The organism is Mesobacillus persicus, assembly GCF_900109925.1.
Taxonomy (GTDB): domain Bacteria; phylum Bacillota; class Bacilli; order Bacillales; family Cytobacillaceae; genus Mesobacillus_B; species Mesobacillus_B persicus.
Genome location: NZ_FOBW01000008.1, coordinates 1 through 115,343 on the forward strand (window position 1 = coordinate 1; position 115,343 = coordinate 115,343).

The window sequence follows — 115,343 nt, forward strand, 5'->3', positions numbered from 1 at the left end:
CGCTCGACTTGCATGTATTAGGCACGCCGCCAGCGTTCGTCCTGAGCCAGGATCAAACTCTCCAATAAAGTAAGAGTGATTAGCTCATAAAATAAAACGTTGGCTCATGTTCTCCTTATAATAGAAGAAACATGATAAATATTGTTTGTTGACGCTTGTTTGTTTAGTTTTCAAAGAACAATTACGTTAGCATCGCTCAGAAGCGACATTTATTAATATATCATATCCATCTTGTGAAATCAAGTATAATATTATTTTAATATAATTGATTTGATAAGACGTTGCTGTTATTAGCAGCGGATACTTAATATACAACATAATAATCGCCTCGTCAACACTTTATTAAAAAAGTAATTTTAAAGAGTTAATAATGGTTGTTATACCCATAAGAAAACACCCTATGCTCATCTGGCCAAGAAGAGAAATCTTATGTCGATAAAGTGTGGGCCTCGCAGGCCTCCTGAGCCCAAACAATTAATAGAAGAGTAATAGTCTTTACGTTAAAAAGACTTTTTCTATCCTTTTGTTCTGTTGAAGTTACTTTTAATCGGTATTTGTTGAACGTATTCCGCTTTATTCCCTTATTCTATAAAGCAGTACGAGCTACTTTTGTTCATAATACCAATATTTGTTGTTATCCTGCTAATACAGCCAAAACACAGGAATATTGGATAGAAAAAGTTCTGTTTCTTAATGCGAGGCCATTCTATAGATATTGTGTATTGATTAAATCGGTCCAAAAAACCTTATAAGTTCGTTTTGCTCGAAGTTCTGTCCGTTATAAGATATTCGGAATGCTAAGAGGCGAACAGTGACTTTATCCCTGTTCGCCTCAGCAGTTAGCTATTATACATTTTCACTTTGCTCCGCCCCTATTATCGATAGCTGTTGCTGAAACAGGCTGCTTTCTCAAGTCTGGCCCTTTGATAAAATACGTTTGCGCAATGGAGAAAATATTCCCAACAACCCAGTATAAGGATAATGCGGACGGGAGGGTTACGGCAAAAATAACAATCATAATTGGCATCATCCAGAGCATCATTTTCATTTGCGGGTTATCTGGCATTCCTATCATTGTAATTTTTTGTTGCAAGAACGTTGTTAAGCCTGCTAATAATGGCAATAGAAAGAGTGAATCTGGAGACCCTAAGTCAAACCATAGGAAGTTATGTCCTGCAATTTCCCTAGTACGGACAATCGCATGGTAAAATCCAATCAGAATCGGCATTTGTACAAAAATTGGCATACATCCTGCTAAGGGATTCACACCATGCTTTTGGAACAATGCCATTGTTTCTTGTTGTAGTTTTTGTTGGGTTTGTTGGTCTTTTGAACTATACTTTCCTTGTAATTCTTTTAATTCAGGCTGAATCACTTGCATCGCTTTCGAACTTTTGGTTTGTTTAATCATTAAAGGCAAAATAGCTAAACGAACTACAAGCGTAACGGCAATCAGCGATAGACCAAAACTTCCACCTAGCCAACCCGCCATTTTTACAATTAACCAAGAAAGCGGGTAGACGATGTATTCGTTCCAAAAGCCTTCACTTTCAGAGGTAATCGCCTGATCGTACTCCGTACACCCTGTTAATAAGGTCATTAGTAAAATCAAGCCGACTACTAATGTCATTCTATTTTTCAATTCCTGTTCCTCCTAACCTGTCCACACTTCAAATAATAATGATGCGATAGATCACTCTCTACGCTTGTTGATTAAAAATGATCAAAAAGCCGCCGAACCATAGCTAACGGCACCTAACTTGAGGATACGATAGAGAACTACAACAAAAGGGTTCCACCCATTAGCTTTCTATAGGTTGTTGCATTCTCCATTGCAACCACAGAAATTCACGAGTCTTTCTGGGAATGAACTGACGGATTTCCTCCTCATGGTAACCAACTTGAATTTTTCTCTCATCAACTATGATAGGGCTCCTTAATAACCTGGGCTCATCGTGAATCATTTCTAGCAATTCAAGTAATGGTAGTTCTTCAATATTTAAATTTAATGCTTTATAGGAGGCTGACCTCTTAGCGATAATGTCATCTGTTCCATCAATGGTCTTCCTTAAAAGATCTTGAAGTTCTATGACTGTTAAAGGGGCTTCCTTAAGATTTCGTTCTACGAAAGGGATTTTGTATTTTATCATCCATTGTCTTGCCTTCTTTGTTGATCTACATCCTAACCCATATATAGTAACTGTCATTCTTCATCCCCCTCTTTATAGCTTTGCTTGTAAATTCCTCGCTTTATTAAATTTATACTTTGTTCGAAGGATTCCATAGCCTCGTTATCCGTCAACCCCTTTGCTGTTTTTTCTATAAGGTTGTTAAAGGCGAGTGTAGAGATGATTTTGAAGATATGTATCAAGTCTGTCTCTTCACTGATGTTTAGGCGTTCTTTATTAATTAAACCTGTCACCTTCTCGAACTCTTCTTTCTTTTCTACATAGGCATCAAACATACTAGCAAAGGAGCTCTCCACTCTATATGTTGTATAAAGGATTGCATTTTTTATGAACTTCTTTTCTTCCTCATCAGATAATGAAGTTAAAAAATAACAGTACATTTCCATTAAGGCGTCAACTAAATCCCCATCATGCCTTTCTAATAAACCAATAAAATGAATTTTCATTTCCTTTAATTTCTCTTCTAATAAATAGAAATATAAATCATCTTTGTCTTCGAAATATTGATAAAAGCTCCCTCTTGATATCCCGGCCATTTTAATAATATTCGCGATAGAAGCTTCGAATACAGGGACCCTTATAAACTCGCTTTCTGCTGATTCAATCAATTTTTTCCTTTTGTCCACCGGCAAATTAAAAAATGTTTGGCTTGGCAAAACTTTCACCTCCAGTATTACAATGTGACAGCTTGTCACATTCCATCATTCATATTATATGACAAGCTGTCACATTGTCAATAATCATATAAAAATATTCATATAAATAGGTTGTCCTATCTCTCCATGGCAATCAAGAAACCGTGCGAAAACAACAAAAGACAACATCACGAATGATGCTGCCTTTTCTAAAAGCTTATTGAGGATTTTTCCCCTGTGCGGCTTGAATCTTTGTCATGTTCGCAACAGTACCACCGTCAACACGGATGTCAGTGCCTGTGATGTAAGATGCGTTATCACTGATTAAGAAGTCTACTACTGTTGCAATTTCCATTGCCTCGCCCTCACGTTGAAGCGGGGTATGATCAAGCAATACCTTCATTTGTTCCTGCTGTGCAGCTTCTTGTCGACCCATTGGCGTATTAATCGTACCCGGTGACACAGACACAATTCGAGATCCTTTTTGTCCCCAAGCCCAGGCCTGATCTTCAACGATTAATAGAACCCCCAATTTAGAAAGGCTATAAGCCGCTCCTGGATTTCCTTGGGACATCTGTTCCATCGTTTCAACTACATTTGCCGCTAATGGATTTTTTAATATTGGTGTATATGGCCCTTCCTTAGGTGCCATGTGGCCGCTCATCGATGAAATGCAAACCGCTACGGTCCCTGGTACTGCCAGTTTGATAAATTCATCCAACACAATCCCAGTACCAACTAAGTTCACTTCGGTAATCCGCTTTGAGCTAGACATGGTAGGAGACAAGCCAGCTGTGTGAATAATGGCTTTTAAGGTTCCTAATGACGCAGCTTTTTCTGCTAGACTTCTAACATTTTCCGCGTCAGTAATATCAACTATCTGGTAGTGTACATCTGTTATTCCTTTAGTTTCAAGCTCTTCCTTTGCTTGAACTAGCCGTTCTTCACTTACATCTGCTAAAAGGATGGTACCTTTTTTTCCTACTAACTCTGCCGTTGCTTTTCCCATTCCCCCTGAGCCGCCTGTAATGACATAAACATGATTCATTGATAATTCCCCCTTGAAAGTAGAAAACGATTACACTATTATCGTATGATAGAAAGAGTGTGAACACAAACGACATTTCTAGTATTCCTTCAACCGAAATAATTTACACTTGGTTTATGACGCTCTCTATTAAAATGCATTTACGTTTTGGAGCCTCTTTTTGTCCCCAAGCCAGGCCTGATCTTCAACGATTAATAGATCCCCAATTTCGTTTATTCCCAACACCTTTTCCCTGATCATCGGTTATAATATACTTAATTACAACAGAAATTAAAAAAGGACCGAACATGCCGAACATGTCCAGTCCAGCAATAGACGGTTCCCTTAAGGGGAACGGCTACTTGTGTAGGAATAATCCACCTGAGCCGCTAACTCAAGGGTGGATTATTTTTTATGGTTAAATGTATTTTTAACACAAACAGAAATTAAAAGATCCTCTTAAACACCAGAACAAAAAAAGAACACCAGTATAATCTGATGTTCCCTTTCTTCACCTTTCACTTATATACTTTCATTGGCAACGAGGTTAGCGACTGCCCCGTGGCAGAGCCAGTTAAATTTTGTTCTAATTCAAATCCTTTAATCGGTTCAATACGAGAAAACCTTTTTATAAAAGTTTCCAGAGCAATGTTCATTTCTAATCGAGCAAGAGGAGCGCCCAAACAGAAATGCGGACCACTTCCAAACGTCAAATGCTTTTTATTATTTTTCCGATGAATATCTATAGTGTAAGGATTTTCAAACATATCTCCATCCAGATTACATGCACTCATCCACGCAATCACGACATCGCCCTTTTTCAATGGAATACCCAGCAAATCATTGTCTTGTTTTACCGTCCGGTCCCGTCTAGAAGAATGGAAGCGATAACGGAGCATTTCTTCTACTGCGTTCGGCACCAATTCAAGGTTATTTCTAAGTTCACCATAGACAGACGGATCATCATAGAGCAATCCATAAAATGAATTTGCAAGCGCGTGGCTTGTTGTTTCAACACCCGCCCCTAGAAGTAACATAGTAACCTGTACAATTTCTTCATCGGTAAATCGTTCTCCATCTACTTCAGCGCGGATTAAATCGGAAATGATATCATCGGAAAGATTGGTCCTTTTTTGAACCACAATTGGATAAAGATATTCGAAATACTCTCTCGCCGCTTTTTCTTTTTCCCTCTCAATCTCTGCTAATCTGCTTTCATCATAAGGTTGGAAAAGAGTATCCACCCATTTTTTAAACTGATAGCGATCTTGAAGTGGCACACCAAATAAATCGGCAATGACAAAGCATGGCAATGGTCCAGCTAATGCTTCCACAATATTCACCGGTTCATCCACCTGAATTTCTTCTACCAAACCGGATGCAATCTCTTGAATCCGCGGTTCCCAGGTCTTCAAACTACGCGGCGTAAAAGCGGCCGACAGCAATGAGCGACTCTTACGATGACGCGGCGGATCCAAATTGGTCAAGTTCATTGGAGATTCTTCATTATCCGCGCTTTTTTTGTGATTATCGCCAACAAAAATCGCTGTTCTCGTACCTTCACTCGAAAAGTACTCATAATTGCTCAACACTTGTTTCACATGTTCGTATTTAAACACATTCCATGTATCTGTTGCTTCATGATAATACACAGGATGATTCTCTAACATATGTTTGTACCATTCAATCGGGAAAAATTCTTCCGCACGTGAGTGGAAGTTGGTGATTTCATTAATTGGGATGATTACTTTCGTCATAAACTATTTTGCCTCCTCCACCATTTAAATCTACAGCGTTCGCTTACTTTTCCACTTTACTCTAATCAGAGTGGATTTTATAGAGTATTTAGTATTGGGTAGACTCTCCTACATACAAGTAAAAGAAAAGTGTTATAGGCATTCATTCACCCGTATTCAACGGCTGTTTTTTTTATAAGGGAAAGAAAAGGCAGAAAGATTATGGTAAAATTTAATCATCTAAAGGATTGATGTTGGGAAGGAGATCTTCACTTGTCTTTATCATTATTTATACTTGGGAGTTTAGCCGAAGAAACGAGCCATCCATATAAATTAAAGAAAGCCTTACTCGATGCGCTACCCGTTCAAAATTTGAGTGAGGGGAAATTTTACTATAATTTCGAAGCCCTTCAGAAAAAAGGACTGATTGAACCAGTCGAAACGGTTCATAAAGAAAATCGCCCCAACAAAACATTGTACAAAATCACTGAAGCTGGGCGAGAATTTCTTGAAGAAGAAATCTACAGAAGTTTTAAAAAGGGGTCTAAAGTTGAAGATTTGTATATCTCCATTTATTTGGTTAAATATATTAACCCAGAAAAAGCAGCCATTTTCCTCGAAGATGCAATCAAACAAGAAAAACAGAAGTGGGCCCATTATCGAGAAATGAGGCAAAACGAAGAAATGCAAAAACAATTCGCTACCCTAGATGAAAACCAGCAAAGAGCCGTCGAATTTATTAGTGACCACGCCTTTAAACAGGCAGATGAAAATATCCGGTGGATGGAAAATCTATTCACGTTTTTGAAAGAAATCGGTAAATAGGGACAAGTAATCGTGTACTGAAAAGATCATCAAGGCAAGATACCTGTCCCTTCGTCCTATTTAACTTTTATAACAATCTTCCCTTTAGCATGATGTGTTTCACTTAATTCATGTGCTTCTTTTAACGATTCTACTGAGAAATCAAATACATGACCCACTTGAGGCTTAAGGGTTCCTTTCTCAAGTAGTTCTCCTATTTCACTAAGCTGTTTGCCATTTGGCGTTAACCAATAGGAGCTTGCTGTTACTTGATGCTTTTCTGCTAATGCTGGATCAGGTTGTCCGGCAATCGTTACTAGTCTGCCACCTGGTTTTAATACTTGGAAGCTTTTATTTAAAATGTCGCCGCCCATAGTATCAATGACCACATCATAATCACTTAATTCATCTTCAAACTGTTGTGTGCGGTAATTAATGAATTGATCTGCACCTAGCTCTTTTACATAGGCTTCATTTTTATCACTCGCTGTTGTCGCCACATAGGCACCTAAATGTTTTGCCATTTGGATTGCCAAACTTCCTACACCGCCTGCTCCTGCATGAATAAGTACTTTATCACCCTGCTTGACTTTTGTATTATCCACAAGACACTGCCAAGCGGTTAAACCTGCTAATGGAATGGAGGCAGCTTCTTCGAATGTCAGGTTACTAGGCTTTTTCGCAAGTAAATCCTCATCGACAGTCGTAAATTCCGCATAAGTCCCTTCATTTGTAGTATCCGGTCGCGCAAATACTTCATCCCCGACCTTAAAGTTCTTCACTTCACTACCAACTTCAACGATCTTCCCAGCAACATCCCAGCCAAGGATAATCGGAAATGACCAATCAAGCATCTGTTTCAAATAACCCGCACGAAGCTTCCAATCAATCGGATTAATAGAAGTTGCATAAACCTCAACAAGAACTTGGTTTGCTTTTATTTCTGGTTTCGGTAGCTCCTGCTCCACTAACACATCTTTACTACCATATTCATTGATGATAACTGCACGCATGTATAGCACTTCCTTTTACGAAATATATTTGCAAGCTCTATTATTAGTTTCTATCTAAGATGTCATTCCTTCTCATCAGAGCATGATAAAAATCTAACAAAAGATATTCCCTTCCATGTATCGATTTGATACAAAATATATCTTAGCTTCTTATAGTTTGAAATCAAAATAAAATGCTTAGAAGGTGTTGAATGCTGGAAACCAATCAGCGATAAAAATCTCCTCGAACGATACCGCATGGATTCCTTTTCTTTCGCAAAGATACAATCTGGAAGGCATAGAATCTCATAAAAAAAATTAAAACAAACCACTCATTGAGATATAAAACCGGTGCGGTTGAAACTACAACTCTACATGCTAAATAGAACAAAATAAACGATCAGATTCTAGCCTGATCCTTTTTGGTCTGGAAGAACAGGTTTCTTTATTTCTGTATCATATTTCACCTCTGTACTATTCATACTGGCACTGTTCGCTAAATGGTGGTATTTATTATTGAACTAATACCTCTAGTCAAAAGCGTTCCTGCTTTTTCCAGAAACGGTACCCGTTTGTTGAAAAAGACAAAAAGGCTATTCACTTGCAAAAGGATTGATTACCTTCCACCCATTTCCTTCAAATAACTTTCTTAGCATCCATAGATGGTCACTTCCAATTATGAGCAGTGTGCGGTCATTAGAACTACTCGTTTCAACAATATTTTTAAAAATCATCAATACTCTTTCCAACCATTTGTTTAAAAAGTCAAAACCAATCATTTTTTCTTTGTTATCAGTCACAGTAACAAAAGATAAGTACATTCTCTCAAGTTCTTTAGTAGCTTCTTTGTCGTTTGATTTTCTAAATGAATTAACCAATGGCGTGTTAAGACTAATATCAGGAGCATTTTCACTAATAACCTTCATTGTATTTAGTAATTCAGGATACGAACTTTGAATTGAGGCATTAAGTTCCGTCATATCTTCTTGAGAAATTTTCCCTGACCAATTGACTGCATATATTTTCTCGTGATTTAACTTTTTGGCTAACCTAAATCCAATTTGTTGAATTTCATCAATTGAATAATCTCCATTTGAGTTTTTGTATTCTATATTTAGGTCTTTATCTTTTGATTTTTCCCATTCCACAGCAACTTTAGTTGGCTTGTAATGAGCTAAATAATCAACTAACTCTATCACTTCCTTTTCTTTTTTTTCTATTAGTTCTTCGTCCTCTTCAAAATGATAAGTTCCGACAAGTATTATTTCTTTTTCCAAGTAACTTCCCCCTATTACTTTGTTCCACCTAACCTGCCCTATTGTTGAAGCCTTTTATTTCCGGTAAAGTTTAATTAAGTTATAAAGTATAAAAATGCTCAATCCCAACACTAATACAATCCTAAAGAAGTAATTATCAAATATTAAACTTATAGATATAGCCTGAATAAAGATTAAAATACCTGTTATGAATTTAACTACATCTTTAGAAAACCTAGGCTCTTTATACTTCTCCCCACTTTCGTTCGGATGAAAATAAACCCAAATTAAAGCTACAAGTAATGGAATAGAAAGAAAAGTATAAAAAAACTTTTCAACCAATGTACCACTCCTAACTATATTGTTATTTCAGTTAAAGGTTTGTGTTTAAAATACGTTTTAATATTTTTTGTGTTTCATAGTTTTTATTTTTTGGCGAACAGTGCCTGGCACTGTTCGCTAAGCAGTAAATTGCTATGTTTGAAGTAAAACTAAAAATCTAGCTAGGATTGAGTTGACTACCATTATTGATCTACTAGCTCTGGTGAAAAAGCGTTCCTGCTTGTTCCAGAAACACTACCCTTTAGTTCAATACTTTTTTTACTGATTTGGGTTATTCTCCTTTAAAAAATTTATCAATTCTTCCTCGCTGTAGGTTTTATACACAACTTCCTTAGTATCAAAAACAACATATGCTGGAGATATCTCTAATTCTAAGAACTTGTATTCACCATTTGTGTCTTCCAATGAGGTTCGACCGTGAATCGTCTTAACATTAGTTATTTCATTCTCTTCTTCCCATTTGTTATAATCTGTTATTTCTGTTTCCCTTACCATTAATAATGAGTACTTGTTTTTATCAGCAGAAAACAAAGGATGAATCGGTTCAGGTTCAGGAATACTCGAACAACCTATTAACAACGCACCGATAACAAACCACATAGCTATTATTTTTTTCATAACATTACCACCCTTTAAAGTGTTAAGCATAATTACTCCAATTCAAGAAAAGCACCGTTTATTCAACAAGTAGTGTTCCCCTCTATTAATCGCTATTCCAATCCTTCTTCAAATTTACTGAATGCCTTTCCATCAATAAATTTTACTCCAATCAAATCTGTTCCAAATTGGTGTCTTCTGTTATAACGCCACCAATGTGCTTCTAATTCCGAACTATCATCTTTATCTATTATCTCTGACTCAAATTGTGGTGAAATATCGCCCATCAAATCCAAAACTTCCTCGTAAGTCGTTCCGCCTTCTCCAGTTTCCGGATCCCCAATTTTAATTTTCTCAAAATTATCTAAGTTAACATTCTCATTTAATAATAATTGCTCATTAGTCTCCTCAACACTACCTGTTTGACATCCCATCAAAAACATACTAACAACAAAAAACAGTAAAATTAAATATTGCTTCTTCGGACTTTCTAACATTTTTCTACCTCCTAAGAGAACCAGAACACTCATCACATTACGTAATCAAGCATCTGGGGTTCAAAAGAATTGGGTACAACAATCCCTTTCCTGTTTGCATAGTATTGAAAAAGCTGTCTTTACGATAGCCAGGGCACTCTAATTTTTGCTCGTTAGCACACAATAAGAGTCATTATTTCTTATTCTCGTTATCAAGAACTTTTTTTAAAAGACTTTTAATCTCTTCATTTTGTTTAGTAATTTGGAGTAAATCCTTTGATATTAGTGGTAAATAGTACATTAAGACTACACCAATGGCCAAAAAAAATAGTACAGAAACAAATTGCAATTAGCTCATCCCTCCCTCAAAATTGCCTAAAATAAAATATAACTATAGAAGAACCTTTTATTTCCGTTGAAGTTTGATTAAGTTGTAAAGTATAAAAATGATCAATCCCGAAACTAATACGATCCGAGTGATACTATGTATCCTTCATTCCTGTCGATTTTCAGTTCTGTTCCTATACCGCCCTGGTGTGCGCAAACCCAATCGTCAGACACTACATAACTTTGTGTTTCGATGCTTCATGAATTAAACCAAAAATATAGGCTGTGTTCTGAGACTTCCTTGATACTTCATGTCGGATGCCCGTTTCACCTTTTAGCCATCGATCGTAGTAGCTATGTACAAACTCAAAATCTTTGAAACTAATTTTTCGTTCATTAGAAAGTTTGACACTAGGGGAATGACCACTAGCATTACGGATGATCAAAGAATCCCCTTGCGCCCTAACCTGAAACCATAAAGGAATGCTTTTATTTTGTGGTACTGTGTGGATCTCGAAATCTGATTGTTTTGCCAGATTCAAAAGTTTATTCCATAGAATAGATGCTTTCATATTACTACTCCCCTTCATTTAGATATCTATTACACTTTTATGTGAGAAAAGACGGTACTTACCAGGAGAAACTCGCTCCAAAATACGGTATTCATCGCCTACAGTAGAGGAGGAGTTCCCACCAAGCGACACAGGGACCATATCAGCTAATGCAGTCCCCCTATCTTTCCATGTATTTGGATAATGGAAGTGAATCCAATCATTCACCTCTTTAATCGTTCCCTCACCGCCCAAATCTTCTAACGCTAAAATAATCGCTTGATAGTGATTCATACGTATCAACACCTTTCAGTCAATATACTTTATTTATATTTAACTGTACGAGCCCCTTTAAACTCATTTTCATCCAACTGAGGAAACGATTGTTTCCATAGTTCATAAACATTATGGTTGGTTGCCACACCATTTTTTGATAGCTTTACAATATGGAAACCATATTCATCTCCACATCTTTTCATCGATCGTCTCCGTTTGAGAGAGATGATTTTTCCTGAACTAGTAATCTCATAAAATGTTTCGTAACCCTGAATAGGTTTCCTCACTTCTTCACTCATCTATTTTTCCTCCTATAAACCAAACCAAGATATTTATAGGTAAATTGTATCATTTCTGGTATAAACAGGTGAACGTTAATCCAGTTTATTTGGGAAATTCTTACCTTTTACGAAGAAAGAAATGAACCCCCTCCAAAAGATCGATTCATTCGCTCATGTCTGCTAAAATGGTAGTATTTAGGAACAAGTGGTTATACATACGTTTAAAGGAGTTGCAAACAGAAGCAATGAGCGATACTTACTTAAAATCAGATTTCCAAAAATGGATGGGTCGACAGAAAAAATCAAATGGTGAACCTTATAAATCAGGTACCATCAATTCCTATGCCACCGCACTGAAAAACGCCACGGCAAAATTGGAAACAGACACCATCACAGAAACAGACTTATTTTCCCTTACCTCTGTAGCTGAATTCCGTGAAGTTTATGAGCATATTTTATCTGCTCCCAATTTTCACGAAGTAGATTTAGCTGCAGGGAAAAAGGCTTACTCAAATGCGTTGATCTTATATGAAAGATTTTTAAAAGAATATGAAGAACCTTCTTGCTGGATTTTCCAAGGAAACCCTAAATATTACGATGTATTGGGTGCGGTGTCGAACCTCTCTACGATTACTTGGGCTGTTAACCAGTTTAAGAAACAGATTAAAAAAGGCGACAAAGCGTATATATGGGTATCTGGTGCAGATGCTGGAATCGTTGCTTCTGGTAAAATTCTCACTGACCCAGAAATAACAGAACCAGATCCTAATGATCCTTATACGCGTGACGCTGCGTTAAACAGCGGACCTTATTTGGCTGTTGAGATTCAGCTGGAGCGGAAGTTTACAGAATCTGTTGTAAAAAGAACGACATTACTAGCTGATGAGCGGACAAAACGAATGGAGATCCTCACCTACCCTGGAGCAACCAATTTTCGAGTCACGAAACAAGAAGATGAAGTCATTGAAAACATCTTAAGGAATGAATACGAACAAATCCCGGTCGCTGAAACACCGCAACCATCCTCAACACCTGTGACTAAGGAGAAGAAACGATATTGGATGTATGCCCCTGGGGAAGGTTCGAAGTATTGGGAAGAATTCTATGAAAAAGGAATCATGGGCATTGGCTGGGGCAACCTTGGTGACCTCAGCCAATACCCATCCAAAGAAGCAATGAAGACAAAAATGAAAGAAGTCTACGGCGAAGAATACTCCTATAAAAATGCAGGCCATGCCACGTGGCAGTTCGCGAACGAAATTAAAGTGGGCGATGTCATTTTTGTGAAAAAGGGAGTTAAAAAAATCATTGGTCGTGGTATTGTCACTTCCGACTACCAATACGATGAGACTAGAAACGAATATAAACATATCCGCCTCGTTCACTGGACTCATAAAGGCGAATATGATCATGAAGGACAAATTGTCTTGAAGACCCTGACAGATATTACCCCTTATACCGATTACTATAAAAAACTGGAAGATCTATTTGCAGAGGAATCTGGCGAAGAACTGATTCCAGAAGACGATACAACAAAATACGATAGCTACACATCAGAAGACTTTTTATCTGAAGTGTATATGAATGAAGACAAATACAACAAATTGAAAAACCTTTTGATGAAAAAGAAGAATCTCATTTTATTAGGAGCTCCTGGCGTGGGCAAAACGTTTGCCGCCGAACGTCTTGCGTATTCCATCATGGGGGAAAAGGATACAAGTCGTGTGATGATGGTTCAATTCCACCAAAGCTATAGCTATGAAGATTTCATCATGGGATACCGCCCGAACGAAAAAGGGTTTTCTTTATCAAAAGGTCCTTTTTATCAATTCTGTAAAGACGCAGAACCAGATGACCGTCCCTACTTTTTTATCATTGATGAAATCAATCGTGGCAACTTGAGCAAGATTTTTGGTGAACTACTTATGTTGATTGAAAATGACAAACGAGGCAAAGATTTACGTCTGCTTTATGCAGATGAACAATTCTCCGTCCCTGAGAATGTCTATATCATTGGAATGATGAATACCGCAGACCGCAGCCTTGCGATGATGGATTATGCCCTTCGGCGCCGGTTTGCCTTCTATGAATTTGAGCCAGCGTTCCATACTGACGGCTTTAAAAGCTATCAGGCAGGACTGGATAATGCGAAGTTTGATCGCTTAATCGATACCGTCGCGCAGTTAAATACCTCCATTACGGATGACCCTTCCCTAGGAAGTGGGTTCCGCATAGGACACAGTTATTTCGCAACAAATGAACCTGTGGATGATGAATGGTTAGCTGATCTCGTGGAGTATGAACTTGTCCCCCTTATTAATGAATACTGGTTTGATGAACCCTCCAAAATCGAGCATTGGAGCAAGAAACTCCGTGGGGCCATTCATGATTAACATCAAAAACATCTACTATATGCTCTCCTATGCGTATCAAAGCTTAAACGAAGGAAGCTATAAAAAGATCCAGGCCGAAGAGTTTGACCATCTCCACGATTTAATGGCAGCCATCCTCATCCAGGGGTCGAGAAGTCAAATCAAACGAGGACTTCATCGAGATTATCTGAGCCAAGAAGAAGTCACGAGTAGTTTACGAGGGAAAATCGATGTAACTTCCTCCGTCAAACAAAACACCCTAGTTCAGCGGAGAATGGTTTGCCGATTTGATCAGTTTTCAGAAGATACACTTTTTAATCAAATTTTAAAAACAACAATGCTACTGCTGATCCGCTGTGGCGATGTGAAAGCTGAAAATCGAAAAGAACTACGGAAACTAACGCTTTTCTTAAGGAATGTCGATACACTGAATCCATACACTATTCAATGGAGTTCCCTACTCTATCACCGCAACAATTCAACCTATAAAATGTTAATGAACATCTGCGAATTGGTCATTAAGGGACTATTGATAACAACCGACACTGGTGACTATAAAATGAAGCAATATCTAGATGACCAACAAATGCATCGTTTATATGAGAAATTCTTACTGGGATATTTCAAAAAAGAGTATCCGCAATACTCCCCTAGCGCCTCCTATATTGATTGGGATGTGGACAACGGATTCAGCGAGTTTCTTCCTGCGATGAAAACGGATATTACCCTAACCTATGGACAAAGAACCTTAATCATTGACGCCAAATATTACGGCAATACCATGCAGACCAACACGATGTTCAACACAAAATCAATCAATTCTGCGAACCTCTACCAGATGTTCACTTATGTGAAAAACAAGGATTGGAACTCAAGCGGAATGGTCAGCGGTGCGATTCTATATGCCAAAACAGATGAAGAGATTACACCCGACAACGAGTATCAGATTAGCGGGAACAGATTTATCGTCAAAACACTGGATCTCGGGAAAGATTGGGCGGGGATTGTGAGGCAGTTGGATGGGATTGCTGAGGTTGTGGAAGGGATTAAGTAATGCATAATGAAGAACCTCCTTTATCTGAGTAAAAGGAGGTTCTCTTTTAAATAACTTCATTTCTCTTGATAAACCTTCTAGCCCTTTAAAAGCGGGACGGTTTTCTAAACCATTCAGTAGAAATTGTTTAGGATACATTGGTTAAATTGGACACGCCTCGTCACGCACCCAAACCCTCCACCCACCTAATAAATTTTGTTTTATTTCTTTCATACCAGTCATTACAGATTAAATACCGTTGCCCATGAATGGTAATCACCTCTGCCCAATATCGAGGATAACCATTTACGTTTTTTTGTTCGTAAAGGGGCTGAGTCAGCGTTACCTTTTTTAAGAGCGGGTAATTTATATCAAATGTATACTTACAATATTTCTCATCTTCTAGTTCTTGGACTTTTTCCAGGGTGAGCAAATGAGCTTCTACTATTTCCTTCATCGTTGTCCTGACTAACATACCTATTTTGCTTGTTGTGTTGATTTGGATCGGTCCTAATGTTTTTATTGGTTGGCTATCAGGTTGGTTTCCTACTATGTTTCTTTCATATTCTTTTATCCATTTTTTCATATACTTTAATTTTTGAACTGAAGACAATCCGCTAACCTCTTCTTCTAATATGGCCATAAACCTAGTTTTAAACGTTCTTTTATCCATCTTGTGTATACTCCTATCTCACTCGAATCCACTAATAGTCGATACCTAATATTCAACTCCCATTAAACTATACGCAGCTTTTTGTGCATATTCTTCAAATTTCAGTTGGTATAACATTGAGATGGAACTTCTCCCTCTTAAATTTCTTGGTAAAGTTATTGCCCCTTGAGGCTTGACCATCACTATTCTCCCAACCTATTATTCTCTTAATAGTTAAATTGTACCATTTATGATAATGAGAAAGAAAGATCAAGAGGAAGTTAACCACTAAGTGATTACCGTTAATAATGGATCTAGTCTTTTAAAACAACTGTGCCAATATGATATCATCAAAAATATAAATGTATTTTCAATTTATGGGGTGGTTAATAGTGAGTAATCTAGAGAAAACATACATCGTCTTTGATTTACAAGATATCAATGATAAGTATCAAATGACACTCAGAGAAGTGAAAACCTTTCTTTACAGAATGTGGGAAGAACTAGAAGAGAATGACCCGTTTATTGAAGCTATAAGCGGTGCTGACGTAAGCGAGGTTAAAAGCATGCTGCTGGGGTGCGATTACATGCTGGTTGAAGATGAACAAACATAAAACCTTTCATTTAGAATAGAGCAGCAGGCTTATCAAGTAGAATAAGCTATTCCCCTTATCATCCAATGTAAAAAGTCCCTGACCAGTTATAGGACGAGGACTTTACTGTAGATTAGAGATTAGGGAAATCTATGAAGTAAATATCTTAACTCCCCCTTAAATCGTGAAGAGTTGAACAAGTTTGTTTAATATTTACCCAGTCCAAATCTATTTGGTCGATCTCATTTAGTCTTTGTCCAATCCGTTTAATTATTCCGGTTACTAATGCATTTCCCATACAGAAATATCTCATTCGATCAGGCATCCCTGCTGTCCAGTTATCTGGAAAGCCATTTAATCGTTCACATTCAACAGGAGTTAAAAACCGTAATCGGTTCTTATCCGGATCTAAAACTACATGACTACTACGGTTAATTGAGCCCTCACTCGTCAGCATGGTCCTACCAGGTTTGTCCAAATCATCCGGAAAGGTGACCTTTCCCTCCGTGTATATATATTTATGACCAATTTTAGACACCCGCTCTATTCTTTTTGATCCCTTTAAATACTTAAACCTTTGAATTTCACTTTCTATTAAAAAATACTTTTCTTCAACGTTAGTTTGGATTATTTCCCTTAATACTTGTGGCTTCTCAATTATTGGTACGAGTTCTTCAGTATACACGACCCCTTCTTTCATAATCCCAGAATTCAAATATTTCACCGAAAACTCACTTTGAATGTCTAGTATATTTTCTGGTAACTTAAAAGTGTCTGAACTATGTTTTACCTGAGCCTCAACATGAACAGGGAAAATAGGAGCGAAGAAGCCTGCTTTCCTTAATGTTTGTGACTCCCCAATCCCTAATTTTTCCTTTACAAAGTGAATATCATTCCGAAACGCAATAAGAAAGATTCTTCGCCGCCTTTGAGCTTGTCCATATTCTGCTGCATTAATTACTCTCCATTCTACCGAATAGCCTAAATCACGAAAACTTGCTAAAATAATCGAAAAATCTCTTCCACGCTGCTTAGCTGGAGATTTTAGTAGCCGATCCACATTTTCAAAAATCATGTATTTCGGTTTAATCGCTTTCGCTAATCTAATAATCTCCCAAAAGAGTACTCCTTTTCTTCCTTGTATACCACTTTCACCTGACAAAGTACGGGCTACTGAGTAATCTTGACAAGGAAAGCCGCCAACTATTAAATCAATAGCCATATCTCTGAAGACTCTCTCATCCACTTTATTGATATCTTCATTAGAATGGGTGCCTTTACCGCTAAAATGCACCGAATAACAAAGGAAGGCATGTTGGGATTTTTTCGATGGTTCCCATTGATTTCCCCAAACTATTTCAACCCTATTAGTTCGTTCTAACCCAATTCTAAACCCTCCTACGCCCGCAAACAATTCTATTGCCCTTATCATTTTATCCCACCTTTCAATTCCTATATAGGAAGAAAGGTGGGAATCGGTCATGGTGAGCTTAGCAAATATCCTCATAAAGAAAAAAGCCTTAGAACAGAATGTACGTTCTAAGGCTTTTTTATATTATTTATTTTAAGGAAAAATAGTTGGAAATTTGCATGCATAGTAAGCCCGTAATCAAATAACGCATATAAACGAGTAGGCACCTCCGGTACGATAGACGTATCACTTAAAGGAGGTGCTATTCTTATGCCAACCACAAAATTAACCATTGTTCCCGTGACATTAGATCCTATCCACGACACCCTTCCATCTGTTGTACCGCAGTCTCAAAGCGATTTCCCCAACTGCATGATTAAAGCAGCTGGTATTGAAATTTCCTTCTTCAATGGCGTAGATGATCGCATCATTCAAGTCATCATGAGGGAGTTGAACAATCGATGAAACAGGATTTTACGAGTGTTAAAAATATTTATATTATCTGTGGTAAAACGGATATGCGTAAAGGAATTGACGGCCTCGCAACGCTTATTCAAGATTCATTTGAATTAGATCCATACAGCGATTCAATATTTCTGTTTTCTGGCTGGAGCAAGGATCGTTATAAATGTTTGTACTTCGATGGTGATGGCTTCGCCATGCTTTATAAACGATTAGATAACGGCAAGCTTCAATGGCCGAGAGACGAAAATGAAGTGCGAAATCTTTCACAGCAAGAGCTTCGTTGGCTATTAGAAGGACTATCGCTTCAGCAGCCAAAGGCAATTGCGAAATCTGCAAAAGGTGTCTTTTAAACGCTCCATTCCGAATGGTATAATGATCCATAGATAAAACTGTACGGAAATGTGGTGAACGATTTGACAGGTGTTAATTCAAAGCAAGAAGAACAAAACGAACGTATCATACGATTACTAGAGCAACAACTAGCCCAGTCAAATCGACAAATAGAAGCATTGACTGAACAAGTACGCCAATTAACCAAAGCTTTATATGGTTCTAAATCAGAAAAATCAAAGTATCAAGCACCAGACGGTCAAGGATCTTTATTTGAAGACGATCCGTCTTTTAGCGATTCTGAGCAGACAGAAGAACAAAGCACGGAAACCATCAGCTATACCGTTATCCGTAAAATAGCGAAGAAAAAGAGAAACGATTCATTTAGCAATAATATTGAAATAGAAGAAATTCATCATCATCCAGCTAATACACAATGTGAATGTTGTCTCCATCAAATGACAGAGGTAGGGAAAACAGTAATACGAGAAGAGGCAAAATTCATTCCAGCTACAATGAAGCGAGTGCAACATATCGAGCATGCCTATGAGTGCAAGGCATGCAAAAAAGATACCACTCAAAAAGCACAAATTAAGCGAGGGAAAGCTCCACAAGCTGCCATTCAGCGTAGTATTGCAGGACCAACTGTTTTGGCAAAGCTTATCTACGATAAGTTTATTCAGTACTTGCCTCTTTACCGTCAGGTGAAAGAGTGGGAACGATATGGTCTACTTACAAATGATAAGAACCTATCTAACTGGGTTATTCGCGCTGCCGAAGATTGGCTTCAACCAATTTATGATTTGATGAAACAATTATTAACAGCCAAATCAGTGCTCCATGTGGACGAAACCTATGCACAAATTATTAAACGTTCCGACGGGAAATCCGGGCAATCGAACGCTTATAATTGGGTTTGTCGTAGCGTACCAAGCCAAGGCCCTATTATTGTCGTTTTCAAAAGTGCCTTATCTAGAAGTCGAGCTGTATTAGAAGATTTGATAGCCGGGTTCAAAGGAACTGTGATTTGCGATGGTTATTCAGCTTACGGTCATTTACCTGACGTAAAGTTCGCCAACTGCTGGGCGCACACGAGGCGTTATTGGCTAAAGGCTGATAGTAAAAACGGGCGAATAGGCGTCGATTACTGCGACAGGTTATATCAGATTGAGCGTAAAATTAAACACCTTTCATCAGAAGAACGCCAACAAATGAGACAAAAAGAATCGAAGCCCATCGTAGATGAATTCTTCGCTTGGATTGATCGCTCACCGTTCTTCGGTAAAAATGCATTGGCGAAAGCAGCCGAATATACATTGAGCCGAGCTGATGGATTAAAAGCATTTCTTGATGATGGGCATTTAGAAATCGATAATAATCCCGCTGAAAATGCGATTCGTCCGAATGTGATTGGTCGCAATTATGTTCAGTTACAAATTATGCTTAGTCTCCTCCTCTTCTAACTAGATAATGCAACAGCCAAAAAACCTAGCGAAAATTGATTAGAAATTCACTTAACATAAATTTTTTGCGCTATAATGTAAGAGGGTGATATCGTGGAAACTGATCAATTGTTTGAAGATATTGCTAAGTTTAAGGATTTTTTGAAAAGGGATTATAAGCCTTCCACCATCGATAGGTATTCCAAAGCATTATTTCAATTTCTAAAGTGGAGAAATGCCAAAACTTCAAATGACATGGAATTAAAGTCTTCTATTATGGACTATTTGAATCCCCAAAATCACTTCTGCATAATTGACTTAAATAATGTTCGTCCTGCTTTACATCTCTACTATTTTCTTATTTCTGGAACCAAATTTAAATCCATCCAAACCATCCAGAACGAATCTATTGAATTAGAAGTAACCGAATATGTGACCTACTTATCAAAAGTTGTCGGACTAACAGATTCTACGCAAATATCCCACAAGAACTTCTTAAAAAGATTTTTTTACTATCTCTCTCCCAATCAAAGATTTGATTCCTCAATGTTAACTGTTGATTCAGTTCAAAATTACTTTGCTAATGAGTTAAAGCACCTAAAACCATCATCCAAAAAAAGAGTTATTGGAATATTAAGAAGCTACATCCGATATCTACGATTTAAAGGATTTGAAATTGACTCTGGGTTATTTGCTCTTCCTTTGCACACGCCAGTATGGAAACTTTCCAATGTCCCAAATACATTTGAAAAAGAAGATATCAATATTATCCTATCTTCCTATGATCTTACTTCATTAGTTGGAATAAGGGATTATGCTATAGCTTTATGCTTTACTGAGTTGGGTTTACGTACATCAGAAGTAGCTTCTTTAACCCTTGATGATTTCAACTGGCATGAAGGGAAACTATTAGTTAAAAAGACAAAAACACATAAAGAAAGGGAACTCCCACTTCCTAAAAAAATAGGAGAAGCTATCGTGATATATCTTCAAATTTCACGACCAAAAACATCAAGTCGTACATTATTTGTTCGGTTTTCTCATCAATGCGGTGAACCTATGGGACGAGAACAAATTAGAGGAACTATACGGCGTGCATATGCTAGAGCTGGCATTTCCCTGTCAATTACCGGCACCCATATCCTTCGACATTCTAAAGCGAGATTTCTATATGAAGAAGGTTCGAGTTTAAAAATAATTGCTGATATTCTCGGACATGAATCAATTGATACTACTGTAATATACACAAAAGTAGGTCGATCCGCTCTCCAATGTGTGGTTTGCCCTTGGCCTGAAACAATCTGTTTGGAGGAGGGCTAAAACATGGACGATACACATCTTATCACAAGCCAAGTAGAGAAATATATCAAATTTAAGCAGAATATGGGGTATCAAATAAAAATAGAATCTCAGGAACTCAGAAGATTTGCGAAGTTTGCTAGAGAAAACAATCATCAGGGTTCACTTACTATTGACCTAGCCCTCAACTGGGCTTCAGAAAAACCTCAATATACAAGTTGGTATAGAGCGAGGAGACTAGAGACTGTCCATGTATTTGCAAAATATGCATTTGCAATAGATGGTAATTCTCAAATACCACCAACAGGAGTTTTTGGGAAATGCCATGGCCGCGTTGAGCCATACATCTACTCAAATGACGAAGTCATTATACTTATGGATCAAGCAAAAAAGCTAATATCTCCAGACGGTTTAAGGGCGAAAGCTATTACTACAGCTATTGGATTATTATGGTCAACCGGAATGCGAGTGTGTGAGTTATGCCGATTATTGCGAAATGATTTTGATTTCGATAAGATGGAAATCCATATTAGAGATACGAAATTTCATAAAGAACGGTATATTCCTATTCATAAAACAGTTATTACTGCATTAAAGCAATATGCAAAATTTCGAGATAGTTTATATCCAAACAGTGATAATTTCTACTTTTTTCTAACAACTGGTGGAAATGTACTCACACGCAGACATCTTGATTATAATTTTACTTTGCTTCGTCAATATCTGTTGCCAAACGGGAAAAACTGTTGGGATAGACGTGCACCAAGGCTATACGACCTAAGACATACATTTGCTTGTAATACTATAATTCGTTGGTATAAAGAAGGTCTTGATATTAATCATAATATATTGTTACTTTCAACGTACCTTGGGCACGTTAAACCGAGTGACACCTATTGGTATTTGACGGGAACTCCTGAACTCTTGGCTATAGCTACTAAAAAATTTGAAGACTTTTCCCGTGGTTTCGGGTTGGAGGAAAGCTATGAAAAATAATAGTTTCCAATCACTATTACAATGCTTTTTTTTGGACCGACTAATTAAGCAAAAAAATGCATCTGCGTATACAGTAAGTTCATATCGGGATACATTTAGGATATTTCTAAAATTCATGAAAGAGAAAAAACGATGTAATCCTTCTAAAATAACCATTGAAATGGTTAATGCTGAAACTGTTATTGACTTCTTAAACTACATTGAATCCACAAGAAATAATTCCGTTAATACCAGAAATAACCGATTAGCAGCTATACACTCATTTATGGAGTACGTTTCATTTCAAGCTCCTGAGTATTTAGGAATTGCCCAAAGGGTTATGATGATTCCTTTTAAAAAAACAGAAACAAGAATGGTCGATTACCTTGTTAAGGAAGAAGTAGAATCAATTCTGGAAGTTTGTGACCCAACCTGCTGGTTGGGTAGACGTGACCGCTTAATGATATCGATTCTTTATAATACTGGTGTAAGGGTTTCGGAATTAGTCTCGATCAAAATAAAGGACGTTGTCCTAAATAAGAACGGAATAGGGTTAATCCATGTAATAGGAAAAGGACGGAAAGAAAGAACCATACCTTTATGGAAATCAACACAAGAGTATTTGGCAGACTTTATGGGGGAATCTAGATATTCAAATGAAGATTATTTGTTTAAAAGCAAACAGGGAGAAAATCTTACGCGCTCCGGAGTAGCTTATCGCTTAGATTGTCTGGTTAAAAAGGCAGCCCTTCGTTGTCCCTCCTTACTTAGAAAACGAGTAACTCCGCATGTTTTTCGACATACAACTGCGATGCACCTATTAGAAGCAGGAGTTGACATTTCGACAATAGCTATTTGGCTAGGTCACGAAAGTATTGAAACCACTCACAAATATATGATTGCTGATATTCGGTTAAAGGAAAAAGCATTGGCAAAGGTTAATGAACCTGTTCTTTCAGAATTCAGATATAGACCTTCTGAAGATATCCTTAATTTTCTTGATAGTTTATAAACTATTTATGTACCGTGTTTCATGCATATTAAATTCAAGAGCAGCTAAAGGATTACTTATGCTGCTTATGTTTTTATGGTCGACTGAACATAAATTATGACTGAACATAATTGCGATTATGTTTTCAACAACATAATCGCAAAAACTGGCTTTTCTCCGTGAGTGAAGCAGGTGCCAAAGCAAATGCCACCTGTCTAAGCTTGGCCGAAACATCAAAGGCAAACGGCATCGATTTTTATCAATATTTAGTCAAGCTACTAACAGAGCTGCCGACTTTACCAATTCACCAACAGCCAGATCTTTTACATAATTACATGCCTTGGTCAGAAAATATCCAAGCCACATGTGCAAAATAGCCAACTATCTGAAAAAATCCTCAGATAGTTGGCTATTCATCGTGCGTACCGTAAAGGTGCGCTTTTTTTTACTTCGGGCTTACCATGCATATGCTTATACATAGCAAGTTTAAAGTATACTTTTATTCGCTCTGGGTACCAAATAAGACGGCATTGCCTCTCTCAATTTCCAAATAAAACTCATCGGCTTCTCACCCGAATGTTTAACGTAATCCGCGGTTCCTAGGAAAACAAAAGGTGCTGTGTGACCGTTCTCTTGTTTGTATTCCCTAACAAACAATGCAATCTGATGTTTTTGCCTTTTATGATGAATGTACCTTTGTCCAGTTGGGCTATTTTCCGATACCTTACTTTGTGTTTGCCAATGAAATAACCGATCATTAATTGCATAATCCTCATATAAGGTCGAAGGAGAAAAGTCCTTTTCTGATTTATTTAATGTGATAAAGAAAATATCTAGGTTCTTTTCCTGAAAGTATTTAACTCCTTCACGGAAAGCAGGGGACTTCTCTTCATTGTAGTAACCGAGAGCAGCTAAAACTTGGGTAGTTGAATAATTACAATGAACACGTAGAGGACTCTGGTATGGAAAATCATTTGGAATTTCCATTGTTTCTAACGAATTGTAGTTGAATTCAAGGATCTCAAGAAATTCTCTTTTAAACCTTGAATCTGCTAAGACCCTACTTATGCCTTCTTCAACTGAAGTTAAGCCTTCTTTCTTCGGAAAAGCACGATAAAAAGAGTAATAAAGCATATTTATGATTAGCTTTTCCTCTTCGCTTGATATCTTCCTTTCCTCAATATATCGAATTAAAAAGCGAATTTGTGTACTAGAATTAAGGAAAAACAAATTTTGTAATCGACTCGTGACAAAGTCTTCTAGGTCCCAGTCAAAGTCCTCTGCCACTCCTGCTTCTACCTTCATTCTCGTAAAGCTTCTATTTCGGTTTTTCCCATAAAAATCATACAAAGAGAGATGATAATGGGTTAAAAAGTTCACTAGAGTTAACGCAAGTCCCGTGTCCTGCTCAAAGTGCTTCATTTTGGCAACAAGGTTTCCACGGGTATGACTACTAGCTTTTATATTTCTAAGGATGTAGTCCTTTGCCTGTTTTTCTAATTGGATAAAACTACCCTTTGGCAAGTTTGAAAACCCATTTTCTACGTAATATTGAACAGAGTGTTTTGTTTTCCCCATCAGCGCACGAAACTTTTCTTCAAAGCTGTAATTTTTATGTGCTTGTCCAACAAAGTCGAGCACCGTTAAACATTCTTTTCCGTCCGCTAATCGCAGACCTCTCCCTAACTGTTGGAGGAAAACTGTTAAACTTTCAGTGGGTCTAAGGAACAGTATAGTGTTTACCTCTGGAATATCAATTCCCTCATTGTACAAGTCGACAACAAAAATAAACTTTATTTCACCAGCACCAAGTTGTGTCTGGGCATTCCTTCTTACTTCCTCATCGACATTGCTATATAAAGCGATAGAAGGAATTCCGACTTGATTAAAAAAATTAGCCATGTACTTTGCATGTTCAATGGACACACAGAAACCTAGTCCCTTTACTTCATCAATATCCGTTACATATTTGTACAGACTTCTAACTATTTGATTGCTTCGAATCTTACTCGTTGTATAAACATTTTCTAATTCCCTAATATCGTATCCTTTTCGGCTCCATTTGAGTTTTGAAAGGTCAACGGTGTCAGAAACACAGAAATACTGAAAAGGACTTAAAAGCTTACGGTTGATGGCTTCAGTCAACCTCATTTCTGCTGAAATCGTATGATCGAAATAAGATAAAATATCCTTTCCATCCATCCGCTCAGGAGTCGCTGTTAATCCCAGTAAAATACTTGGTTCATAGTGACTTAATAATTTTTGATAGGAACCTGCCGCAGCGTGGTGAAATTCATCTACAATAATAAAATCATAATGGTCAATTGACGTATATTTATCTAGCTCTTTACTATTAAAACTTTGGATGCTGACAAAAAGATGATTCAATGAAGCTGGTTGATGGTTCCCAACTAAAAGGTCCCCAAAGTTCGCATCCTTAAGAATAACACGAAAGGTATCCAAGCTTTGCTTTAATATTTCCTCTCGATGGGCAACAAATAATAGCTTTGCTGAATGTTTATTAGCCGCTTTAAACCGTTTATAGTCAAATGCAGATATAACAGTTTTCCCAACACCTGTAGCGGCAACTAAAAGGTTTTTACTTCTGTTAAATACCTTGCGCTCTACCTGTAGCTTTTCAAGAATTTCTTTTTGATAATAATATGGCTGAATATCAAACAAGTACGGTAAATTCGATTCAGACTTTGCTTTACTCTGTGAAAGAGCTTGCCTTAAACGCTCTTTATCTTTTTCATTCTTTTCACTAAACATTGTAAACTCATTGTCATTCCAATAGCTTTCAAATGTTGCTTCAAACTTTTTAACAATGTCAAAAGAGTCCTTTTCTGTCACTTTGATATTCCATTCTAGTCCAGAGGTTAATGCCGGATTGGATAGATTGGAAGATCCAATATAAGCTGTACTAAAGCCTGTTTCTCTTTTAAATAAATATGCCTTCGCGTGAAGCCTAGTTCGATCAACATCATAAGAAACTTTAATTTCAGTATTTGGCAGCTTGCTTAATTCAATAATTGCCTTATAGTCTGTGGCTTCCATATACGAAGTAGTAATGACCCGTAACTTTTTATTAGGTCTGCTAGTAAATGTTTCTAGTTCCTCTATAATGCATCGCAGACCACTCCATTTGATAAAAGAAACAAGCATGTCAATGCTGTCAGCGGTAAGGATTTCCTTTTTAAGTTCCCCTAGCATATTAGGTTCATAGCTTGACCCTGTAAACAGGGAGCTTTGAGAGATAGGGGTAACAGGTCTAATCACTTCACTTTTCCGAATCCCTTTTGTGGAATTCAATTTCGAGTAGATCGACGTGAGCACTTCCCCATTCTCGTCAATCCTCATTGATTTGAACTCTTCCTCATCCAGATGTGTGCTAAGAAGATTTATGATTTCATTACATGTTTGAACTTGCTTCAATAATGCTTGGTCATCAGATTCTCCTTCTCGAACAAGCTTCAGTGCACGTCTCGTAACAGATGATATGTAGGAGGCTAGTATCTTCCTCGCTTCCTCCGGGTCCATCGTTTCCTTGCCAATTTCATATGTATCAATATCTAAGTTACCAAGTTCATATTTTAATTTTTCGTTTATTATTTCTTCGTAAATTCCTTCTGTTAGCATCATTTCACCCCTTCAACTATCTCTTATAAAACAAAAAACGCGTTCTTAATTTCTCACTTTAAAAGTCACCCTTATAGTTATGGTGCCTTTTACCTTTCTTCTAGAATCCTCAAGCATTTACCCATCCACCTCTCCACAGTTACAGCCAATTTTGTGTCCATCAGGTGAAAACGCCTCATTTACGATAGGTTCACATTCATCTAATTACTAATCTTACCTAATCCATTATGTTGTTATATACTAGCTAAAAATAAAAGCCCTTTTTCAAGGACTATTATCATTTATTGAATCGTTGCTTTAATCCCTTGTTTACTCTTTAGCTTTTCTTCTTTAACAGAATCTAAATACTGAGTAAACTCCGACTCCCCAGAATAAGACAGACAAAGATATTCCTTCGCCCTAGTCATGCCAATGTAAAGGAGAGATACTTCTCTTTCCTTATCCTCCTCTAGTGGGAAGGGCATGGAATCGACATTGACAATAAATACAGCTTGAAAGTCTAACCCTTTGCTGCTGTCGATGGTACTAATTTTCACCCTATTGTCTTCTTTTTCAAAAGAACGTTTCGATGTGTCATTCTCTGTAATCCAATAATAAGGCAAACCCGCATCCCCTAGAGAACGTTTAATCGTATCAATATACGGATGCTTAAACGTTTTCTTCACCCTATAAAGAATTAGTATCTCATGAAGCGGGACATTCCTCTGTTGGTGGAGATTTTTAATCATCCGTACCACTAGCTGCATTTCTTCAGGAAAGTGCTTGGCTTTAATAATTCCAGCCTCTGGGCCTTTCCGTTTGGTACTTTGCGGGGCAATAATCTCCCCTTCTAAATCTCGCTTGACCACTTTCTTTTTAAACATCGAGTGCTGACGGTAAAAGTCCCAAGCAAACTTAACAATTTGCTGGGTATTTCGATAATTAATCGAAAGAACCTTGGATCTCCCTTGAAAACTCAGACCTGTGTCTTGCGCAAGAGAGCGTTTTCGTTTATAAATGCTCTGGGCACGATCTTCCACTAGCAACAATGATTGCGTCTTTTCATTTAATAGCGAACTAACAAGATTCAACCAGTCCGGATCGAAATCTTGGCCCTCATCGATCAGAATCGCATCATAAGTAGGTAAAATCGCTTCTTTATTCTTTAACTTTTCCAAAAGCGACGGAATTTGGCGTTCATGGATTTTCAAATCATTCTTTAGCCAAGAGTGAAAATTCCGAACAACAATATTTTGGTTATTCACTGCATTTTCCGGAATCGTCGAAGAAAAGTCAAAATCAAATAAGTCCTCTGGTTCATTCATCATATGTAGAATCATTTGTTGAATCGCATTGGCTAGAGAGATGTTATAGCAAAGGATAAGAATCTTCCAATCTGGATTTTGCTTGGCTAACATTTTCGCTCGACTTGCCAAAATAATCGTCTTTCCACTTCCTGCCACTCCACGAATTAACCGGTTTTTGTCGCCAATCTGCTTGGCCAGGTTTTCCTGATGGAGATCCATTGTTTTAATATCATGCAATGAAAGCAGGAGCTGGTCTTGATAAGGGACTGGCGGCTTAAATTCGGCACTAATCCGTACCTCAGGGAACAGATGATATCGGACCGCATTGATATCCTCTATTGTTAAAGGTTCACGTAATCGATAAGGAACAACAAACATGTTCAAAATCTTTTCCATCAACATTTCCTCAGAAAAGCCTTCCTTATCAGGATCGATTTCATCTCTTGTTAAACAAAACTCTGGTTCAATTACGGAATACAGTCCCTCTTGGACAAAATCCTTTGTGTAAAGGCGAGTAAACACCGCTCCATGTCCATAAGGAAATTTTAGCTGAAATTTATACTTTCCATCTAACTGAACAAGGTTTTTATCCTTCTTCAAGACATCGACAACATGAAACATATTATCCCGTGCTTGCTTTAATGGGCTTTTTTGAACAGACTGCTCCCCATTTGAAGCGACAATATGCCATTCTTCATGATTCACCTGTAGCAAGGTATTTTTGGTGTAATCTTTTACTTCTAAAACAACAATCCCTAATTCCGGTCCAATAATGACAAAATCAGGCCTTTTCCCGAGAATCTCAGGTTCATAGTAGACGATATAATCATCTGGTAAATAGATTTTAAGAGTACGAAACAAAAGCCTCTCACCCGCTGTGGCAGAGCTTCGTATCGTTTCTGGAATCGTAATGGCCATAATCAACGCCCCAACATACATTTTCCTATATTATACTACAAAAATAGGGTGTTTTCCCCATAATTATACAATATTGGGAAACCTACTACCTACGTCAATTGGACTAATAGTAATTTGAACATCCACCCACTTGCATTTTTCAGTATGAAAATCCTACAAAAAAGAGAAAAGCAACCAAAATGTCTTGTATTTTCCAATATAATATTTTAATAATAGGATAATAGATAATCTTGGAGATTCTTTACCCTCTCGGAAAGTGAAGTGAAAATTGTGCTTAAAGGGTTAATAGATAAATTGTTTAATTCCAACTCGAATCAACCTAAAACAGAAACCAAAACCATCAGTCAATCCGAAATAGAAGCTTTAGTCGATGCCAAATTAAAAGAACATACGGCGACCATGCAAGCTACTGTTACTACAGAACAAGCACTACCACCGAAGGAAGAATCAAACGAAAATTACAAATTAACACCGAAACAAATCGAGTATGCTCTATCGCTAATCGAAAAGGTGAAAAATGAATTCGAACTGGCTATTGATCCAACCAAACTTACGATCAAGGATTTAAATCGGTTAATCGCCCATCAGAGATACAAGAATAAAGGGACGCTTGTTAACTTGGTGAAAAAGGGAGTGTTAAAGAGGAAGTAAATAAAAGTAACAAGAAATTGTGGTTTTCAATGCAAAGCAGACCCAGAAAATACTGGGTCTACTTTGCATTCCGCTCAAAATGTACATGCAACCGATATTCGCATATTTGTTTTGTCCACTCAATCACAAGCTCTTCGTCTTCTGGCAGGACGTCAAATGTGAATCGGAAGTTTCCATCCTTAAACTCAACAAGGTCGCCTGTCCATTTTGACATTGGCATTGTGGCAATGAGTTTGCTGACGCGCTCTTCATCATAGTCCCACAATCTCTTTGAAGATTTATCTGAAAAGCCTATTTGTTTTCGGTACTCTTTTACAATAAGGTACTGGTGAAAGAACGGGGCTACTTGATTTGGGATAATGGATTTGCACCACTCAGATGGTCCTCGTTCCAGCATCGCAGGAGCACGACCATTTAATAGCTCTTTGCCATTCCCGTCTTTTCAGCATCTTTAAACCATTCCTCATAAAGGCTATACACTTCTTGCTCTATTTCCTTTAAATCCTCTGCCCATTTTAAAAATCCAAAATAGGTATTAAAATCCTGCCGATACTGAATGGATTCAGAACCACCTTTTATATGCAATTCCAAGTATGTTGGTCTTCTTCCTAACTCCTGTTTTAAGGAAAAGTAGTCATTGTGTAACTTGTCTTTACGCGGGTGTCGCTTCCGGCTCATTTCTTGAATGAGATCTATGACCGTCACATCTAAGTTTACCTCACATAATTCAGGTACAGCTGGTTGGATATTATCTTTCTTTGATTTCTTTTCAGCCGTATCAAATACCGATTAAATCAAATGGTACAACCAAGCAAGAAGGTTTGGATTAAAATAATCGAGGACCCTTTGATAGGTGTTCGCCGTACCATAATTTGGGGTTATACTACTATATTCTGATTTAGTCATGGAGAAAGGAAGGGCTTCTTAATAAAGTAAGTTCATGTTTTGTACAAAAAGAAAAAGCACAATGCCCATCAACCTGATTTAGACACTCTGCTTTTTTATGTTAACCCTTTGATTCATTTTAAACGGGAACTCGATGGTTTAAATTCAATTCATCATAATATAAATTTAACGCTTGTAAAACTTCCTGCTTCAAAGATTCAACATCTAACAACGGTGACATAACGACTGGATATTTTTTGTTCAATTCAAAGATAACCCGTCTGCCGTAACGCTCGTCTTTCCCTAAATCAGGACGGTCCTTGATCTTTTCCTTCATAACATTGGAGATTTGTAACTCTTCTATAATGGTTAAAATATTCACTAAAAACTCAGCATTACGGAAAATAGCATATTTAATAATATAATTATAGATATCTAGATTTTCCAAGACCAAATTGTAATAGTAATCTTTCTTATCAGCATCTTCAATTAAATCCTCAATATATTCTGCCGCAAGAACACATTTATAAATATAATTCTCCCAGTCAAACTTCTTAATCACAATGTTTTCAAATTGTTTTATGTCAGTTTTCACGACAGGGTAATTTTCAAGGATATATTCACGCTTTTTCGTGACCAGTAAAGAGTGCCAAAAGATCTCTTCTAAATGAAGATCCCGATCTGTTTGGATATAAGAAGTAGCGATCACTTCAAAAGCCTGTTGAAATCCTAGCCTTTTCTCATCTTCAGAACCCCGTCCCATGTAGATAGGAAAATCCGGTGCATCCGCAATCGTAACGATATCATTCGAAAAATAATCTTCATTACTATTAATCTTATCTTCTAAGAAATCCTGATAAAATTGCTCATTGTTTTTATAGCCTTTTTTTAATAATCTAATTTCCATTATTAATAAGCTCCTTAACTGCTCCAGCATATTTTTCAATTATCTTATCCGAAATTAAAGAGATGACTTCATCAATGTTATCAACCGAGACTTCTTGAACCATCTTCTTAGTCATTAATTGATATAGCTTAAAATCTAGTAAGTTCTCGGGTTGTGTGATTTGGGATAAATCAACATAGTCCTCCCCCTGCTCACTATATTCATGAATAAACCGTTGCAACGCGGTACGAAGGCCAGCATAAATATATGGATTATTGAATGCCTGACTTGAACGTATTCCGGTAAATTGGTAATCTTCTTTTCGATAATGAATAATGATCGTTTCCACACCAAGTTCGATTCGGATATCAGATGTCAATTGTTCATCTAATTTTTTTTCAAACAGGACTAATGGATTTTGAATACTACCCTCAAAAACAACGATGTTTGAGTAGCCTAATAATGCATGATTCGGAACAGTTATTTCATCTTTGAACGCACCATAAAAACTAGTCAAATCATCATTGTCACGAAAGTTTATTTCTTTGTTTGATTGAATATGCAGTTGAATGGAGGTTCTTTTACTTAATGAAACTCTTTTCTTAGGCACTGAAACAGCATTTTGGTTTGGATCTAGTTTATAAAACTTATTATCCTTTGACTGGATAATTAAAATCGCTTGCCCATCACCAGTTGAAATAAGTTTTTTTATAAATGGAGAACTCACCTCGTAATTGACGATAAACCGATAATCATTCGTGTTTTCCTCTAGAGAGACATCCAGCAAAAAAGAAGGGTCTTCATAACTTGTGGATGTATTTGTTAAAACAGGATAAGGAAAATTGGCATCTTTTTTATAGATCATGTTACACCTCTACGTAGTAAACAAATTTTAGAGCGCGATTATAATTGGGTTTTAAGTCTAGTTTCAATTTTACAATTCCATCTCTAATGGAAACATCTTTAATCGATTCATTTTCAATCACACAGCTTGAACCTGAATGTTGGTCAATGACGGCTGAATAATTTTCCTTTAATTTAAACTCATCCTTATATTCTTCTCCCATTCCATCAATCAGGTTAAAGGATAGATTACAAGAAGTTGTGTTTTTCATTTCTGGAATCTCTTTAAAGTTGAATTGAATAAATTCATGGTTTTTTAAAATTAAACGTTCAACTAGATTAGGACTAACACTGTAGATTTCCGCCCCTGATTCTTGTAATTCATCGGCAGTGCCAGTTGGATTATTTCGGCGTGTCCGTTTAACTCCAGTATTTTGTGCCTTGACGCTCCCTTTTTTGTCACCTTTTTTCTTTGTATTCTTTTTGGTTGTGACATCCGTTGTTTTCACCACTTCTTTGCCTTGGTTAATCTTCACCGCACCATACGCATTAGATAAATCTTGCTTGAATTCAGTTTCAATAATATATAAAAGGTCTTTTGTATCCATTACACCATCTGTTGGGTTATTCCTCTTCATTTCCTCATCAATGATCTTAGCAATTTCCTTGGAGAGATTATTGATGAATCGAGTAGCATGACGTTTTAGAATCGGATCTTTAATATCCTCAGCTGAAATCTTCGTATGCGATTCATTTTCTAATGATTTTAAATAGCCATCTTCATCTAACCCGCCGATTAAAACTGCATTAAATGGTTTGGTCGCATTTGATTTCACCGCAAAATCTTCAATTTTCATCCCAATGGTGCGAACGATCGCCACCCGTCCTTTAACGATCGCTTCATCATATTTGAAATAAAGCTTAAATTGATAGTCTTTTTCACCATTTGACACGACAATGTCTCTTGGTCGTTCGTTTTTATATGTTTTAACATAAAGGGGTGTAAAAACCTTTTTCATTTCGGAAACTTCTTGATTATAGTAGTGACCACTATTTAGATAGTTTTCAATGGTGTCTGCTGTAATGACATGATCATTAATATGAACTTCCAATCGACGATCTAGAATAGAAATGAAGAAACTATCACATACCGTTTTAATAATTTCTTCTTCGCTATCAAATTCTGAACGCAAATACGGAATGATAATCTTTAAACCTCTTGTTTTCTTTTCAAAAACAGGGTGGAATTCATTTTCATAAGGATAAAACTTTGGTGTAGTATCATCATTCTTTAAATCAGCAAAATAACCTGTTGAACGGTAGCATTGGTCCTCATACAAGTGTTCAATTAACTGCACTGTCCCTCCTAGATGCTGGTCACCGTGCTCGTCACAGTTAGCAAAATACATCATATGAAGATCAGATGCAGCGTTAGATGCGATTTTACCAACACCATGAGACCCTCCGCGTGATGTTTCTATCGTTGAGTCACTTTCCTCAAAATGGACACCTTTGTTATAAGCATAGATTCCCCAAGTGTCCTTCTTAGAATGACTTTGGCCATTTTTGGCACCGGTCAATCCTTTCGTATTGATATCTTCAAACGAAATGTACCGCACTTCTTCCTGATCAACCCTTTTGACCATATGCTCAATGGTTTCCTTAGTGTAACTATTTCTGCCTTCGAGACACTTAATCCGATCAATTACATGATTAATGCCAGGAATGTCCTGACGATTAATTGATCCGGTATTTATTTTCACAATCACAGGATCCGTGCTATTAGGTAACCGGCCATCCAATGAGTTTTGAAGGTTTTCTTTGGTTAAACCTTGTACGCCTAACCCATAGAAGCGCTCTAAAATCTTATTAAAATTGGATTCTTCGATGTTTGGAATCGGAGAAAACTTCCATGGACTCGTTTTGGTGGTAACTAAAGTCATTCTATACACCTCATCTATTTTCTATAAAATGAAAATTAATATTAGGTCTTACCGGTTTGGAAAATGTGTTGGGTCAGAACCCCAAGTGAGTATATCCGGACTATGCCGAGTATTAGATCCTAACCCATTTATCGCTTGATGGTGTGCAGCTGATACTTTCATTTAATCCTATATTTATACCTGTTCCGTATCTAATTTTTACGGACATAGAAGCCTTTGTAATAATACTTATTCCTTGTTGTTAAAAATAAATAATGCGCTTTCATGAAAAGTCCCCTAATTTTAGTTTCCAAATGCGCATTAGGAATGGAATCAATCATTCACCTTGGTAGAGCTGAGAGCAACAAAAATACGTTAGCTCCTTACTCCTATGCTAACACTCCTATATAATTACCAATCTATTACATTATATTAATATATATAAGTAGTCTGATCAACACTTACGGACTACTAATAACTGGAAGTACTATATTCTCAATACTCAAATACAAAAAAACGTTCATAGATTTCTGAACGCTTAGTGTAATAAAAAGCTGAAATTTTACCCTTGATAGTCTAGATTTAGTACTTACCTATTTGATATTAGTGCGTTTACGCCCCGAGGAATATGTTTTACAGATCGTTCCACTGAGGCTTTATACTATAGACTAATTGGATGACCCCTGTGCAGTACAGAGATCAACCCCAAATGAACATATAAACACTCTTTTTAGCTTCATTCAACTTATCCTCTTTTCTTTGTCGTTGTTTTTTGAGTGATCCCGAATAATAAAGGGGCCAGTCCTCGAGGAACTAAAAGAACTAATCCATAAGGAATTTAAAAACAAAGATGAAGTAATCAGCTTAACGAAGAGTTGCTTGGTAGTTGACGTAGAATGGAAAGATAACGGGTTGATGGAAAAAATGGTTTTATTGATTCAAAATGGCGGAAGGTTAAACAATGGAAAAATCACCTGTGAAGGGGAAGACATGAGGGATGTCTGGGAAATCATTATCAAAGACAACCAAGCCTACCTTAACGAAATAGGAGATCGGTATACGTTAAGTCGTACGTACACAAAATTACAGTCGATTTAATTTTCAAAGTAACCCGAAAGATTATATACCAAAAATGGAGTCAGTCCCCCGGTAATTCCAGAACAAGATGAAGTGCCCGACCCAGAAGAGAAAGATTAAATAATTGTGGAATGAAAAAATACAGATTCATTCCGTTAAGGAGGATATGAAATGAGCGAACAAACTCGGGAAAACGAATTGAATGCATTTTTTGAAAAAGGGGATTGGGTAAGACCCGATGGGATAGTAACAGGGAAAGACGATACACACCATGATTTTCTTTGGGATGACCATCATGCGGTACGTAAACACCTAGAAGAAAATCCTAATCATTTTGTTTATACACTGCGTGATGAAAGCGGAGGATGGATCAACAAAGGATGGAGGATTTCCAATCGAATCGGACATTTCATATCCCGAGTAGATGTGCCAATGGATGAAATGGATGCCGTGATGTACTACCCAGAAGACGAAGAGTTGGATGAAGAAGTGATCGATGAAGGGGCGGAACTTTTAGAACTATTAGGCTATGAGGATGTCGATTTTGATTGCTATGAAGAAATGGATGGGCACACGGAAGTATTTTTTGTCGTGACTGATTCACAAGGTCAACAGTGGGGCGTTCAACTTCATAGAATAAACGAAGAATATAACCAAAATCTTTATTGGATTCGAAAGTATCCTACGGAGTACGAGTGGAGAGAAGTCAAAAAATAACATGAAAATCATAAAGTACAGGAAGCGGATAAATATCCGCTTTTTTTAATAGGCTTTTTCGTAAAGTTTGTGGCTTTAGAAAATAAAAACATAATAAAGGGAAAATATTACTTTCTATAGTATATTGTCTTGAAGGTTGTTCAACAGAAGTTTGGGGTTAGAGAATGTGGAAATTAAGAATACGCATGATGCTTTTTATTTGGATTGGTTTCAGGGATATATCAATTTTTCCCTAATAACGAAATGTACCGTACTTGTTCTTGGTCTACCCATTTAACCATTACTGTCCGTATCTAATTTTTACCAACATAGAAGCCTTTGTACAAATATTTTTAACTTAAATAATGCGCTTTAAAGAAAATTCCCCTAATTTTGTTTCAAAATGCGTATTAGGAAAGAATCAATAATTCATCTTGTTGGAGATAAGACCAACAAAAATACGTTAGCTCCATACTCCTATGCTAACACTCCTATATAATTACCAATCTACTACATTATATTTATATATATAAGTAATCTAATCAACAAATAAGGACTACCAAAAACTGAATGCAATAATCCCTCATACTCAAAAAGCGTTCAGAGATTGCTGAACATTTAGTGTAATAAAAAACTGTAATTTTGCCCTTTATAGTCCACCTAAGGTACTACCTATCAGCCAGTGCAGTTTAAAAAATAACTCGTCCCCCCTTTCCTTTACTTATGTCAAGGAGGTCTGTCAAGGAGGTCCTTTCTCTAATATACACGTTTATCTGGTATTACCCCTCTTACTCCTCCCCTCGGATCATCCATATCTCCTTTGAATCGAGGGATTAAATGGACATGTACATGAAAAATGGTTTGCCCAGCAGCCTCTCCACAGTTTATACCGACATTAAATCCTTCCGGGGAGTAGGAATGCTGCAACATTTCTCTACATTCAAACAACAGACAATCCATTGCCGCTCGCTCTTCAGGTCTGCATTGAAAATAATTACTGACATGCCTTTTCGGGATAATTAGAACATGTCCTTTGTTAACAGGATATTTATCATATATGGCATATGCCAAGTCATTTTCCTTTAAGATATTAAGATTATTGCTACAAAAAGGACAACTCATATTGAACACCACTTTCCGTGTGTTTTGGTTCATTGGAATTTACTATATTCTTAACACTAAGTATTTCAAACACTTGCAAATCTAATCTTATAGAGAAATTGTACACTAATTTTTAAGCAGTAAAAACGAAGAAACCCAGGAAACTCCTGGGTCTACCTTGCCTTCCTCTCAAAATGAACATGCAAACGATATTCACAAATTTGTTTTGTCCACTCAAACACAAGTTCCTCATCTTCTGGTAAAACATCAAAGGTGAATCGAAAAATTCCATCCTTAAACTCAACGAGATACCCTGTCCATTTAGACATCGGCATGGTTGCTATGAGTTTGCTGACACGGTCTTCATCATAGTCCCACAATCTTTTTGATGATTTGTCAGAGAAGTCAATGCGTTTGCGGTATTCTTTTTCCGTAAGGTACTGATGGAAGAATGGAGCTACCTGATTCGGGGTTATGGCTTTGTACCACTCAGATGGTCCTCGTTCCAGCATTGCCAGGAGTACGACCATTTTGTAGCTCTTTGTCATTCCTGTCTTTTCAGCATCCTTAAACCACTCTTCATACCGTTCGTATACTTCCTCTTCTCTTTCCGTTAATTCCTCGGTCCATTTTAAGAATCCAAAATAAGTATTGAACTCCTGGCGATACTGAACAGATTCGGAACCACCTTTTAAATGCAACTCCAAGTAAGATGGTCTTCTTCCTAACTCCTGTTTTAAAGAGAAGTAGTCATTGTGTAACTTGTCTCTACGCGGGTGTCGCTTCCGGTTCATTTCTTGAATCAGATCAATGACCGTCACATCTAAGTTGATCTCACAGAGTTCAGGTACGGCTGGTTGGATATTGTCTTTTTTCGATTTCTTCTCTTCCGTATCAAACAGACTTAACTTAATATCTGCATTCCGATAGTTACCGATTAGATCAATAATCGTGCAATACTCTTTGTCATCATGAAGTCTCAGACCGCGTCCAATTTGTTGGGTAAAAACGGTCAGCGACTCTGTTGGCCGAACAAATAAGAGCGTATCAACAGCTGGAATATCGACTCCTTCATTGAAGAGGTCTACGGTAAAGATAATGTCTAGTTCGCCTTTAGCAAGCAGCGAAATCGCCGTGGCTCTGTTCACTCCTACCTGCTGAGAATTCAGACTAACGGTCTGATAGCCTTGTTGATTAAAATAATTGGATAGAAAATTGGATTGTTTAATTGAAGAGCAGAAACCTATCGTCCGTGTTTGTTTTCTTTCTTCCCAGGCTTTGAGGATCTTCGCTGCTAAACCCTCTCGTAATTGAGCACGCAACAGCTCTTCTTCATCATAGCGGTTCCCAAGCCATGTAATCTGGCGGTAATCGGTATCATCGTAAACCCCATAATAGCGAAAAGGAGCCAGCCATCTCCTCTGAATCGCTTCTAGAAAATCTAAACGAAACGCCACATTCCCATCACAGAGAGCGTAAACATCCTTATTGTCGTTTCGATCAGGTGTTGCTGTAATACCAAGCAAGAACGTTGGAGTAAAATAATCGAGCACTCGTTGATAGGTGTTCGCCGCAGCATGATGAAACTCATCAATGATGATTAAATCAAATTCATCAGGTCGAAATCGTTCGATGTGTTTTTTTAAACTCAGAGTGTATACAGATGCAAATACAGAGTCGGCATCCGCTTCCTTTTGCTTTCCATTATAAATACCATACTTTTTTTCTGGCATAATTTTTTTAAAAGAATCCCTAGCTTGATACAAGATTTCTTCTCGGTGAGCAATGAATAAAACCCGCTGATAGTTCTGAGCAAAGAAACCCGCCAAATACGTTTTTCCCAAGCCAGTGGCCATCACCACGAGTGCTTTATTGTACTCTTCTTCTATCGTTTTCTCTAACTCCGCGAGAGCTTCAGGCTGCGCAAACCTCGGTTGTATCTGCCCATACCCTTCGCTATCTTCATGTACCTCATTTGGTAAATCCCGAGTCTGCGGATCCGTCCTAAGCATCAAATCCAGCTCTTCCGTCTCGGACCACGATTTCGCAAGATTGGGATTCGAGTGGTGATATTTTTTATATTCTTCTTCATATTGTTTAGCGGTTTCCGCATTAAGACCAATGGTTTGTTCTGATAAAAAGAGGTTCAAAAACTGGGTTAGTGCTTCATCAAAAACTTCCTCCTCCCCACTAACCGATAAGTTCCACTCTACTCCATGTTTTAAAGCGGATCGGGATAGATTGGATGAACCAATAAATAAATATTCCTGTTTGTCTGATTGAAACAAATAAGCCTTCGGATGAAAGGATACACCGTTGCTTTTCCAAAGTCGAACCTGGATACGGTCATCAATTGAAAGAAGCTCGTTTAACCCTTCAGGCTGAGTGATATACAAATAATCCCCCGTGCAAATCTTGATATCCGCCCCTCTGTCGGCAGCTTGCTTCAAGGCGTTTTTCATATATTCCACACCCGACTTCATCACAAACGAAGTCAAGATACAGATTGTCGAGGCGGATTCAATTTGTTCAAGCAAATGTTCTCCTAATTGATGGGTAATTAATTTTACCTTACTCATCTTCAACCTCAATCAAGAAAATCTTCTCCTTAAAGCCTCCCCGCTTTGCCGCTTTGTTCTTACGTAACTCTTCGACTTCTTCAATAGAGGAACCATGGGATTCAGCAAGAGCATGGACAATTTCAAGAAGATCAGCAAGTTCTTCGACAGCGTCTTCCTTATTATTGGTGTTCATATATTCATCAAGTTCTTCATAGGCCTTTTTGCGTAGTTCAGTTATGTATTCATCGTTTTCTAAAATTTTAGTAGAGAACTTCTTTCCAGTTTTCTCGATGATTTCTGGGATTCTGTCTCGGACTAGTTTGTTGTATACAGGCATGATAGCTTCCTCCATAATTTGGGTTTATGCCATTATTTTCGCATTTTGGAACGGAGAAAGAAAGGGTAAATTGGCGATAATAACAACCTTGAGCTGAACTATAGATTATGCTGTTGATTTTCCGTTTAATAAACTGTGAAAAAAGGAAAAGGGTACGTTCTTGCTATTAGCAGTTTTAAATACTCATAAATAAGATGGGTTATCATTCCTTGTGAATTAACAATGTTTGTTTAATATTTATTTAATTATTATTTCTTTGTTTCTCTTTATTTAATAGCTGTCGATTTTCAACTGTAGAAAATCAACAGTAGAAATTCAACTGTTGAAAATCGACAATGGAAAATCCATTGATTTTGCTATCATTTGTATTTTTTTGGAAATTAAATAATGTTCATCAGAAAAGAGCGCTCTAATTAGAACGCTCTTAAATATGGTTAACGATTATCGTTTTACTTTATTTCTTTCCAATATTACTATGCGCTGCTTCCTGTCTGATGGTTTGTGCATCTTCTTTTAAAATGAAGCCTTGCTTTAGAATCGCGTTCGTTGCCCGGTTCATTTGGGACACATACGCAACCTTCTTGCGGTACAATTTCATTAGCGTAGCAGAATTAAATGGCTCATGCTCATGGGAACCATATAAAAATTCAAATCCTGGACCTATCAACCCGACTTATTTCAAATCAACATTTATTATGGTAACTATTATAATGATAAGGTTCACTTCCTTCTTTACTCACCTTTCTAGTAAGCGGACTTTATCAGTGTCCCCGCATAGATAAAATGCTCCAAGTTAAACATGTCACCTAATGAATGAATTGTTCATAGTTGTTTATGTTATAAGTGAATCTCTGATCTAAAGAAAGGAGTGAGTTGGGTTAAGTGAACAATTTTTATTTGATCCTATTGGCATTGGGCCTTAGTTTTTCTTTGACTGCTTGTGGCGGGGGGAATCACGCTGGAGATACAAATGCTCCTGATGAAACTTCCCAGGAAGAAGCCCCAACGGAAAGTGAATCGACACCAGAGGAAGAACAATCCGAGCCAAAGCTTGAGGTTATAAAATCCACTGGCGGGGCTTGGATAGACTCTATTGATACAGTTTGGATTCATTCTGCAGCTATATTTGAAAATACCGGTGATGTTCCTGTAGAAATTGGAGAAACCCAGATGAACTTTAAAGGCAAAGACGGAAGTATTTTAGGTACTGCTTCAATGATTTATTCGGTCCCAGATATTGTCGCTCCAGGTGAACAGGCTTATATCTCTGAAACCACCATGCTTGAAGGTGTTGCAGACCCTGAAGAATATGCGGAGACCACTTATAATTTTTCATTTGATTCCACTGATAAAAATGCGAAATTGCTTGAGATTTCTAATGTAAAAGGTATTCCAGCCACAAATGAAATGTCATCTCCATATCGAGTTACCGGCATTGTAAAAAATACTACCGATTCATTACAAGATGATATTCGAATTTCTGCAGCGTTGCTGGCTGAGGATGGAACTTTATTAGGAATTCTAAATGGCGGAGTAGATGTAGGAGTGAATTCTGGTAGTGAAGCAGGATTCGATTTAAGCTATCCAGAGATTCCAAGAGAGGTTGCGGGCCAAGTGAAAACGGTCGAGGTTAAGGCATATGGTTGGACTTGGTAAACATGGAAAAATCATGTTAGGAGAGATTTTATGGTGAAAAAATATCTGTTTTCTTTATTATGCATCATCGCATTGCTGTCGGCTTGTTCAGGATCTGAAGAAAACGCTAATCAAGATGCTACGGGGACGGAAAATGGAGATGAAAACAGTGAAAAAATTGAAGTTGATAAAGGCCTATTAAATGTAGAAATTACATTACCAGCTACATTCTTTGAAGACGAGGAAGATCGAAACAGCACAATTGCTGATGCAGAAAAAGAAGGCATTGACATCACAAAGAACGATGATGGTTCATTGACCTACAATATGTCGAAAAAGAAGCATAGGGAAATGCTACAGGAAATGGAGACTGAGTTGGTTGCTACGATTGATGAGATGAGAAACGGAAAAGACTATCCATCTATTCAGGATATAACCTATAACGATTCGTTTTCAGAATTTACCATGATTGTCGATCGAGAAGCTTATGAAAATAGCTTCGATGCATTCGCCACCTTCGGCCTTGGTTTATCAGGTATGTACTACCAGTTATTCAGTGGAGTTGATCCGGACGACTATCAAGTTAAAATCCGAGTAGAAGATGCTGCTACGAAAGAAACAATTAACGAGGTCATCTACCCAGATGCGCTGGAAGAAATGGAAGAAGGCGAACAAGAAGACCAAGGACATGCCGGTTCCCACACTGGGGGCTGAGATCGAATAGGAGGAAAGGGTATATTTTCCATGGTACCAACCTTGGAGTGTTCCACACTGTCCTTCATACACATAACGAACAGTGCTTGGCACTGTTCGCTTTTTGATAATTAATGGTTAATTTTTTTTACAAAAGTGCGCTCTAAGAACGCTCTCCACATGTTAACGATTAGTTCAACCTTATTTCTTTCCAATATTACTATGCGCTGCTTCCTGCCTAATGGTTTGGGCTTTCTTTCTAGCCTCTGAAAATCCTTGTTTACCAATGCTTTCTCCCTTACTCCCCACAAGCTTAAAGAAGTCATTTAGTTCAATCTGGAAACTCTTCTTAACTAAATTCAGCATAAAAAGGATTGTGCTAATAAAATTCTCTAGTGAAATACGTTGGTTTGGAGCGCGATTCACACATAAAGATAAAATTATGCAACACATTTCGGGTTACCTCAACAGCTTCTAAAAACCTACTTTTTCCCATAAAAAATCACCACTCACTGTTTGATATACCAATAAAAGGGATATCAAACAGTGAGTGGTGATTTTGAGAAGTCAAGGGTTTTTGTGTTAATTTCATACGATTTCATGACACTTAATGAGACATTACATTTTTTGGAATCTCAGGTTGATGACATTGGGACTGCCCCCACCTTGCCCAACATTCCATACTCTATTTTAAACTTTTCAGGGGTACTTGAAGCAAGCATAATTCCTCCATTCTTTTTAAAGTCCGTTCAGCACCAATTCAGTTGTTCTTTTCCTCATCATCCGTTATAATAATATTATTAATAACATAAATTAAAAAAGGACTGAACATGGGTGAACATGTCCAGTCCAGCAATAGACGGTTCCCACAAAAGGGTCGGCTATTTGAGTAGAGATAATCCACCCGTTGGCGTCAACTCAAGGGTGGATTATTTTTTTCCCCACCTTAACAGGCAGTAAGACCCCCAACCTAAAATTTTGAGTAAACAAAGTACATACAGGGGATCAACTGCCTGTAAAGGTCCGATAAGTGCGACTAACCATCAGTGGGGATAAGGCATCCCACTGATGGAAGTCCTTTATGGTTAAATGACAGGATGGCTACAACCAGACTTGCAAAAGCGATTGCCATCATTAGTGATTCAAAAACTGTCATTCAGCACCACCCCCTTTCTGCTTGGGGATGTGCCGACCACCCTTGAGAAAACCTATTCTATTGCTTCTTTAGTTTAACATATTTTTACACAAATTAGAACGTACGTTTGTGGGCTTTCAGAAAAATCGGATCTTCGCTTTGCTCCACCGGAGGACAGACCCCAAATGCCTCAGCCTTCATGGCGAACAGTCCCAGTCACTGTTCGCCATTTTTGTTCCGTCTTTTCATGTGACAAGTCACTGCGGCTTGTCCCATTGAATGTCCCCTAATTCTCAAGAGGGACACAGGGACAGACACTTTGTCCCTATATAGGTGATTTGCAGAACCAACAAATCGGAGAAAATTTGTGATTTTTAAATGCTTTGAAAGGTGTATAATAAAAAGTAGCTGAAAGGAGGAAATGACTTTGGAACAAATACTTATAGCGCTTCGTGAAATGGAAGAAAGAGTGCATGCAAAATTCGAAAAAATCGATGAGAGATTCGAAAAGATGGATGAAAGATTTGAAAAAATCGATGAAAGATTTGACAAGATGGATGAACGCTTTCAAGGCATGGATCAACGATTTGAAAAATTAGACGAACGCTTTCAAACCACGGACCGTAGGCAGGAGAAGTCAGAAAATCGCCATCAAAAAATCGACAGTAAGCTGAAGCACCTAGATGAACAGATTGGATCAATAAATTTTCGGTTCAATAGAATGGAATCCACGTTAAATACCATCGCTCAAAATGCTCAGGAAGACACGGTTACCATCTTAAATCGTATTGATTCTATCACCAACAGCACAAGAGAAGATATTGATTTTCTTGCGGAACAAGTTGGCAGACATGAAATGTACTTCAAAAGACTAAACAAAAGTTAATGAATGTTCCCCACAATGATCACATTCTTCTCTATTTAGCACGCCTCTTTATATTCTTTCAATCGTCTTACCCCTGGAATTGGAACGATAGAAATGCATAGCCCTAATAGGCCGGATCTTAGAATTCTTTAGATGAACCCAATGGTGATTAATAAGGTCTATTCTCCCAGCCCACAATGAAACTGTTAGAATTTAAATTTCGGGCATTGTTGTCAGTCCCAGCTTTTCTATAGCGTTTATGCTTTATTTCGTTGTGGTACAAGCATTTAACTCACTAACCAAAAACGTCTTTTCCTCAATCAAAATATTGTAGAAAAGACGTTTTTATCACCTAGGAACCTTGTTCCCCTCCGTTTACATACTAAGCACGTAAGCACAATAGAACTTCTCTAGAAAGGTTGCTACATATGTATGAGTTCGAATAGTGAAGATAACCGTCGCCCTCTAGCAAATGACAAAATGGATAAGATATCAAGGGCCCTAGCAAACGCTAAGGCTAGTGTCGAGTTCGAGGGAGCTCTAGTTACAAAGGACATGGAAGAGTTGGTAAGAAGGCGTTTAATCGGTGAACTAAGTGAAGCTCAATTTTTAGAGGAAGCATTAGTATTATCCAAAAAACCGAATTGATCTCATTGATCCCTAGAAACAAAAAAGCTCCAAGCAAAGATTTTCTTTGGTATGGAGCTTAATTTTGGTTAACGAATGGTAACTTCCATCTGACCAGAAATTCTATTTACCTCTCTAATTCCTCCAACACCCAACCAATTTTCTCTCCATTAATCACCAAATCTGCTTGATCGTCTAGATCTGTTTCATCCATATTCATGATGACTAAGCGAGCTCCGTGCCTTTTGGCGATCATTGGAAAGAGATTAGCCGGTGATACAGTTAACGAAGAACCCATGACTATAAACAAGTCTGCGTTTTGTGCTTCTACTTCTGCTTGGTCCAGTGCTTCAGGTGGCAGTGATTCTCCAAATAACACGACGGATGGCCGAATAAAACCTCCACAGGTACAGACCAGGTCGTCACTCATAAATCTGTCAATGGGATAACGCTTCCCACAGCTGTTGCAATGGGAGGTTCTCAGTGTCCCGTGAAGTTCCTCAACTTTTTTATTGCCTGCGGTATGGTGAAATCCATCGACATTTTGTGTAATGATTGCATGAATCAACCCTTTTGCTTCCAATTCTGAAAGAGTATAGTGGCCACTATGAGGCTTGCATGATCGAAGACTTTCCACCCGGTAGCGGTAGAAATCAATAAATGCCTGACGATTCTTTTCTAAAGCATGAGTGCTGGCAAGCTCTAACGGATTGATGCCATTCCATAGCCCGGTTGAGGCCGAACGAAAATCTGGAAGTCCCGCTTCCGTTGACATACCCGCACCAGTGAAAACGACCGTGTAGGTTGATTCATTCATATATTCTTTTAATTGGTTTATTTGCTTTAAGACATGATTTTTTCCGCTATCACTTTTACCCAATTTCCAATTCTCCCCTCTTATTCCATGTACCAATTATTCTAATTACTTTAGGTTGTCTGAGCAAATTTTGTCCTACTTTGGTCCTTTCCCCTCCATCTTGGTTCCAAACATATCCGCGCTTATCTAATTCTAAAAATCTTGCTATATATACTCACCGAATGATGTGTTTCAATGTTTTATTTCTTAAATAAAAGTAATAAATGATTTGGATGCTTAGGTAAATACCCGTAATGAGAAAGAAATGAAACAGCATATCAAGATTATTCATAATCCCACCAACATCCGTTGATAAGATAACCACGTAAAGGGCGGCCAATACTGTACCCAATATAGTTGGTATTGAGAGTATCGTTCTTATTTCCCTTGAGATATTCCCTTTCACCTCTTTTGACGTCATCCCAATTTTATATAGTTTATTGTATTTGGCTTTCTCCTCCTCAATCTCTGAGAAAAGATTTAAGTAAAGGAGAACAAAAGTACCAAAGAAAAACATGATGCTTAGAAATGTTGTCACGAAAAACATCATGCCACTAGAGTTCCTATTGTTGTGGTAATCGTCAATCTTAGAAGCTACGCGGAATCGCTCTTCCTCAGAATAATTCTCCATTGGTCGGTCATTAAATGGGGCTGTACTCTGATTATAATCCATGAACCGTTCCTTTAACTTCCCGACAGCACCGGCTGTTGCCTCCAGTCGGAGACATTGATTAAATGAAGCTTGGATTCATATGCATTCAAGGCCGTTTTCAGATGGTCAAATTCCTTTTGGTTTACAATGACGAATTCATGCGTCTCTGGCAGTAGGTTAATGTTTTTTTGTACCATTTTCTCCTTAAGTACATAGCTTGTCTTCTCGTTTTCAATTGTAAGTTCGAACGATTGGTTCACGTCCACATTTCCATATTCAGGTTCAGTGTTTATATAGTATAGATATTCCTTATCTTCGAGTGTGAGCGTATTGGAAGTTAATTGGTTGAAATCATCCAGTGACATGAAATAATAGGGTTGAACTCCCTCAACATACGGAAGCTTTTCATAGTGCGTAATAATCGGTAAGACAAGATGCTCTTCAATCGTATGTTCCGGTTGATGAAGTACAGCATCAAGTTCTTCTTCAGGTAGGTTATTTTTTGTTTCAGTCTGATAAAAGGCTACATCATAAGGGTTATTGCCGATGGCATCCTTTTCGGAAGACTTATAGAACGTGAGCAATAGAGTACTGTAAAAAATCGTAACCATCGTCATAACAGAAACGAGCATCATAATCGACGTCAGCTGTTTAAACTTGTAATCGAGGCTAGATAAAAATAACATCCTACGAAAATAAAATCCCGGGAATTTTTTTGCGCCTTCAATCACGAAACTAGTAAACTGGCTCAATGAAATGTACAAGCCTAACAACACGCCAATCGTCCATAGCGGCAAGTACGATCCGGCTGAATCCTTATAAGTAACATACAGGGTTAACAAGGACCCGACCATTATAAAAAAACCTAAAAAACCAATGATTGGACTTCTCATCTTTATCGTTTCGGCAACCCTGTTACTCTTCATGCTCAGAATTACGCTGCTTCTAAGCGTCAGAACTAGCGATTTCCCCACCGATAGTAAAAAAACAACTAAAAAGGCACCCAGCGAATACATAAACATTTTTCCGCTTAAATGGAACATAACCTCCTGAAGCCCGACACGGCTCATTAACAGCATAAAAAACAGTCTTGAAAAAACGGCTCCAGCGAGAAAACCAGATCCGATGGAAGCTACGGCAATAACCCCATTCTCTAAAACCAGCAGTCTCGTAATATCGCGCTGGGACATGCCCAATGTCATGAACAGCCCAAACTCGCTTCTTCTTCTTTTCATAAAAACATTATGAGCATAACTAATGAAGAAAATCGTAAAAACAATCAGGGCAACTCCTGGAATGGATAAGGCATCCTGAATCCCGTCGAGCCTCTTTGCCTCCTCAACCTGTTTGTTGAAGTATACGGTTGAGAACATAAAGAAAAACATGACAGCAAAACTGTTGCACAAATAATAAAAGATGTATTTCTTATATTGGACCTTGGCCATCTTCCAAATCACTTGATTAAATGTCATAGGACTTTCCCCCTAAGACAGCTAGGTTATCCATGATTTGATTCAGGAACTCCTTCCTGCTCCCCTTCTTCACAATATAAGAGTGAATGAGTCCGTCTTTGATAAAAACAACCTTCTGACAGTAGCTAGCGGCAAAGACATCGTGGGTAACAAGAAGAACAGTAGTCGAAAGCTCGTTAACAATTTTTTCGAAACATTCCATGATCACTGCCGATGATTTAGAATCCAGATTCCCAGTTGGCTCATCGGCAAAAAGAATCGCAGGTTCATTCACAAGTGCCCTGCTGACCGCGGTTCGCTGCTGTTGGCCGCCAGAAATAGTATATGGATATTTAGGTAGGATCGATTTAATCTCAAAAATACTCGCCAGGTCATCCAGTTTGGCTTCCATCTCGGTTGTCGTTTTCCTTTCGAGAACCATGGGAAGCAGGATATTTTCTTTAACAGTTAAGCTATCTAAAAGATTGAAATCCTGAAACACGAACCCCAGCTTTTTCCGACGAAAAAGGGCGAGATCATCTCCTTTCATCTCGGATAGTTCCTGGCCTGCGATGAGGACTTCCCCTGATGTTGGCGTATCAATCCCACTCAATACATTAAGAAGTGTGGTTTTACCGCTTCCAGAAGGACCCATGACCGCAATAAACTCTCCTTCATTAACTGAAAGGCTTACCCCGCCTAATGCAGTTGTCGAACCTTCTTCACTTGACCCTCCGTAAATTTTTACGATATTTTTCACATCTAAAATAGTCATTCATTTGCCTCCCCGTTTCTCATTACCATCATTTTAATGAACGTAATGCTTTGAAACCATTGGTCTAGCTAAAAAATACCTTACAGTTTTGTAAGGTATCACAACATTTTAAAACGGACTAAAATCCTGTTATATCGGTTCCGGCCAACCACTGGATGGTGACAACAGTACCTTTTGCAGGCTCGGACTGGATATGGATGGTCGCTCCGAGTTTATCGGCAATCTTTTTGCTTAGGTATAGCCCGATTCCTGTAGAGTTCGAGAACTTCCTTCCGTTTTCTCCCGTAAAAAAGGGTTGAAATACTCGTTCAAGATCATAGGCTGGGATGCCCACCCCTTCATCCTTGATTGTTAAGCTGATATGTTGGCCATTTCGTTCGATTGTAAAGATAAGCTTTTTGCTCCCGTCTAGCGGGCCCGAATATTTAATCGCATTCGAGATAATCTGTTCTAATAAAATCTCGTTCCACTTTGGATCAGTGACAATGAAGGCATTCTCGCCATCCATTACGATCGAAGGATAGATTGACTGATAGATGCATTCTTTTTTTCTATCGTTGATCAGCTTTCGTAATGAGGGGAGTAAGTCGACTGACCTAATCTCAAGGTCATTTTCAAAACTCTCCATTCTCAACATCGTAAGCCCTTGTTGGATGAATGTATGTAGCCGATTATTTTCATTCTTTATTTTTTCGAAGCTATCAGCAGATTCGTTTGATTTTTCTTCTTTCGTTATAATGAGCTCCATGACGGAGACAGGTGTTTTTAAGTGGTGCATCCAATGGGAGAGAAAATAGAGTCTCTCTTTATTCTGTTCCTTTAACTCATTGTTTTTGCGGGTATATTCACTTGTCATTTTATTTACCAATTGTTGAAAAACTTTCTGTTCTTCAGTATGCGGCTGCAACTCTGCATCCTGATTCATTAACTTAGCAGCAATTGCCCGATTGGTAGGGTAATAACGAAGCCAGTCAATCGTGAGGCATACGACTAATAGAAAAACGCCAATCGACATAGGATAAAAAACCTCTGTATTCACTGGTTCACTGAGATGGAAAAAGGTTACGATGCTGCTTATGCTGGCTAGATACAGAAAGATGATATGAAATCTATCTTTTATAAATCTCGTAAAGAGTTCTTTTTGCATCATCAATCCCTCGTGGAAACAGGATTGTACAGCCTGTACCCTACTCCTCTTTTACTCTTCACCATATGATTGGTCCCCAGTTCCGACAACAAATGCCTGATTCTAGTCATATTAACTGTGAGTGTATTATCATCAACAAATGTGACTGAATCCCATACTTCTTCAATAAGCTCTTCTCTTGATACAAACTCACCATGATGATCCATTAATTTCTTCATCAATTTATATTCGTTTTTCGAAAGTTCAACCTGATTCCCGCAATAGGTTAGGGTATGAGCCTTGGCGTCTATACAAAGTGAAGCTACACAAAAGGGATTCGTCTCCTTCGCAGCGAACTCACCGTAAACTCTTCTGAGAGTGGCCTTCACTTTAGACTGCAGCATCTCAAAAGTAAACGGTTTCGTAATATAATCATCTGCCCCCAGTTCAAGCGCCATAATTTGATCCATTTCATTGCTTTTTGCCGACACCATTAAGATCGGAACATTCGATTGCTTTCGAAAACTCCTGCACAAATAATACCCATCATAATAAGGCAAGTTAATATCCAGAAGGACAAGGTCAGGATTTATCTGCGCAAATGTCTCTTCAATTTTTGAAAAATGATCTGGAAGATGCACCTCATACCCGTACCGTTCCAGATTTTCCTTCATCAATTCACAAAGATGTGGATCATCCTCTATCAGAAATATTTTATACACGTCATGTTCTCCCTTTAAACTTTTTTCTGTCAGATAATATTAAAGCCTCTCCCATAATCTTTCTACGTTTCTTAGCACTTTGCCCTCAAAGGTTAATTTATATATATCTGGCATATCAAGATTTTGCCAAAAAGTAAAATCATATTGTTTATTAAAGAAATTCATAATTAGAACCATTATATTTCCATGTGTTCCGATCACGACATTTTTATCTTTGAACCTCTCTAATACATCAAAAGTAGCATCTACACCTCTTTTTTGTGCGACAATGTTAGACTCTCCACCTTCCCATGAAAAATGGTAGTCTTCCCATACTTTTGTTATCGCGAGAGTAAAATCTTCGGCTGGGACTGTGGTCAACGTACGTTCTTTGAAATCATCAATAATTTCTACTTTTCTATGTATGTATTCAGCGATGCCTTCGACAGTCTGAAATGCTCTTTTATAAGGACTCGAAACAACGAGATCAATTCCCTCTGGTTTTAATAGATTCGTTACCTTTGTGGCATCGGAAAAACCTCTTTCCGATAATGGTCTATTTAATTCATCTGGTGTATATGTAGAGTGTGCATGCCTAACAAAATATAATTTAGTCAATCTAATATCAACTCCTGATAATCATGATGCTACGGTGACAATCTCTTTGTTCTATTAACTCGCTTCGTCAGCTTAAGAGTATCTTCAAAAAAATTTATCCTCTTGTGATAAGCACTAGTTAATGAAATAAGCAATATTATCTTATACATCAATCTTTTTTTGATTGACGTTTTTTTCTCTTTTAGTATTAAAAGTTAGTTTTAAAGAAAATCAGTATTTCCATCTATAATGACCCGCAATAGGTTGTTTATAGGAAGTTAGTTTAATTTCGGATGCAAAGGGAGGGGTGTTGTGGATTAAATAAGGGATGCCATCTTTTGTCCGTCTATCAGAAATGATGCCTGCGTGGTCAGTACCCTCTAAATAAATAACAATATCTCCCGGCTGCCACTCGGCTAAATTCTTTGGATCATTCGGAATTAATTCGGTTGTCAGTGATTCAGTGAAACGTTGAAAAAAAACATACTGATTGGGAACCCGTCTGAAATCAATATGAGGATCAGGTTTTCCCGCTACCCGTGGATATAAAGATGTATGCTCTTTAATATCCAGATCCATCAAATCTTTCAAATTGATCCCCGCTCCGGCCAACCCTCTCCAAATAACATCCGTGCATACACCGTTCCTAAAAACATAGACAAATATAGACAACCCTAAAAGTCTATGTGATCTAGTTCTTTTTGGAACTAGCACGCAAAACGAACAGTGTTTTTTGCGAATCACGTCAGGGAATCTCGCCCTGATTCTAGAATAAAAACATCCGTTCAAGAACAGTCTCCTGACCGTTCAAGACTTTAACGTTTCCGTCACATTCCCGTACACCCATTCATTTTTTAAATGAGCATACGGCAAAGGATACTGAACAGCTCAGTACTCTAGAAAGACTGTTAGCCTCGTTGGATTTAATACAAATATAAGGTAGCGCTTGAAGTACGTGGTCTCTTTCCTCCTTACAGGTTCAGAGAAGCGTTGCTCCAAGCAGTTCAGAGTAGGATTTAATGATCAGCTTTTAACAACTCAATTTTGTCATGAAAGGAGTAGTTCTTTTTCAGATGAGTTGTAATAGATTTCCAATTGCTAAAATTTGATTTTTCTTTGTTAAAATTCTTGGGAAAGGAAAGAATTGAGTCGTATTTGGGTTGTTCTACCTTAAACCGATACCCACGTCGGGCAATCATACAAGCAGCTGCCCCATGGGGGCTTAGACCATATCGGGCCATAAACTTCATGTGGCCAATTTGGCTCGTGTAAGCTGGATAGACGGATTGAACGTAAACACCCGACTTTTTCGCTTTTGATTCTACTATACTTTTAAACGAAGCATACGCAAATCCTGACAACATCCGGGCATATTTGGCTCCCATTTCCCTTAGGCTGGTTTTCTTTTTTGCGAAATTCAGGCTTTCGATGACGATATTTTTTTGAACAAGAATGGCATAATGGACGATTTCTTGAACAGCATTACTTAATGATGCTTTGATCTGATTCTTATTTCTTGCATACATTGGAACGCTGATTTTCCACTCATTTATCGGGTTCCCAAACCGGTCAATTTCACAAATAGAGAGAAATCCAGCATTCAAATCAACCCCAATTAGTCCATTTTGGTTAGATGTCCCTACTCTGGGGTTTTCAATATCGACCGTGGCATTCACATACCATCCTTTTTCTTTCTTTATAAATCGATAACTAATCGCTTTAAAATATCTTTGCGGCTTCCCACCTTTAGTTATCCCCTGATAAGAAATTTTTGCTTGGTCGAGTTGGTCCTGGCCATATGAAAACAATACGTTTGGAAGGGTGATATATTTTCCATACTTTTCAACAAACTGATCCGCCACACGTAATCTTAAATTGTTTTCCAAATCGTACGTCGCACTCTGATTGCCAAAGGATTCATCCTTGGAACCGACTACCATAAACTGATAGCTTCGTGCATCCTGCCAGTCCTTTTTCCAGTCTTGAAAAGTTGCGTAACCATTCGCATCGAGATAAAATTGTTTATGAAAAAGCCTTTTTGAACCGAAACAAATACGGATTTTGTTGTGTTCTCGATCTTGATTTAATTGAGTGAATCGTTGTTCCATGGTGCGTAATCGTCTTTTCTTTTGATGAAGAACAAACTTTAAGTATCGATATTTTTTGAGTTGCTTAAGAAACCGGGGATGTGTCTGTTTCATTTTGAGGATCTTTTCATGAAGCTTTTCTTTCTGTTTTGTTTTTTTATCGATGAATTTCCGTAAATACTGGATCTTTCTTTCTACCTCTTCGAGCTCTACCTGCCTTTTTTCTATAAAAGAAGATACCTTCCCGTCCAGCTGTATTCGTAGGGAGTTAAACTGACGGGCGGTCAATCCATAATTTTTTGAGAATGCTTTTTTCAATGAAGCAGACGATTGTCCATGAATATGGCTTTGAACAAATAATTTCCTCTCTACCATGCCGAAAAACTTACTATATTCTTGAAGATATCTGTCTGAAGTTAGGCAGTTACTTAATTCAACGTTCCTTAGTTTTGTTTGGTAGGTTTGTAACATCGGCGATTACTCCTTTTACCTTTGTTTGGAGCAGTTCATTTTTATGACTTCGAATACCATATAACCTCCCGGAAAAACTAGCGATAATAGCCATTAAGTCATCAACCAATTCTTCTTGAACGGACTTTTCATCTGATTGTTCGTCTAAAACGTGGATGGTCACATGGTGACTCTCAAAATATCGGTGTAAATATTCATAGCCAAACCTAGTTAGTCGATCCCGATATCGAATGGCGGTCCGAAATTTTAGAATCTTCAGCCAAGGTCATTAATTTTATAAACCCTTTCGCCTGTCATTTAATCCCGAGCCAACATCTTCAATCACTATGGTGTCATCAAACCTTGTTAGGTCCATCTTTTCTTTGATTATGTCAATTTGTCTTTTCAAATCTCCTTTCTTTTTTTGGTCATGCGAGGAAACACGGCCATAAATAGCCAATACTCTTGGGGTTCCTTGTATTGCCCTCTGTCCTACTATTTTCCTTAATTCTCTTTCTGGTAATCTTCTTCGTCCATTTGGAGTACGTACTAAGCCAATTTTTCCAGTTTGATCCCATCTCTGAAGTGTTTTTATACTTACTCCTAGTAGTTCCGCAGCTTCATTCATTCGATAAAGTTATTCCATATTTCTATTATAGATTTATTTATCAGCATTTGTATATAAAAGTCCACTTATAAAGAAACTGCAGAAAACCCTTCTTCCATAAAAATGGAGGGACAGCACCTTGTCCTACCATATAACTCCAATTAGGATGAGAGATCAATCCTGTTGCCGCCCCATCGACACAGTTGTCCTTTACTTAATCATCCGTTATAATTATTTTATTAACAACATAAAATAAAAAGGACCGAACATGCGGGAACATGTTCAGTCCAGCAATAGACGGCTCCCTTTAAGGGGGACCGGCTTCTTACAGGGATAATCCACCTGAGCCGCTAACTCAAGGGTGGATTATTTTTTTCCCCACCTTAACAGGCAGTAAGATCCCCAACCTAAAAAATTCTGAGTAACCAAAGAAAATATAGGGATCAACTGCCTGTAAAGGTCCGACAAGATCTTTTCTTAGAGCTTCAGCTCTTAGAAAAGTCAGTCAGGCTCTGCGTGATAAGTGCGACTAACCATCAGTGGGGATAAGGCCCCCACTGATGGAAGTCTTCTATATGGTTAAATGACAGAATGGTTACGATTAAACTTCCAAAAGCAATCGCCATCATTAGTGATTCAAAAACTGTCATTCAGCACCACCCCCTTTCTGTTTGGGGATGTGCCGACCACCCTTGAGAAACCTATTCTATTGCTTCTTTAGTTTAGCATATTTTCCAATAAACAAGAACAAACGTTTGTGCTTTTAAAACATAGGGATGGACAGCAACCTTGTCACATCTATAAACCAAAATACATCCTTTTGTACTCCTTAAATGTTTTTTCGTCCATTCCTTTTTTCTTCTCCTGCCCATCTTCCCATTCGGTAAAAGAGTCTGTAGTTAAGGTCATGTTCCCTTTACTCGTTAACTTGGTGATCAACGGCCTCTTATTAAAAGCTGATTCAGGATGTTCTTTAATGATGGTCTGTATTTCTTCTAACTCCTCAACACTCTTAACGTGGTCCATCGAGTCAAAAACATAACCGATTTTCCAATCTTGGTCCTTATGGTTTAGCTTTATATGTACTAGATAATCACCATGTTCATTTTTCACAGGCTCAACGCGAAAATCACCAGTAGCCGAGGAAACTGTTTCCCCGGATAAAGGAACCGGTTTTAAGGGTAGGTTTCCGCCAAAGCCTGTATCCACAAGAAAGAACTTCCCATTATGTTGAACCAAATTCGCAACATGCGTTTTCCCGGTCTTACTCCATTCTTGTTTCATTTGGTTGAAGACAACACCACGTACTAATGACGTGTCAAAGCCGTTTTCTTGTAAAAATAGATAGAGAATGTAGTTGAGTTCATAACAAAGACCGCCCTCATTCTGGAGCAGAATTTTATCCATGACAATTTCATTACTAAGTCCCCTCGTGCGATTTTCCATAATACACAGATTCTCAAACGGAATCTTCTCCGCAGTTCTGACTAAAAGCTCATCTAACTTTTCAAACGTTAGCTCTTCTTCTGGAAACCCAATCCGTTTGCGGAACAATACGTTCAAATCACTCATTCAGCAACCCCCTAGTTCCTTTTTCTTTTCATTATATACCGTTGAAGGCTACGAAACGCTAATTATTATATAGTGAGCAAGTTCTGATAAAAAGGATCAGTCCCAGCAGGACTTTGCCTTAGTGGCTATGGACGAGTAGATGATCAGTATAGAACGAAATACATGGGACGAGCTTAAGACTTCCATTGTGAATTTAGCACATAGTGTTGGTAGAACAGTAGAATCCATGGTGGACACCGTTCGTACGTAACAAGTCCGCCTTCCAAATGAAAGGCGGACTTTCTGCATTCATCCTATTATCCGACTAAGAAAATGGTCCAAAAACCGATCGCTTTCGATTTGCGTACAGACGCGAATCTTTGGCTCACCTTCAAGGTGACCGATGGTTCTTCCTACCTCTTTTCCATCTGTAGTAACCTTGACGTTAAATATTTCCGTCGACACAAAACTCGAATCGATGGCAACCCCTACTGCGAGCGGGTCATGAAGGGCACAGCCACCAATCCCTGGATACGTAGATTCGTAAAAGTTTATGTAAAACTCGGTCATGTCTGCAAGAAAATGAGCCTTTTCTTTTCCAGTAGCACGCCATTCATCTAGCTTCGATTTTGGCAATAAAGTCTGCATGGTAACATCCAGTCCCACAAGGGTGACCTGCAAACCTGAAGAGAAAACAACCTCCGCTGCATCGGGATCAGCAAGGATGTTTGCTTCCGCAAAGGCACTCGCATTGCCTGGCACTTTTACAGCCCCCCCCATAATCACAGCCTCTTTAACAAGCGGGATGATTTCCGGTGCTCTTTTTATCGCCAATGCAAGGTTTGTCAGTGGACCAACGGCAATGATTGTTATCTCATATGGACGTTTTTTCACCTGCTCGATGATAAACTCTGGTCCAAATTGACTTTCTGCTTGAGCAAGTGGATCTTCCTTTAGTGTATTTCCTAACCCGTCCTCCCCATGGACATGTTTGGACCAGCCTTTTGTTTGCCTTCCACTTAATGTTTGATTAGCTCCTGCGTAAACAGGAATCTTCTTTCCTACCTTTTCTAAAACCGCCAGTGTATTGCGCGTCGCCTCTTCTACCGGTACATTACCGAAACAGGTCGTAAAACCAAGCAACTCCAGTTCTGGTGAGTTTAAAGCGTAAGACATCGCCAAGGCATCATCGATTCCCGTATCTACATCGAATATAATCGGTTTCAAATTTACTCCCCCATCCAAGTATGATGTTTTTAGAATCCATTTATAGTAGAAGCCTATTTAGAACTGATTCAATAAAGGCTCCAAATCCATATTCATGCTTCCGATTATGATAATCATTCAATCCCACGTATGAAGTCATTTAATCCAGCTTCTTTATAGGCTTAGTATTTTTTAAGAGATCCAAACATGAGATTCCAAAACCCTTCTACATCAAGTTCCATTCCGAACTTGGCATTCTTTTCTCTGCCTGTTACCCCATGCAGATCAACTAATGTCGTCCCGGCCGTAAATTCACCTTTTGTTTCGACTACAATATTGACCTCTTTCATTTTAAACAATTCAGGTGCCACACAATAGGCGACCGTCAATACATCGTGTACGGGTCCCCCATCTAGCTCAAACATTTCTTTGTTGGTTGCAACAAAAAACTCTAATAGCTCTCCCACTATTTTAGCAACCTTGTTGTCTATTTGATTCACCTGATCTATCACTGCTTGTGTGGCCATGGCTTGATGGGTGATATCCAGTCCCATCACAGTAATTGGTATGCGGCTGTCAAAGACTTTTTTTGCCGCTTCCGGGTCGGCCCAAATATTGAACTCCGCCGTAGGTGTCCAGTTTCCGAATGTCCCGCCGCCCATCAACACAATCTCTTCAATATTATCCTTGATTTCTGGTGCTTTTGCTAATGCTAAAGCCACGTTTGTTAATGGTCCTGTCGGAAGGATGGTAACAGGCTCTTCTGACTCTTTTACAAGCCTGATTATCGTATCAGCGCCATGTTCACCGCTCCAGCTGCGGGAAGGTTCAGGCAGTTCAGGCCCATCCAAACCTGTATCTCCATGAATGCCAGGTGCATTTTCCCGTACCCGAACAAGCGGCCCACTTGCCCCTTTAGAAACAATCACATCAGTTAAGGAAACCAGATCACAAATTTTCAGTGCATTTATGGTTGTTTTTTCGATTTCCGCATTTCCAGAAACCGTCGTAATGCCCAAGATCTCTAACTCCGGACGTGCAGCAGCTAATATAATCGCAATCGCATCATCATGACCAGGATCACAATCCATGATTATTCTTCTTTTATTCATCTCTTTCACCTCTAAATTGATGTAATTTTAATTATAATATAATCGCGGGACAGTGGGACAGGCACCTTGTCGCAACATATATTCAAATTAATACAGATGATCTGCCCCTGTTGGTAGAACAATGGCGAACAGTGCTTAGTCACTGTTCGCCAGTTTTCATCTCTTCAGAATCAACTACTTCCGACAGACCCAGACAGGTCGGCTATTTTTTTCAGAAAGAAAAAGGAAATGACAAGTCACAGTGACTTGTCACAACTTGGCACAATTTTAGTACTTCTTATTACAGTGTACACTTTCACAAACCTTCATCTTTTAGTTGAACAGTAATTATTTTTATTTATAAAAAATAACCATATCTAATTTTTATATCTGGTCATTGATTTTATGTAAAAGTTATTTAGCTTTCACCTGGAAAAAGGATTGCTAAGATAACAACATCATTCTCAATCACTTTATAATAAACTCTAAACCTCTTTATAACGACCCTTGTAATCCCTTTGTATATGCCGAATTCTTCAGTGTACGTTTTTCCAATTATTCGATTCTTTAATAGATCTTCGGTTTCGATGATGAAATTTGAGATAAAGTCGAGAGTCTCTTCAGGAGTAAACCTTTCACTCCTAAACTGAAGTAGTTTCTCTCTAACAGCAGGTGGCCAACTAACATGTCGGTCATACATTACATAAAGTCCTTCTTGGACAAAGAATTTAAAAATTCTGAGGTAGTCATGGCACGCTTATTTTCATACTGCTCTTGACTTTCTTTTAACATCCGTTTAAGTTCAGGGTTTTCTTCAGCTTCAAACTGTATGGATTTTTCATCTTCTTCCTGTAAAACAAGTGTAAATTTTCCTTTGCCAGGAATAGAAAACTGGAATACAGAGTTATCACTATTCATCTTCGAAATATAGTTCATAAGCTCTTCTGAAGATTGAATTTTTCCCATCCTAATAATCACCACCATTGATTTCCTGTTTTTATATTATCATATCCAAGGGTCATGTAACGAATCAAAATACTTATTGTGGTAATTTGGTTAGTTGGAGCAATCGATATAAATGGCTATATATAGAAACAAGTTGGAATTAGCTTATGAATAGCGCAGGCACGCCCTGAAGAGAAATCTTGTTTTACCTACGTGGTCCCTTGACAAGTCACAGTGACTTGTCACAATGCTAGTCTGTACAATCGTTACATCTGCCGCTCTTCATTCAAATGATTTATGCTGCATATCCGTATAAAAACGAGGTTTGTAGTCAGTAAAATAATTGGAAACAAGTTCTGGAACGGATCTTGATAAAACATTGTGTTCTTCCAATTCTTCTTTCGTATGATTCAACCAATAAAAGTGTAAATGATCTTCTTTGGAATAAGGTGTTGGATAAATCTTGCCTAACTCATCTTCTTTCATTTCAACCTCAAAGACATGTGAGATGCTGTGAAACACCTTCCCATGTTCCTCATAACTATCTTCCATTACTCCTACAAATCCCTTGATGGTTATCTCCTGAATTCCTAATTCCTCATATAACTCACGTTTAAGTGTATGTTCACAAGTCTCACCGAGTTCAACACCACCCCCAGGTAAAAATGAGTGTGCACCTTTAAGTTGTGCTATTAAAATTTCCCCTTGATATGGAATGACTGCTCTAGCAACATGTCGATAAATGATTTCCATTAGTACTCCCCCTCTTTGCTTTTAACGAACTTATAGCGAGAAGTCCCTTTCAAAATTTCAAATTAGTGGAGATAGGTCTTACAGACAAAGCATTCAATCTAAAGGAATATAATTTACCTAAGATTGTTCGCCAACTTGAGCGAGCTATTTTTTTGAAGGTGAATGGAAATTTTATGTTAAAATATTATTATAAGGATTGTGAACGAACGTGCAGGTTAGTTGAATAAATAAAGTTAAAATAGGTTTCTTATTGAATTAACGGGCTTTTGTAGAATAAGACAATACAAACAAACAAAAACGCTTGGATAATAAAATCATATTTAAGTAGTTTTTAATAGTACAACATTACCAAAATTTAAATGGGGGTTTATATGCAAAGAATTGACATCATAGAAAGTACTCAAATATTTATTTTAATCACAGGAGCTATTTATCTATTAATAGTAGGATTGACTGAAATAGTCCTTTCCGGACATTTACTTATGTTGATGATTACCTTAATGACTTTCTTTAGGGGGGTAGAAGCCTACAAGAAAGGGAAAATAATAATCAGTAGAATTATAATTATTATTAGTTTTATTTTTTTGAGCCTTCTTCTCTTTATTACATTTTTTTGAGCCTTCTTCCCTTTTTGTATGTTCCAACTACTGAATAGATTACACTAAAGTAACGGCTATAGTTGAATAAGACAATCTTAAAAGCAGAACGCTTGGATTATAATATCCAAGCGTTTTTTTGTATGCTATTTATACTGTTGTTTATTGTGGTAATTCTATTTCGTTTTGGTGTAATAATAAAGCTGTTTTTTACATTTTCTCCACAGTATCGGAACTACTTAGTCTACAACCCAATCCCTTTTTATATTTGCCCTATTGTCCCTTTGACATTGTTCGTTTCAAACCGTTTATAATGAACCATTGACACGATCCCAAGAATCGGTCCAATTGCTAAACAGGCGAAGACCCATTCCCAACCAACTACTCTCTGAATAATTGGAATTAGATTGATAGAAAAGATCGTGATGAGGAACCCAATGCACATTTGAAAAGTAAGCGCTGTTCCTACATACTCAACGTCTGCTACTTCTGAAACTGCGGCAGAAAACTGGGCAGAATCTGAGATAACAGACATTCCCCAAATAATTGATAGGATGAGAGTTAACCAGATCGATTGCCCAAATGTGAAACCGATTAAGATACAGCAAATTGCACTGATCAACATTGAAATGATTGTTAAATTGGCTCTTCCAATTCTATCAGAGACTAAGCCACCTACGACACAGCCAATTCCCCCTGCAATTCCGATGGTTATAAAAGAGGCTAAGGCAATGAACCAAGGAGAAATGCCTGGTGCATAGCTTGTAAAACTAACGGTCAAAAAAATTGGAATCCAAGTCCACATCGCATACAATTCCCACATATGCCCAAAGTAGCCATAGTTCGCAAGCATCACTGGTTTATTCGATACGACCTTTTTGATTAGTTTTAAGGAAAAAGGTAATTTCTTTGTCTCTACTGGAGCATCTTCTAAAAGCCAATTAACAATGAGCGCTGCAAACAGTGCCAATAGTGAACTACAAATAATTACTAATCGCCAATTTAAAGACGATGTGAACATTACAATAAAATGTGGCAAAGAGGACCCAAGAGTTAACGAGGCTATTAAGATTCCGATCGCAAGGCCACGTTTTTTGGGAAACCATTGGGATAAAATTTTCACAGCGGTCGGATATACACCTGCGAGTGAAACACCCGTTAAAATCCTAAGGAGGATTCCGAAAAAAGCATGATCGACTAGGATAAGAGAGACGTTCAATAGTGCCCCTAGAAACGCTGAAAGTGCAAGAACCTTCCGGGGGTTATAACGGTCGGCGATCCCGAAATAAGAACTAACTAATGCACCTATCACAAAACCAATGGGGACTGAAGCAGACAACCATGCTTCTGAGTTGGAGCTCAGATTCCATACTTGAATAAGTTCGGGCGCGATAACCGAAGCACTAAACCACAAGCTTAATGCGCATAATTCAGCTAACCCAATCCATGCTAACGCTTTCCAGGACCCTTGAATCATCCTATCTCCCCTTCTTAATAAACCATAATATTATAATTATACTTAATCTCTAATCAATAATATTCTCGTTTCTGCTGTACTATAGCCACTATAGTTAACCTAACAGAGTAATAAGTTGGTTCTTTCTAGTAGTTTTCTTATAAATTAACAAGAACTTTACAAAAAGAGAACATTCAATTTACTTTATTTTCATGCTCCCTTACCTACTTCATGGTTCATTTATCCTGATTTTCATTTCGAAACTTAATTAATTCCTACTTTCCTCAATGAAATAAAGAATTCCATCTCCCTTTTCCTTAAAAAATCCACCTTTATACCTATTTTAAATATTCACACTATTTTTACAGTCCCTTAACTCGTAATTAAACTTCATCCTTTAACTTAGTAAACAGATGAACCACATATGTTTTTAACATCCTAGTAAACAATTAAATTTTAGGAGGCAGACAAATGGAAAAGAACGGTTTGAACAGAAGAGATTTTTTAAAGGTTGGTGGAATGAGTACCCTTGCATTGACTTTAGGCACGACAGGTCTTTTATCTGTAGATGGACAAACTACAGCTTCTGCAGCTGGGAGAGCCAATAATCCAACGAGCGGCTTTGGTGGATATGGTCCTTTAGTTCCGGATCCGGATGGAATTCTTGATCTTCCAAGAGGCTTCCATTACAAAATCATTTCTAGAGAAGGCGAACGGATGACAGACGGAAGCAAAATCCCTGGAATGTTTGATGGAATGGCGGCTTTTGAAGGACCGAACAATACAACGGTTCTTGTGCGTAATCACGAGATATCTGGTGGTCCAGCCTTTGGAAAAAATCCTTTTGATGCAAATGCTGGTGGCGGTACATCTGCTCTAGTTGTAGGTTCAAATCGAGAGGTAATGAAAGAATATGTCACCTCTTCAGGGACGATCCGGAATTGTGCTGGTGGAGCAACACCTTGGGGCACTTGGCTCACTTGTGAAGAAAACCGTTCTGAGGGACACGGATATGTATTTGAAGTCGATCCACAGCAACCAGAAAACGAATTGTCCAGAACACCGATTAAGGAAATGGGACGTTTCTCTCACGAAGCTTGTGCCATTGATCCTTCAACAGGATTTGTCTATTTAACTGAAGATTCGAACCCAAGCTACCTTTACCGTTTTATTCCAAATGATATCAGCCAAAAACCAGGTTCGTTACAAAAAGGCGGTACCCTTTATGCGGCGGCGATTGAAGCGGCAACTGACCCAGCTGCAAGCAACTTTAAAACAGGACAAACATTTAAGATTGTTTGGAAGAAAGTCAATCCGCATTGGTGCCGTGAAGAAGCGAATGAACAAAACTGCATTAAGTTCTCAAGACTAGAAGGAGCGTTCTTCCAGGAGGGGGTTTTCTGGTTCGATGATACTTCTGCTGGGGAGAAAAAACTTGGACGCGTTTATCGCTATGTTCCTCACACCAATACACTGGAGCTATTCTATGAAGGAAATGATGCACAACAAATGGAATATCCGGATAATATTTGCTGTACTCCTTGGGGCGACCTTTGGTTTGTAGAAGATGGTGCTGGCCAGGATCGGATTATGGGGATTACCCCTGAAGGAAAGGTCTATCCTTTTGCCGCCAACGCTTTAAATAATAATGAGTTTGCAGGCCCAACCTTCTCACCAGATGGAAAAACGCTTTTTGTCAATATCCAAACTCCAGGCATCACCTTTGCCATTTGGGGACCGTTCGAGCGTAGAAACGCCGCGCGCGCAAGAGAAATGTCTTTTGCTGCTCCTACAAATCTTGTACCACAAGTTTCAGAAAAAGTGGCTAAGGTTGCCAAGGAGCAGGGTATGTCCATTCTCGAAGCGGCAGCCTTTGAGCGCCACGGAATTAACTTATAAAACTCTCACCTATAAGGAGGTTTAAACATGCTACAAAACATCGGAATTCCTGGATTAATTCTCTTATTGGTCCTGGCTCTCATTATCTTCGGCCCTTCAAAACTGCCTGAAGTAGGTAGAGCCTTCGGAACAACCTTAAAGGAATTTAAAAAAGCAACCCGTGAATTAGTAAGTGGTGACGATACCCCAGCAAAACCGGAAGAAAAAACAACACTACATACAGTTGATCAACATAACAAAAAAACAGGAAGCTAATGGAGAGAGAGATGTAGGTAATCCTATTGCGCCTACATCTCTCTTTTTTATGAAAGGAGGTTACCTAAATGGAAAAAGATGCAATGCAACTCACGGATCATTTAGCGGAATTACGTAAACGGATAATGATTACACTACTGATTTTTATCCTAGCTGTCATTGGATCTCTCGTGTTTGTCGAGGACCTTTATCATTATTTAGTTAGGGATTTAGATGGGAAATTAGCTTTGCTCGGTCCTGGGGATATTTTATGGGTTTATATGGTCATTGCCACTGTTTTTGCCGTTGCTTTTACAATTCCTGTAGCTGCCTATCAAGTCTGGAAGTTCATAAAACCAGCGCTATCTAAGGAAGAACAACGAGCCACCTTACTGTTTATTCCAGGTTTATCGATTCTATTTATTCTAGGGATATCGTTTGGGTATTTTGTTCTATTTCCATTAGTTCTCTCTTTTTTATTAGAGATCGCTGGAAACCAATTTGAAACATTCTTCACAGCAGAAAAGTATTTTCAATTCATGCTTCATCTAACTCTTCCTTTTGGTTTTTTATTTGAAATGCCTGCGGTCATCATGTTCCTTACCAGGCTAGGAATTGTCAGCCCAGAAAAGCTAGTAAAAGGAAGAAAGATTGCTTATTTTTTGCTCGTTGCCATCTCTGTATTCATCACACCACCTGACCTGATCTCCGATGTTTTAGTTATTATTCCTTTATTTATTTTGTATGAAGTAAGTATTTCACTTAGCAAAATCGTCTATAAAAAACGAGTTTCTACCGAAGCTTCTGTAGCATAAGAAGGAGGAATTTGAATGGTGGCGTGATACATGAAGTTTTTGTTGCGTAGTTTTTGTAGAAAAGGCGGCTACTTTATAAGTAACGTTTTAATACAAAAATTGAATTAGCACACCATTAGCAGTCCTATTCGCAACTGAATTAGACTGCTTCTTTTATATATGAGGTTAATGAAATAAACGGGAAATGCGCCCTGAATTTTGAACCCCTTTTAACATGGGTGTCATAGGGTTTTGTTGGCATGAAAATTCGCATGCTATTGGTTAGACCAATTGGTGTGCTACAAATGATTTTAACTAGCAAGGGGTGCGTGTTATGTCTGAAAGGCAGATAACAAAGCAGACATTCTTTCTTATCCTTAATTGAGTAACTTCTGATTGTTTAAATAAGGGGAGTTTTTCCCCCTAAGGCAAAGCAAAAAGGTCCATTTTCATGTTTTTCTAGTAAATAGCGGGAATCTTTCCCTCTATTTAATCTATTTTTCGTGCTATTTCCTTAATAAGAGGAATTTCTCCCCTTATTTTAGTGGCTAATTCACTTGAATTTATTGAAAATCCTAAATTCACTAACCGGCGCTTATCTGGGATAAAAAAAGCTTGGAACATAGATGTCTCCAAGCTTTTTTCTTTTCTGATTTACTTACCAATTGCTTTTTATTTTGGTGCGAATTACTTTATAAATGCAAGGTTCATTCATATTTTGTACTTCAGAACAGAACCCGTTCCTTTATAAGTGATCGCCTTTAAAATTGCACAATAGGCTGGCAGAATTACAGATTCATGATTAAAGATTCTATGGGATCCCCCGGAGATTAGGAAACTTTTGCAGAAGGCACTCTTCCTGTTTCAACCTCTTTCGTAGAGTTCAAGATAATGACTCCACCGATAATCATTAGTAATCCAATGCTCTTCAAAGTGGTTACCGCTTCACCCCATAGGACCACACCTAATAAAGCTGTCAAAACGGTGCCTCCCGCAGCCCAAATGGCATAAGCTAAACTCAATGGAAGCGTTCTTAAACATAAAGATAAAAAGTAAAAAGAAATCGCATAACCAAACATTAAACCTAAAGTCGGATATAAATTTGTAAATCCTTCTGACAATTTAAGCATGGTTGTGGCGAAAACCTCTGTAATGATTGATATTGTCAAATAAATAACGCCCTTCATACATCATCCTCTTTCTACAGGGTTAATGGCCTCCATTTACGTTCAATAGAATGACACCACTTAAAATAAAAATAAACCCAGTTAACTTTTTTCTATTAAACTTCTCTTTGTACACAATCATACCGACCAATGCAGTTAGGGCTGTTGCTACTCCTGCCCAAATGGCATAAGCAATTCCAATTGGTATCGTTTTTAATGAAATAGATAAGAGATAAAAGGATACCCCGTATCCAACTATTACGGCTAGAGTGGGTAAAAGATTTTTAAAGCCATTAGCGACTTTAAGCATAGAAGTTGCAAACACTTCGCTTACAATGGATACAGCCAATAGTAAATAAGCACTCAAAGGACATTCCTCACTTTTTATAGATTTGTGATTAGTAAATTTTTAAACTATAATTCACTCATGATAAGAAGATTCTACTGTTATTTTTAATTAAGTCAATTGACTTAAAAACATTGTAATACAACTGACTTATTAAATCAAGGGAGTTTTAATATTGCCAAAGAAAATAGATCATGCTCAAAGAAAAGATCATATTATAGAAGCAATGTTTCGGATCATTCATCATTCAGGTTTCGAAAAAGCTACGTTACGTGAGATTGCCAAAGAAGCAGATTTATCTTTAGGTTCTGTCCAATATTTTTTTCCAAAACAAAAAGACATCTATATGTTTGCAATGGATGTCATCTATCAAAGATTTGAGGAAAGAATGCAAAAGGTCATAGAGGTAAATCAGGAGGTATTTGAACACGCCGTACGGATGATCAAGCAGATTGTTCAAGCCAATACAGAAGAAGAACGAATGGAAAATGATATCTGGATGAAGTTTTCCATCATGGCAACAATGAACCCAGAATACCATGCGACAAAAGATCGATTTCGAGAAGTAAACCTTAATTTTGCCAAAGATGTCTTGATGTTACTACATAAAAATGAGTACATTCATGCTCCGATTGATATCGAGAAAAGCGCCAATACATTAACGATCTTCATCCACGGCTTAGTGTTTGAATCTGTCATTTATCCCAATTTATACAACGATACTGAGATAGAGAAAGAAATCAGAGAATATTTACGAATGGTCTGTGACAATTAATTAGGCATAGTTGGCATCAATTCAAATGGTAATGATGCCCCTATTGGTCTTAATAAGATAAGAGCAATAAGGGTTTATTTGATTTGGTGTTTTACTGAAGCATCTAGTTACTAGTAGAAATTTACAACGTAAATACTTTTAAAATAAAAAAAGCCTAATCCCTGCTTATTTTTAACGAGGAATTAGACTAATGATTTTCAAAATAGTTCTAGTTTCTATTGCATAGTATGGTTGTACGGTGCAACAAAAGATCCTGTATTGATTGCAAGCTATTGTTAAACTAAAGCCACCGTTAATTTAAGTACACTATTTAAGAACCAAAAAGGACTGCTTATAGCAGCCCATCTAGTCTAGATTTATTTGCTATTTTATTAACTCTTGTACTTTAGTTCGAACACTATTCAATACTTCTGTGTTCACTTTTCCAAATCTTTTTCTGATGATTCTTTTTGAAAGTGTATAAACTTTGTCTGCTCTCACTGCTGATGTAACTTTAAGAGTACCTTCGTCTAAGTCTTTTTCTTTAATCATGACTGATTAATCAAGGTCTTTTAATTGTGATGTAATAGCGACAACCAGAATATCATCAGTCATTTGGTTATAATCATCATTTGAAATAATGAGAGCAGGACTTTGTTTTCTATTCGTTAAATCACTGAACGGAACTGGAATTAAAATATATCACCTTGTTTATGCATCATTCCAAACCTCATCATCTATATCATTTTCCCAAAAATCTATGCTACTTTCACTCGCTTTTGTTAAATCTTGAGATAAACTTTTTTCTTTTTTCGCTTTTAAATATTCAGCAAAGTCTAAGATTTTATCGACTTCTTGCTCTGGAATTTCATCAATAATTTTAAGTAATCGTTCCTTAGCAGTATTCATGATGTTCATCACCTCTTTCATGAATATTTTATCTAATTATACCATCTGGGATTACTTCATACTATTTGTGTTTAATAAAGCTGCTTCGTAAACACAATAAACAATAGAGACTGCCATCGTATACTCCTTTTACCGCTCTTGCACCCGTTACTTTAGTTGCAAATCTGCACAATCTTTTATATTTAGGCAGTCTTAATCGTTTTACCGTCACTTGTCATACTGAAAAAATTGAGAATTAGTATATAAAACGGAAAGACTATCAATCCTCCAATCGCTAAAAGACCAGTAACAGGATTAGGGCCGTCACCGCCATAAGTTATCGGAAATAAGGATGCGAATAAATAAATAAAAAGAACAAAATAGGGTGCCCACAAGATGCCTGTCCAAAAGTTTGCCTTTCGCTCACCCAACCATTTTTTTGTTAAGAAAACGAGTAATATTGTACCACCTATAATTTCAATGATTAACGTTACACCAGTCAAAATATTAACTGTACCAATTTCCCAATTTGTTATTCTGCTAATTCTATACACATTTAACATAAGTTCAAGTGGAATAAATAACATAAGAGCGTATAGGATACTAACAACATTTAATTTCAAGAAATATTTCATTAAATAAGCCCCCAGTAAATAATTATCTCTTGCTCCACTCTTCTGCTTCGTTACTTCACTAAGGAAAAGTATTAAAACAATTTTCGGTATAAAAGCAGAGTATTAAATTTCTCCTAAGAATTTCATAGTTTTTTTCGCATTCCATTTTCTTTCAGATATATTTTCCAAAAACCCACAAAACATATTGCCCCAATTATTTTTACTATAATATTACCTAATATAGAGTTATCAACGGTAATACCCATAAAAAGACCTCCCATAAGTAATAGAAAAAAGCTAAATAAAATTCTCATCATTTCTCCAATCTTTATTTACATTATTAAACGATTTATATAAATGTTCTATAATAGAAAGAATTAATCCTTCTTGAACAATCCTGCTCCGTTAGTTTAAGTGAAAAACTTCACAATTTTAAATTGTTGTTACTCAGTAATGGTCTATTAAGAAGGACCAAATGGGGTCAAGATCCCGCTGAAGTAACGCTTTACTCCACCGGGGGACTGACCCCAAAATTCAAAATTCAAAATTGTATGCATTTTCTATTAGAGCTTGGGTGAGAATTACTCTTCCTTCCCCCTATTCAACAAAGCATTTACCTCGGGTCTTTCGCGTGGTGTAATATTCATAATGAAATAGCCAATAATGAGCACCAATATCACAAGTGAATAGACTAGCGTGTCTATGGGTTGATCATAGTCAACAATGATTAATCTTACCATTGCCGTAATACCAATATACAAAAAGTATCTTAATGGAAAATGGTAATCCTCTTTGAAGTATTTTACGATCATTGCAATAAATTCAAAGTATAGGAAAAAGATAAGAATTCTTGCTAGAAATTCCTTATAATCATTAACACCAGCTGTCCATAATATGTTAGAGAAAGCGAATAACTCTTGGACTAATAAAAATGAGAGAATTCCCGCTAAGAAGAGAAGAGACACATTCAAAATGATTTGAAAAAACTTGGGAGCCACTTTTAATACGTATTCGAACTTTCTTCTCATTTTAAAACCCCTTTTCTTTCTTTTTAATCAAAAACACAGCCTTTAAACGAGATTCATTCTCCAAATAATCCCATAAAATCCGTGGTTATTATCCAGCTTACTAAGGAACCAATCACAGGATTTAAAAGACAATATGTTCCATTTTAGACTTCATTTATATTATTAACCTTACTTTTATTATCTTTCAAAAATAAACATCATAAAAGTACGATCATTATTGATAAAAGAAAAAAATGGGTCGATACTCTTAGTAAATAATTCATTCCTTTCTGAAAGCTAGTTATATTATAAAACAGAAAGAAAAAATTCTCATAAATAGCTACTACGCAGGAGGACTTAGGGATCGTTCGCTGTCACAAATCACATATATATATAAATTCCTTACCATTCTCACTCTGTAACAGTTCGAAAACGACAACCGTAATAAAGGCGCTTACTAATTAGTTGGCGGCTTTTCTCTCATATAGCAACTTAGGGCTTCAATCTTTGACTCGTTTCAAGTGACGGAATTTGGAAGGAAAATGGGGTCAGATTCCACTGAAGTAACCCTTTACTCCACCGGGGGACTGACCCCCAAAATTCCCGACTAACCATCAGTGGGGGATAAGGGCCCCCACTGATGGAAGTCTTCTATATGGTTAAATGACAGGATGGCTACAATCAGACTTTCAAAAGCGATTGCCATCATTAGTAAAATAGCCATACACAGGACACTTATCTAATTCCAACTGTAACAGTTTTTTCTCTCGTGACCCTTGTGAGAAGGGTTCTCCCTCCTTGTCCAAGGATTTCATCTGCCGCTCTCAAGATTACTTTTATTTCTTCATCAGATAACCGATCCTGATTCTTCAAAATGGCAAACCCTCCAAATCCACTGAAATGATAGACTCTTTCTCTAACTTTTTCCTCTCAGCTTTCCATTTGTTTGGAGTGGCTTTTACAGATAAGACTTTCCCAAACTTTTCCTCATACAAACCACGAACCCACCATTTTACTGGCGCTTTCCATTTTTGATCAGGTGTAGGGATGTTTTTCAATAGACTCCTAGGCGTCAATCCCAATTCCTTCGCCATTTGAAGATCAGCTTCGTTTAGCTGACATCGCTTTTTCGCATCTTTCCAAGCTTCCTGATTTTTCTTGTTCCCCACTAATACATCCTCCCGTTGTCCTGTCTTGCTATGATTTTAGATTCTAGCAAACTTCACACATGAATTCTACATAAAAAGGGACTGGGTTTATCGTACCCAAATCCCTTTAAAACTTGTTTAATACATAGAGATAGAATTAGTATTGATGGGTCCGTACCTTGTAACTCCCTAAACCTTAGAGTAATTTATGTCCAAATAGAATTGCCGAGCATGTTTAGCCAGTTCTCTACTAATCACTTTGTTACAACACGTATTTAGTCCGACCTACGTAATAAAATCAAAATCCCCAGTCGTCGTCCCCTTGCCTCCAAACCTCCACAAGCCCACTTTTTGCCCCCGTGCCTCGCGGGCAAATTGCCGAAAATAAGGGCTGAATTTTACATCTGGCGGAAAAGTGGAGGGTTCGGCGTAGCCTTTCAAGATTAGTTCAGCGTTAAACATTTTCAAGCGAATTTCATTTTCAGAATAGTTATCTGGTTGTTCTACCCAGACAATCCGGAGCAATCTTCCATATCGGTCTCGTTCAGACAGGTCTTTTTGTAACCAGACGGTTCTTCCAGCTAGCTGTTCTTGGGTATAGTTTCGTGCTTCTTTTCCGTACACTTCGTTTTTATAAGTAGACTCTGGGGTGTTAATTCCAATTAAGCGCACCCTTTGACGGTTGGTTAGTTCAATCGTGTCGCCATCGATTGCCCGCTGGACGATTGCAGCTTGAAAAGAAGAGAACTCCGTAGGACTTTGCACCACAGGCTGGTCTTTATCCTGATTCCTAGATTGAGCGGAATACTCTAAATGATCCGGCGTTATTTCTGGAGGATCATTAGGATGTGTGAGAAGAGCACTTTTAGTTGACATAATAATATTATCATATCCTCTGAATGTCGTGTTTAGGTAAAGCTAGTACCTCTCAAAATGACCTGCTATTGCAGGGAACTTCTCAAATTCACTTTTTAGCGCCCGAAATGTGATGACTTCCTTGCCCCTGCTCATCTCGTAGTCTAGTGAAAGCTCGTGACAATTTAAAGGACGCTGACGAAACGTATAGGTGTAATAGTCAACCGCTGCTTGCCGGCTTGCCGCAAAGATGAAAATGAATGTTTTATCATTCTTTTTTAACGAGTACACATTGATTTTCTGAAATCCTAACGCATTCTGACGAATCATTTCTGTTACTTTCTGCATGTCCGCCCTTTCAAAGTCGAGGACCGATAGTGAATCCTCCAAACTAACCTTCCGTTCTGTGATTAAGTGATGGATCAAATGTGCCAACGCCGATTCCTCGTACATGACCGCGTCAAGGTATACATCCTTCACCAACATGTGTCCGGCTCCACCTCTGCTAGCATGTTTGCTTGTACTCTCTGTACATAAGGGAATCATCATCATGATTCCGTTAAGATGAAACCTTCGTTTCATTACTTTCAGGCAAATCCTCAATCTTACCTGTACATTCGTTATATTTCGCCATAACTGTCCCGACTGGACCGTTGCGGTTTTTGCACACAATCAACTCTAGCATCGGGTTTCCTTCACTCTGGTCGTAATATTTTTCACGATAAAGGAAAACAATCAGATCGGCATCCTGCTCCACGCTTCCGGATTCACGAATATCGGACATCATCGGTCGTTTATTCATTCGACTTTCAACATTACGGTTGAGCTGTGCTAAACACACGACTGGGCAAGAAAACTCTTTAGCCATTGCTTTTAGGCTTTTTGAAATTTCTGTCACCTGCATATGAGAGTTTCCAGCATCCTTGTGACTTGTCCCAATTAAGGTCAAATAGTCGATAAAAATAATCGGTTTCTTCATTGGAAATTGGTGAATCATCTTACGGGTTTTCGCTCTCATTTCCGCAACGGTTTGGCTTGCGCCATCAAAAATTTGAATAGTGGTCTTATTCAGACTTCCTATAATACTTGGCCATCGATCCTTCTGACTTTGACTTAATAGCAGCTTCGGGTTCCGCATTTTCACCCGATTGAAGCCTCCTGTAGAAGCAATTAGTCTCGAGGTGATCGATTTCTCAGGCATTTCTAAGGAAAAGAGCAACGGAAGGTAGCCTGCCCATCCTGCAGCCTTTGCAAAATGAAGCATGACATCCGTTTTCCCCATCGAAGGCCGTGCCGCAAGAATGGTCACTTCACCATCCTGAAAGCCACTCGTCATGACATCAAGCTGTTTTATGCCTGTTGTCGCACTTATAGATAACTCAACCTCCTGCCACGGGGCCTCATACACGTCTGCTAAAGCCTGGGTGATGGACTTATGGTCCTCTAACCTGACTTCGTTAATTTTATCTAGCTTAGAAATTACTTGGCTAATTTCCCAATCATGGCTAGCTGCAAGAGTTAAGATATTTTTCTTTTCACGTTCCTTCCATGCTTCGAGGACCAATTTCTCGATTTCGTGAAATTTCTCAACATCCGCATGAGCTTGTAGTTCATTTAGATAGGACATTCCTCCAAAGGCATCAAGGTTGTTCTTAAACGACATCGTAATTAAAAAATCGTTCCCCTTGCCTGAAATATTAAACTCAATCATCTGTTGCATGATTTCTCGGTTACGTGTTTCCGCTAAATGCTGTGGTCGGATAACCGTATCTTGGATCAAATAACTTGCCTTCATCAAGCACCCTAAGAAGGCCTTTTCTCCCATCATCCTTCCTCATCCTCCCCAGCACAGAGATCCAATTTAAATAGACTCGGGATCGATCTTCCTGTACTCTCACATGACTGTTTCCGTTTTTTCGGTAGTCGTTCTGTAAAAGCAAGCTGTGCTGCGTGAACTTCATTTACGGTCTGATATCCTTTACCGGCCCAATCACGAAGGATGGCTTCGATATACTTCCAGTTTCTTGATCCATTTTCCACCGCTTGTTTCATCGCCTCGATGACGAGTTCCTCCGACAAGTCCTCACACCATCTCAGAATTTTTTCCGAGATATAAGCACCAATCGTGCCGAACCCATTTTGTTCGAAAAACCGGAATGGATTCTCTCCGTCAGTGCGCATTTCTTTTACTTCTTCTTTCTCTGAAGTAATCTCTGGTAATGGTGTGCTCAACATTGTTTCTTCAGCTGGGCAGTTCGAATCCTCGTAGGACTCATCTTGAACATTTCGAACGCTCACTTCCTCTTCATTTTGAACAACAGAGGATCGAAATCCTTCACCGTTGATGGCTTCTAATGCCTCATAATTAATGCGGTACCATTTTGTTTTATCTAATTTCAATCGATTAAAGTTTCCTGACAGAATTAATTTCTCTTGTTCAAGCTTTGAGATGATTCGGCGAATCGTGCTGATGGACCAGAATGGAAACTGTACTTTCCAGCCTTCATAGGTGTTATACACCCAGTGATGTCCATCATGAGTATGTTTGCTTTCGTTCAGCCAATAAAAAAGCTGCTGAAGAAAAATCGTTTCATTCAAGCCAATCCTCGTCGCTAACTTCGGTAATACCAACATCGGTGTTTCATTGCACAATAATCTACTCATTCTTATAGCCCTCCTTATGACCAAACCACGTTTCCGTTTGAAATGACCTTCCACCTTTTAAATATGCTTTTCGATTCATTTAGGACAGGCCATTTGTAAAAAAATAGACAAGTTGCTGTTCAAATCCTAAGAAGTCTTACAGATTTTCCGAACGGGAAAGCCCATGCAGGTCGCAGACCGTCTTTAGACAAGGGATGATAGTGAGGTCAAATGCGGAGTACCACTTTTAACCGTAAGGTTTTGTGGTGCTTGAAGTATTTGAAAATTTCACTATCTTTATTTTTGCACACTAGTTGCAGTTATTATAATAAACTAATACAATATAGTCATGGAAGAATATAGAAGAACAAAGACAACTGTATCATTGATTAACTATCATTTTGTATTTTGTCCTCGCTATCGGAGGAAGATATTTCTTGATTCTAAAGTCGAGCTTAAACATAAGTTAGGAACACTACGTATCACGAAAAAGTCAGATAAATGGATCGCACAAATTTCTGTCAGTATACCTACTACTCAAAAAACAGGATTGAAAGTCATGGGAGTAGATTTAGGGCTAAAAGTACCTGCTGTTGCAGTGACTGATGACGAAAAAGTGGGTTTCTTTGGTAATGGCAGACAGAATAAATACAAAAAGAGAAAGTTTCGTTCTGTTCGAAAAGCATTAGGCACAAAGAAAAAAATAAATGCTATCCGCAATTCAAAAGACAAGGAACAGCGTTGGATGGAAGATCAAGACCACAAAGTGAGTCGTGCGATTGTTAATTTTGCTAAAGAAAATAAAATCTCTGTCATTCGTTTAGAACGACTAGCGAATATAAGACAGACGACAAGAACCAGTCGTAAAAACGAAAAGAATTTGCACACATGGTCATTCTATCGTCTATCTCAATTCATTGAGTACAAAGCCGAGTTAGAAGGCATTAAAGTCGAATATGTTAATCCTGCATATACAAGTCAGACATGCCCTAAGTGTTCTGGTAAGAATAAAGCACAAGACAGAAAATACAAGTGCAAATGCGGATTAGAGAAACATAGAGACATAATTGGTGCTATGAATATTCGATATGCACCTGTGGTTGATGGTAATAGTCAATCAGCCTAAGATGCTATACGCACTGTCTTAGGAGGGGTAATGAGATGCCCTCACCTTGAGGATTGTTCAAAACAGAAATGGACTGCGAACGCTTAGTCACTCAAGAATCCCACCCGTTAAACCGTAAGGTTTAGGGCTTGCGTCTTTAGACGTGGGAGTCTCAATCGACCATTCTCTTTTGGGAGTCAGCTATTTTTCTTTCTAACGTTTGTTTGCATTCATGAGGATGCTCGTCAAACTCTATGCTGCCGGTATCCTTGCATTGCTTATATTCCTTCTTCGGTTCCAGGTGTATAATCATCGAGTTGTTTGACCTCTCCGCGACGATTCTCCGTAAGTCGCCAGCTTTCTGCTTCTTTGTGTTGAACGAGGTGAGTTTTGCTTTTATTTCTAAGGTACGGCTGTTACTAAGTTCAATGATTGTTTCCCGACCTTGGGCATGGGTATGGATGATGTGGCTATGGTTAAACCAGATACATTCTGGGTGTGTGGGCGAGATATGTGGGAAAAGACAAATATCCTGTGCTTGGCAAACGATAAATGGATACATTTTCGCTTTCCCAAGAATAGATTTCGCCCCTTCAACCGCTCCCTGGAGGTTTTGTCCGTAATAATGTAAGGATTCTCTGATGACTTGTATAGGAGACTGATCAACCAGGATGGGGGTTTCGCCCTCTAGTACGATGGTGCAAAGCTTTCCAAATGAATGATATTTTCCCGTTACTAAGATTGTTTTTTGATTAATGATGTAGCGGTTGATGAACTTCAAGTGTTCCACTCCTTTTCTTAATTACCTAAGATTGCAATTTTTAAGAGAATAGGAGTATACTAACAATAAGTTGGTATACCCCAACTTGCCTAAGCCCCCGGGTGCTGTCTGCCAGACTTCATACCCTGGGGTTTTTTGTTTTTTCTATTTATTATCCACATCACCTCCTTTACTGAGAAAAAATTTGATTGGAATAGCAATTCTCGTGTATGGGCCTTGCTTGATGAATCATTACCATCTATAAAAGAAACATAGACTTTTTGTATAAAAATAAGGGGTTTAACACGGATGATGTCGAACGCTATTAATTTGCTAGCATTTGCTATCTAATTGATAGTTAGAATCATCAATCGAATTTGGTAATAAAAGATTGCATGGGAATTCCAGATTTAAAGGAAAGAATAGTAACAATGTTGTAGTACACATGGTGGATTGCATCATAACAAAGACTCTCATTTTTATGGAGCCTTAGTACAAAAACATCGTTCTTTACTTGCCTTGATGCACAATCATTATGGTGGGTACATAGAGGTCGCCGTGCTTTTAGGAACACGGTTACTTTCAAAACTTATTTTTATGTTCAAAGCGACTTGGTGAGGGTTTTGATTTGAATGGCTTTATATGTTAGATAATTGGTGAAAAGATAGGATTGTTAGCGTTTACATTTTACTTATGATGGTATACAAAGATAGTTTCTTTTACACCTTTTACCACTCCCTTTCACATTATATCTTCTTGTTCTCTAGCTGCCTATTCCCTCTGATATAAGAAAACTCAAAAAAATTCGTTTTTTTGCAAAGTTTTACAATATCGACACAATTCGACTAATACCTGTGGTTTTCTGTCGATAAAACGCGATTTTAAACATAGCCCTCCCTCTTTTAATTTATATTTAGTAGGTTTGTTTTGGGATCATTTTCGCGTTTTTACCATTAATATTATTTTGGGCAGGCAGATTGTGACAAGTCACAGTGACTTGTCACATGTCCCACACACGTTTCATCTTCTCCTCAAGTACTTTTCATTTATCAGTAACACCTTCCCGTTCTCTAAAACGGAGTATTTACGATTCATGAATCGGTACTTCTTATAAAGATTGTGTCCGATGATGTAAGTTGGTAAGATCATTAATAGTAGAATGAAGATCGGTAACAGATAGTTAAATTCTTTCCCAAAGATATAAATCGTTGTTACTGCATGGACGATATAAGCTGTCATCAGGACAATCATGACATTGCAAATATGGAACGCAACAACCTCTTTAGTTTCTCGGAACATTCGTTCTAATTCATATTTAAAGTGAATTGTAACAAGTACTGCTACCATTATGGCAATAAGGGAAAACAAATATGTTAAAACTGTATCCATTTTTGATTACTTAGCCCCTTCCAACTAACTTCCAATTCAGTTCAATGGATATCATCTCCACAATCACCAACTATAAACATCCCACTCAGTCAAAATTTTAAATTCGTAGTGAATAAAATCTTAACTTGCATCTATATAAAGATATAAATAATTTGTATGTATGCTCATAGTAATTCATATTAATGGTGGGATAATGATGAAAGTTTCCTTTTTAATAAGAACATTACCAGTTTTTTTATTTGGTTGCGGCGTCGGGCATTTAAATGATTGTTTTAGAATAGCCGCCTTTTGTGCGAAGGCTGAAAAAGCAAAGGGAGGTCCCCCTTTGCTTCAACTCCCATAGCTTACTGTTAAACCAATGGGCTAAGGTAAGTTAAAAACAGTTACTAAAAAGGCGTGCAAACTGATTACAGTTTTGACACGCCTTTTTATTGGTGAACAGGAGTATGCCACCGAAAAGTTAAATTTCCTTTTGCGTACTAGTTGCAAATAGGATAAAAATTCAGATTCCAAGTCGTTCTTTGTTCTGTTTCTCAACATGGAACTCATCAACGGTGCCGTTAGCTATTTTCCATTTGTGAAATAGCTATTCTAAAGAGGTTCCTAAATTTTTCACGATCCTCTTCTGTAAAGGGTTTGGGTCCTTTTGTCCGTTTGCCGCTTTTTCGAGCCATGGCGCTTAAATAACGTGACTGTAACAGCTCGTCTATATTTCCATTTGTATAGCGATAGCCTTTATGGTGAAGAACGATGCACCCTTTCGCTAACCCTAGTGAAGCGAGTCCATAATCTTGCGTCACAATCAGGTCCCCTGTTCTGGCTAAGCCCATAATCCGATAATCGGCGGCTTCTGCTCCAGAATCAACATAAATTGTTTCGACTCCTGATGGTTGTTCCGCATTGGAAAAATGAGAAAAACTGGTCACTAGAACGACTGGAATCCCTTCATTTCTAGCTTCAGAAATAATAATATCTTTTACCGGACAGGCATCGGCATCCACATATATGTTCATGATTGATCTCTCCTAAAATATTCGTATGGGTCGTAGAAGGTATTCCAAGTAAGTGTTTGATCCCTCTTTTTGGGGTGAAGTTCGCTTAACATCTCTAACATGATATTTTATCGTACAATCATACCATAGTATTGCATGGTTAAAGTGGAGGGTTCAAGGGTAAGTATTGTCGAAGGTGCATGTTAGGATGCTGATACTTTGCGACGAGTGCCGGTAAAAGCAAAAGGTACCTCTAAATTTAGAAGTACCTGATTTCCGCCGGTATGGAAGAAAAATTTTCAGATGAGCCTAGCTCTTGCCATTCGGTCAGAAGGGGCACCGTTTTAATAGGTGTGTCATATGGGGTTAAGGGGTTAGTGGTTCGAACAACCTAACCTACCAATAGGCTAGAAAACCAAAAGTAAATTGGAATGCCGAAGATTAGATTAAATGGCAGTGTTAGTCCTAATGAAGATCCGACATAAATCCCAGAGTTTGCTTCTGGTATGGAATGTTCGATCGCTGCAGGTGCTGCAATATAGGACGAACTAGCAGTTAGTACACCTAATATAAACGTTCCTCCAAGCGATAATCCAATAAAGTTTCCGACAAGTATACCGATGAACCCACCAATGATGGGCAGTATGAATACATAGGCAAACGAATACCACTTTAACCCTTTTAAATCTCTAATTCGCTGTGTAGCAATCATTCCCATGTGAAGCAAGAAAATACTGAGGACTCCATAAAATAGATCACCAAAAAGCGGCTTAATCATCAGCAGTCCATCCTCATGTGCAACCAAACCGATGAAGATCCCCCCTATTAAGAGGAAAATGCTTTTTCCAAAAAAAGCTTCCTTCACAACTTCGACCATGCTTGCCGACGACTCCGCTCCAGTTTTTTGTGTAAAATATTTATACAGGATAATCGCTGTGATGATCGCTGGTCCTTCCATAATCACTAGGATAGCTGGCATAAAGTCTTCGTATGGGATTTCCATTTTATCCAAAAAGGACAATCCTGCAACAAACGTTACAGCACTCACTGAGCCATAATGCGCAGCTAAAGCTAGTGAATTTGGAGTATCAAATTTGACCACTTTTTTTATAAGAAGATAGGCAATCACTAACATAAGAAAACTTAAAAACAAGGCTGCTAATCCCACGGTAAACATGTTACCTAGCGAAGCATGTTTAAGTTTGGTTCCGCCTTGAATACCGATGGTAAACAGAATAATCATCGTGTAGCCCGTATAAAAAGCCTCTGGAACTTTAAGGTCCGAGTTCACCAATGTGGCAATGATCCCGATGATAAAAAATAAAATTAATGGAGACAATAGGTTTATGTATACTATTTCTAGAATGAGTTCCATTTTCTTTTTCTCCTTTTTAGCTAATTTATATTATCATACCCACAGGGTTTTCATGTATTCTGCCCGCTGAAGGCAATCAAGCTCCGTGGGTGAGGTGATTATATTCCCTCAATGGGGAATACTGACTGCATGATTGCCCTCGAGAAAAAACCAGTATTCCTCCCTTTTCCTATTCAAGACTTGTCTATATAATGGTAGGAGAAGGAGGTGACGCACATGGAGAAATCTGAATTAAATGAAATCCTTAACGCTCTTAAGCTACACTCGGAACATATAGATAAAAAAATGGACGTGATGAAAACAGATTTAGAAAAGCGAATAGGTTCCCTTGAAGGAAGAATGGGTTCCCTTGAAGGAAGAATGGGTTCCCTCGAGGGCAGAATGGATTCCCTGGATACCAAAATGGATGTCAGGTTTGACCGCCTTGAAAAAAAGGTAGATGGAATACGTGTAGATCTAACAGAAACACAAGAAACCGTAAATTTTTTATCAAGTAAATATGCTCAGCACGAAAAAAAGCTTCAAACCCTCATCAATCAGCAATCTCAATAATAACCTCAACCTAGTAGCATTCCATTAATAAAAATCGCCTTCGCTGTCCCTCGAGTTTGTTCGAGGTAAACGAAGGCTTATATATCTTCGGGAAGATGCGCCTTCGAGGTCTCCCCTTCGGCAGAATCTCTAGAGATGGCTATCACCTTTATTCTTTCTTTGAACATTTATTTTCGTTAACTACCAAGTTAGTTATGATTGGGATAATTAAGTATAACTTTAGTCCACGCTTGCCCCTTCCCTATGTGAAATTAAAAAGTCGATACAAGCTCCTTCGTATAAGCATGTCGGTCCTCTGCTAATAAATGTTCTTGTTCAAACTGGTCGACGATCTGGCCATCTTTCATCACCATAATCCGCTGACTCACTTGATTCACAGCGGCTAAGTCATGGGAGATAAACAAATAAGATAAATTCAAGTTTTTACGAAGGTCCGTCAATAACCTCAGCACCGCATCCTGGGAAATTACATCTAAGCTTGCCGTAGGCTCATCTAGGATAATCAGTTCTGGTTCAATACTAATCGCACGAGCAATCGTCACTCTTTGACGCTGTCCCCCACTCAGTTCATGTGGATATCGGTCGGCCAAAGAAGTTGGCAGTTCCACAGCTTCCAAGAGCTGATTCACAGAAGCCTCCTTAGAAGGATAAGAAAAATGAGCAAGATTTAATTCGCTCTTGTATTGTTCATAAGGATCAAGAAGAGCGTCTTTAATTTTTAGTTTCGGGTTCAACGAGGCTGCTGGATTTTGAAAGACTGCTTGAATGTTTTTACGAAAAGGCTTTAATTGGCGTTCACTTAGTTGTTCAAGCGCGGAGCCATTTAAGGAGATTTTGCCACGATCAATTTGCTCAATTCGCAGCAAGCAACGGGCTAATGTACTTTTACCCGAACCGCTTTCGCCGACTAGGGCCAGGCACTCCCCCTTATTTAAGTCAAAGGTGATGTTCGAAATGACGGGACTGCCTTGTCTATATGTTTTCGATAGCTCTTTTACAGCAAGTAATGTCATGACTTCATCTCCCGATCCAAACCTGATGGAAGCCCTTTTTCTAAAATAGGGGCCGATTTGATTAATTGTTTTGTATATTGATGTTGCGGGTGGTCAAGAATCCGGTGCTTTCCCCCTGATTCAACAATTTTGCCATCTTTCATGATGGCTAATTTATTCGCATAACGTCTCACAACTCGCCAATCATGGGTGATGAATAAAATCGAACAACCCGTTTCTTTTTGCCGTTTAGCTAGCATTTCTAATACCCGATGTCCTGAGACGCTATCAAGTGCGGTCGTTATTTCATCCGCAATAACCAGGTCGGGTGATAGTAAGAGAGCAAGGGCAATCGCTGCTCTTTGGAGTTGGCCTCCACTTAGCTGAAAAGGATAACGATGATAAAGCTCTTCGGCTAAACCAACCGATTCAAGGGCTTCTATCGCTTGCTTGTAACGTAGCTTTTTTGAAGAAAAGCCATGTACTTTTAAGTACTCATCAAAATGCTCACCAATTTTTCGAAAAGGGGTAAACGATCCTTGATAATCCTGAAAAATATAAGCCACGTTTTTCCCACGAAGTTTGCGAATCTCTTTAGCAGACAACTTCAGCAGGTCCTGTTCTTTGAAGAAAACACTCCCCTCCACTTGTAACTGAGCAGGCAGCAGCTGTCCAATACTCTGGGATAGAAGGCTTTTTCCACTGCCACTTTCTCCAACCAACGCAAACCAATCTCCCTCACGAATCGTAAGTGATACTTGGTCTACGATGATTTTATTCTGATTGCGAATGCTCACTTCATCAATTGATAGAATCATTGATTTACCTCTTTCTTCACATCAAAGCGATCTCTAAAATAATCTCCTAGCATATTTGTTATCAGTACTACAGAAACAATGGCCAGTCCAGGGTAGAACATTAATTCCGGCATCGACTGAAAATACGCACGTGAATCATTTAACATCGCTCCCCATTCAGGCATCGGCGGTTGAGCCCCCAAGCCAATATACGAAAAAGCAGAAATCAGTAAAATGATTTTTCCTAAATCAAGGCTTGCTAGCACTAAAACATGACCAACGATATGCGGAAATAAATGCTTTTTCATGATTTTACCTGCCGATAATCCATTAATACGCGCAATCAGGATGTACTCCTTTTGCGCCTCGGATAACACCGTGCTTCTGACTAACCTCGCATAATTCACCCATTTGACTAAGATGATCGCAAGAATCAAATTGCTAATACTAGGTCCAAGCAAGCCTACTAAAACGATGGCAACGATTGTGTCTGGAAAAGCTAGAAAGCCGTCAGCAATTCTCATAAACAAGCGGTCTACGATGCCACCTTTATATCCGGCAATAATCCCAAGTGGTACTCCAATACTTACGGCAGTAACAAGCGCTAGTAAACTATAGCCAATTGTCTGTTGGCCCCCGAGCAAAAGGCGTGTGAACACATCCCTACCTAAATGGTCTGTACCAAGCGGATGCTGCAGACTCATGCTTTGAAGCCTACCGCTTAAATTCGTTAAATACGGATCATGTTTTAAAATGAAAAATGCATAGAAAATCCCTATGAAGATCATGACAACAAAGATGAGCGCGATGCCAACTTGAATGGTTTGTTTTCTATTTTTAAGCAAACGTCCAGCAAATCGATTCATCTATTTGTCTCGCTTTCTTTTATTTTCAACTGTGGATTTAAATATCGATAGGACAAATCTACACAGGTATTTACGATAAAAACAATCACGGCCATCACTAAAATATATCCTTGAATCAATGGGAAATCGCGTTGACGGATGGCATCAACGACCATTTTGCCAATCCCTGGATAAGCAAACAACACTTCGATGACAACCACTCCCCCAATCAAGCTTCCGAGGCTAACCCCAAACACCGTAATCACAGGAGGTAAGCTGTGACGAAAGGCATGCGCGAAAAAGATTCGAAACTCTGACAATCCTCTTGCTCTTCCCGCTCGGATGAACTCCTGGTTCAGTGAATCTAGCAAACTCGATCGCAGCAATCGAACATACACACTCGATATGGCTAGGCCGAGTGTAAGTGATGGTAAAATGACAGTGGATACCCCATCTCTTCCCATACTCGGCAGCCAATTTAAACGAGCGCTAAATAAATCGATGAAAATAAGACCAAGCCAAAAACTTGGTACCGCTGCACCAATAATCGAAAGAATACGGCTGATTTGGTCAATCCAACGATTTCGATAAAGGGCTGCCAAGGAACCTAACGGAATGGCTACCAAAACCATGACCAACAAAGCTCCAAACGTTAGTTCAAGCGTAGCCGGAAGACCTAATAAAATCATTTCCATGACAGGTTGGCCAGTACTATAAGATGTGCCAAAATCAAGTTGAATAAAATCAATAAGCCAATACCCGTATTGAACGAGTAGCGGCTTATTGAATCCCATATCCTCTCTTAATGCTTCGACTTGTTCCTGACTAACGGATAATTCATCGACATTTAAAATAGTTAAAACAGGATCACCCGGTGCCAAGCGCACAAACAAGAAACTAACGAAAGTAATGATTAAAATAAAAAGTAAGACTTCAAGAAATTTGCGAGTAACGATTTGAATCAAATCAGTTCACATCCACATCCAATTGATTGGTGATCATATAATATTCACTTCGAGTCGTGACCCAATTTTTCACCTTATTATCGTTGTAAGCAACAATGGTTGATGGATGCAACACGAATGAATTGATGACATTCTCGAATACATAATCTGCTGCTTGCTCGGCTAGCTCAGCTCTTTCTTGTTGGTCAACCGTTTGATTTAATTCGTCGATAATCGCCGTAAGAGTAGGCTCGTCGGCACCGCTAAAATTGAGCGATCCGGTCGGGTGATAGGTTGCATTTAAATAATATCCTGCATCCCCACGGGGAGCTGTTAAATTACTATAGGTCGCGATATCCCAATCACGATTCGACGCCATGTATTCTTCTGGGGTATCGATCTGCTTAATCTCCACATCGATTCCAATTTGTTTCGCGTCGGATTGAAATACCTGTGCGATTAAAGGTAGGTCAGCTCTTGCCGGGTACGTTAATAATGTAAGTTTCAAGGCTTCTCCATCTTTTTGCATTGTACCGTTTGCAAGCGTATAGCCTGCTTTTTTTAGATGCTCGACAGCAAGCTCTGCACCCGATTCACGCTGCTCGTAGGTAGGAGCAAATGGCAGACTCGGTAAAAATGGACCAACAGCCGCTTCCCCATGCCCTAGTAGAATGGAATCAACGATTTCCTGACGGTCAATTAACGCATCGACGGCCCGACGTACATTCACATCTTTTAAACTTTCGCGTTGCATATTCATCGTCATCTGATGAACACGGAATGTAGCCGTTGACTCTACATGAATGCCTTCGATTTGTTTTAATGATTCTAAGCTCTCTACCTCTGGTCGATAGACAATATCGACTTGGTCTGATTTTAATGCAAGTGAACGAGCATTTGCGTCTTCGTTAAAAGAAAAAGTGACGCGATCCAAATTAGAAGCTCCGTCCCAATATTGATCAAAGCGCTTAAGCTCAAGGCGACTTCCTGGCATAAATGTCTCTAATACAAATGGTCCTGTACCAATTGGCTTGTTCAGAATATCCTCTTCTGTTACATCAATAATTGAAACATTCGGGTTTACAAGTTCGGAGATAAATTCTGGAAAGGGTTGAGTGGTTGTAATCCGCAACGTGTACCCTTCTGCTTTAATCTCTTTAATTTTCAAAGCATTTTTCATCGCCACGCTCTCGGTAATCGCTCTTTCTAAAGAAACCTTTACAGCATCCGCATCCATTTCTTTCCCGTTGTGAAAGGTGACCCCTTCACGAAGATGAATCGTCCAATGGATCCCATCGTCCCCTTCCCAGCTTTCTGCTAGCCATGGAACAACCGTTAGATTTTCTTCATCTAGCCGAACTAATGTTTCTGTAATTCCCGCTCTTAATGGTACATAGCTGCTATCAATATGTGGGTCTAAGGAATTGGTTGAGAAGTTATAAAGAAAATGAATATGTTTATCTTCAGGACTTTCCTCCTTACTTGATGAAGTTGAGTCTGCGCAAGCTGTCAGTAGGCTAACGATATAGAACAAAACAAGAGTAGTTAAAACGCGATTTTTTATGTACGGCATAAATTTACTAGTTTTCAAGATAATCCCCCTAATATGTAATGATTCCGATTTACAGATTATATTTCTAGTTTAAATCGTAATGATTTCGATTTACATCATATCGTAATCATTCCGATTTAGCAAGCGTTTATTTTGGGGACGGTTCTTCTGCTTCCTCTTTTAAGTAGGTCCAACCGTGAACAAAAACCACAAAAGAAGCAAAGGATACAGCCCTTCGCTTACATGATTTTTCTATCCTGGTACTCGCTTTCTTTCATCTGATACGGTAGGTTCTGGATCGATTGGACAATATTGTCGAGCTTGGCTGCGATCCTGTGAAGCAAGTATAAGGTGATAATGATTGGAAAACCTACTTCACTTATTAACGGGATGAACTCTTGTATGTGCCCTTCTCCTATCTATTGATTTTCACCGGTTGATGATAGGAAAAGGCCGGTTCCTAATGGAATCCGGCCTTTTTATAAATTAGATAATCTCGAAAAAGTCAGGGACGTACCCCTTGCTTAGAAAGCCTGGGTACGTCCCTTTACTATTTCGACATGTTTACTACCTCAGTCATCGAATCAACAGCTTCTGTCTCCAGTGCAGTCACTCTTACTGCACAGGCTTTAAATTCTGGCATTTTTGACTGGGGATCGAGTGCTGGCAATGTCAATTGGTTAATACTTTGCTTGCCTTCCCAATGGAAGGGGACAAAGACCGTATCTTCACGAATCCCGGATGAAAATTTAACTTTGAGAGTCATCTCTCCTCTCCGTGAGCATATCCGCGCTTTCTCTTTATCTACTAAACCAATCTGGCTTGCTGTCGTTGGATGTATCTCTAAAAATGGTTCGGATATTTTGTTTAATTCCGAAGTTATTCTTGTTTGCACTCCGGTTTGATAGTGTTGAAGAATCCGTCCTGTCGTCAAAGTCAGCGGAAACTCTTCATCTATTCTCTCTTTTGGGTATTGGTGAGCAATCGGGGTCACCCGGGCCTTTCCGTTTTCATGATGGAACCTGCCATCCACAAACATCCTTGGTGTACCTGGATGGGACTCACTTGGACATGGCCAGAATACCCCTTTCTCCTCGTCAATCCGTTTATAGGTAATTCCTGCGTAATCCGCAATGCCTCCCTTTGTTGCTTGTCGAAGCTCCTCAAAAATTTCTTCACTGCTTGTGTAAGAGAAAAACCTTTCCTTGCCTAGCAACTCAGAAATCTCACATAGAATCTTCCAATCTAAACGAGCTTCTCCTGGAAGTTTCTTTGTTGCCTTGCGTAAGATGACTCTTCCTTCGAGGTTGGTCATTGTCCCTTCCTCTTCTAAATACGTGGAACCGGGAAGGATCAGATCAGCGAGCTCCGCTGTTTCAGACATAAGTGTATCAATCACTACGAGGAAATCTAGCTTTCCCAGGGCAGATTTTACAAGATTCGTATTCGGGTTGGAAACGACTGGATTGGAGCCAAGAACAATCATCCCACGGATTTCTTGTTCGAGGATCTTCTCAAACATTTCATAAGCAGAGACACCTTTTCCAGGGATCGAAGACTCTTTCACTCCCCAAACCTTAGCGATATGGTTACGAGCCTCCATATCTTCAATAGACCGGTATCCCGCCAATTGATCCGTCTTTTGTCCGTGCTCACGACCTCCTTGGCCATTTCCCTGCCCCGTAATCGTTCCATAACCACTTCCTTGTTTCCCAATTTTTCCTGTCATCAAGACCAAATTGATGAAATTTCGGACAGTGTTAACCCCTCCTGCATGCTGTTCGACGCCTCTTGCCGTAAACACCATTCCTGTTGTGGCCTTTCCATATAAACGCGCTGCCTCAATGATTTGATCTTTTGCCACTCCAGTGATCCTTTCCACTTCATTCAAATCAATGGTACGAGCAAAAGCAAGGAGATTCGCCCCTCCTTCGACATACTTTTCAACAAACGAATGGTCGATGAAATCTTCATCAACAATGACTTTTAGCATGCCATTGACGAGCGCTGCATCCATTCCTGGCTTAACCTTTAGATGAAGATCTGCAAATTTGGAAGTAGGCGTTACTCGGGGATCAATGACAATGATTTTGCCCCCATTTGCTTTCACCCTTCGGAAATAAGGCATCATGGTAGGTTGACATTCCGCCACATTCGTCCCAGCCAAGATGATGCATTCCGCATCCTCAATTTCACTTAAGGGGTTGGTCAATCCACGGTCCACACCAAAAGCTTGATTCGAAGCACCAGCAGCTGAGGACATGCAGAAACGGCCATTGTAATCAATATACTTGGTTTCCAACGCTACCCTTGAAAACTTTCCTAGCAAATAGGCCTTTTCATTTGTTAAAGCCCCACTTCCATATACGCTCGTCGCGTTCTTCCCATATTTCTCTTGGACTGAAGTGATTTTTTGAGAAAGCCAGTGATACGCCTTTTCCCAAGATACGGGTACAAATGAATCTTCAACTTTTAACATCGGTGTCCGTAAACGAGCGGAACTTAAAGCATGTTTAAAAGAAAAGATTCCCTTAGGACAAAGTCGGCCTTCTGAAACTGGATCACTTTTGAGTGGTGTCACTTTATATCGAGTCTTTTGCATAGACCGATCTTCGTGTAGATTCATTTTGCATTGCATGCTACAAAATGGGCATTGAGTCTCATGGAGATATTCACTATTTTGCTGATATTCCCGTTCTCGAAACCCTTTTAAAAAGTCAGACATGATTCCCTCTCCTTTCCATCGCTCCCATACGTCCTGTTATCCGTTACGAACTACATAGATGATCATTTCTTTTTATCACAGACGTTTATTTTTCTATCAAACTCATGGATTGAGTTTTATGAAGTTATGAGGCTCTCCATTTAAGATTCAAGCCAAAATCGACGGATAAAAAAGCGTTCTTTTAAGAAAGGCTAGATACCCGACCTTGTTTCTTGGTTGTGAGTATGGCTCGAATTCTATCACTGTTATAAACTAAGCAAACAAGTGCGAACAGCGATAATAGGACAAAGCCGAGTGTATACTCACCGAGATAATCCATAAAAATCCCTAATAGGATTGGAGGGAAAAAACCGCCTAAGCCACCTGCAGCACCGACCACTCCTGTAACGGCTCCAATATTCCCCCGAGACACTTCCGCCACTCGTTTAAATACCGCACCATTCCCTGTTCCAAGCATAATCGCCATCATCAGGCATGCCACCATAAACAGGAGAACGTTTCCTTGCCACAAAGCCATCAAAACGGAAGTAAGCAAAATCGTTGAAAACACAATATTTAATACTTTGACCGCCCCAAACTTATCGGAAAGATATCCCCCTACAGGCCGAATGAGCGTGGCGCCAATGACAAAAATTCCTGTTAAGCTCCCAGCTTGGACCGCATCTAATTGATGAAGCTCCTGGAATAGAATTGGTAAATAAATGCCAAAGGTGACAAACCCTCCAAATGTTAAAAAATAATAGCCGGATAACACCCAGGTTTCTTTGTTCTTCATGACATCCAACGAGTGTTTTAGCTTTTTCCGATTATTGGCTTTCCCATTTTCAACCGTTCCGAACCAGAAAATGAGCGACATGATAAGAATCGCTAGGGCAAAAATTCGAAACATCCAAGGGAGACCCCATAGGTTCACGATTTGTGGGGCAAGGAAACTAGCTACGGCCGTCCCTAAATTCCCCATTCCAGCAATCCCAAGGATAAGTCCCTGTTTTTCAGGAGGATAAGACCCTGAAACGTAAGCAATTGAGACGGCAAACGTTGTTCCAGCCATTCCAATGAAAAACGCACACAATAACAGACCTTCATAAGAAGAAGTGAAACTTGCCCCTATCAAAGGGAGGGTTAAAAAGAGCATGGTAAAAACATAAACCCGTCTTCCTCCTAATCGATCAGCAAGAATTCCTATAGGAATTCGCATCACGGAACCTAACAGAACAGGGGTAGCAATAAGGATGCTTTTTTGCAAACCTGTTAACCCATACATTTCTTGAATCTTTCCAGCTACCGGCGAGAGAATCGACCATACCGAAAAAGCAATAATCATCGATAGCGTGGAAAGGACTAATATCGATTTTTCATCTTTCTTTTTCACCATTCAAACCTCCTACAAAGATTGTGTGACAGGTTCTGTATACAGTTAATAAGCCAAATCTATAACAAAGCCACGTCAGTGTCTTTAGAGTTGTCATGGTTTATGACACAGGAATTTTTTTAACTGCATGGGGACGGTTCTTCTGCTTCCTAATCTAAGTAGGCAAACCGTTAATCGAAAATCTATCAAAAAAAGCAAAGGGTTCGGCCCTTTGCTTACAAAATTTTTCTATCGTGATATTCGCTCTCCTTTATCTGATAGGGGAGGTTCTGGATCGATTGGACAACATTGTCGAGCTTGGCTTCGATTCGATGAAGCAAGTACAAGGTGACCACAATCGGGAAACCTACTTCACTTATTAATGGGATGAGCTCTTGCATGTTCCTTCCTCCTTTCTCTTAGTTTTCCACCACCGTTTTAGATAGGAAAAGCCGGTTCCCAATGGAATCCGGCCCTTTTATGATTAGATAATCTCGTATTCTGTGACATTTCGTTCAACCACGCGCGCACCGCCAACAGAAACTAGATTTCCGTAAGCCGAGAAAAATGCGTTTGAAGCAATAACCGATTCCATTGCCAGCTTTAATGCGGCTACATCAACCGGCTCAACAGGATTGTCCACTGTCAATCGAGCAACTTTCCCAAGATCGGTACCAAATTGTAATTCCAGAGTCTTCGCCATCCTATTCACCTCCTTCCTACCCTAATAAAAAGGGATTAGATAATGTCGTGATTGTCGGTACGCTCGACCGAGCTAAGTGGATACGCGCTAAGTCCTCCTAGTGCTGTTGCTGCTTGATGCAGCTGATCAGCTGTCGCCTCTTTTCTGACGTTCGCGTAAGATTTCCCTTTGAAAATCGGCTCTCCTTTTTCGTTTAAGCCTGTTTCAAAAACTAACGTCATACGAGAATCTTTCAACATTGCTTGTGCCATTTTCCTCACCTCCCTTCACTTTTTATATAGGGATTTAGGAGAAGAAAGGACAGGGTAAAAGAACAAACAAAAAAACTGCCCAGCAATAATTGGGCAGCTTATCTACGATCACCTATTGGATGGTGTCTGGCACTTAACTAGAATTCCAATTAATCTATACCGTTTTGACGCTACTAAAAGCCTGCTTTAAAGCATTCGCCGCTTGGTTGATGGCGTTGTTCCCTTCAGCCAGCACCCCTGGCATCCAGAAGAATCCATGAATCATTCCATCGTAGCGCGTTGCTTCCACTGGTACACCTGCTGCTTTTAGACGTTCTGCGTACGCCTCTCCTTCATCACGGAGCGGGTCAAAGCCTGCCGTAATCACCAGTGCCGGCGGAAGTCCGCTTAAGTCCTCTGCCAATAAAGGCGAAGCATAGGGATTTTGTCCGTCCTGTTCATCACGCAGATAATGGTTCCAGAACCATTCCATTGTGTTCTTTGTTAAAAAGTAACCTTCTGCATTCTCCCGGTAGGAGTCTGTGTCATAAGAGTGGTTGGTTACCGGATAGAGCAGCATTTGATAAGCAAGCGCAGGCCCTCCCTCTTCACGCGCCATCAAGGCCACAACCGTCGCCAGGTTTCCGCCCGCACTGTCACCGCCAACGGCAATTCGTTCAGGGTCGACTCCAATGTTAGCAGCATTTTCCACGACCCACTTGACAGCCGCATAGGCATCCTCAGCAGCCGTCGGGAATTTGTGCTCCGGAGCTAATCGGTAATCGACAGATACAACGACACAACCGGCTCTGTTCGCTAACAGACGGCATGGGACGTCAACCGTATCCAAGTTCCCGATCACCCAACCTCCGCCATGGTAGTAAACTAAGGCTGGGAATGGCCCTTCACCTGCTGGAGTGTAAATCCGAACAGCGATTTCCCCTCCCGGCACTGGAATACTCCGATTTTCTACTTTGGCTACTTCTTCTGGGATTCCTGCCAACTGGCTAAAATCACCCATTCTTGCTAGTTCAGGAGTCAGCTGCTCCATCGGCGGAGCACCTGCAGATTCCAATTGTTTTAAAATAAACCAAGCTTGCGGATCAATATTCCCCATAAAAAATCCCTCCTTAACCAATCCTTCATCCTTAGCACCAGCCGCTAACTCTGAGGTAAACCCTTCGTATCCCCTGGCAGACACGTCATCACAAATTAACCGGTACAGCCCAACTCCTCCAGCAAAGGCGAGGAATCCCCGCGGCTTTCCTTCAATGTTGGCGCCCATATACCAAGAATCTGTTTTAGAGAGTAGCGACATGTCGGCAATGGCAGCACATTGCTGGCTCCAGAATTCCTCCGCCTCAGCCGTGGCCTCAAAGGCTTGCAAATGATGCTCGCGCAGATATCCAATACAATCCGCAACCCAATCCACATGCTGCTCAATCGAAACCATCATGTTGCTGAGAACCGATGGGCTTTGTGGGCCGGTAAGCATAAACATGTTCGGGAATCCTGATGTGGCAAGTCCTAGATAGGTCTTTAAATTCGCTCCATCTTCCCATTTCTGTTTCAGCGAGACATCATTCTTCCCGCGAATATCGATTTTAAACAAAGGACCGGTCATCGCGTCAAAGCCAGTTGCAAACACAAGGACATCCAGATCATACTCGGCATTTGTTGTTTTGAGTCCATTCGGGGTCATTTCGACAATAGGATCTGCTTTTATATCAACAAGTGAGACATTGTCTCGGTTGTAAGTTTCAAAATAGTCGGTATCGATGATCGGGCGTTTGGTTGCGTAGTAGTAGCTCGGCATGAGCTTTTGTGCTGTATCATGATCTTGAACCACTTGCTTGATCTTGGTGCGGATAAAAGATGCAGCCGTTTCAGTTGCTTCAGGCAGGATGCCAATGTCATTGTAGTTGTAGGTTAGTGTAAATAAACCACCTTCCTGCCAAGCCTTTTCATAAAGGCGCTCCCGTTCTTCAGGAGAATCCTCCAGGGCGGAACGCATCCGAGGTCCGGACGGTACACCATGCATCGAATAACGCATAAGCTGTTTTAGCTCTCCGTAATTCTCCCTTGTCTGGCTGATCACTTCAGAGTCAAGCGGATGATTTTGCGCTGGGCAACTATACTGTGGCGTCCGCTGAAAGACGGTAAGTTGACCGGCCTCTTTGGCAATCACCGGAATCGCTTGAATCCCGCTGGAGCCAGTTCCAATCACACCGACACGCTTCCCGTTAAAATCTACTTCTTCATGCGGCCATCTGCCCGTGTGGTACATCTCGCCTTTGAAGGTATCCATGCCTTTTAAATCCGGGACATTGGAAGCAGAAAGACAACCTAATGCCGTGATGAAGTATTCCGCGATCACGAGAGAACCATCGTCCATTCGAATTTCCCAGTTGCAGTTTTGTTCATTGTAGCGGGCAGCTGTGATTCGTGTATTAAACTGGATGTCTCGCCTCAAGTCCAACTTATCTGCCACATAGTTTATGTAGCTTAAGATCTCCGGCTGTTCAGCGTATCTGGCACTCCATGTCCACTCGTTCAAAATCTCTTCTGAAAAAGTGTAATTATAATAGATGCTTTCAATGTCACACCGCGCTCCAGGGTAGCGGTTCCAATACCAAGTTCCCCCTACATCCTCCCCCGCTTCATACACTCGAACCGAATAACCAGCTTCTCTCAGTCGCTGAAGCATGTACAATCCAGAAAACCCAGCACCAACGACCACAGCATCAAACACCGGAACATTTTGTTGCCTTTCTACCATCCACAAATGCCTCCCTTATAATAAAATTTATTTCGATGGAGTCAATTTTTTGTAAGCGCTATCAATTATATTCTGCTTCGGTTCTGAAAACTCCTTTTTATTGTCTGAATTTTATGAATTTTAATAATAAAGGACTTTCAAGATTAACAGTGTTTCTTTCTCTATACCTTTATAGTTTTATTTTTAAATGCCTTTTTAGGCATCTTGAAACACCAGCTCTTTTCGAAAACTGAGGTCTAAAATCCAGATGCTCTATTTACCAAAGCGCCTACCGATTATACTTAATGGAATTTTTTATTTCCTCGCTGACGGGGTACCTGCCAGTAATTGAAAAATACCAACCTTTTTCGTTTTTCTTGGTTTGCTTTATCCCGTGCATGCCCTATATGAGTTGGTAAATGGACTGATTATATTTAAAAAGGCAATCTGCAATTTAAAAAGCGCCAATAAAGAATGGTTTTTTATATGAGCTATTTGATTGAACTGTATCAAAAACTTTTGAATAGCACCAATTGAGGGTTTCCCGGAACTAGCATTATGCAATTCTCGGAAAGTCTCTTTTTTAAAATAAGCAGTAAATTTGTTGGAATAATGAAAATTCTATATGATTGAACTATTCGACGTTGTGCAGGCAACGACTTACCATTTACAAAAGTGCTGAACAATATTGGGAGGAATCAAACATGAATATCGTTACACTCGTAGGGAGTCTAAGAAAAGACTCTTACAATCTGCAATTATTTAAAACTATGGAAGAACGATATCAAGGAAAATTAAACATGACACTGGCCGATATCCGTTCTTTACCTTACTTTGATCAAGATGAAGAAAACAATCCACCACAGGTAGTAAAGGATTTTAAAGAGGCTATCGCCAAGGCTGATGGAGTCATTATCATTACACCTGAATACAACTGGTCGGTTCCTGGTGTTTTAAAGAACGCTTTAGACTGGGCTTCTAGAGTCGATAAGGTCTTTATCGGCAAACCAGTAATGGCTATTGGCGCTACCCTCGGAATGCTCGGAACTGTACGTGCGCAAATGCATCTACGTGAAATTCTATCCTCTCCTGGTATTCAGGCTAAAATCCTTCCACCTGGAGGAAATGAAGTGCTGATTGGTAGTGCGAATCAGAAGTTTGATGATCAAACAGGGAAATTGGTCGACGAAGGGACACTTAGTTTCTTAGATAATAAAGTAGAGGCATTTATTGATTTGGTAAAATTGGGTTAATCAGCTGGAATAATAAGGGACGGTTCTAATGCTTCCTTAAGAAGCATTAGAACCGTCCCTAGTTTACTTTTTTACTCTGGTGTGATGGTCGGCGGACTTTGGTGGTGTTACTTCATCCGGAATCCCTGGGATGTAAGGTTTTCCTTCTGTCGTCTCGGTGAATTCTTGTCGAGCCTTCGTTATGATGCTTGAATCTAATAATATATCATAGAGGGATAATGCCATGCTTTTCGCAGCAAAGTGCATTCCTTTATATCCAATTGATGATCCATGTGAAGCGGTTGCTTGCCATGAATGGAGCTGAACTCCGACTGGCGCACACGTTGTCATGATTTGGCCTACTGGAGTAATCCAGCTAACATCACCGACATCTGTGGATCCCCCGATCGTAACTCCTTTTAAATGAGCGAAGTAATTATTAGAGGTTGGCAAAACCTCATGAACATTCCCACCTAGTAATTTTTTAGACGTGGCGACAATCTTCGGGTCAACTGTTTGCACTAACTCTTCAGCGAATTTCTTCTCATCGTCCGTAAAAACAGGTGCCCCTGCTAGTTTCATATTTTCATACAACACGGCGTTGATTGTATCATTCGGCAAGGTTTCGTAAGCGAACGCGAGAATTTCTGAGTCCACTTCTGTTTCGGTCATCAACGCCGCACCTTGGGCGATCTTTTTAATTCGTACTAGCATTTCATCTACCTGAACCTTCGTAGCGGCTCTTAAGTAATACCAGACACTCGCCTTGTCAGGAACAATATTGGGGGCCAGTCCACCGTTTGTAATGACATAATGGATTCGCGATCCATCTAAGACATGTTCTCTCATGTAGTTTGCGCCAATATTCATTAACTCTACTGCATCTAAGGCGCTTCTACCGGCATGGGGTGCCGCGGCAGCATGAGCTGTAATTCCCTTAAAGTGAAACTTAACAGAGACCATCGCTTGCATACTCATATTTGCAACAAGATTAGAGGTTCCAGGATGCCAAGTTAAGGCACAATCAAGGTCATTAAAAACCCCCTCACGCGCCATAAAGGTTTTACCAGAAAGGACTTCTTCTGCTGGGCACCCATAATAACGAATCGTTCCCTCTAGTTGCTTTTCTGCTATCAGATTTTTCATCGCCATTACTGCTGCAACTCCTGCGGTCCCTAATAAGTTATGACCACATCCATGGCCGGGGCCGTTTGGAACGAGTTCGTCATACGTTGTACTTACACTCTGTGAAAGACCTGGCAAAGCATCGTATTCTCCTAAAACTCCGATAATCGGCTTTCCCGAACCATACTCAGCAACAAATGCCGTTTCAATCCCACCAATTTTCTTTTTTATCCGAAAGCCGGCCTTTTCCAACGCTGTCATTTGTAAATCAGAAGCAAATGTTTCTTCATAGGCAAGCTGTGGATTTTCCCATATCTCCTGAGCCATGTTTGTAAACTCACTTTTGTTTTCTTCTAGCCATGCCAATAATCCTTCTTTACTCAAATAATCAACTCCTTTTAAAGACTCTTATCTGGTTACCATATTTTTAGTTTAATCAAAAATAGGTGAGTAGTCATCCCTATTTAAGAAGTTAACTCCTTTTTGCTTTTCATTTTTTCCATTTTATAACAAATAGCAATCGTAATGATCAGGCAAATGATTCCCTTAAAGAAGGCTGGCATCGGGAGGAAGTTCGTGAGAAAAGCAACTCCCAAAGCAATTCCTCCATATAATGGCTTTCTGATTGCGAACTGGGCAAATATCCCTCCGAAAATGGCAGGTAATATATAGACGAATACTTCCTGGACAGTAGCAGGAATAATGGTAAGTAGATACGAACCAGTCATAATAATTAGAATAAGTATAGTGATATTGATTAGAGATGCAGCCGCGATTGCTAGCGCAGCCGTGATTTCACCTTTTTTCGTTCCTGGTTGTGCACCAATCGCATTTTGTGCGGCAGCAGCTGCAGGTAAACACATGTTTGAGATATTCCCAGTCAAAAACGCTTGGTAGGTGCCTGAAATACCGAGTGTAGGATAGTAGGATATGGGCTCAAACACCCACGCGACACCAACAATTGCAGCATAAGCAGCAAATCCTGCAAGAATCGGTTGCCAACCTGGATGTAATCCTAATCCAAATGAAAGATAGAAACACAAGCTTATTGTTAATACGAGAACCATCGATATCGTAAGGCGACCCCAAAAATGAGATTTTTCATGGAAATCATTCATTTCAAGCGTTGCTTTTACTTCAAGTTCCTCAGACTTCAATACCTCTTCACTAATGGCCAATCATACCAACTCCTTTATTCTCAAGTTAAATTTCTGTTATTTAAATATTTGTATTTTTAAATAAGGGTGAAATAACCGACTGCTAAAGAAACAAGAATCGATATTCCTAAAGACCATTCATTCAACCAATTTAGTCCCTTCTTACTGTTTGCAATCAGAGTGACAACCACCATCGTGACAACAGAAACAGCAACAATCAGCGTGCTATCAAGCCCTTTTACCATTTCCCCGAATGATAAATTGGCAAAGATGCCGATCATTGCAGCCGTTGAAACAATTGCCATAACGGGAGTCCCTTTTCGTTTACTTGACCCCGCAACCTTTTTTTCTAATTTTCCAAACGATTTTGTAAAAAGTGCGGTGACCACAAGCCATCCTGCTCCACCTAAACACAATACCCAAACAACTGTAACGAAGGCTTTTTCACTAAAATTGCTTGCACCTAATTCTGTTCCAAACGCATTAGCACCTACAGCAGCACCCATGGATTCAATCGGAGCTGATCCGATAATCCCAATCCTCATTAACGTAAGAGGATTACCTAGTAGTGTAATCAACGAAACAGCAATAATCATGATTCCTAGGGATGGCCCGATTGCATTAATTGCTCCCACTTTAAGCGCACTTTTCACTTCACTCTTCGTCATCCCTACACTTTTGCTTGTTTTTTTAGCGAGCCGAATAAAAGTCAACCCTTGGAAAATCACAACCATAACCACTAAGAACGCAAAAATATAAACACCAGGACTATTTGCTAATTTCATTGCAGCTTCCATCTTATTCCCCCTATTCTCTTTCCCTATTAAATTTTAACTACTTAAAAAAAAATCTCCCTAACTCTAGCAATGACGTTGAAACGTTTTATAACATCCTTTTTGAAATCCATGCTGCAACTTTTTGAAACTTTAATTACATTTACGCTAGATTATGACCTGCCTTTCTTGTTTATTTTTTTGAATATTTTATGTTTTTACTATATTTTTAATATTATCACATTTCACGAAATCTTTATAGAGGATTTTAATATTATTCCTCTGGCCGGGAGATGCTCATTGGTAGTCTATTGAGTTAGAAACAAACCGACTGTGTTAATTAAACAGTCGGTTTGTTCAATTGATTTGTTTAATTATCTTCTTTGGACAATGTTGCTTGATTCTTTTACCATATTTTTTGAAATGTATACTGTCACCCATTACTTTGATACTCATTTCATTGAATCCATGATCATCCTTTTAACTCGGTAACTTGGCTAGTAAATCGCCCCTAATTCCTGAAGAATACTAAAGATATTTTTACATCCCCCTCGCCTGCGCTCCACCATCTATTGAGATTGTTTCACCTGTCATATAGGATGAAGCATCAGAGGCTAAAAATATTACCCCTGCTGCAATCTCTTCTGGTTTTCCCATACGTCTCATTGGAGACTTATTTAATACTTTTTCCATAAACTCTTTATCAATTTCTTTTATCGCTGCTAGTATAGGAGTATCAGTATAGTAAGGGGCTATTCCATTAACTCTTACCCCTTTTTCTGCCCACTCAGAAGCAAATGACTTAGTCACCATGTTTACTCCACTTTTACTAACACTATAAGCAAGTGAACCAGTTACAGCTTGTTGGGAGGCAGCTGAAGAAAGGTTAATGATTGAACCTTTGCCTTGTTCTAACATGACTTTTCCCACCTCTTGCGTAAACATGAAGACACCCGTTAAGTTTACGTCCAAAATCTTTTGCCAGACCTCTAACGGAAACTCTTCTGCCGGCATTCTTTTCGATGTGATTCCTGCATTATTAACTAGTACGTCAATAGTGGAAAACTTTTCAAGGGTCTTGTTTATCACATTTTTAATATCATTAGGGTTTGTCACATCACATTGAACAACTAATACTTTCGCTCCCTTTTCTCTTAGTTCTTCGGCAAATCCTTCAATATCTGTCAATGCAAGGTCGCATAGCACAATATTGCATTCGTAATTAGCGAATCCCCTAGCAATGCTTTTTCCAATCCCTCCATTAGCTCCAGTGATAATTGCAGTTTTTCCGTCCAAGGTAAAAATATCCATTGTTATTCCCTCCAATATTTGATTTTAACTTAAAATTAAATACATAGATTTAGATCTGAAAGCTCAATGACATACAGTTAGAAATTCACTGAAGGTTGCCCCGCACTCGTTTTGTTAGATGCCAGGGCTGTTGCCGCTATTTTAAACTTTCTGAACTTAATAGCTTGCTTTGTTTTTGCTCATGAAGAAACCGAGCGATATTAGTAACGGTATTCTTTATTTGTTTAGGGAAGATTTCAACGTTCGCAAAATACCCATGAACTAAACCCTTTTCGCAGATCGTTTCAACTTGGACTTTCTCCTCTTTTAATCGTTTTGCGTAAGCTAATCCTTCGTCACGAAGTACATCAACTTCCGCGACGATCACGAGTGCTGGTGGTAAATCACTTAAATCGTCGGCTAGTAATGGGGCCGCATATTTTTCATTTTTATCTCTTTCATCTCTAATGTAATGATTCGCGAACCAAATCACCAAATCTTTATTCAGACCGAATCCGTTTTCGAATTCTTCATAAGACTTCGTGTTAAAATCAAAACTAGTACCTGGATAAACTAGGACTTGTGCAGTAATATCCGGTCCATTTTGATCTCTAGCCATCATAGAAACAACTGCAGCCATGTTTCCTCCAGCACTTTCACCGCTAACGACAATGTTAGAGGCATCCCCATTGATTGTCTCAGCATTTTCACTTACCCATTCTAGTGCCGCATAGCAGTCATTTACTGGAATAGGAAACTTATACTCTGGGGAAAGTCTATATTCTACTGATACCACAATACGTTCAGTTAGCTCGGAAATCATTCTGCAAGTTTTATCGCAAGTTTCAATATCCCCCAGGACCCAACCGCCCCCGTGGTAATAAATATAAATAGGTAAAGGGCCTTCTACATTGGGTGTATAAATTCTAATTTTTATATTCGCATCCTGATCGACAGGAATGAACCTATCTTCGATTTTTGCAAGCCTTCCAAAATCTGCACGGTCACTTAAAGGTTTCTTAAACAGATCTCGGACTGCTTGATGTCCGAGCGACAGGTTCTTCAATACTAGGTTAAACCCTTCAATATATATTTTTGACTCTGGTAATAATTCAGGCAAATGAAGCACTTCCTTTCATAATTCCCTCTAAACGTACGTTCGGAGGGAATTAGTTTAATTTTTGGTATACAATGAGACCTACCTTACCTTCTACTAAAATATTCCTTTTTCAACCAATCAAACATTAATCTATCGATTCATTTTGACGGATGTACCTTCTCTCTTTTATTAGCAAATAAAGAAAACCCTTCATATTCCTTATCTTCAACTTCTTTACAAATCTCAAGGTATTTCTTAAACCCTCCTAAATAAAGAGGTAACCCTCTTGGTTTACCTGGGATATTCGCCCCTGTCCACCATGACTCTGTTTTAACAAAAAGTGTTTTATTAGCTAGATCTGCAACAGATTTACTCCACCCAGCTTCTGCTTCCTTTTCCGCCTCAATTGTATTTAGATCATGTTCACGGAGATATTTCACACACTCAATAATCCATTCAACATTTGACTCAATCACGGCGACGTTGTTGGTAAATCCCGCAGGACTTTCAGGTCCAGTAATCAGGAATAGGTTAGGAAAATTACTAGTTGCAAGTCCGAGATATGTGCTTATTTGGCCTCCATTTTTCCATTTTTCCTTTAATGAGATTCCGTTTCTACCCCTAATATCCATTTTAAACAAGGGGCCAGTAATCGCATCAAAACCTGTAGCAAATACAAGAATATCCAACTCATATTCCTTTTGGGTTGTTCGTACACCCGTGGTAGTAATCTCTTCAATAGGCGCCTTTTTTACATCAATCAAGGTGACGTTATCACGATTAAAGGTTTCTAAATAATCGGTGTTTAAAACTTGACGTTTCGTCCCGTAATAATAAGTCGGCATTAATTTTTCCGCTGTCTCAGGATCATGGACAATATCAGAGATTTTAGAACGAAGAAATTCAGCAACCGTTTCATTCGCTTTTTCATCGGTAAACACATCGGTAAAACCTGGAATAAACCCGCCTTTTTCCCAAGCTTCTTCAAGTGCTTGCAATCGCTCTTCTTTGGTTACGTCAAAAACCGAACAATTCATAGATTTCCTTAAATCACCTGTCGCGCTATTTCGAACTTGTTGCTTAATTTCTTTATAGTCTGCTTTTGTTTGTCGGATAAACTCAGGGTCAAGCTGATGATTCCTTGCTGGTAACATATATTGGGGCGTCCGTTGAAAAACGGTTAAATGCTCAGCCTCTTTTGCAACTATTGGTATTACTTGTACTCCACTTGATCCAGTGCCGATGACACCAACACGCTTACCATTGAAATCTACTTCATCTTTAGGCCAGTTCCCTGTATGATACCATTCACCTTTGAAATGATTTAATCCTTTAAAATTAGGAACATTGGTAGCTGAGAGTCCGCCTACCGCAGGGATGAAATACTTAGCTGTAACACTAGTGCCGTCATTTAAGTAAATCCGCCAATTCTCGTTTGCCTCATCATAATGAGCAGCGTGAATGCGTGTTTTGAATTGAATATCCTTCCGTAGATTAAGCTTATCCGCAACGTAGTTGAGATAACTAAGAATCTCCGGCTGATCTGGATACCTAGAAGTCCATGTCCAGTCCTGATAGAGTTTTTCAGAGAATAAGTAGGTATATACAATGCTTTCAATATCACAACGTGCTCCAGGATAGCGATTAAAATACCATACTCCTCCGACATCCTCCGCTGCCTCAAATGCTTTAGTAGAAAAACCAGCTTCACGTAAACTGTGAAGCATATACATTCCTGCAAAACCTGCGCCAATGATGACTGCGTCAAAGTCATTAACTAAACTTGTTTTAGACCCTTGTTGAGCAACATTCATATTGTTATCTTCCTTCCTTTAAAATGCATTTTTGAATCCTATAAACTCTTACAGAATATCCGTATTACCCCATCCTAACTACTCTAATATTCATAATATTATGACATTAAGGTTTATAAAAGTTTTATTGTTCTAACCAGATTGTTGAAAAAACTCCCTTAGCCATCATATTAGGTTCATAACCTTTTAGTTTAGGATTCATCGCATCGATTGCCGAAGGAAAGAAAAGTGGAATGACTCTCGCTTCTTCCAACATGGCATGCCTTCCAACCTCATGGTAAATCTCGGCACGTTCCTTTAGATCACTGGTTGAAACTGCTTTCGCAAGAAGTGAATCGATTTCTGAAGGACCTTCTCCAAGGTTATAAAAACTATTTTCAGAGTACTGAGAGTTGGTTAGCATTTGCGGGTCTGGTTTTCCGGTTGCAGATGCTAGTAATGCAGGTGTCCCTTTTTCAGCAAAAAACGTTGAAACAGCTGCTGTTAATTCCATTGGCTGGAGAGTTACCTCAATTCCAATTTCTTTCAACTGACTCTTTATTGTCTCGGCTAATCGACTCTCATAGGCTACTGAGAAATGTAGCAAGGTAAATGAAGCATCTTCAAGACCGGCTTCTTGCAAAAGTTTCTTTGCTTTTTCAGGATCATATTCGATTTTTGCATTTTCATCATGTGCCCAATGACCACTTGGAAAATCTCCGTAAGCGGGCTCACCGTCGCCAAAGTTAAGGGCTGTAACAATCGCTTCACGATTAATGCCATGTTGAACGGCTAATCTAAATGCTTTGTTGTCAAATGGTGCCATGTTTCTATTAATATATAATTGAGGACGTTGCATTCCCAATGTCTTTTTTACTTCTATATTCGAATCGCTTTCCAAACTTTGTAGATTTGCAGCACTCATATAATAAGCTAAATCTATTTCACCTGATTTAAGAGCGTTAATTCTTGTATTTTCGTCTGACATGATCTTTATGGTTAGTTTATCGAGATAAGGTTTCCCTTCCCCCCAGTAATCCTCAAATGGTTCTAATACAATTTCGCCATTTGGAACCCGGCTAACAAACTTATATGGCCCCGCACCAACTGGATGTTGGGAATAGTTTTCACCGTTTTCCTTAACGGCAGTCGGAGAAACCATCATGCCACCATAATCCGTTAAAACTAATATAAGAGAAGAATCTGGTTGTTTTAAATGAAATTTCACTGTCAACGGATCGATCACTTCCACACGATCTATATTTTTCAACTCTGATACACTTGAATCATCAGAATTCGCCCGCTCAATATTAAATTTGACCGCTTCTGCATCAAAAGTTGTTCCATCGTGGAATTTAACATCTTCTTGCAAATGAAAAACGATTGTTTTCTCATCTGGAAATTCCCATGATTTCGCAAGGCCAGGTTGTGGTTCAAGTTTCTGATTAAAGGTGACGAGCGTGTCGTATACTGGCCAAAGTAGCGCCTGATCACTTCCAGAGTTCGACAGAATCGGATCGTAATTCGTTATATCCGCGGGATATCCAATCACAGCTTCTCCACCCTTTTGTGGGGTTCCTTCAACAGAATTCGCCGTTTCTCCTTTTGTATTATCTTGTGAACCAGATTGATTTTCCGAGCCTGACTTAGAAGAACATCCAACCACAATCACTGTGAACGCTAATAAAAATAATAAGGTGAAAAAATACTTAAACTGCCCTTTATACATAACCATACTCCCCCTCATAAATTCTTAAAAACTCTATCCGGCTACTATTAAACTTAAGAATACACTTTCATTATTAGCAAGAAGATTTATATTCAGTAGATAAAAACCTGCCCAATTTTCTAACTCACGAACGATACCGGCAAAAAATTATATCTTTTCAGGTTTTAAACTATCCCATAAACCTCCCTCCGTTTACATCCAAGACAGTCCCGGTTATATAACGTGATTCATCAGAAGCGAGAAAAACCGCTGCGTTCGCAATATCTTCTTTCTCTCCGAGGGACTGTAAAGGAATTTCTGAATAGACCTGCTGCCTTTGCTCCTCCGTGTTTTCTTCAAAAAACAGATGGTGCATACGTTCGCCGCTAATAATGAGTCCCGGAGCAATAACGTTAACATTTATTCCGAATCTTCCAACTTCTTTTGCCAGTCTTCTAGAGAAACTAATAACCCCTCCCTTAGCTGCCGCATAGGCAACCCCCGTAACTAAGCTCGCGGTTCTTCCACCAATTGACGACATATTAATTATCTTCCCGCCGGATTTTTCTTTCGTGTGCTTAACAAATGCCTGGGAAGTAAGGAAAGTTCCTTTTAAATTAACATTAAGAACCTTATCCCAATGCTCTTCTTCAATCTCTCCCAAAACGCGGGGAGTATGCAGACTTCCTCCCGCATTATTTACTAAAATATGAATCTCGCCAAACCTTTCTATGATTTGATTGAACATCCTTGTGACATCATCTTTATTTGAAACATCGCCTATCACATAATCAGCTTCGTATTCTGTTTGCAGTTCCATTACTGCTTGCTTTACAAGGTCCTCATTGACATCGTTTAGGATTACTTTTGCTCCTTGCTTTGCCATATGAGTGGCAATTTCTAGTCCAAGCCCACCTGCCGAGCCAGTAATCAGTGCAACTTTGTTCTCAAGTCTTCCCATTTTTGTTCACCTCATCTTTCTCTTAAAAATTTAACTGCTATTTTACCTGAACATAAACAGTTCCTTCCTCTTCCGTCACACTATAGGTTTTAACCCGAACATTTTCGGGGTCAAATAAGGAGCATCCTGTTTTAATATCAAACTCCCAATTGTGCCAAGGACATTTTAATATTTCCCCCATTTTTTCGAGAGTGTATTCACCTGGTTCAGATCCAGTACATGTTCCCTCTAATGAACCGTCCGAAAGTGCAGGACCCTTATGAGGACAAACATTTCGCAAAGCATATAATTTTCCATTTTGCGAACGAATAACAACGATTGATTTCCGTTCAATTGTAACTGCTTTCATTTTTCCTGTTTTCAATTCCTTGGTCTCACAAACTGAATATTTCATAAAGGATTCCTCCTTTCGAATAAGTGATTATAGATTATAAAGTTCTCTAGCATTCTCAAATAATATCTTATTTTTCAAGTCATCAGATATCTTCGGAGGTAGCGTCCTCATTGGTGCATCAAAATCCCAATGCGGATAGTCAGTCGAAAACATTAGAGTTTTATCAGTTCCCATCATGTCAATGATATCTAAGAAGTGCTTAGCTGAAATATCATGCCATGGCTGGGTACTAAATCTCATATTGTCATGAAAATAGTCCCTTGGCATCCTTTTGACCCAAGGGGTCTCCTGTCTTAAACCTTTATATGCAGCGTCCATTCGATTCATCATAAAAGGTACCCATTCGAACCCGCCCTCGATTAACGCGACCTTTAAATTTGGATATTTATCAAAGACGCCGTTTGTGATTAAACTAATCACCTGTGTCATATATGCCTGTGGATGTGCCGCGCGCCATGCAACATAATATCGAAGGAAATCCCCGCCTTGAACGGAAATGTCTGCAGATAAGTGCATTCCAATTACAAGGCCATGGCGATTGGCTGCTTCGAAAATCGGATGGTAATAAGGATCTCCCCAAGCAAAGTTTCCAATCGACATCATGATTTGAACCATTTGTGGATGTGGGCCTACCCGATCAATTTCGCGCACGGCTGCGACAGGATCAGCTGGAATGGTAATTGACCCTAATAATCGCTTATCTTTGTTTAACCATTGTTCAATTGTATAGTCGTTATAGGCTGAGGCCCTTGCAGAGGCAAACTCATACCAACCAGTTGCAACAGTTGCTTCATGAAACCAGCCTCCTAAAACTGCATAAGTGATATTATGTTCGTCCAGCAATTGCCTTTTTAATAATTCAAAATCAGATCCTGGTGGCTTATTATTTTCTCCAAATGTATCTCCTCGATATTTAGTTCCACTACGAACTTGATGAAAAGGCAAACTCTTAGTAGGCTTCCATTTATAGTCCGTAATATAACGCTTCCAATGATCTGATAAATAGGGAACCAAATCATCTACTGACGCAATATCATGATGAACGTCCGTATCGATGATTTTAATATCGGTCGCTTTTTCCTTACTTTGTCGAGATACAATCTCTTCTTGAATACTCATCTTTTCCTCCTTCTTATGTGATTTTTTTCAATATAGAGCTATAAGGTTAGAGCGTTTATATTTAACTCTCTAGCTATCTCATTCAATTTTTTAAAGGTTTCCCCTTGCATAGGAACCCCGACTTCTCTATTTCGCGCTTCTTTTAAAAATTCAATTTCTCCTGGAAGATAAATATGTTCCGTACCTTCTGCCTTTTTTGAGTCTTTTATATAAGAAATAAGTTGTTTCATGCTGCTATAATAAACCTCTAAAGGAATCAGTTGTTTAATATCAATGGTCAGCAAAAAATGAGAGATTGATTGCTTTTGGTTCAGATCATACATGGAAGGAATCATTTTAGAAAAATGTCCTCCGGTTAACACGCCCGTTAAAATTTCTCCCATTACAGCCAAACCAAAACCTTTTGGTCCACCTACCGGTGAAAGGAAACCTCCGTTTATAACATGATCCGGGTTTTTAGTTGGCAATCCTTTTGCATCAATTCCCCATCCTTCGGGGATTTGTTGATTTTTTTCCTTTGCAAACAAAATTTTGCCATATGCGGTATTACTGAGTGCCATATCCAAAACAATAGAATTACCCTCTGCTGCTGGTGCAGCAATTGAAATTGGGTTATTGCCAATCACCTTTTCAGCTCCACCAATTGCCGGCATAAGCGGCGCAACATTGCTGATGACAATACCGATTTTATCTTGTTTTGCAGCCATTAAAGAATAGTAGGCAGTAATACCAAAATGGTTACTATTTTTAACGGCTACTAATCCAATTCCGTTTTCCACTGCCTTCTCTATTGACTTTTCCATTGCTTTATATGCAACAACTTGCCCAGCACCAAAATTACCGTCCATTACTACAGTTGCTGCATTTTCTTTTTCGATGTGTATATCAGCTTTATTCGTGATTAAGCCTTTTTGAATACGTTCAATATAAATGGGAAGCCTTAAAAATCCATGACTATGTATCTCTCTTAAATCGGCTTCTAATAAAACTTCCGTAATAATCTCGGCTTCTTCTTGTGGCATATCAAGTTTAGTAAAACATTGATTGGAGAATTGTCGGATTTGTTCAATACTTATATGCATGATTACCCCCTTGTAAAAAAATGTTACTTTGCCAATTGAGATTCATCAGTGGTTTGTAGAACCTTTTTAGTCCCATCTACCACGTTATTCATTAGCTTACCAATCCCTTCAATCTCTATTGCTACCTGATCTCCAGGTTTTAATGGACCTACTCCAGAAGGTGTGCCGGTAATAATAATGTCACCAGGATTCAATGTCATAACCTCGGTTACTTTTACAATTAAGGATTCTATATCGTGAATTAAATCATTGGTATTTGATTGTTGTTTCACTATTCCATTTACTGAAAGTTTGATTTCAACATTATTGGGATTTAAATCTGTTTCAATAACAGGACCTAGTGGCTTAAAAGTTGCAAATGATTTTGCTCTTGTAAACTGGCCGTCGTTTTTTTGTAAATTACGATCTGATATATCATTACAGATTGTGTATCCAAATACGTACTCTAAGGCGAGTTCTTTTCTCACATCTTTTGCCTGTTTACCGATGACCACTGCAAGTTCAGCCTCATAATCGATCCTATGCTCAAGGTTTGGTAAGGAAATTTCTTCTCCATCAGCTACTACTGCTGTTGGTGAGACCATAAACATCATCGGTTCCTCTGGAATCGATTTACCACTTTCCTTAGCATGAAGAGCATAGTTTAAACCGATAGCAATTAGCTGACCTGGGTTTACTGGTGGCAGCAGCTTAACTTCTGAAAGCTTAAACACTTCACCGGTCAACTTAGGCGATTCCGATAAAAAGTTTCCATCTAGTGCTGAAATGGTTTCTCCATTTAAAACCCCACAGCACTCCGAATTATTTTTCAAAAAGCGTATATACTTCATTTAGAATCAATCCTTTCAAGGTAAAAACTATTAATTATCATTTTCCTATTTAAATACAAATTATTTAGTACGCTTGTTTAGACACAGCACCTTGTTTTTTCTTTTCCATTGCTTGACGATAAGGCATTGTTGGTGCTTGCCACTCATCTGTATAGACATTAATCACGCTTGGACGTCCTATAGCAAGTTCGCGTTTTAGAATAGGACCTAAATCTTCTATATTCCTTACATTTTCTCCAATCATTCCATAACTTTCTGCAATTGATCCAAACTCGTAACTTCCTAACTCTACTGATTGATTGTTGCCTTCGAAATTAAGTTGTTGTGTCCATTTTGACCACGCTAAAACGGCATTATTAAAGACAACATTAATAATTGGAAGGTTTAATTGTTTTAAAGTAGCTAGTTCACCAATATTGTAACTAAATGCACCATCACCACTAATAGCTACCACGCGTGATCCTGGACGCGCCATAGCTACTCCCATAGCAAAAGGCAAAGAAGAACCTAATCCCGCAGCCCCACGAGGAAGAAGGATTTGACGACCTTGTCTTTTTAATTCTAGGAAAGCACCAGCCCAGCCACTTGAAAAACCAGCATCACAAGTAATAAAATCATTTTCTCCCAATTGGTCCACTATAGCCTGAACAGCAGCTTGGGGCCAAATAGGGTTATTTTTGCTGTAGCACTCTGCATTACGCTCTTGTAACCACTTCTCTTTTTCGACTTTGATTACATTCAACCATTCCTTAGAAGATTCAAATTGATAGCTTCTTAACTCCATTAGAATTTGGCGTAAAACTTCGCGGGCATCTCCCCATAACGCAACATCTGCTTGAATCACCCTTCCGAATTCTGCAGGGTCAATATCAATATGAATGAATTTTTGATCGTCCCTTGGCCAAGTCCAACGATACGAGCTATTCTGAGAATGCTTATAACCTATAGCAAGAATGACATCAGCTTGGTCAGCTGCAACTTTCGCACATGGGCTTCCTAACTCACCGAGTACTCCAAGACATAAGTCATTATTTTCAGCGACGGATCCTTTACCAGTCAAGGTAGTAACAATTGGAATTTTATAGTTCTCAGATAACTGAGAGATTTCATTGTATGCTTGAGAAAGCTGAATACCTCCACCTGCAAGAATAATCGGCCTCTTGGCTGACGTTAGCAGATTGATTGCTTTTGCTAGTTCAGATTCAGGTGCGGCACATCTGATTTTAGGGTGGTTGCTTATTCCTGATAACGGTTCCAACTCTGTTGTTGATAGGAATACGTCTTGTGGAATTTGCACAACAACTGGACCAGGACGCCCCGTAACCGCTGCATGTATCGCAGCAGATACAACTTTAGAAAGGATCTCAATACTTGGAACATGAAACGTTTCTTTTGCAAAAGGCTTTAACATGTCTAGTTGATTTCCACCCTGGCTAATACGACCATATTGTTGTAAGAGAACAGAATTTTGTGGGTGATCACTAACAAGTACTAAAATAGGGACTGAACTGTTATAAGCCTCCATTAGTCCTGAAGGGAATTTTGTTGCACCTGGGCCTACAGTAGCATCACACACACCGATTCGACCTGTTACTCTTGAAAATGCATCAGCGGCAAAACCTGCAGTCGTTTCATCCCGAATTAAAATATGGGTGATTTGATCCTTACGTTGAGACAATGCATCATAAAATGCATTCGCTTGCCCACCTGGCATTCCAAATACATGGGTAACCCCATGTCTAATTAATGTATCTACTAGTACATAACCTCCGTGACGCTGCATAATATCCCTCCTATCATTTCGAAAAATTTTTTTCTATCAAAGATGAATCTTTTTATTTCTAAAGAGTATTCGACCTTTAACTCGAAATCTTTATAGCTTAAAGAGAACTTTGGCCTGTTCCTTGTTTTGAATCGCTTGGAAGGCCTCTTTCCAGTCTTCTAGTTTATAAAAGTTCTGAATGAGAGGGGAAAAGTCCACTTTTTTTTCCTGTACAATACGAATAGCGTTTTCCCAATCGATTTTTGTGTGCCCAATACCTCCTGTGACAATAATTTCCTTATAGGCAATTTTCATAAAATCGACGTTGATGGGTGTGCTTCGTGTGCCAATTTGCACATAGTGACCACCTCTCCTGCATAATTTCAACCCCTGATTTACGCCTTCACTAGTCCCAGAACACTCCAACACAACGTGAGGACCTTCACCGTCCGTGAGATTTAGTAAAGCAGAATCGCTATTTTCATAATCTGAAAATAGCACCATATCTGCACCCAATTTTAGCGCTAACTCCTGTCTCTGTTTATCTTGGATTAGTCCAGCAACGACCACTGTTGCACCGTAAGCCTTCGCAAGAAGTACAGACATCAGTCCAATTGGTCCAGGACCTATTACTAGGACAACATCCGATGGCTTAATCGTAATTGGATTCAACGCATGAACCACTACTGTAAACGGTTCGATAAGGGAGGCTGAGATCAAATCTATTTCTTTTGGGAGAATATGTACTTGGTCTTTATGTACTCTTACATACTCGGCAAACACCCCATCATGATCAAAACCTATTCTCGTTTTCTCAGCACAGAGATTTTCTCTTCCTTTCATACATGACTCACACTTCCCACAAGATGAGTAGATTGTACGGGCCACAACATTTGTGCCAATTTCTAAACCTTCTACATCAGCCCCTATCGCTACAACTTGACCACTAAACTCGTGCCCAAGGACCAATGGTGTTTTATAGGCATGATAATGTCCGTCATAGATTTTCATATCTGTTCCACAAATACCGGCAAAATGCACTTTCACGACAACCTCATTAGGTCCTGGTTCTGGTTTTCCGATTTGTTGCAATGTCACATCTTCGGCGTCTAAACTCTGTTTCAATAATGCTTTCACCAATAATACCTCCAATGATCTTTAATGATAGTTATCTAATATAATGATAGTTTGCTGACATTACCTCTCTTATAACTGTCTCTATATTTAAAAATACCGACTAATAATTTTAAATATTTTGAATATATCACTTTCTTACAGTTTAAAAAATGGTTATCGATATGTAAAATACTGAATTTATATGTTATCCATATGTTTGGTATATGTTTGAGTACAGCCTCACCATTAAGTAAACATGTTAAATTCTAGGAGCGTCCCTATCTGGTAAGATTAAAAAAGGCTTTTTTCGCATACTTTGTTGTTCTTTAATTGATTAATAGGTGATAATAGTTCGTTCCATTGCGCTCCAGTATAAATATTCAAAAGCAACATTCTTTACGAAAACAGCCTAAAAAAATCCATCTCCATAGAAAATGAAGATGGAAAAAATACTTCTTAAATTTTTAAATTTGATCTATACATTTATATAACGCAATATTTACTTATTATATTTTTTAGTTTCAATACGATAGAATTTGTCTCATTTTTTCGCCAGATGACAGCAGTAGGAATATAAATGTCTGTCTCTCCAAATGGTACTACTCGCAAGCCGTCACTTGATTGGTAGAAACCAGACTGCGGGGCAAGTCCAATTCCCGGCCCATATTTCACTAATTGTAAAAGAGTAGAACTTGTTTCCGTATGTCCTATGATATTAGGTTTTATCTTAGCTTCTTCGAGCATCTGGACAATTTGTAAGAAAGCATTATGAATCGTACTTCCTCGAATTAATATTAATGGCCTTCCCTCAAGGTCTTTTGGTAATATTCTTTCTTTTAACGCTAATGGATCATCTTCACGAAGGACGACTCGAATGGGATCATTTCCAAGTATAGAATAATTAAGTTCAGAATTATGTATAGGTAGACGTGTAATCCCCAAGTGTGCTTCTCCATTTTGTACCATTGAAATGATTGCGTTTGAATGACCTTCTTTTATTGAAAAATGAATATTTGGATTTTCTTCCCATATATGCGCCAATGCTTCACTTAAGTTGGCGGAAAAAAACGGCAAAATAGCAACGGTAATATTTCCCATAATTAAGTTTTGAGGATCTGATAAATAGGTAAGTAGTTCGTTATATTGTCGAAGTATAGGGTTTACTTTTTGTAAAAGAAGTTTTCCTTCTTCAGTGAGAATAACGCCTTTTTTATGGCGTTCGAATAACTTTATCCCCATTTCATTTTCCATATTTTGAATCTGCTGACTTAGAGGGGGCTGAGAAATATTTAATTCTGTAGCAGCTTTTGTGATGTTTCCAAGCCTAGCCACAGCTTCAAAATATTTAAGATTTCTAAAGTCCACTTTTTTCACCTCTCCTTTACTCTAATTCTTCCAAACTTTGAAATTATATATACTGTGTAAATATGTCACTAATAGTAGAATTGTATTGTGCATTTGTAAAGAGTTGTTATTATTATAAAAATAAAGTATTTTAAGTTTTTTGTATTTTTAAAGATATTCAGGTGATTATGCAACACAAAGAAATGTATTGACTAAAAGAGTTATGTAAAATTTATTTTAGATATAGCGTTTACTCTCATCAATTAAAATTGAAAGAAACTAAGTTAGCACGAAGGATAAAAATTAAGCACACCTTTCTGGAGGCATCAGAACAAAAGCGCAAGCGTCTTGATCAGCCCCATGGGGCTAGGCGCTGGACTGGATACTAAAACGATTAGAATTATCCACACCCATTACCTGTTAGAATTTCCTAACGACAAATAAGCCGTATATCATGATTTTTTAATCAAATATACGACTTAAAACAATGAAGTTCTCCTAAGCGCCCGCTTCACTAACTCGAAAAGCCAGTATTTATTTAGTTAATAGTAACAATTTGGGGAAGCTGTGCTTGGTTGCGGGCTCCCCCCTCTTTTCGATCAATAAAATTTTTCAAAATATAACTTACCTATAGTTGCTTCGTATAGCAACGGATACTAGTTTATTCTCAAGGTAGTCATCTAATCCATATTTGCCGCCTTCTCTTCCTATCCCACTTTCTTTTATTCCACCAAATGGTGCTTGAACGGCAAAAGGAGATGGATCATTAACCCCCACCATTCCATATTCGAGTTTTTCAGAAACCCGATGTGCTCTGGAGAGATCATTCGTGTACACGTAAGAAGCTAAGCCATACTCAGTATTATTTGCCTTTTGTATCACATCATCTTCATCACTAAAACGGATTAACGGTGCAACTGGTCCAAATGTTTCTTCATGGGTAATATTCATTTCCTCGTTTACATCAGAAAGCACTGTTGGGGAATAAAAATAACCATTTTTATATTCATTATTACTTAATGTTTTACCACCACAAAGAATGGTAGCACCTTTGTTTACAGCATCCGTTACATGTTCGTGTGATTTATCAACGGCATCTTGATTAACCAAAGGACCTATTTGAATATTTTCATCTAAGCCATCTCCGATAACCAATGAAGAAACTTTATCTGCAAAACGCCTTGCGAACGTATCATAAATCGAATCATGAACATAGATACGGTTTGCACAAACGCATTGTTGACCATTAGATGAAAATTTACTTATAACCGTGCCTTCAATTGCAAGATCAATATCTGCATCTTCAAAAACAATAAAAGGAGCATGTCCGCCTAGTTCCATTGATACACGCTTTACTGTGTCAGCAGATTGTCGAATTAATTTCTTTCCAACTTCTGTTGAACCTGTAAATGAAATTTTCCGAACATCCTTACTTGCCATCAATTCTCCAACAATTTCAGATGAATTTCCGATTACAAGATTTACCACACCTTTTGGCAATCCTACCTCGTCAAATATTTTAAAAAGCTCTAAAGTAGATAGAGGTGCCTCTCGCGAAGGTCGAATAACAACCGTACAACCAACAGCAAGTGCTGGCCCCATTTTTCTAGCACCCATTGACAATGGGAAATTCCACGGAGTAATAGCCCCTACAACACCTACTGGTTGCTTTAAAACTGAAATCCTTTTATTTGGTGCTGAGGCCGGAATAAGATCACCATAAACACGACGAGATTCTTCTGCATACCATTTAAAAAAGGCAATTGTACCCCCAACTTCGTTACGGGCATTATGAATGGTTTTCCCCATTTCCTTCGTAATCGTTTGGGCGAGATGCTCTTTTTTTTCATTTAATTTTTCAACTACCTTATGCAAATAAGCTCCACGTTGTTCTCCGGTTAATGCAGACCATGCTGGAAATGCGTTTTTAGCAGCTTCTATCGCTGTTTGAGTTTCTTTTCTTCCTACTAAATAAACTTTATCAACCAGTTGACCGTTTGCAGGATTGTTGACTTCCAATACTTGATCAGTTATTACCCATTCTCCATTAATATACATTTCCCTCTACTCCCTCCATAATATCCCTTATCCTCTATTACAAAAATGCATTTTTCATCCTAATTCGCTACTTTATCCTCAAATAATAAACAAGCTGTCAGGCTTTGTTTAGAAGTAGGCAGTAAATTCGGATCGATCCTCTTACATTGCTCCATCGCGACTGGACAGCGCGTATGAAAACTACAACCTGCAGGAGGATTCGCAGGGCTAGGCAAGTCACCTGTTAAAATGATTCGTTCGCGGTTCCGCATTTTTGGATCTGGATGAGGAACAGCTGACAACAATGCTTTTGTATACGGATGACGGGGATTCTCGAACAATTCTTCTTTATTTGCAAATTCAATAATTTTTCCAAGATACATAACCGCAATTTTATCGCTAATATGTTTAACGGCTTGAATACCATGGGCAATAAAGAGATAGGATAAGCCCATATCATTTTGAATTTCTTTTAATAGATTTAAGATTTGCGCTTGAATGGATACGTCAAGGGCCGAGACTGGCTCATCACATACAATGAGCTTAGGCTGTAGGGCTAGTGCTCTTGCAATGCCAAGCCTTTGTCTTTGCCCTCCAGAGAATTCAATTGGATAACGGTTGCCATGATAGGAGGCAAGGCCAACTCTCTCTAGTAGTTCGTCGACCCTTTTCCTTCGTTCGCTTGCTGTACCGACTTTATGTAGAACTAGTGGTTCAGCAATAATATCAGCAACCGTCATTCTTGGGTTGAGTGACGAATATGGATCTTGGAAGATCATTTGTAAGTTCTTTCCTAAAGATTTTTTTGCTTTGTACTCATTTAATTTTTTTCCTTCAAAATAAATCTCTCCGCCTGTCGGATCGGAAAGTCCGACGACCATCCTACCTGTTGTCGATTTCCCGCAGCCTGATTCACCAACTAAACCAACGGTCTCTCCAGGGTAAATGTCAAGACTCACTCCATCAACAGCTTTTACAAAATGATTCTTTTTCCCAAAAAGACCGCTCCCAACAGGAAAGTGCTTTTTAATGTCTTTAAGTGATACTAGAGGCTGCTGTTTCATAATGTCCAATCCCTCCTTCCTCTTCAAGCGCATTCCAACAAGCAACCATGTTCCCTGCCGGATGCTCGAGCAATGTTGGTGCATTTTGGCTACACTTTTCAGTTGCGTAGCTGCAGCGTGTCACGAAATTACAACCTTTTGGCAACTCAAGTGGGTTTGGTACAACACCAGGTATGGTATCTAATTTTTCTTTCGATGGGCCGTACAATGCAGGAACGCTTGCCAGTAACCCTCTTGTATACGGGTGAAGAGGGTTTTCGAAGATATCCTCTACTGTGCCTTCTTCGACAATCTTTCCGCAATACATGACTAAGACGCGATCAGCCGTTT

115 protein-coding genes, 1 rRNA gene and 3 pseudogenes (1 of these 119 running past the window's edge) are annotated in these 115,343 nt (G+C 38.8%); 25 read left to right on the forward strand and 94 right to left on the reverse strand.

Features of this window, described 5'->3' with window-relative positions; translation table 11 throughout:
• The 6 genes from BMX30_RS11965 to BMX30_RS11990 all read right to left on the reverse strand — a co-directional run.
• A 16S ribosomal RNA gene (locus BMX30_RS11965) occupies positions 1-68 on the reverse strand; the annotation flags it as partial.
• A gap of 788 nt (positions 69-856) precedes the next feature.
• Positions 857-1,642 carry a YidC family membrane integrase SpoIIIJ gene (gene spoIIIJ, locus BMX30_RS11970; protein ID WP_090745652.1) on the reverse strand — a complete coding sequence of 262 codons (786 nt, stop codon included), beginning with the start codon at positions 1,640-1,642 and terminating at the stop codon, positions 857-859.
• A gap of 160 nt (positions 1,643-1,802) precedes the next feature.
• Positions 1,803-2,207 (reverse strand): Spx/MgsR family RNA polymerase-binding regulatory protein, encoded by a 405-nt coding sequence (locus tag BMX30_RS11975; RefSeq protein WP_090745655.1) that lies wholly within the window; start codon positions 2,205-2,207, stop codon positions 1,803-1,805.
• Positions 2,204-2,845, reverse strand: a complete 642-nt coding sequence (locus BMX30_RS11980) for a TetR/AcrR family transcriptional regulator (protein ID WP_090745657.1) — start codon at positions 2,843-2,845, stop codon at positions 2,204-2,206. Before BMX30_RS11980 ends, BMX30_RS11975 begins: the two co-directional genes overlap by 4 nt.
• A gap of 196 nt (positions 2,846-3,041) precedes the next feature.
• On the reverse strand, positions 3,042-3,872 hold the full coding sequence (locus BMX30_RS11985) for an SDR family oxidoreductase (protein ID WP_090745660.1): 831 nt from the start codon (positions 3,870-3,872) through the stop codon (positions 3,042-3,044).
• Between the two features lie 497 nt (positions 3,873-4,369).
• On the reverse strand, positions 4,370-5,608 hold the full coding sequence (locus BMX30_RS11990; protein ID WP_090745663.1) for a cytochrome P450: 1,239 nt from the start codon (positions 5,606-5,608) through the stop codon (positions 4,370-4,372).
• Between the two features lie 252 nt (positions 5,609-5,860).
• On the opposite strand from BMX30_RS11990, the gene BMX30_RS11995 reads away from it, so the two are divergent.
• A complete protein-coding gene (locus BMX30_RS11995; RefSeq protein ID WP_090745666.1) occupies positions 5,861-6,412 on the forward strand; it encodes a PadR family transcriptional regulator in 552 nt (183 codons plus the stop codon).
• 56 nt (positions 6,413-6,468) lie between these two features.
• Here BMX30_RS11995 and BMX30_RS12000 read toward each other — a convergent pair whose 3' ends face one another.
• The 7 genes from BMX30_RS12000 to BMX30_RS12035 form a co-directional block, all read right to left on the reverse strand.
• Positions 6,469-7,404 (reverse strand): NADP-dependent oxidoreductase, encoded by a 936-nt coding sequence (locus BMX30_RS12000; protein WP_090745669.1) that lies wholly within the window; start codon positions 7,402-7,404, stop codon positions 6,469-6,471.
• A gap of 572 nt (positions 7,405-7,976) precedes the next feature.
• A complete protein-coding gene (locus BMX30_RS12005) occupies positions 7,977-8,660 on the reverse strand; it encodes a DUF5694 domain-containing protein (RefSeq protein ID WP_090745672.1) in 684 nt (227 codons plus the stop codon).
• Between the two features lie 579 nt (positions 8,661-9,239).
• On the reverse strand, positions 9,240-9,599 hold the full coding sequence (locus BMX30_RS12015; RefSeq protein ID WP_090745678.1) for a hypothetical protein: 360 nt from the start codon (positions 9,597-9,599) through the stop codon (positions 9,240-9,242).
• Between the two features lie 92 nt (positions 9,600-9,691).
• Positions 9,692-10,075, reverse strand: a complete 384-nt coding sequence (locus BMX30_RS12020) for a hypothetical protein (RefSeq protein WP_090745681.1) — start codon at positions 10,073-10,075, stop codon at positions 9,692-9,694.
• A gap of 539 nt (positions 10,076-10,614) precedes the next feature.
• Positions 10,615-10,953: a hypothetical protein gene (locus BMX30_RS12025; RefSeq protein WP_090745684.1), complete on the reverse strand. Its 339-nt coding sequence runs from the start codon at positions 10,951-10,953 to the stop codon at positions 10,615-10,617.
• 18 nt (positions 10,954-10,971) lie between these two features.
• On the reverse strand, positions 10,972-11,226 hold the full coding sequence (locus BMX30_RS12030) for a hypothetical protein (protein ID WP_090745687.1): 255 nt from the start codon (positions 11,224-11,226) through the stop codon (positions 10,972-10,974).
• A 29-nt stretch (positions 11,227-11,255) separates the two neighbouring features.
• Entirely contained in the window at positions 11,256-11,507 is a 252-nt protein-coding gene (locus BMX30_RS12035; RefSeq protein ID WP_090745690.1) for an NUMOD4 domain-containing protein, read from the reverse strand.
• A gap of 227 nt (positions 11,508-11,734) precedes the next feature.
• Here BMX30_RS12035 and BMX30_RS12040 point away from each other — a divergent pair, with 227 nt between their 5' ends.
• Complete coding sequence (locus tag BMX30_RS12040; protein WP_244532584.1) at positions 11,735-13,882, forward strand: AAA family ATPase; 2,148 nt, start codon at positions 11,735-11,737, stop codon at positions 13,880-13,882.
• Positions 13,875-14,915: a 5-methylcytosine-specific restriction endonuclease system specificity protein McrC gene (gene mcrC / locus BMX30_RS12045; protein ID WP_090745693.1), complete on the forward strand. Its 1,041-nt coding sequence runs from the start codon at positions 13,875-13,877 to the stop codon at positions 14,913-14,915. Before BMX30_RS12040 ends, mcrC begins: the two co-directional genes overlap by 8 nt.
• Before the next feature lie 160 nt (positions 14,916-15,075).
• On the opposite strand, the gene BMX30_RS12050 is transcribed toward mcrC, so the two are convergent.
• On the reverse strand, positions 15,076-15,567 hold the full coding sequence (locus BMX30_RS12050; RefSeq protein ID WP_090745696.1) for a hypothetical protein: 492 nt from the start codon (positions 15,565-15,567) through the stop codon (positions 15,076-15,078).
• A 371-nt stretch (positions 15,568-15,938) separates the two neighbouring features.
• On the opposite strand from BMX30_RS12050, the gene BMX30_RS12055 reads away from it, so the two are divergent.
• Positions 15,939-16,160: a hypothetical protein gene (locus tag BMX30_RS12055; RefSeq protein ID WP_090745699.1), complete on the forward strand. Its 222-nt coding sequence runs from the start codon at positions 15,939-15,941 to the stop codon at positions 16,158-16,160.
• A gap of 145 nt (positions 16,161-16,305) precedes the next feature.
• On the opposite strand, the gene dcm is transcribed toward BMX30_RS12055, so the two are convergent.
• Entirely contained in the window at positions 16,306-17,571 is a 1,266-nt protein-coding gene (gene dcm / locus BMX30_RS12060; RefSeq protein ID WP_090745702.1) for a DNA (cytosine-5-)-methyltransferase, read from the reverse strand.
• A gap of 249 nt (positions 17,572-17,820) precedes the next feature.
• Here dcm and BMX30_RS12065 point away from each other — a divergent pair, with 249 nt between their 5' ends.
• From BMX30_RS12065 to BMX30_RS12095, 7 genes and pseudogenes are all read left to right on the forward strand, one after another.
• Positions 17,821-18,015, forward strand: a complete 195-nt coding sequence (locus BMX30_RS12065; RefSeq protein ID WP_090745705.1) for a hypothetical protein — start codon at positions 17,821-17,823, stop codon at positions 18,013-18,015.
• Complete coding sequence (gene tnpB, locus BMX30_RS12070; RefSeq protein WP_090745708.1) at positions 18,012-18,365, forward strand: IS66 family insertion sequence element accessory protein TnpB; 354 nt, start codon at positions 18,012-18,014, stop codon at positions 18,363-18,365. Before BMX30_RS12065 ends, tnpB begins: the two co-directional genes overlap by 4 nt.
• 63 nt (positions 18,366-18,428) lie before the next feature.
• On the forward strand, positions 18,429-19,808 hold the full coding sequence (gene tnpC, locus BMX30_RS12075) for an IS66 family transposase (protein ID WP_090745711.1): 1,380 nt from the start codon (positions 18,429-18,431) through the stop codon (positions 19,806-19,808).
• 93 nt (positions 19,809-19,901) lie between these two features.
• The gene (locus BMX30_RS12080; RefSeq protein WP_090745713.1) at positions 19,902-21,107 is read left to right on the forward strand and encodes a site-specific integrase; all 1,206 of its coding nucleotides are present in this window, start codon (positions 19,902-19,904) and stop codon (positions 21,105-21,107) included.
• 3 nt (positions 21,108-21,110) lie between these two features.
• Positions 21,111-22,082, forward strand: coding sequence for a tyrosine-type recombinase/integrase (locus BMX30_RS12085; protein ID WP_090745715.1), 972 nt, complete (start codon positions 21,111-21,113; stop codon positions 22,080-22,082).
• Positions 22,072-23,073, forward strand: a complete 1,002-nt coding sequence (locus BMX30_RS12090; RefSeq protein WP_090745718.1) for a tyrosine-type recombinase/integrase — start codon at positions 22,072-22,074, stop codon at positions 23,071-23,073. Before BMX30_RS12085 ends, BMX30_RS12090 begins: the two co-directional genes overlap by 11 nt.
• Positions 23,074-23,210: 137 nt before the next feature.
• Positions 23,211-23,429 (forward strand): annotated as a pseudogene (locus BMX30_RS12095) (transposase domain-containing protein); the annotation flags it as partial.
• 109 nt (positions 23,430-23,538) lie between these two features.
• Here BMX30_RS12095 and BMX30_RS12100 read toward each other — a convergent pair.
• Entirely contained in the window at positions 23,539-26,691 is a 3,153-nt protein-coding gene (locus BMX30_RS12100; RefSeq protein WP_090745724.1) for a DEAD/DEAH box helicase, read from the reverse strand.
• Between the two features lie 281 nt (positions 26,692-26,972).
• The gene (locus tag BMX30_RS12105) at positions 26,973-28,895 is read right to left on the reverse strand and encodes a 3'-5' exonuclease (protein ID WP_090745727.1); all 1,923 of its coding nucleotides are present in this window, start codon (positions 28,893-28,895) and stop codon (positions 26,973-26,975) included.
• Between the two features lie 261 nt (positions 28,896-29,156).
• On the opposite strand from BMX30_RS12105, the gene BMX30_RS12110 reads away from it, so the two are divergent.
• Positions 29,157-29,546: an ABC transporter ATP-binding protein gene (locus tag BMX30_RS12110; protein ID WP_244532585.1), complete on the forward strand. Its 390-nt coding sequence runs from the start codon at positions 29,157-29,159 to the stop codon at positions 29,544-29,546.
• A 58-nt stretch (positions 29,547-29,604) separates the two neighbouring features.
• On the opposite strand, the gene BMX30_RS12115 is transcribed toward BMX30_RS12110, so the two are convergent.
• The 5 genes from BMX30_RS12115 to BMX30_RS12135 all read right to left on the reverse strand — a co-directional run bounded on the left by BMX30_RS12115 (position 29,605) and on the right by BMX30_RS12135 (position 34,103).
• Positions 29,605-29,943 carry a hypothetical protein gene (locus BMX30_RS12115; RefSeq protein ID WP_090745730.1) on the reverse strand — a complete coding sequence of 113 codons (339 nt, stop codon included), beginning with the start codon at positions 29,941-29,943 and terminating at the stop codon, positions 29,605-29,607.
• 17 nt (positions 29,944-29,960) lie between these two features.
• On the reverse strand, positions 29,961-30,251 hold the full coding sequence (locus BMX30_RS12120) for a hypothetical protein (protein ID WP_090745733.1): 291 nt from the start codon (positions 30,249-30,251) through the stop codon (positions 29,961-29,963).
• A gap of 319 nt (positions 30,252-30,570) precedes the next feature.
• Entirely contained in the window at positions 30,571-31,338 is a 768-nt protein-coding gene (locus BMX30_RS12125) for a hypothetical protein (protein WP_090745736.1), read from the reverse strand.
• Complete coding sequence (locus BMX30_RS12130) at positions 31,328-32,182, reverse strand: hypothetical protein (RefSeq protein WP_090745739.1); 855 nt, start codon at positions 32,180-32,182, stop codon at positions 31,328-31,330. Before BMX30_RS12130 ends, BMX30_RS12125 begins: the two co-directional genes overlap by 11 nt.
• A 1-nt stretch (position 32,183) precedes the next feature.
• Positions 32,184-34,103, reverse strand: coding sequence for a hypothetical protein (locus tag BMX30_RS12135; protein WP_090745742.1), 1,920 nt, complete (start codon positions 34,101-34,103; stop codon positions 32,184-32,186).
• An 894-nt stretch (positions 34,104-34,997) separates the two neighbouring features.
• Between BMX30_RS12135 and BMX30_RS12140 the strand changes: the two genes are divergently transcribed.
• Both BMX30_RS12140 and BMX30_RS12145 read left to right on the forward strand, forming a co-directional pair.
• Positions 34,998-35,180, forward strand: a complete 183-nt coding sequence (locus tag BMX30_RS12140) for a hypothetical protein (RefSeq protein WP_211482067.1) — start codon at positions 34,998-35,000, stop codon at positions 35,178-35,180.
• 150 nt (positions 35,181-35,330) lie between these two features.
• Positions 35,331-35,876 (forward strand): hypothetical protein, encoded by a 546-nt coding sequence (locus BMX30_RS12145; protein ID WP_090745749.1) that lies wholly within the window; start codon positions 35,331-35,333, stop codon positions 35,874-35,876.
• Between the two features lie 735 nt (positions 35,877-36,611).
• Here BMX30_RS12145 and BMX30_RS12150 read toward each other — a convergent pair.
• From BMX30_RS12150 to BMX30_RS23935, 4 genes are all read right to left on the reverse strand, one after another.
• A complete protein-coding gene (locus BMX30_RS12150) occupies positions 36,612-37,010 on the reverse strand; it encodes an HIT family protein (protein WP_090745752.1) in 399 nt (132 codons plus the stop codon).
• A gap of 119 nt (positions 37,011-37,129) precedes the next feature.
• The gene (locus BMX30_RS12155) at positions 37,130-39,535 is read right to left on the reverse strand and encodes a DEAD/DEAH box helicase family protein (RefSeq protein ID WP_090745756.1); all 2,406 of its coding nucleotides are present in this window, start codon (positions 39,533-39,535) and stop codon (positions 37,130-37,132) included.
• Positions 39,528-39,854 (reverse strand): nucleoside triphosphate pyrophosphohydrolase, encoded by a 327-nt coding sequence (locus tag BMX30_RS12160; protein ID WP_090745759.1) that lies wholly within the window; start codon positions 39,852-39,854, stop codon positions 39,528-39,530. The genes BMX30_RS12155 and BMX30_RS12160 overlap by 8 nt, the downstream gene beginning before the upstream one ends.
• Before the next feature lie 454 nt (positions 39,855-40,308).
• Positions 40,309-40,521: an alpha/beta hydrolase domain-containing protein gene (locus BMX30_RS23935; protein ID WP_280139963.1), complete on the reverse strand. Its 213-nt coding sequence runs from the start codon at positions 40,519-40,521 to the stop codon at positions 40,309-40,311.
• 215 nt (positions 40,522-40,736) lie between these two features.
• On the opposite strand from BMX30_RS23935, the gene BMX30_RS12165 reads away from it, so the two are divergent.
• Positions 40,737-41,510, forward strand: coding sequence for a hypothetical protein (locus BMX30_RS12165; RefSeq protein WP_090745761.1), 774 nt, complete (start codon positions 40,737-40,739; stop codon positions 41,508-41,510).
• Positions 41,511-41,540: 30 nt separating this feature from the next.
• The gene (locus tag BMX30_RS12170) at positions 41,541-42,203 is read left to right on the forward strand and encodes a hypothetical protein (RefSeq protein WP_090745764.1); all 663 of its coding nucleotides are present in this window, start codon (positions 41,541-41,543) and stop codon (positions 42,201-42,203) included.
• Between the two features lie 1,015 nt (positions 42,204-43,218).
• On the opposite strand, the gene BMX30_RS24260 is transcribed toward BMX30_RS12170, so the two are convergent.
• Positions 43,219-43,338, reverse strand: coding sequence for a putative holin-like toxin (locus BMX30_RS24260; protein WP_425283761.1), 120 nt, complete (start codon positions 43,336-43,338; stop codon positions 43,219-43,221).
• 406 nt (positions 43,339-43,744) lie between these two features.
• On the opposite strand from BMX30_RS24260, the gene BMX30_RS12180 reads away from it, so the two are divergent.
• Positions 43,745-44,203 carry a hypothetical protein gene (locus BMX30_RS12180; RefSeq protein ID WP_090745767.1) on the forward strand — a complete coding sequence of 153 codons (459 nt, stop codon included), beginning with the start codon at positions 43,745-43,747 and terminating at the stop codon, positions 44,201-44,203.
• Between the two features lie 411 nt (positions 44,204-44,614).
• Positions 44,615-44,830 (forward strand): antitoxin VbhA family protein, encoded by a 216-nt coding sequence (locus tag BMX30_RS12185; protein ID WP_090745770.1) that lies wholly within the window; start codon positions 44,615-44,617, stop codon positions 44,828-44,830.
• Positions 44,831-44,936: 106 nt separating this feature from the next.
• Here BMX30_RS12185 and BMX30_RS12190 read toward each other — a convergent pair whose 3' ends face one another.
• From BMX30_RS12190 to BMX30_RS12275, 19 genes are all read right to left on the reverse strand, one after another.
• Positions 44,937-45,689, reverse strand: a complete 753-nt coding sequence (locus tag BMX30_RS12190) for an NAD-dependent deacylase (protein ID WP_280139964.1) — start codon at positions 45,687-45,689, stop codon at positions 44,937-44,939.
• 151 nt (positions 45,690-45,840) lie between these two features.
• Positions 45,841-46,338, reverse strand: a complete 498-nt coding sequence (locus BMX30_RS12195) for an FtsX-like permease family protein (protein WP_090745771.1) — start codon at positions 46,336-46,338, stop codon at positions 45,841-45,843.
• 11 nt (positions 46,339-46,349) lie between these two features.
• Positions 46,350-47,789, reverse strand: a complete 1,440-nt coding sequence (locus BMX30_RS12200) for an FtsX-like permease family protein (RefSeq protein WP_090745774.1) — start codon at positions 47,787-47,789, stop codon at positions 46,350-46,352.
• Positions 47,779-48,543: an ABC transporter ATP-binding protein gene (locus BMX30_RS12205; RefSeq protein WP_090745776.1), complete on the reverse strand. Its 765-nt coding sequence runs from the start codon at positions 48,541-48,543 to the stop codon at positions 47,779-47,781. The genes BMX30_RS12200 and BMX30_RS12205 overlap by 11 nt, the downstream gene beginning before the upstream one ends.
• Before the next feature lie 118 nt (positions 48,544-48,661).
• A complete protein-coding gene (locus BMX30_RS12210; protein WP_090745779.1) occupies positions 48,662-49,693 on the reverse strand; it encodes a sensor histidine kinase in 1,032 nt (343 codons plus the stop codon).
• Positions 49,693-50,391: a response regulator transcription factor gene (locus BMX30_RS12215; RefSeq protein WP_090745782.1), complete on the reverse strand. Its 699-nt coding sequence runs from the start codon at positions 50,389-50,391 to the stop codon at positions 49,693-49,695. The genes BMX30_RS12210 and BMX30_RS12215 overlap by 1 nt, the downstream gene beginning before the upstream one ends.
• Before the next feature lie 39 nt (positions 50,392-50,430).
• On the reverse strand, positions 50,431-50,988 hold the full coding sequence (locus BMX30_RS12220) for a histidine phosphatase family protein (protein WP_090745785.1): 558 nt from the start codon (positions 50,986-50,988) through the stop codon (positions 50,431-50,433).
• 210 nt (positions 50,989-51,198) lie between these two features.
• A complete protein-coding gene (locus BMX30_RS12225) occupies positions 51,199-51,711 on the reverse strand; it encodes a DUF1287 domain-containing protein (RefSeq protein WP_342028073.1) in 513 nt (170 codons plus the stop codon).
• 272 nt (positions 51,712-51,983) lie between these two features.
• Positions 51,984-53,525 (reverse strand): IS200/IS605 family accessory protein TnpB-related protein, encoded by a 1,542-nt coding sequence (locus BMX30_RS12230; RefSeq protein WP_090745788.1) that lies wholly within the window; start codon positions 53,523-53,525, stop codon positions 51,984-51,986.
• Complete coding sequence (locus BMX30_RS23795; protein WP_211482068.1) at positions 53,488-53,688, reverse strand: hypothetical protein; 201 nt, start codon at positions 53,686-53,688, stop codon at positions 53,488-53,490. Before BMX30_RS23795 ends, BMX30_RS12230 begins: the two co-directional genes overlap by 38 nt.
• 111 nt (positions 53,689-53,799) lie before the next feature.
• On the reverse strand, positions 53,800-54,132 hold the full coding sequence (locus BMX30_RS23800; RefSeq protein ID WP_211482069.1) for a MerR family DNA-binding transcriptional regulator: 333 nt from the start codon (positions 54,130-54,132) through the stop codon (positions 53,800-53,802).
• 515 nt (positions 54,133-54,647) lie between these two features.
• Positions 54,648-54,761: a putative holin-like toxin gene (locus BMX30_RS23940; RefSeq protein ID WP_244532588.1), complete on the reverse strand. Its 114-nt coding sequence runs from the start codon at positions 54,759-54,761 to the stop codon at positions 54,648-54,650.
• A gap of 148 nt (positions 54,762-54,909) precedes the next feature.
• Positions 54,910-55,683 (reverse strand): arylamine N-acetyltransferase family protein, encoded by a 774-nt coding sequence (locus BMX30_RS12240; protein ID WP_090745791.1) that lies wholly within the window; start codon positions 55,681-55,683, stop codon positions 54,910-54,912.
• 288 nt (positions 55,684-55,971) lie between these two features.
• On the reverse strand, positions 55,972-56,889 hold the full coding sequence (locus BMX30_RS12245) for a nucleoside hydrolase (protein ID WP_090745794.1): 918 nt from the start codon (positions 56,887-56,889) through the stop codon (positions 55,972-55,974).
• Positions 56,890-57,050: 161 nt separating this feature from the next.
• Positions 57,051-57,980 carry a nucleoside hydrolase gene (locus tag BMX30_RS12250; RefSeq protein ID WP_090745798.1) on the reverse strand — a complete coding sequence of 310 codons (930 nt, stop codon included), beginning with the start codon at positions 57,978-57,980 and terminating at the stop codon, positions 57,051-57,053.
• 397 nt (positions 57,981-58,377) lie between these two features.
• Positions 58,378-58,659: a type II toxin-antitoxin system RelE/ParE family toxin gene (locus BMX30_RS12255; RefSeq protein ID WP_090745801.1), complete on the reverse strand. Its 282-nt coding sequence runs from the start codon at positions 58,657-58,659 to the stop codon at positions 58,378-58,380.
• Positions 58,659-58,925 carry a hypothetical protein gene (locus tag BMX30_RS12260; protein ID WP_090745802.1) on the reverse strand — a complete coding sequence of 89 codons (267 nt, stop codon included), beginning with the start codon at positions 58,923-58,925 and terminating at the stop codon, positions 58,659-58,661. Before BMX30_RS12260 ends, BMX30_RS12255 begins: the two co-directional genes overlap by 1 nt.
• Before the next feature lie 261 nt (positions 58,926-59,186).
• Positions 59,187-59,657: an NUDIX domain-containing protein gene (locus tag BMX30_RS12265; protein WP_090745805.1), complete on the reverse strand. Its 471-nt coding sequence runs from the start codon at positions 59,655-59,657 to the stop codon at positions 59,187-59,189.
• Positions 59,658-60,515: 858 nt separating this feature from the next.
• Positions 60,516-61,730, reverse strand: coding sequence for an MFS transporter (locus BMX30_RS12275; RefSeq protein ID WP_090745812.1), 1,215 nt, complete (start codon positions 61,728-61,730; stop codon positions 60,516-60,518).
• A 450-nt stretch (positions 61,731-62,180) separates the two neighbouring features.
• Here BMX30_RS12275 and BMX30_RS12280 point away from each other — a divergent pair, with 450 nt between their 5' ends.
• From BMX30_RS12280 to tatC, 3 genes are all read left to right on the forward strand, one after another.
• Positions 62,181-63,608, forward strand: a complete 1,428-nt coding sequence (locus BMX30_RS12280) for an alkaline phosphatase PhoX (RefSeq protein ID WP_090745817.1) — start codon at positions 62,181-62,183, stop codon at positions 63,606-63,608.
• A 27-nt stretch (positions 63,609-63,635) separates the two neighbouring features.
• Entirely contained in the window at positions 63,636-63,863 is a 228-nt protein-coding gene (locus BMX30_RS12285) for a twin-arginine translocase TatA/TatE family subunit (RefSeq protein ID WP_090745820.1), read from the forward strand.
• A 68-nt stretch (positions 63,864-63,931) separates the two neighbouring features.
• Entirely contained in the window at positions 63,932-64,657 is a 726-nt protein-coding gene (gene tatC, locus BMX30_RS12290; protein WP_090745824.1) for a twin-arginine translocase subunit TatC, read from the forward strand.
• 809 nt (positions 64,658-65,466) lie between these two features.
• Here tatC and BMX30_RS12295 read toward each other — a convergent pair.
• Entirely contained in the window at positions 65,467-65,823 is a 357-nt protein-coding gene (locus BMX30_RS12295; RefSeq protein WP_090745827.1) for a DMT family transporter, read from the reverse strand.
• Between the two features lie 22 nt (positions 65,824-65,845).
• Positions 65,846-66,169, reverse strand: a complete 324-nt coding sequence (locus BMX30_RS12300; protein ID WP_090745830.1) for a DMT family transporter — start codon at positions 66,167-66,169, stop codon at positions 65,846-65,848.
• A gap of 154 nt (positions 66,170-66,323) precedes the next feature.
• Here BMX30_RS12300 and BMX30_RS12305 point away from each other — a divergent pair, with 154 nt between their 5' ends.
• Positions 66,324-66,923 (forward strand): TetR/AcrR family transcriptional regulator, encoded by a 600-nt coding sequence (locus BMX30_RS12305; RefSeq protein WP_090745835.1) that lies wholly within the window; start codon positions 66,324-66,326, stop codon positions 66,921-66,923.
• Between the two features lie 363 nt (positions 66,924-67,286).
• Here the strand turns inward: BMX30_RS12305 and BMX30_RS24265 are convergent.
• From BMX30_RS24265 to BMX30_RS12355, 11 genes and pseudogenes are all read right to left on the reverse strand, one after another.
• Positions 67,287-67,601: pseudogene (locus BMX30_RS24265) on the reverse strand (type II toxin-antitoxin system PemK/MazF family toxin).
• A 12-nt stretch (positions 67,602-67,613) separates the two neighbouring features.
• Positions 67,614-67,811 carry a DUF2281 domain-containing protein gene (locus BMX30_RS12315; protein WP_090745840.1) on the reverse strand — a complete coding sequence of 66 codons (198 nt, stop codon included), beginning with the start codon at positions 67,809-67,811 and terminating at the stop codon, positions 67,614-67,616.
• Between the two features lie 182 nt (positions 67,812-67,993).
• Positions 67,994-68,425 carry a hypothetical protein gene (locus tag BMX30_RS12320; RefSeq protein ID WP_090745842.1) on the reverse strand — a complete coding sequence of 144 codons (432 nt, stop codon included), beginning with the start codon at positions 68,423-68,425 and terminating at the stop codon, positions 67,994-67,996.
• A gap of 122 nt (positions 68,426-68,547) precedes the next feature.
• Positions 68,548-68,670 (reverse strand): hypothetical protein, encoded by a 123-nt coding sequence (locus BMX30_RS24090; protein ID WP_280139965.1) that lies wholly within the window; start codon positions 68,668-68,670, stop codon positions 68,548-68,550.
• A gap of 315 nt (positions 68,671-68,985) precedes the next feature.
• Positions 68,986-69,432 carry a phosphate-starvation-inducible protein PsiE gene (gene psiE, locus BMX30_RS12325; RefSeq protein ID WP_090745845.1) on the reverse strand — a complete coding sequence of 149 codons (447 nt, stop codon included), beginning with the start codon at positions 69,430-69,432 and terminating at the stop codon, positions 68,986-68,988.
• A gap of 714 nt (positions 69,433-70,146) precedes the next feature.
• Positions 70,147-70,284, reverse strand: coding sequence for a hypothetical protein (locus tag BMX30_RS12330; RefSeq protein WP_244532589.1), 138 nt, complete (start codon positions 70,282-70,284; stop codon positions 70,147-70,149).
• On the reverse strand, positions 70,281-70,580 hold the full coding sequence (locus BMX30_RS12335) for a hypothetical protein (protein WP_090745848.1): 300 nt from the start codon (positions 70,578-70,580) through the stop codon (positions 70,281-70,283). Before BMX30_RS12335 ends, BMX30_RS12330 begins: the two co-directional genes overlap by 4 nt.
• 264 nt (positions 70,581-70,844) lie before the next feature.
• Complete coding sequence (locus BMX30_RS12340) at positions 70,845-71,435, reverse strand: thermonuclease family protein (protein WP_090745851.1); 591 nt, start codon at positions 71,433-71,435, stop codon at positions 70,845-70,847.
• Between the two features lie 42 nt (positions 71,436-71,477).
• Entirely contained in the window at positions 71,478-71,996 is a 519-nt protein-coding gene (locus BMX30_RS12345) for a hypothetical protein (protein WP_244532590.1), read from the reverse strand.
• Complete coding sequence (locus tag BMX30_RS12350; protein WP_090745857.1) at positions 71,974-73,242, reverse strand: DnaB-like helicase C-terminal domain-containing protein; 1,269 nt, start codon at positions 73,240-73,242, stop codon at positions 71,974-71,976. The genes BMX30_RS12345 and BMX30_RS12350 overlap by 23 nt, the downstream gene beginning before the upstream one ends.
• Positions 73,239-74,078, reverse strand: a complete 840-nt coding sequence (locus BMX30_RS12355) for a DnaD domain-containing protein (RefSeq protein ID WP_090745860.1) — start codon at positions 74,076-74,078, stop codon at positions 73,239-73,241. Before BMX30_RS12355 ends, BMX30_RS12350 begins: the two co-directional genes overlap by 4 nt.
• 328 nt (positions 74,079-74,406) lie before the next feature.
• Between BMX30_RS12355 and BMX30_RS12360 the strand changes: the two genes are divergently transcribed.
• Positions 74,407-75,183 carry an RNA-guided endonuclease TnpB family protein gene (locus BMX30_RS12360; RefSeq protein ID WP_244532591.1) on the forward strand — a complete coding sequence of 259 codons (777 nt, stop codon included), beginning with the start codon at positions 74,407-74,409 and terminating at the stop codon, positions 75,181-75,183.
• 151 nt (positions 75,184-75,334) lie between these two features.
• Here BMX30_RS12360 and BMX30_RS12365 read toward each other — a convergent pair whose 3' ends face one another.
• The 4 genes from BMX30_RS12365 to BMX30_RS12380 all read right to left on the reverse strand — a co-directional run bounded on the left by BMX30_RS12365 (position 75,335) and on the right by BMX30_RS12380 (position 79,678).
• Positions 75,335-75,943 (reverse strand): competence protein ComK, encoded by a 609-nt coding sequence (locus tag BMX30_RS12365; protein ID WP_170843867.1) that lies wholly within the window; start codon positions 75,941-75,943, stop codon positions 75,335-75,337.
• 999 nt (positions 75,944-76,942) lie between these two features.
• On the reverse strand, positions 76,943-77,311 hold the full coding sequence (locus tag BMX30_RS12370) for a hypothetical protein (protein ID WP_090745867.1): 369 nt from the start codon (positions 77,309-77,311) through the stop codon (positions 76,943-76,945).
• 560 nt (positions 77,312-77,871) lie between these two features.
• Complete coding sequence (locus BMX30_RS12375; RefSeq protein WP_090745870.1) at positions 77,872-78,324, reverse strand: YaiI/YqxD family protein; 453 nt, start codon at positions 78,322-78,324, stop codon at positions 77,872-77,874.
• Between the two features lie 370 nt (positions 78,325-78,694).
• Positions 78,695-79,678, reverse strand: coding sequence for a sodium-dependent bicarbonate transport family permease (locus BMX30_RS12380; protein WP_090745873.1), 984 nt, complete (start codon positions 79,676-79,678; stop codon positions 78,695-78,697).
• Between the two features lie 216 nt (positions 79,679-79,894).
• Between BMX30_RS12380 and BMX30_RS12385 the strand changes: the two genes are divergently transcribed.
• Positions 79,895-80,230 carry a hypothetical protein gene (locus tag BMX30_RS12385; RefSeq protein ID WP_090745875.1) on the forward strand — a complete coding sequence of 112 codons (336 nt, stop codon included), beginning with the start codon at positions 79,895-79,897 and terminating at the stop codon, positions 80,228-80,230.
• 251 nt (positions 80,231-80,481) lie between these two features.
• Here BMX30_RS12385 and BMX30_RS12390 read toward each other — a convergent pair whose 3' ends face one another.
• The 13 genes and pseudogenes from BMX30_RS12390 to BMX30_RS24275 form a co-directional block, all read right to left on the reverse strand.
• Entirely contained in the window at positions 80,482-81,243 is a 762-nt protein-coding gene (locus BMX30_RS12390) for an ABC transporter ATP-binding protein (protein WP_090745878.1), read from the reverse strand.
• The gene (locus BMX30_RS12395) at positions 81,240-82,040 is read right to left on the reverse strand and encodes an ABC transporter ATP-binding protein (RefSeq protein ID WP_090745881.1); all 801 of its coding nucleotides are present in this window, start codon (positions 82,038-82,040) and stop codon (positions 81,240-81,242) included. The genes BMX30_RS12390 and BMX30_RS12395 overlap by 4 nt, the downstream gene beginning before the upstream one ends.
• Positions 82,037-82,885: a nickel transporter permease gene (gene nikC, locus BMX30_RS12400; RefSeq protein ID WP_090745884.1), complete on the reverse strand. Its 849-nt coding sequence runs from the start codon at positions 82,883-82,885 to the stop codon at positions 82,037-82,039. Before nikC ends, BMX30_RS12395 begins: the two co-directional genes overlap by 4 nt.
• Entirely contained in the window at positions 82,882-83,829 is a 948-nt protein-coding gene (gene nikB, locus BMX30_RS12405) for a nickel ABC transporter permease (protein ID WP_090745887.1), read from the reverse strand. The genes nikC and nikB overlap by 4 nt, the downstream gene beginning before the upstream one ends.
• Before the next feature lies 1 nt (position 83,830).
• Entirely contained in the window at positions 83,831-85,381 is a 1,551-nt protein-coding gene (gene nikA, locus BMX30_RS12410; protein WP_090746262.1) for a nickel ABC transporter substrate-binding protein, read from the reverse strand.
• A 218-nt stretch (positions 85,382-85,599) separates the two neighbouring features.
• The gene (locus tag BMX30_RS12415) at positions 85,600-85,764 is read right to left on the reverse strand and encodes a YvrJ family protein (RefSeq protein ID WP_090745890.1); all 165 of its coding nucleotides are present in this window, start codon (positions 85,762-85,764) and stop codon (positions 85,600-85,602) included.
• A 146-nt stretch (positions 85,765-85,910) separates the two neighbouring features.
• Complete coding sequence (gene nasC / locus BMX30_RS12420; protein WP_090745893.1) at positions 85,911-88,085, reverse strand: assimilatory nitrate reductase catalytic subunit NasC; 2,175 nt, start codon at positions 88,083-88,085, stop codon at positions 85,911-85,913.
• Positions 88,086-88,266: 181 nt separating this feature from the next.
• A complete protein-coding gene (locus tag BMX30_RS12425; RefSeq protein WP_090745896.1) occupies positions 88,267-89,460 on the reverse strand; it encodes an MFS transporter in 1,194 nt (397 codons plus the stop codon).
• Between the two features lie 212 nt (positions 89,461-89,672).
• Positions 89,673-89,837: a YvrJ family protein gene (locus tag BMX30_RS12430; RefSeq protein WP_090745899.1), complete on the reverse strand. Its 165-nt coding sequence runs from the start codon at positions 89,835-89,837 to the stop codon at positions 89,673-89,675.
• An 83-nt stretch (positions 89,838-89,920) separates the two neighbouring features.
• Positions 89,921-90,139 (reverse strand): DUF2922 domain-containing protein, encoded by a 219-nt coding sequence (locus BMX30_RS12435; protein WP_090745901.1) that lies wholly within the window; start codon positions 90,137-90,139, stop codon positions 89,921-89,923.
• Between the two features lie 35 nt (positions 90,140-90,174).
• Complete coding sequence (locus BMX30_RS12440; protein WP_090744103.1) at positions 90,175-90,390, reverse strand: DUF1659 domain-containing protein; 216 nt, start codon at positions 90,388-90,390, stop codon at positions 90,175-90,177.
• A gap of 154 nt (positions 90,391-90,544) precedes the next feature.
• On the reverse strand, positions 90,545-91,486 hold the full coding sequence (locus BMX30_RS24270; protein ID WP_211482075.1) for an alpha/beta hydrolase: 942 nt from the start codon (positions 91,484-91,486) through the stop codon (positions 90,545-90,547).
• Between the two features lie 1,014 nt (positions 91,487-92,500).
• A pseudogene (locus tag BMX30_RS24275) lies at positions 92,501-93,148 on the reverse strand (flavin-containing monooxygenase); the annotation flags it as partial.
• Between the two features lie 683 nt (positions 93,149-93,831).
• On the opposite strand from BMX30_RS24275, the gene BMX30_RS12450 reads away from it, so the two are divergent.
• Positions 93,832-94,380, forward strand: a complete 549-nt coding sequence (locus BMX30_RS12450) for an NADPH-dependent FMN reductase (RefSeq protein ID WP_090745907.1) — start codon at positions 93,832-93,834, stop codon at positions 94,378-94,380.
• Positions 94,381-94,443: 63 nt separating this feature from the next.
• Here the strand turns inward: BMX30_RS12450 and BMX30_RS12455 are convergent, their stop codons facing one another.
• The 18 genes from BMX30_RS12455 to BMX30_RS12540 all read right to left on the reverse strand — a co-directional run.
• Positions 94,444-95,868, reverse strand: coding sequence for an amidohydrolase (locus BMX30_RS12455; RefSeq protein WP_090745910.1), 1,425 nt, complete (start codon positions 95,866-95,868; stop codon positions 94,444-94,446).
• Between the two features lie 80 nt (positions 95,869-95,948).
• On the reverse strand, positions 95,949-96,662 hold the full coding sequence (locus BMX30_RS12460; RefSeq protein ID WP_090745913.1) for a small-conductance mechanosensitive channel: 714 nt from the start codon (positions 96,660-96,662) through the stop codon (positions 95,949-95,951).
• 56 nt (positions 96,663-96,718) lie between these two features.
• Positions 96,719-97,438: a DUF5058 family protein gene (locus BMX30_RS12465; RefSeq protein ID WP_090745916.1), complete on the reverse strand. Its 720-nt coding sequence runs from the start codon at positions 97,436-97,438 to the stop codon at positions 96,719-96,721.
• A 516-nt stretch (positions 97,439-97,954) separates the two neighbouring features.
• Positions 97,955-98,725 (reverse strand): SDR family NAD(P)-dependent oxidoreductase, encoded by a 771-nt coding sequence (locus BMX30_RS12470; RefSeq protein ID WP_090745919.1) that lies wholly within the window; start codon positions 98,723-98,725, stop codon positions 97,955-97,957.
• Positions 98,726-98,861: 136 nt separating this feature from the next.
• Positions 98,862-99,824 (reverse strand): alpha/beta hydrolase, encoded by a 963-nt coding sequence (locus BMX30_RS12475; RefSeq protein ID WP_244532592.1) that lies wholly within the window; start codon positions 99,822-99,824, stop codon positions 98,862-98,864.
• A gap of 137 nt (positions 99,825-99,961) precedes the next feature.
• Positions 99,962-101,617 carry a flavin-containing monooxygenase gene (locus tag BMX30_RS12480; protein ID WP_090745922.1) on the reverse strand — a complete coding sequence of 552 codons (1,656 nt, stop codon included), beginning with the start codon at positions 101,615-101,617 and terminating at the stop codon, positions 99,962-99,964.
• Between the two features lie 124 nt (positions 101,618-101,741).
• On the reverse strand, positions 101,742-103,325 hold the full coding sequence (locus BMX30_RS12485; protein ID WP_170843868.1) for an ABC transporter substrate-binding protein: 1,584 nt from the start codon (positions 103,323-103,325) through the stop codon (positions 101,742-101,744).
• A gap of 169 nt (positions 103,326-103,494) precedes the next feature.
• The gene (locus BMX30_RS12490) at positions 103,495-104,265 is read right to left on the reverse strand and encodes an SDR family NAD(P)-dependent oxidoreductase (protein ID WP_090745927.1); all 771 of its coding nucleotides are present in this window, start codon (positions 104,263-104,265) and stop codon (positions 103,495-103,497) included.
• 37 nt (positions 104,266-104,302) lie between these two features.
• On the reverse strand, positions 104,303-104,659 hold the full coding sequence (locus BMX30_RS12495) for a Rieske (2Fe-2S) protein (protein WP_090745931.1): 357 nt from the start codon (positions 104,657-104,659) through the stop codon (positions 104,303-104,305).
• A 27-nt stretch (positions 104,660-104,686) separates the two neighbouring features.
• A complete protein-coding gene (locus BMX30_RS12500) occupies positions 104,687-105,778 on the reverse strand; it encodes an amidohydrolase family protein (protein ID WP_090745934.1) in 1,092 nt (363 codons plus the stop codon).
• Positions 105,779-105,816: 38 nt separating this feature from the next.
• On the reverse strand, positions 105,817-106,860 hold the full coding sequence (locus BMX30_RS12505; RefSeq protein ID WP_090745937.1) for an Ldh family oxidoreductase: 1,044 nt from the start codon (positions 106,858-106,860) through the stop codon (positions 105,817-105,819).
• A 23-nt stretch (positions 106,861-106,883) separates the two neighbouring features.
• Positions 106,884-107,690, reverse strand: a complete 807-nt coding sequence (locus BMX30_RS12510; protein WP_090745940.1) for a fumarylacetoacetate hydrolase family protein — start codon at positions 107,688-107,690, stop codon at positions 106,884-106,886.
• A 64-nt stretch (positions 107,691-107,754) separates the two neighbouring features.
• Positions 107,755-109,473, reverse strand: a complete 1,719-nt coding sequence (locus BMX30_RS12515) for a thiamine pyrophosphate-binding protein (protein ID WP_090745948.1) — start codon at positions 109,471-109,473, stop codon at positions 107,755-107,757.
• Positions 109,474-109,563: 90 nt separating this feature from the next.
• Entirely contained in the window at positions 109,564-110,589 is a 1,026-nt protein-coding gene (locus BMX30_RS12520) for a zinc-dependent alcohol dehydrogenase (protein ID WP_170843869.1), read from the reverse strand.
• Positions 110,590-111,051: 462 nt separating this feature from the next.
• Positions 111,052-111,933: a LysR family transcriptional regulator gene (locus tag BMX30_RS12525; RefSeq protein ID WP_170843870.1), complete on the reverse strand. Its 882-nt coding sequence runs from the start codon at positions 111,931-111,933 to the stop codon at positions 111,052-111,054.
• Positions 111,934-112,536: 603 nt separating this feature from the next.
• Positions 112,537-113,970, reverse strand: coding sequence for an NAD-dependent succinate-semialdehyde dehydrogenase (locus tag BMX30_RS12530; protein WP_090745957.1), 1,434 nt, complete (start codon positions 113,968-113,970; stop codon positions 112,537-112,539).
• A 59-nt stretch (positions 113,971-114,029) separates the two neighbouring features.
• Complete coding sequence (locus BMX30_RS12535) at positions 114,030-115,013, reverse strand: ABC transporter ATP-binding protein (protein ID WP_170843871.1); 984 nt, start codon at positions 115,011-115,013, stop codon at positions 114,030-114,032.
• Positions 114,985-115,343, reverse strand: the 3' portion of a protein-coding gene (locus BMX30_RS12540) for an ABC transporter ATP-binding protein (RefSeq protein ID WP_090745961.1). 673 nt of this gene lie beyond the right edge of the window; the window shows 359 of its 1,032 coding nt (coding positions 674-1,032); its start codon lies off the right edge, out of view; its stop codon occupies positions 114,985-114,987. Before BMX30_RS12540 ends, BMX30_RS12535 begins: the two co-directional genes overlap by 29 nt.

Bases quoted from the DNA above. Each gene is read 5' to 3' on its own strand.
- BMX30_RS11975 (WP_090745655.1), bottom strand. From the start codon at position 2,207: ATGACAGTTACTATATATGGGTTAGGATGTAGATCAACAAAGAAGGCA.
- BMX30_RS11985 (WP_090745660.1), bottom strand. From the start codon at position 3,872: ATGAATCATGTTTATGTCATTACAGGCGGCTCAGGGGGAATGGGAAAA.
- BMX30_RS11990 (WP_090745663.1), bottom strand. From the start codon at position 5,608: ATGACGAAAGTAATCATCCCAATTAATGAAATCACCAACTTCCACTCA.
- BMX30_RS12000 (WP_090745669.1), bottom strand. From the start codon at position 7,404: ATGCGTGCAGTTATCATCAATGAATATGGTAGTAAAGATGTGTTAGTG.
- BMX30_RS12015 (WP_090745678.1), bottom strand. From the start codon at position 9,599: ATGAAAAAAATAATAGCTATGTGGTTTGTTATCGGTGCGTTGTTAATA.
- BMX30_RS12020 (WP_090745681.1), bottom strand. From the start codon at position 10,075: ATGTTAGAAAGTCCGAAGAAGCAATATTTAATTTTACTGTTTTTTGTT.
- BMX30_RS12025 (WP_090745684.1), bottom strand. From the start codon at position 10,953: ATGAAAGCATCTATTCTATGGAATAAACTTTTGAATCTGGCAAAACAA.
- BMX30_RS12030 (WP_090745687.1), bottom strand. From the start codon at position 11,226: ATGAATCACTATCAAGCGATTATTTTAGCGTTAGAAGATTTGGGCGGT.
- BMX30_RS12035 (WP_090745690.1), bottom strand. From the start codon at position 11,507: ATGAGTGAAGAAGTGAGGAAACCTATTCAGGGTTACGAAACATTTTAT.
- BMX30_RS12040 (WP_244532584.1), top strand. From the start codon at position 11,735: ATGAGCGATACTTACTTAAAATCAGATTTCCAAAAATGGATGGGTCGA.
- mcrC (WP_090745693.1), top strand. From the start codon at position 13,875: ATGATTAACATCAAAAACATCTACTATATGCTCTCCTATGCGTATCAA.
- BMX30_RS12050 (WP_090745696.1), bottom strand. From the start codon at position 15,567: ATGGATAAAAGAACGTTTAAAACTAGGTTTATGGCCATATTAGAAGAA.
- dcm (WP_090745702.1), bottom strand. From the start codon at position 17,571: ATGATAAGGGCAATAGAATTGTTTGCGGGCGTAGGAGGGTTTAGAATT.
- BMX30_RS12065 (WP_090745705.1), top strand. From the start codon at position 17,821: ATGCCAACCACAAAATTAACCATTGTTCCCGTGACATTAGATCCTATC.
- tnpB (WP_090745708.1), top strand. From the start codon at position 18,012: ATGAAACAGGATTTTACGAGTGTTAAAAATATTTATATTATCTGTGGT.
- BMX30_RS12085 (WP_090745715.1), top strand. From the start codon at position 21,111: ATGGACGATACACATCTTATCACAAGCCAAGTAGAGAAATATATCAAA.
- BMX30_RS12090 (WP_090745718.1), top strand. From the start codon at position 22,072: ATGAAAAATAATAGTTTCCAATCACTATTACAATGCTTTTTTTTGGAC.
- BMX30_RS12100 (WP_090745724.1), bottom strand. From the start codon at position 26,691: ATGCTAACAGAAGGAATTTACGAAGAAATAATAAACGAAAAATTAAAA.
- BMX30_RS12105 (WP_090745727.1), bottom strand. From the start codon at position 28,895: ATGGCCATTACGATTCCAGAAACGATACGAAGCTCTGCCACAGCGGGT.
- BMX30_RS12115 (WP_090745730.1), bottom strand. From the start codon at position 29,943: ATGCTGGAACGAGGACCATCTGAGTGGTGCAAATCCATTATCCCAAAT.
- BMX30_RS12125 (WP_090745736.1), bottom strand. From the start codon at position 31,338: ATGGAAATTAGATTATTAAAAAAAGGCTATAAAAACAATGAGCAATTT.
- BMX30_RS12130 (WP_090745739.1), bottom strand. From the start codon at position 32,182: ATGATCTATAAAAAAGATGCCAATTTTCCTTATCCTGTTTTAACAAAT.
- BMX30_RS12135 (WP_090745742.1), bottom strand. From the start codon at position 34,103: ATGACTTTAGTTACCACCAAAACGAGTCCATGGAAGTTTTCTCCGATT.
- BMX30_RS12140 (WP_211482067.1), top strand. From the start codon at position 34,998: ATGGAAAAAATGGTTTTATTGATTCAAAATGGCGGAAGGTTAAACAAT.
- BMX30_RS12145 (WP_090745749.1), top strand. From the start codon at position 35,331: ATGAGCGAACAAACTCGGGAAAACGAATTGAATGCATTTTTTGAAAAA.
- BMX30_RS12150 (WP_090745752.1), bottom strand. From the start codon at position 37,010: ATGAACCAAAACACACGGAAAGTGGTGTTCAATATGAGTTGTCCTTTT.
- BMX30_RS12155 (WP_090745756.1), bottom strand. From the start codon at position 39,535: ATGAGTAAGGTAAAATTAATTACCCATCAATTAGGAGAACATTTGCTT.
- BMX30_RS12160 (WP_090745759.1), bottom strand. From the start codon at position 39,854: ATGCCTGTATACAACAAACTAGTCCGAGACAGAATCCCAGAAATCATC.
- BMX30_RS12170 (WP_090745764.1), top strand. From the start codon at position 41,541: ATGGTGAAAAAATATCTGTTTTCTTTATTATGCATCATCGCATTGCTG.
- BMX30_RS24260 (WP_425283761.1), bottom strand. From the start codon at position 43,338: ATGACAGTTTTTGAATCACTAATGATGGCAATCGCTTTTGCAAGTCTG.
- BMX30_RS12185 (WP_090745770.1), top strand. From the start codon at position 44,615: ATGAGTTCGAATAGTGAAGATAACCGTCGCCCTCTAGCAAATGACAAA.
- BMX30_RS12195 (WP_090745771.1), bottom strand. From the start codon at position 46,338: ATGGATTATAATCAGAGTACAGCCCCATTTAATGACCGACCAATGGAG.
- BMX30_RS12200 (WP_090745774.1), bottom strand. From the start codon at position 47,789: ATGACATTTAATCAAGTGATTTGGAAGATGGCCAAGGTCCAATATAAG.
- BMX30_RS12205 (WP_090745776.1), bottom strand. From the start codon at position 48,543: ATGACTATTTTAGATGTGAAAAATATCGTAAAAATTTACGGAGGGTCA.
- BMX30_RS12210 (WP_090745779.1), bottom strand. From the start codon at position 49,693: ATGATGCAAAAAGAACTCTTTACGAGATTTATAAAAGATAGATTTCAT.
- BMX30_RS12230 (WP_090745788.1), bottom strand. From the start codon at position 53,525: ATGTTACAAACCTACCAAACAAAACTAAGGAACGTTGAATTAAGTAAC.
- BMX30_RS23800 (WP_211482069.1), bottom strand. From the start codon at position 54,132: ATGAATGAAGCTGCGGAACTACTAGGAGTAAGTATAAAAACACTTCAG.
- BMX30_RS23940 (WP_244532588.1), bottom strand. From the start codon at position 54,761: ATGACAGTTTTTGAATCACTAATGATGGCGATTGCTTTTGGAAGTTTA.
- BMX30_RS12240 (WP_090745791.1), bottom strand. From the start codon at position 55,683: ATGAGTGATTTGAACGTATTGTTCCGCAAACGGATTGGGTTTCCAGAA.
- BMX30_RS12250 (WP_090745798.1), bottom strand. From the start codon at position 57,980: ATGAATAAAAGAAGAATAATCATGGATTGTGATCCTGGTCATGATGAT.
- BMX30_RS12255 (WP_090745801.1), bottom strand. From the start codon at position 58,659: ATGTATGACCGACATGTTAGTTGGCCACCTGCTGTTAGAGAGAAACTA.
- BMX30_RS12260 (WP_090745802.1), bottom strand. From the start codon at position 58,925: ATGGGAAAAATTCAATCTTCAGAAGAGCTTATGAACTATATTTCGAAG.
- BMX30_RS12265 (WP_090745805.1), bottom strand. From the start codon at position 59,657: ATGGAAATCATTTATCGACATGTTGCTAGAGCAGTCATTCCATATCAA.
- BMX30_RS12275 (WP_090745812.1), bottom strand. From the start codon at position 61,730: ATGATTCAAGGGTCCTGGAAAGCGTTAGCATGGATTGGGTTAGCTGAA.
- BMX30_RS12280 (WP_090745817.1), top strand. From the start codon at position 62,181: ATGGAAAAGAACGGTTTGAACAGAAGAGATTTTTTAAAGGTTGGTGGA.
- BMX30_RS12285 (WP_090745820.1), top strand. From the start codon at position 63,636: ATGCTACAAAACATCGGAATTCCTGGATTAATTCTCTTATTGGTCCTG.
- tatC (WP_090745824.1), top strand. From the start codon at position 63,932: ATGGAAAAAGATGCAATGCAACTCACGGATCATTTAGCGGAATTACGT.
- BMX30_RS12295 (WP_090745827.1), bottom strand. From the start codon at position 65,823: ATGAAGGGCGTTATTTATTTGACAATATCAATCATTACAGAGGTTTTC.
- BMX30_RS12315 (WP_090745840.1), bottom strand. From the start codon at position 67,811: ATGAATACTGCTAAGGAACGATTACTTAAAATTATTGATGAAATTCCA.
- BMX30_RS12320 (WP_090745842.1), bottom strand. From the start codon at position 68,425: ATGAAATATTTCTTGAAATTAAATGTTGTTAGTATCCTATACGCTCTT.
- BMX30_RS24090 (WP_280139965.1), bottom strand. From the start codon at position 68,670: ATGGGTATTACCGTTGATAACTCTATATTAGGTAATATTATAGTAAAA.
- psiE (WP_090745845.1), bottom strand. From the start codon at position 69,432: ATGAGAAGAAAGTTCGAATACGTATTAAAAGTGGCTCCCAAGTTTTTT.
- BMX30_RS12340 (WP_090745851.1), bottom strand. From the start codon at position 71,435: ATGTCAACTAAAAGTGCTCTTCTCACACATCCTAATGATCCTCCAGAA.
- BMX30_RS12345 (WP_244532590.1), bottom strand. From the start codon at position 71,996: ATGAAACGAAGGTTTCATCTTAACGGAATCATGATGATGATTCCCTTA.
- BMX30_RS12350 (WP_090745857.1), bottom strand. From the start codon at position 73,242: ATGATGGGAGAAAAGGCCTTCTTAGGGTGCTTGATGAAGGCAAGTTAT.
- BMX30_RS12355 (WP_090745860.1), bottom strand. From the start codon at position 74,078: ATGAGTAGATTATTGTGCAATGAAACACCGATGTTGGTATTACCGAAG.
- BMX30_RS12360 (WP_244532591.1), top strand. From the start codon at position 74,407: ATGGAAGAATATAGAAGAACAAAGACAACTGTATCATTGATTAACTAT.
- BMX30_RS12370 (WP_090745867.1), bottom strand. From the start codon at position 77,311: ATGGATACAGTTTTAACATATTTGTTTTCCCTTATTGCCATAATGGTA.
- BMX30_RS12375 (WP_090745870.1), bottom strand. From the start codon at position 78,324: ATGAACATATATGTGGATGCCGATGCCTGTCCGGTAAAAGATATTATT.
- BMX30_RS12380 (WP_090745873.1), bottom strand. From the start codon at position 79,678: ATGGAACTCATTCTAGAAATAGTATACATAAACCTATTGTCTCCATTA.
- BMX30_RS12385 (WP_090745875.1), top strand. From the start codon at position 79,895: ATGGAGAAATCTGAATTAAATGAAATCCTTAACGCTCTTAAGCTACAC.
- BMX30_RS12390 (WP_090745878.1), bottom strand. From the start codon at position 81,243: ATGACATTACTTGCTGTAAAAGAGCTATCGAAAACATATAGACAAGGC.
- BMX30_RS12395 (WP_090745881.1), bottom strand. From the start codon at position 82,040: ATGATTCTATCAATTGATGAAGTGAGCATTCGCAATCAGAATAAAATC.
- nikC (WP_090745884.1), bottom strand. From the start codon at position 82,885: ATGAATCGATTTGCTGGACGTTTGCTTAAAAATAGAAAACAAACCATT.
- nikA (WP_090746262.1), bottom strand. From the start codon at position 85,381: ATGCCGTACATAAAAAATCGCGTTTTAACTACTCTTGTTTTGTTCTAT.
- nasC (WP_090745893.1), bottom strand. From the start codon at position 88,085: ATGTCTGACTTTTTAAAAGGGTTTCGAGAACGGGAATATCAGCAAAAT.
- BMX30_RS12425 (WP_090745896.1), bottom strand. From the start codon at position 89,460: ATGGTGAAAAAGAAAGATGAAAAATCGATATTAGTCCTTTCCACGCTA.
- BMX30_RS12430 (WP_090745899.1), bottom strand. From the start codon at position 89,837: ATGCAAGAGCTCATCCCATTAATAAGTGAAGTAGGTTTCCCGATTGTG.
- BMX30_RS12435 (WP_090745901.1), bottom strand. From the start codon at position 90,139: ATGGCGAAGACTCTGGAATTACAATTTGGTACCGATCTTGGGAAAGTT.
- BMX30_RS12440 (WP_090744103.1), bottom strand. From the start codon at position 90,390: ATGGCACAAGCAATGTTGAAAGATTCTCGTATGACGTTAGTTTTTGAA.
- BMX30_RS24270 (WP_211482075.1), bottom strand. From the start codon at position 91,486: ATGGGGAATATTGATCCGCAAGCTTGGTTTATTTTAAAACAATTGGAA.
- BMX30_RS12450 (WP_090745907.1), top strand. From the start codon at position 93,832: ATGAATATCGTTACACTCGTAGGGAGTCTAAGAAAAGACTCTTACAAT.
- BMX30_RS12465 (WP_090745916.1), bottom strand. From the start codon at position 97,438: ATGGAAGCTGCAATGAAATTAGCAAATAGTCCTGGTGTTTATATTTTT.
- BMX30_RS12470 (WP_090745919.1), bottom strand. From the start codon at position 98,725: ATGGATATTTTTACCTTGGACGGAAAAACTGCAATTATCACTGGAGCT.
- BMX30_RS12480 (WP_090745922.1), bottom strand. From the start codon at position 101,617: ATGAATGTTGCTCAACAAGGGTCTAAAACAAGTTTAGTTAATGACTTT.
- BMX30_RS12485 (WP_170843868.1), bottom strand. From the start codon at position 103,325: ATGTATAAAGGGCAGTTTAAGTATTTTTTCACCTTATTATTTTTATTA.
- BMX30_RS12490 (WP_090745927.1), bottom strand. From the start codon at position 104,265: ATGGGAAGACTTGAGAACAAAGTTGCACTGATTACTGGCTCGGCAGGT.
- BMX30_RS12495 (WP_090745931.1), bottom strand. From the start codon at position 104,659: ATGAAATATTCAGTTTGTGAGACCAAGGAATTGAAAACAGGAAAAATG.
- BMX30_RS12500 (WP_090745934.1), bottom strand. From the start codon at position 105,778: ATGAGTATTCAAGAAGAGATTGTATCTCGACAAAGTAAGGAAAAAGCG.
- BMX30_RS12505 (WP_090745937.1), bottom strand. From the start codon at position 106,860: ATGCATATAAGTATTGAACAAATCCGACAATTCTCCAATCAATGTTTT.
- BMX30_RS12510 (WP_090745940.1), bottom strand. From the start codon at position 107,690: ATGAAGTATATACGCTTTTTGAAAAATAATTCGGAGTGCTGTGGGGTT.
- BMX30_RS12515 (WP_090745948.1), bottom strand. From the start codon at position 109,473: ATGCAGCGTCACGGAGGTTATGTACTAGTAGATACATTAATTAGACAT.
- BMX30_RS12530 (WP_090745957.1), bottom strand. From the start codon at position 113,970: ATGTATATTAATGGAGAATGGGTAATAACTGATCAAGTATTGGAAGTC.
- BMX30_RS12535 (WP_170843871.1), bottom strand. From the start codon at position 115,013: ATGAAACAGCAGCCTCTAGTATCACTTAAAGACATTAAAAAGCACTTT.